115 protein-coding genes, 3 tRNA genes and 1 other RNA gene (2 of these 119 only partly in view) are annotated in these 111961 nt (G+C 69.1%); 55 read left to right on the top strand and 64 right to left on the bottom strand.

All coding sequences use genetic code 11. The features are described 5' to 3' along the window. From HD593_RS58475 to HD593_RS58465, 3 genes are all read left to right on the top strand, one after another. Positions 1–136: the 3' portion of an SURF1 family cytochrome oxidase biogenesis protein gene (locus HD593_RS58475; protein ID WP_185111407.1), read on the top strand. Its footprint begins 665 nt before the window's first position; the window shows 136 of its 801 coding nt (coding positions 666–801); its start codon lies off the left edge, out of view; it ends in the stop codon at positions 134–136. A gap of 10 nt (positions 137–146) precedes the next feature. After that, on the top strand, positions 147–890 hold the full coding sequence (locus tag HD593_RS58470; RefSeq protein WP_185111406.1) for a tyrosine-protein phosphatase: 744 nt from the start codon (positions 147–149) through the stop codon (positions 888–890). Positions 891–1048: 158 nt separating this feature from the next. Further along, positions 1049–2245, top strand: a complete 1197-nt coding sequence (locus tag HD593_RS58465) for an amidohydrolase family protein (RefSeq protein ID WP_185111405.1) — start codon at positions 1049–1051, stop codon at positions 2243–2245. Here HD593_RS58465 and HD593_RS58460 read toward each other — a convergent pair. The 4 genes from HD593_RS58460 to HD593_RS58445 form a co-directional block, all read right to left on the bottom strand. Beyond that, a complete protein-coding gene (locus HD593_RS58460; RefSeq protein WP_246547320.1) occupies positions 2242–2589 on the bottom strand; it encodes a YkvA family protein in 348 nt (115 codons plus the stop codon). The genes HD593_RS58465 and HD593_RS58460 overlap by 4 nt on opposite strands. A 65-nt stretch (positions 2590–2654) precedes the next feature. Continuing rightward, on the bottom strand, positions 2655–4073 hold the full coding sequence (locus tag HD593_RS58455) for an amidase (protein WP_221525469.1): 1419 nt from the start codon (positions 4071–4073) through the stop codon (positions 2655–2657). A 5-nt stretch (positions 4074–4078) separates the two neighbouring features. Continuing rightward, positions 4079–5020, bottom strand: a complete 942-nt coding sequence (locus HD593_RS58450; protein WP_246547318.1) for an LLM class F420-dependent oxidoreductase — start codon at positions 5018–5020, stop codon at positions 4079–4081. Positions 5021–5089: 69 nt separating this feature from the next. After that, on the bottom strand, positions 5090–5758 hold the full coding sequence (locus HD593_RS58445; RefSeq protein ID WP_185111403.1) for a TetR/AcrR family transcriptional regulator: 669 nt from the start codon (positions 5756–5758) through the stop codon (positions 5090–5092). Positions 5759–5932: 174 nt separating this feature from the next. Here HD593_RS58445 and HD593_RS58440 point away from each other — a divergent pair, with 174 nt between their 5' ends. Continuing rightward, positions 5933–6817 carry a hypothetical protein gene (locus HD593_RS58440; RefSeq protein ID WP_185111402.1) on the top strand — a complete coding sequence of 295 codons (885 nt, stop codon included), beginning with the start codon at positions 5933–5935 and terminating at the stop codon, positions 6815–6817. A gap of 78 nt (positions 6818–6895) precedes the next feature. On the opposite strand, the gene HD593_RS58435 is transcribed toward HD593_RS58440, so the two are convergent. The 5 genes from HD593_RS58435 to HD593_RS58415 all read right to left on the bottom strand — a co-directional run bounded on the left by HD593_RS58435 (position 6896) and on the right by HD593_RS58415 (position 10788). Then, on the bottom strand, positions 6896–7957 hold the full coding sequence (locus HD593_RS58435; protein ID WP_185111401.1) for an aspartate-semialdehyde dehydrogenase: 1062 nt from the start codon (positions 7955–7957) through the stop codon (positions 6896–6898). Then, on the bottom strand, positions 7954–9228 hold the full coding sequence (locus HD593_RS58430) for an aspartate kinase (RefSeq protein WP_185111400.1): 1275 nt from the start codon (positions 9226–9228) through the stop codon (positions 7954–7956). Before HD593_RS58430 ends, HD593_RS58435 begins: the two co-directional genes overlap by 4 nt. 84 nt (positions 9229–9312) lie before the next feature. Then, a complete protein-coding gene (locus HD593_RS58425; protein ID WP_185111399.1) occupies positions 9313–9843 on the bottom strand; it encodes a DUF5063 domain-containing protein in 531 nt (176 codons plus the stop codon). Then, positions 9836–10435 carry a recombination mediator RecR gene (recR, locus tag HD593_RS58420; RefSeq protein ID WP_185111398.1) on the bottom strand — a complete coding sequence of 200 codons (600 nt, stop codon included), beginning with the start codon at positions 10433–10435 and terminating at the stop codon, positions 9836–9838. The genes HD593_RS58425 and recR overlap by 8 nt, the downstream gene beginning before the upstream one ends. A gap of 2 nt (positions 10436–10437) precedes the next feature. Then, positions 10438–10788, bottom strand: coding sequence for a YbaB/EbfC family nucleoid-associated protein (locus HD593_RS58415; protein WP_139629532.1), 351 nt, complete (start codon positions 10786–10788; stop codon positions 10438–10440). A 425-nt stretch (positions 10789–11213) separates the two neighbouring features. Here HD593_RS58415 and HD593_RS58410 point away from each other — a divergent pair, with 425 nt between their 5' ends. Continuing rightward, positions 11214–12641, top strand: coding sequence for a GAF domain-containing protein (locus HD593_RS58410; RefSeq protein ID WP_185111397.1), 1428 nt, complete (start codon positions 11214–11216; stop codon positions 12639–12641). Positions 12642–12847: 206 nt separating this feature from the next. On the opposite strand, the gene HD593_RS58405 is transcribed toward HD593_RS58410, so the two are convergent. Next, complete coding sequence (locus tag HD593_RS58405) at positions 12848–15463, bottom strand: DNA polymerase III subunit gamma and tau (RefSeq protein WP_185111396.1); 2616 nt, start codon at positions 15461–15463, stop codon at positions 12848–12850. 31 nt (positions 15464–15494) lie between these two features. Then, an RNA gene (gene ffs, locus HD593_RS58400) (signal recognition particle sRNA small type) lies at positions 15495–15590 on the bottom strand. 99 nt (positions 15591–15689) lie between these two features. Here ffs and HD593_RS58395 point away from each other — a divergent pair. Then, positions 15690–15777 (top strand) — tRNA-Ser (locus HD593_RS58395). Between the two features lie 64 nt (positions 15778–15841). Here HD593_RS58395 and HD593_RS58390 read toward each other — a convergent pair. The 11 genes from HD593_RS58390 to HD593_RS58345 form a co-directional block, all read right to left on the bottom strand. Beyond that, a complete protein-coding gene (locus HD593_RS58390; RefSeq protein ID WP_185111395.1) occupies positions 15842–17074 on the bottom strand; it encodes a tyrosine-type recombinase/integrase in 1233 nt (410 codons plus the stop codon). 1 nt (position 17075) lies between these two features. Continuing rightward, on the bottom strand, positions 17076–17315 hold the full coding sequence (locus HD593_RS58385) for a helix-turn-helix domain-containing protein (protein WP_185111394.1): 240 nt from the start codon (positions 17313–17315) through the stop codon (positions 17076–17078). Then, the gene (locus HD593_RS58380; protein ID WP_185111393.1) at positions 17312–18460 is read right to left on the bottom strand and encodes an AAA family ATPase; all 1149 of its coding nucleotides are present in this window, start codon (positions 18458–18460) and stop codon (positions 17312–17314) included. Before HD593_RS58380 ends, HD593_RS58385 begins: the two co-directional genes overlap by 4 nt. Further along, complete coding sequence (locus HD593_RS58375) at positions 18457–19341, bottom strand: bifunctional DNA primase/polymerase (protein WP_185111392.1); 885 nt, start codon at positions 19339–19341, stop codon at positions 18457–18459. The genes HD593_RS58380 and HD593_RS58375 overlap by 4 nt, the downstream gene beginning before the upstream one ends. Before the next feature lie 23 nt (positions 19342–19364). Beyond that, positions 19365–19616, bottom strand: coding sequence for a hypothetical protein (locus HD593_RS58370; protein ID WP_221525468.1), 252 nt, complete (start codon positions 19614–19616; stop codon positions 19365–19367). Between the two features lie 142 nt (positions 19617–19758). Next, on the bottom strand, positions 19759–21999 hold the full coding sequence (locus HD593_RS58365; protein ID WP_221525467.1) for a cell division protein FtsK: 2241 nt from the start codon (positions 21997–21999) through the stop codon (positions 19759–19761). Continuing rightward, entirely contained in the window at positions 21996–22214 is a 219-nt protein-coding gene (locus HD593_RS58360) for a hypothetical protein (protein ID WP_185111391.1), read from the bottom strand. The genes HD593_RS58365 and HD593_RS58360 overlap by 4 nt, the downstream gene beginning before the upstream one ends. A gap of 12 nt (positions 22215–22226) precedes the next feature. Next, the gene (locus HD593_RS58355) at positions 22227–23162 is read right to left on the bottom strand and encodes a hypothetical protein (RefSeq protein ID WP_185111390.1); all 936 of its coding nucleotides are present in this window, start codon (positions 23160–23162) and stop codon (positions 22227–22229) included. Then, positions 23159–23560 (bottom strand): RRQRL motif-containing zinc-binding protein, encoded by a 402-nt coding sequence (locus HD593_RS58350; RefSeq protein WP_185111389.1) that lies wholly within the window; start codon positions 23558–23560, stop codon positions 23159–23161. The genes HD593_RS58355 and HD593_RS58350 overlap by 4 nt, the downstream gene beginning before the upstream one ends. Next, positions 23560–23730, bottom strand: coding sequence for a hypothetical protein (locus HD593_RS60860; protein WP_221525465.1), 171 nt, complete (start codon positions 23728–23730; stop codon positions 23560–23562). The genes HD593_RS58350 and HD593_RS60860 overlap by 1 nt, the downstream gene beginning before the upstream one ends. Beyond that, complete coding sequence (locus HD593_RS58345; protein ID WP_185111388.1) at positions 23730–24038, bottom strand: WhiB family transcriptional regulator; 309 nt, start codon at positions 24036–24038, stop codon at positions 23730–23732. The genes HD593_RS60860 and HD593_RS58345 overlap by 1 nt, the downstream gene beginning before the upstream one ends. A 364-nt stretch (positions 24039–24402) precedes the next feature. Here HD593_RS58345 and HD593_RS58340 point away from each other — a divergent pair, with 364 nt between their 5' ends. The 3 genes from HD593_RS58340 to HD593_RS58330 all read left to right on the top strand — a co-directional run bounded on the left by HD593_RS58340 (position 24403) and on the right by HD593_RS58330 (position 26492). Further along, positions 24403–25242 carry a GntR family transcriptional regulator gene (locus tag HD593_RS58340; RefSeq protein WP_185111387.1) on the top strand — a complete coding sequence of 280 codons (840 nt, stop codon included), beginning with the start codon at positions 24403–24405 and terminating at the stop codon, positions 25240–25242. After that, positions 25242–25937, top strand: coding sequence for an HAD family hydrolase (locus HD593_RS58335; protein ID WP_221525464.1), 696 nt, complete (start codon positions 25242–25244; stop codon positions 25935–25937). The genes HD593_RS58340 and HD593_RS58335 overlap by 1 nt, the downstream gene beginning before the upstream one ends. 90 nt (positions 25938–26027) lie before the next feature. Next, the gene (locus HD593_RS58330) at positions 26028–26492 is read left to right on the top strand and encodes a hypothetical protein (RefSeq protein WP_185111385.1); all 465 of its coding nucleotides are present in this window, start codon (positions 26028–26030) and stop codon (positions 26490–26492) included. 70 nt (positions 26493–26562) lie between these two features. Here the strand turns inward: HD593_RS58330 and HD593_RS58325 are convergent, their stop codons facing one another. Then, positions 26563–27798 carry an NsdA family TPR-like regulatory protein gene (locus HD593_RS58325; RefSeq protein WP_185111384.1) on the bottom strand — a complete coding sequence of 412 codons (1236 nt, stop codon included), beginning with the start codon at positions 27796–27798 and terminating at the stop codon, positions 26563–26565. Between the two features lie 100 nt (positions 27799–27898). Here HD593_RS58325 and HD593_RS58320 point away from each other — a divergent pair, with 100 nt between their 5' ends. The 3 genes from HD593_RS58320 to HD593_RS58310 are packed head-to-tail and all read left to right on the top strand — an operon-like array spanning position 27899 to position 29078. Then, the gene (locus HD593_RS58320) at positions 27899–28102 is read left to right on the top strand and encodes a hypothetical protein (RefSeq protein ID WP_185111383.1); all 204 of its coding nucleotides are present in this window, start codon (positions 27899–27901) and stop codon (positions 28100–28102) included. Between the two features lie 17 nt (positions 28103–28119). After that, positions 28120–28755: a hypothetical protein gene (locus tag HD593_RS58315; protein ID WP_185111382.1), complete on the top strand. Its 636-nt coding sequence runs from the start codon at positions 28120–28122 to the stop codon at positions 28753–28755. Then, positions 28752–29078 carry a hypothetical protein gene (locus HD593_RS58310; protein ID WP_185111381.1) on the top strand — a complete coding sequence of 109 codons (327 nt, stop codon included), beginning with the start codon at positions 28752–28754 and terminating at the stop codon, positions 29076–29078. The genes HD593_RS58315 and HD593_RS58310 overlap by 4 nt, the downstream gene beginning before the upstream one ends. A 544-nt stretch (positions 29079–29622) precedes the next feature. Here the strand turns inward: HD593_RS58310 and HD593_RS58305 are convergent. Next, on the bottom strand, positions 29623–32445 hold the full coding sequence (locus tag HD593_RS58305) for an AfsR/SARP family transcriptional regulator (RefSeq protein ID WP_185111380.1): 2823 nt from the start codon (positions 32443–32445) through the stop codon (positions 29623–29625). Positions 32446–32765: 320 nt separating this feature from the next. Here HD593_RS58305 and HD593_RS58300 point away from each other — a divergent pair, with 320 nt between their 5' ends. Then, a complete protein-coding gene (locus HD593_RS58300) occupies positions 32766–32936 on the top strand; it encodes a hypothetical protein (protein ID WP_185111379.1) in 171 nt (56 codons plus the stop codon). Between the two features lie 75 nt (positions 32937–33011). Here HD593_RS58300 and HD593_RS58295 read toward each other — a convergent pair whose 3' ends face one another. Next, entirely contained in the window at positions 33012–33653 is a 642-nt protein-coding gene (locus tag HD593_RS58295) for a LysE family translocator (RefSeq protein ID WP_185111378.1), read from the bottom strand. Between the two features lie 101 nt (positions 33654–33754). Here HD593_RS58295 and ypfJ (HD593_RS58290) point away from each other — a divergent pair, with 101 nt between their 5' ends. The 3 genes from ypfJ (HD593_RS58290) to HD593_RS58280 all read left to right on the top strand — a co-directional run bounded on the left by ypfJ (HD593_RS58290) (position 33755) and on the right by HD593_RS58280 (position 35969). Next, the gene (gene ypfJ / locus HD593_RS58290) at positions 33755–34717 is read left to right on the top strand and encodes a KPN_02809 family neutral zinc metallopeptidase (protein ID WP_185111377.1); all 963 of its coding nucleotides are present in this window, start codon (positions 33755–33757) and stop codon (positions 34715–34717) included. A gap of 69 nt (positions 34718–34786) precedes the next feature. Then, entirely contained in the window at positions 34787–35662 is an 876-nt protein-coding gene (gene ypfJ, locus HD593_RS58285) for a KPN_02809 family neutral zinc metallopeptidase (RefSeq protein WP_185111376.1), read from the top strand. A gap of 10 nt (positions 35663–35672) precedes the next feature. Then, positions 35673–35969 (top strand): type II toxin-antitoxin system VapB family antitoxin, encoded by a 297-nt coding sequence (locus tag HD593_RS58280; RefSeq protein WP_043615040.1) that lies wholly within the window; start codon positions 35673–35675, stop codon positions 35967–35969. Between the two features lie 265 nt (positions 35970–36234). Here the strand turns inward: HD593_RS58280 and HD593_RS58275 are convergent. The 4 genes from HD593_RS58275 to HD593_RS58260 form a co-directional block, all read right to left on the bottom strand. Beyond that, positions 36235–36324, bottom strand: a tRNA-Ser gene (locus tag HD593_RS58275). Between the two features lie 10 nt (positions 36325–36334). Beyond that, positions 36335–36772 carry a tRNA adenosine(34) deaminase TadA gene (tadA, locus tag HD593_RS58270; protein WP_185112744.1) on the bottom strand — a complete coding sequence of 146 codons (438 nt, stop codon included), beginning with the start codon at positions 36770–36772 and terminating at the stop codon, positions 36335–36337. A 181-nt stretch (positions 36773–36953) separates the two neighbouring features. Next, a complete protein-coding gene (locus HD593_RS58265; protein ID WP_185111375.1) occupies positions 36954–37430 on the bottom strand; it encodes a tRNA adenosine deaminase-associated protein in 477 nt (158 codons plus the stop codon). Between the two features lie 18 nt (positions 37431–37448). Then, entirely contained in the window at positions 37449–37964 is a 516-nt protein-coding gene (locus HD593_RS58260) for a tRNA adenosine deaminase-associated protein (RefSeq protein WP_379478853.1), read from the bottom strand. 193 nt (positions 37965–38157) lie between these two features. Between HD593_RS58260 and upp the strand changes: the two genes are divergently transcribed. The 6 genes from upp to HD593_RS58235 all read left to right on the top strand — a co-directional run bounded on the left by upp (position 38158) and on the right by HD593_RS58235 (position 42133). Continuing rightward, positions 38158–38796 (top strand): uracil phosphoribosyltransferase, encoded by a 639-nt coding sequence (gene upp / locus HD593_RS58255; protein WP_185111373.1) that lies wholly within the window; start codon positions 38158–38160, stop codon positions 38794–38796. Positions 38797–38856: 60 nt separating this feature from the next. Then, complete coding sequence (locus tag HD593_RS58250) at positions 38857–39132, top strand: hypothetical protein (protein WP_379478852.1); 276 nt, start codon at positions 38857–38859, stop codon at positions 39130–39132. A gap of 97 nt (positions 39133–39229) precedes the next feature. Next, positions 39230–39388 (top strand): hypothetical protein, encoded by a 159-nt coding sequence (locus HD593_RS60855; protein ID WP_168010888.1) that lies wholly within the window; start codon positions 39230–39232, stop codon positions 39386–39388. Continuing rightward, positions 39385–39918 (top strand): PH domain-containing protein, encoded by a 534-nt coding sequence (locus HD593_RS58245; protein ID WP_185111372.1) that lies wholly within the window; start codon positions 39385–39387, stop codon positions 39916–39918. Before HD593_RS60855 ends, HD593_RS58245 begins: the two co-directional genes overlap by 4 nt. Before the next feature lie 96 nt (positions 39919–40014). Beyond that, on the top strand, positions 40015–41358 hold the full coding sequence (locus tag HD593_RS58240; RefSeq protein ID WP_185111371.1) for a helix-turn-helix domain-containing protein: 1344 nt from the start codon (positions 40015–40017) through the stop codon (positions 41356–41358). Between the two features lie 100 nt (positions 41359–41458). Then, a complete protein-coding gene (locus HD593_RS58235; RefSeq protein WP_185111370.1) occupies positions 41459–42133 on the top strand; it encodes a FadR/GntR family transcriptional regulator in 675 nt (224 codons plus the stop codon). A gap of 65 nt (positions 42134–42198) precedes the next feature. Here HD593_RS58235 and HD593_RS58230 read toward each other — a convergent pair whose 3' ends face one another. After that, complete coding sequence (locus tag HD593_RS58230) at positions 42199–43044, bottom strand: SDR family oxidoreductase (protein ID WP_185111369.1); 846 nt, start codon at positions 43042–43044, stop codon at positions 42199–42201. Next, complete coding sequence (locus tag HD593_RS58225) at positions 43041–43328, bottom strand: antibiotic biosynthesis monooxygenase family protein (protein ID WP_185111368.1); 288 nt, start codon at positions 43326–43328, stop codon at positions 43041–43043. The genes HD593_RS58230 and HD593_RS58225 overlap by 4 nt, the downstream gene beginning before the upstream one ends. Before the next feature lie 62 nt (positions 43329–43390). Between HD593_RS58225 and HD593_RS58220 the strand changes: the two genes are divergently transcribed. Continuing rightward, positions 43391–43840, top strand: coding sequence for a MarR family winged helix-turn-helix transcriptional regulator (locus tag HD593_RS58220; RefSeq protein ID WP_185111367.1), 450 nt, complete (start codon positions 43391–43393; stop codon positions 43838–43840). 3 nt (positions 43841–43843) lie between these two features. On the opposite strand, the gene dnaN (HD593_RS58215) is transcribed toward HD593_RS58220, so the two are convergent. The 3 genes from dnaN (HD593_RS58215) to HD593_RS58205 form a co-directional block, all read right to left on the bottom strand. Next, positions 43844–44941 carry a DNA polymerase III subunit beta gene (gene dnaN / locus HD593_RS58215; protein WP_185111366.1) on the bottom strand — a complete coding sequence of 366 codons (1098 nt, stop codon included), beginning with the start codon at positions 44939–44941 and terminating at the stop codon, positions 43844–43846. An 82-nt stretch (positions 44942–45023) separates the two neighbouring features. After that, positions 45024–45674 carry a response regulator transcription factor gene (locus tag HD593_RS58210; RefSeq protein ID WP_185111365.1) on the bottom strand — a complete coding sequence of 217 codons (651 nt, stop codon included), beginning with the start codon at positions 45672–45674 and terminating at the stop codon, positions 45024–45026. Beyond that, positions 45674–47101, bottom strand: a complete 1428-nt coding sequence (locus HD593_RS58205) for a sensor histidine kinase (RefSeq protein WP_185111364.1) — start codon at positions 47099–47101, stop codon at positions 45674–45676. The genes HD593_RS58210 and HD593_RS58205 overlap by 1 nt, the downstream gene beginning before the upstream one ends. 109 nt (positions 47102–47210) lie before the next feature. Here HD593_RS58205 and HD593_RS58200 point away from each other — a divergent pair, with 109 nt between their 5' ends. Next, positions 47211–48116, top strand: a complete 906-nt coding sequence (locus HD593_RS58200; RefSeq protein WP_185111363.1) for an ABC transporter ATP-binding protein — start codon at positions 47211–47213, stop codon at positions 48114–48116. Then, positions 48113–48841, top strand: coding sequence for an ABC transporter permease (locus HD593_RS58195; protein ID WP_185111362.1), 729 nt, complete (start codon positions 48113–48115; stop codon positions 48839–48841). Before HD593_RS58200 ends, HD593_RS58195 begins: the two co-directional genes overlap by 4 nt. Positions 48842–48876: 35 nt before the next feature. On the opposite strand, the gene HD593_RS58190 is transcribed toward HD593_RS58195, so the two are convergent. Next, positions 48877–49791 (bottom strand): SMP-30/gluconolactonase/LRE family protein, encoded by a 915-nt coding sequence (locus HD593_RS58190; RefSeq protein WP_185111361.1) that lies wholly within the window; start codon positions 49789–49791, stop codon positions 48877–48879. A 56-nt stretch (positions 49792–49847) separates the two neighbouring features. On the opposite strand from HD593_RS58190, the gene HD593_RS58185 reads away from it, so the two are divergent. Both HD593_RS58185 and soxR read left to right on the top strand, forming a co-directional pair. Next, positions 49848–50279: an Lrp/AsnC family transcriptional regulator gene (locus HD593_RS58185; protein ID WP_312904414.1), complete on the top strand. Its 432-nt coding sequence runs from the start codon at positions 49848–49850 to the stop codon at positions 50277–50279. 9 nt (positions 50280–50288) lie between these two features. Beyond that, positions 50289–50786 carry a redox-sensitive transcriptional activator SoxR gene (gene soxR, locus HD593_RS58180; RefSeq protein WP_185111360.1) on the top strand — a complete coding sequence of 166 codons (498 nt, stop codon included), beginning with the start codon at positions 50289–50291 and terminating at the stop codon, positions 50784–50786. Between the two features lie 12 nt (positions 50787–50798). Here the strand turns inward: soxR and HD593_RS58175 are convergent, their stop codons facing one another. Then, positions 50799–51251, bottom strand: a complete 453-nt coding sequence (locus HD593_RS58175) for a universal stress protein (protein ID WP_185111359.1) — start codon at positions 51249–51251, stop codon at positions 50799–50801. Between the two features lie 123 nt (positions 51252–51374). Between HD593_RS58175 and HD593_RS58170 the strand changes: the two genes are divergently transcribed. Next, positions 51375–51911 (top strand): GtrA family protein, encoded by a 537-nt coding sequence (locus HD593_RS58170; RefSeq protein WP_312904413.1) that lies wholly within the window; start codon positions 51375–51377, stop codon positions 51909–51911. Between the two features lie 7 nt (positions 51912–51918). Here HD593_RS58170 and dnaB read toward each other — a convergent pair whose 3' ends face one another. Continuing rightward, entirely contained in the window at positions 51919–54780 is a 2862-nt protein-coding gene (dnaB, locus tag HD593_RS58165) for a replicative DNA helicase (RefSeq protein WP_312904480.1), read from the bottom strand. Between the two features lie 296 nt (positions 54781–55076). Between dnaB and HD593_RS58160 the strand changes: the two genes are divergently transcribed. Both HD593_RS58160 and HD593_RS58155 read left to right on the top strand, forming a co-directional pair. Further along, positions 55077–56378: an MATE family efflux transporter gene (locus HD593_RS58160; protein WP_185111357.1), complete on the top strand. Its 1302-nt coding sequence runs from the start codon at positions 55077–55079 to the stop codon at positions 56376–56378. A 67-nt stretch (positions 56379–56445) separates the two neighbouring features. Continuing rightward, positions 56446–57918 (top strand): APC family permease, encoded by a 1473-nt coding sequence (locus HD593_RS58155; protein WP_246547312.1) that lies wholly within the window; start codon positions 56446–56448, stop codon positions 57916–57918. Here HD593_RS58155 and HD593_RS58150 read toward each other — a convergent pair. The 7 genes from HD593_RS58150 to rpsF form a co-directional block, all read right to left on the bottom strand. Continuing rightward, positions 57915–58658 (bottom strand): amino acid ABC transporter ATP-binding protein, encoded by a 744-nt coding sequence (locus HD593_RS58150; protein ID WP_185111356.1) that lies wholly within the window; start codon positions 58656–58658, stop codon positions 57915–57917. The genes HD593_RS58155 and HD593_RS58150 overlap by 4 nt on opposite strands. Further along, entirely contained in the window at positions 58655–59494 is an 840-nt protein-coding gene (locus tag HD593_RS58145) for an amino acid ABC transporter permease (protein WP_185111355.1), read from the bottom strand. Before HD593_RS58145 ends, HD593_RS58150 begins: the two co-directional genes overlap by 4 nt. After that, positions 59491–60225 carry an ABC transporter substrate-binding protein gene (locus tag HD593_RS58140; protein WP_246547310.1) on the bottom strand — a complete coding sequence of 245 codons (735 nt, stop codon included), beginning with the start codon at positions 60223–60225 and terminating at the stop codon, positions 59491–59493. The genes HD593_RS58145 and HD593_RS58140 overlap by 4 nt, the downstream gene beginning before the upstream one ends. Positions 60226–60596: 371 nt before the next feature. After that, positions 60597–61043, bottom strand: coding sequence for a 50S ribosomal protein L9 (gene rplI / locus HD593_RS58135; protein WP_185111353.1), 447 nt, complete (start codon positions 61041–61043; stop codon positions 60597–60599). A 14-nt stretch (positions 61044–61057) separates the two neighbouring features. Then, positions 61058–61294, bottom strand: a complete 237-nt coding sequence (gene rpsR / locus HD593_RS58130; protein ID WP_020543048.1) for a 30S ribosomal protein S18 — start codon at positions 61292–61294, stop codon at positions 61058–61060. Positions 61295–61357: 63 nt separating this feature from the next. Continuing rightward, a complete protein-coding gene (locus HD593_RS58125) occupies positions 61358–61918 on the bottom strand; it encodes a single-stranded DNA-binding protein (RefSeq protein ID WP_185111352.1) in 561 nt (186 codons plus the stop codon). 78 nt (positions 61919–61996) lie between these two features. After that, complete coding sequence (rpsF, locus tag HD593_RS58120; RefSeq protein ID WP_026214314.1) at positions 61997–62287, bottom strand: 30S ribosomal protein S6; 291 nt, start codon at positions 62285–62287, stop codon at positions 61997–61999. A 192-nt stretch (positions 62288–62479) separates the two neighbouring features. Here rpsF and HD593_RS58115 point away from each other — a divergent pair, with 192 nt between their 5' ends. Next, the gene (locus HD593_RS58115; protein WP_246547308.1) at positions 62480–62797 is read left to right on the top strand and encodes a hypothetical protein; all 318 of its coding nucleotides are present in this window, start codon (positions 62480–62482) and stop codon (positions 62795–62797) included. 43 nt (positions 62798–62840) lie between these two features. Here HD593_RS58115 and HD593_RS58110 read toward each other — a convergent pair whose 3' ends face one another. Further along, on the bottom strand, positions 62841–63017 hold the full coding sequence (locus HD593_RS58110; protein ID WP_169789008.1) for a hypothetical protein: 177 nt from the start codon (positions 63015–63017) through the stop codon (positions 62841–62843). Between the two features lie 76 nt (positions 63018–63093). On the opposite strand from HD593_RS58110, the gene HD593_RS58105 reads away from it, so the two are divergent. Beyond that, the gene (locus tag HD593_RS58105) at positions 63094–63837 is read left to right on the top strand and encodes a deoxyribonuclease IV (protein WP_185111351.1); all 744 of its coding nucleotides are present in this window, start codon (positions 63094–63096) and stop codon (positions 63835–63837) included. Positions 63838–63900: 63 nt separating this feature from the next. Here HD593_RS58105 and HD593_RS58100 read toward each other — a convergent pair whose 3' ends face one another. The 4 genes from HD593_RS58100 to HD593_RS58085 form a co-directional block, all read right to left on the bottom strand. Next, positions 63901–64965, bottom strand: a complete 1065-nt coding sequence (locus HD593_RS58100; protein WP_185111350.1) for a mannosyltransferase family protein — start codon at positions 64963–64965, stop codon at positions 63901–63903. Next, complete coding sequence (locus HD593_RS58095) at positions 64962–66284, bottom strand: glycosyltransferase family 87 protein (protein WP_185111349.1); 1323 nt, start codon at positions 66282–66284, stop codon at positions 64962–64964. The genes HD593_RS58100 and HD593_RS58095 overlap by 4 nt, the downstream gene beginning before the upstream one ends. Continuing rightward, positions 66281–68806: a transglycosylase domain-containing protein gene (locus HD593_RS58090; protein ID WP_185111348.1), complete on the bottom strand. Its 2526-nt coding sequence runs from the start codon at positions 68804–68806 to the stop codon at positions 66281–66283. The genes HD593_RS58095 and HD593_RS58090 overlap by 4 nt, the downstream gene beginning before the upstream one ends. Positions 68807–69038: 232 nt before the next feature. Continuing rightward, positions 69039–69425 carry a DUF5318 family protein gene (locus HD593_RS58085; protein ID WP_185111347.1) on the bottom strand — a complete coding sequence of 129 codons (387 nt, stop codon included), beginning with the start codon at positions 69423–69425 and terminating at the stop codon, positions 69039–69041. Between the two features lie 133 nt (positions 69426–69558). Here HD593_RS58085 and HD593_RS58080 point away from each other — a divergent pair, with 133 nt between their 5' ends. Then, positions 69559–70149 (top strand): PadR family transcriptional regulator, encoded by a 591-nt coding sequence (locus tag HD593_RS58080; RefSeq protein ID WP_185111346.1) that lies wholly within the window; start codon positions 69559–69561, stop codon positions 70147–70149. A 13-nt stretch (positions 70150–70162) separates the two neighbouring features. Then, positions 70163–71242: an inositol-3-phosphate synthase gene (locus HD593_RS58075; RefSeq protein ID WP_185111345.1), complete on the top strand. Its 1080-nt coding sequence runs from the start codon at positions 70163–70165 to the stop codon at positions 71240–71242. Positions 71243–71351: 109 nt separating this feature from the next. Here HD593_RS58075 and idi read toward each other — a convergent pair whose 3' ends face one another. Then, positions 71352–71936: an isopentenyl-diphosphate Delta-isomerase gene (gene idi, locus HD593_RS58070; protein ID WP_185111344.1), complete on the bottom strand. Its 585-nt coding sequence runs from the start codon at positions 71934–71936 to the stop codon at positions 71352–71354. A gap of 98 nt (positions 71937–72034) precedes the next feature. On the opposite strand from idi, the gene HD593_RS58065 reads away from it, so the two are divergent. Then, positions 72035–73321, top strand: a complete 1287-nt coding sequence (locus HD593_RS58065; protein WP_185111343.1) for an MFS transporter — start codon at positions 72035–72037, stop codon at positions 73319–73321. On the opposite strand, the gene HD593_RS58060 is transcribed toward HD593_RS58065, so the two are convergent. After that, the gene (locus tag HD593_RS58060) at positions 73301–74701 is read right to left on the bottom strand and encodes a CCA tRNA nucleotidyltransferase (RefSeq protein WP_185111342.1); all 1401 of its coding nucleotides are present in this window, start codon (positions 74699–74701) and stop codon (positions 73301–73303) included. The two genes, HD593_RS58065 and HD593_RS58060, sit on opposite strands and share 21 nt — an antisense overlap. A gap of 149 nt (positions 74702–74850) precedes the next feature. Here HD593_RS58060 and HD593_RS58055 point away from each other — a divergent pair, with 149 nt between their 5' ends. The 8 genes from HD593_RS58055 (at position 74851) to trxA (ending at position 83844) form a co-directional block, all read left to right on the top strand. Beyond that, positions 74851–75375, top strand: coding sequence for an aminoacyl-tRNA deacylase (locus HD593_RS58055; protein ID WP_185111341.1), 525 nt, complete (start codon positions 74851–74853; stop codon positions 75373–75375). A gap of 50 nt (positions 75376–75425) precedes the next feature. Beyond that, the gene (locus HD593_RS58050; RefSeq protein ID WP_185111340.1) at positions 75426–77549 is read left to right on the top strand and encodes a DUF6049 family protein; all 2124 of its coding nucleotides are present in this window, start codon (positions 75426–75428) and stop codon (positions 77547–77549) included. Continuing rightward, complete coding sequence (gene murJ, locus HD593_RS58045; RefSeq protein WP_246547307.1) at positions 77546–79150, top strand: murein biosynthesis integral membrane protein MurJ; 1605 nt, start codon at positions 77546–77548, stop codon at positions 79148–79150. Before HD593_RS58050 ends, murJ begins: the two co-directional genes overlap by 4 nt. Before the next feature lie 166 nt (positions 79151–79316). Next, complete coding sequence (locus HD593_RS58040; protein WP_185111339.1) at positions 79317–80840, top strand: protein kinase family protein; 1524 nt, start codon at positions 79317–79319, stop codon at positions 80838–80840. 15 nt (positions 80841–80855) lie between these two features. Next, positions 80856–81491, top strand: a complete 636-nt coding sequence (sigM, locus tag HD593_RS58035; protein WP_127937855.1) for an RNA polymerase sigma factor SigM — start codon at positions 80856–80858, stop codon at positions 81489–81491. Then, positions 81481–82440: an anti-sigma factor family protein gene (locus HD593_RS58030; RefSeq protein ID WP_185111338.1), complete on the top strand. Its 960-nt coding sequence runs from the start codon at positions 81481–81483 to the stop codon at positions 82438–82440. Before sigM ends, HD593_RS58030 begins: the two co-directional genes overlap by 11 nt. Positions 82441–82586: 146 nt before the next feature. Further along, a complete protein-coding gene (gene trxB / locus HD593_RS58025; protein ID WP_185111337.1) occupies positions 82587–83519 on the top strand; it encodes a thioredoxin-disulfide reductase in 933 nt (310 codons plus the stop codon). Positions 83520–83529: 10 nt separating this feature from the next. Next, a complete protein-coding gene (gene trxA / locus HD593_RS58020; RefSeq protein WP_185111336.1) occupies positions 83530–83844 on the top strand; it encodes a thioredoxin in 315 nt (104 codons plus the stop codon). Positions 83845–83923: 79 nt separating this feature from the next. Here the strand turns inward: trxA and HD593_RS58015 are convergent, their stop codons facing one another. Continuing rightward, positions 83924–84472, bottom strand: coding sequence for a GNAT family N-acetyltransferase (locus HD593_RS58015; RefSeq protein WP_434094564.1), 549 nt, complete (start codon positions 84470–84472; stop codon positions 83924–83926). Positions 84473–84810: 338 nt separating this feature from the next. Here HD593_RS58015 and HD593_RS58010 point away from each other — a divergent pair, with 338 nt between their 5' ends. From HD593_RS58010 to HD593_RS58000, 3 genes are all read left to right on the top strand, one after another. Further along, positions 84811–86043 (top strand): aminotransferase-like domain-containing protein, encoded by a 1233-nt coding sequence (locus HD593_RS58010; RefSeq protein WP_246549801.1) that lies wholly within the window; start codon positions 84811–84813, stop codon positions 86041–86043. 250 nt (positions 86044–86293) lie between these two features. Next, positions 86294–87253, top strand: coding sequence for a D-alanine--D-alanine ligase family protein (locus HD593_RS58005; RefSeq protein ID WP_185111334.1), 960 nt, complete (start codon positions 86294–86296; stop codon positions 87251–87253). A 944-nt stretch (positions 87254–88197) separates the two neighbouring features. After that, complete coding sequence (locus tag HD593_RS58000) at positions 88198–89244, top strand: threonine aldolase family protein (RefSeq protein ID WP_312904412.1); 1047 nt, start codon at positions 88198–88200, stop codon at positions 89242–89244. Positions 89245–89657: 413 nt separating this feature from the next. On the opposite strand, the gene HD593_RS57995 is transcribed toward HD593_RS58000, so the two are convergent. The 8 genes from HD593_RS57995 to rpmH form a co-directional block, all read right to left on the bottom strand. After that, the gene (locus HD593_RS57995) at positions 89658–90620 is read right to left on the bottom strand and encodes a ParB/RepB/Spo0J family partition protein (protein ID WP_185111333.1); all 963 of its coding nucleotides are present in this window, start codon (positions 90618–90620) and stop codon (positions 89658–89660) included. Positions 90621–92233: 1613 nt separating this feature from the next. Further along, positions 92234–93001 carry a ParA family protein gene (locus tag HD593_RS57990; protein WP_185112736.1) on the bottom strand — a complete coding sequence of 256 codons (768 nt, stop codon included), beginning with the start codon at positions 92999–93001 and terminating at the stop codon, positions 92234–92236. Positions 93002–93306: 305 nt separating this feature from the next. Next, on the bottom strand, positions 93307–93981 hold the full coding sequence (gene rsmG, locus HD593_RS57985) for a 16S rRNA (guanine(527)-N(7))-methyltransferase RsmG (RefSeq protein ID WP_185111332.1): 675 nt from the start codon (positions 93979–93981) through the stop codon (positions 93307–93309). A gap of 297 nt (positions 93982–94278) precedes the next feature. Then, positions 94279–94767, bottom strand: coding sequence for a Jag family protein (locus HD593_RS57980; protein ID WP_185111331.1), 489 nt, complete (start codon positions 94765–94767; stop codon positions 94279–94281). A 20-nt stretch (positions 94768–94787) separates the two neighbouring features. Continuing rightward, the gene (yidC, locus tag HD593_RS57975; RefSeq protein ID WP_185111330.1) at positions 94788–95738 is read right to left on the bottom strand and encodes a membrane protein insertase YidC; all 951 of its coding nucleotides are present in this window, start codon (positions 95736–95738) and stop codon (positions 94788–94790) included. A gap of 4 nt (positions 95739–95742) precedes the next feature. Next, positions 95743–96024 carry a membrane protein insertion efficiency factor YidD gene (gene yidD / locus HD593_RS57970; RefSeq protein WP_185111329.1) on the bottom strand — a complete coding sequence of 94 codons (282 nt, stop codon included), beginning with the start codon at positions 96022–96024 and terminating at the stop codon, positions 95743–95745. Further along, positions 96021–96362 carry a ribonuclease P protein component gene (gene rnpA, locus HD593_RS57965; protein ID WP_221525457.1) on the bottom strand — a complete coding sequence of 114 codons (342 nt, stop codon included), beginning with the start codon at positions 96360–96362 and terminating at the stop codon, positions 96021–96023. Before rnpA ends, yidD begins: the two co-directional genes overlap by 4 nt. 80 nt (positions 96363–96442) lie before the next feature. After that, on the bottom strand, positions 96443–96580 hold the full coding sequence (gene rpmH / locus HD593_RS57960; protein WP_020547366.1) for a 50S ribosomal protein L34: 138 nt from the start codon (positions 96578–96580) through the stop codon (positions 96443–96445). Positions 96581–97025: 445 nt separating this feature from the next. Here rpmH and dnaA point away from each other — a divergent pair, with 445 nt between their 5' ends. From dnaA to HD593_RS57915, 9 genes are all read left to right on the top strand, one after another. Further along, entirely contained in the window at positions 97026–98609 is a 1584-nt protein-coding gene (dnaA, locus tag HD593_RS57955; RefSeq protein ID WP_185111327.1) for a chromosomal replication initiator protein DnaA, read from the top strand. A gap of 543 nt (positions 98610–99152) precedes the next feature. After that, on the top strand, positions 99153–100292 hold the full coding sequence (gene dnaN / locus HD593_RS57950; RefSeq protein WP_185111326.1) for a DNA polymerase III subunit beta: 1140 nt from the start codon (positions 99153–99155) through the stop codon (positions 100290–100292). A gap of 43 nt (positions 100293–100335) precedes the next feature. Then, on the top strand, positions 100336–101280 hold the full coding sequence (gnd, locus tag HD593_RS57945) for a phosphogluconate dehydrogenase (NAD(+)-dependent, decarboxylating) (protein WP_185111325.1): 945 nt from the start codon (positions 100336–100338) through the stop codon (positions 101278–101280). An 87-nt stretch (positions 101281–101367) separates the two neighbouring features. Next, positions 101368–102612 carry a DNA replication/repair protein RecF gene (recF, locus tag HD593_RS57940; RefSeq protein ID WP_185111324.1) on the top strand — a complete coding sequence of 415 codons (1245 nt, stop codon included), beginning with the start codon at positions 101368–101370 and terminating at the stop codon, positions 102610–102612. Between the two features lie 217 nt (positions 102613–102829). Continuing rightward, positions 102830–103291, top strand: a complete 462-nt coding sequence (locus HD593_RS57935) for a DciA family protein (RefSeq protein ID WP_185111323.1) — start codon at positions 102830–102832, stop codon at positions 103289–103291. 342 nt (positions 103292–103633) lie between these two features. Beyond that, positions 103634–105577, top strand: coding sequence for a DNA topoisomerase (ATP-hydrolyzing) subunit B (gene gyrB, locus HD593_RS57930; RefSeq protein WP_185111322.1), 1944 nt, complete (start codon positions 103634–103636; stop codon positions 105575–105577). Between the two features lie 15 nt (positions 105578–105592). Continuing rightward, complete coding sequence (gene gyrA / locus HD593_RS57925) at positions 105593–108091, top strand: DNA gyrase subunit A (protein ID WP_185111321.1); 2499 nt, start codon at positions 105593–105595, stop codon at positions 108089–108091. A 3-nt stretch (positions 108092–108094) separates the two neighbouring features. Continuing rightward, the gene (locus HD593_RS57920; protein WP_185111320.1) at positions 108095–108829 is read left to right on the top strand and encodes a DUF3566 domain-containing protein; all 735 of its coding nucleotides are present in this window, start codon (positions 108095–108097) and stop codon (positions 108827–108829) included. Between the two features lie 129 nt (positions 108830–108958). Continuing rightward, positions 108959–109032: transfer RNA gene (locus HD593_RS57915), tRNA-Ile, on the top strand. Between the two features lie 97 nt (positions 109033–109129). Here the strand turns inward: HD593_RS57915 and HD593_RS57910 are convergent. The 4 genes from HD593_RS57910 to HD593_RS57895 all read right to left on the bottom strand — a co-directional run. Then, on the bottom strand, positions 109130–110215 hold the full coding sequence (locus HD593_RS57910) for an acyltransferase family protein (RefSeq protein WP_185111319.1): 1086 nt from the start codon (positions 110213–110215) through the stop codon (positions 109130–109132). Between the two features lie 197 nt (positions 110216–110412). Beyond that, positions 110413–110727: a helix-turn-helix domain-containing protein gene (locus HD593_RS57905; RefSeq protein ID WP_185111318.1), complete on the bottom strand. Its 315-nt coding sequence runs from the start codon at positions 110725–110727 to the stop codon at positions 110413–110415. After that, complete coding sequence (locus tag HD593_RS64925; protein WP_185111317.1) at positions 110724–111776, bottom strand: tyrosine-type recombinase/integrase; 1053 nt, start codon at positions 111774–111776, stop codon at positions 110724–110726. The genes HD593_RS57905 and HD593_RS64925 overlap by 4 nt, the downstream gene beginning before the upstream one ends. Before the next feature lie 154 nt (positions 111777–111930). Next, positions 111931–111961, bottom strand: the 3' end of a protein-coding gene (locus HD593_RS57895) for an aldo/keto reductase (RefSeq protein WP_185111316.1). The gene runs 1019 nt beyond the window's last position; only the last 31 of its 1050 coding nucleotides appear in the window; its start codon lies off the right edge, out of view — the gene reads right to left on this strand; its stop codon occupies positions 111931–111933.

The following is a 111961-nucleotide window of genomic DNA, read 5'->3' as shown; positions in this document are numbered from 1 at the left end:
CGTCCAATGGTGGCTGTTCATCGGCATCGCGCTCGGCGGCTGGGTGCTGCTGATCCGGCGCGAGCTCGCGGAGCGGAAGGCTCAGGGGGCCAAGGAGACCGCTGGGGTCCCGGAGGCGACGACACCCGCCAATTAGTGTGTTGAGGGTGATCCGCCACATTGAGTTCACCAACCTCTGCAACTTCCGCGACGTAGGTGGATATGCCGCGAAGGACGGGCGCTCCGTCCGATGGCGGCGGCTCTACCGGGCCGACTCGCTGGGCTGGCTGACCGGAGCCGACCTGACCGCCTTCCGGGCGCTGCGCGTGCGCAGCGTCATCGACCTGCGCCACCCGTTCGAGGTCGAGAAGGCCGGACGGGTCCCCGAGACCGAGGGACAGCTCTACCAGAACCTGCCCATCGAAGGGCGCCGCTGGGACACCGCCGCCTACAGCGAGGAGCTGGGCGTCGCCCGCTACCTCGCCGACCGCTACCTGGAGGTCACCGAGGACGGCGTCGCGAACCTCAGGACCGCGCTGGAGACCATCGCGCGGGCCGACAACGCGCCCGTGGTCGTGCACTGCGCGGCGGGCAAGGATCGTACGGGGGTGCTCACCGCGCTCGTCCTGTCGCTGGCGGGGGTGAGCGAGGACGACATCGTGGCGGACTACGCGCTCACCGGACTGGCCACCGAGCGCTTCGTCGCCGACTGGACCAGGCGGCATCCCGACGCGCCCCTGTGGCCGGGGTTCGGGCTCGCGCCCGCCGAGGCCATGCGGCTCTTCCTGGCCGACCTCGCGGCCAGGCACGGCTCCGCCGAGGCGTACGTCAGGGAGGTGCTCCAACTATCCTCCGCGGCGGTCTCCGAACTTCGCGGGCATTTGCTGACTGAACAGATATCGCCGGGGTAGTGGGGCATGCGGACCCGTTCCTGCGCGAGGCGGGTCCGCCACTCCCGGGATCGCCAGCCATCCCCCTCCCGGCGGTCCCGGGTCAAATACCCCCTCGGATACCCAACGGATACGTCGCAGCTTGTTCGACGTTATCCCGCCGTCGTACGGTTACCTGCGTGACTACGCCGCTGCTCCCCGACCCTGACCCCAGGCGGCGCGACTATGTGATCATCTCAGCCGACGATCACCTGATCGAGCCTCCCGACCTGTTCGAAGGCCGCCTGCCGGACAAATACGCCGAGGCCGCGCCGAAGGTAGTGGAGACGGAGGCGGGTCACCAGGTCTGGCGCTACAACGGCGCGACCTACCCGTGCGCCGGCATCGACGTGGGCGCGGGGCTGCCGCGCGAGCAGCGCACGCTCGACCCGATCCGCTTCGAGCACATGCGCCCCGGCTGCCACGACATCGAGGCCCGCGTCCAGGACATGGACGTCGCCGGCATCTGGGCCGCGCTCTGCTTCCCCGGCATGCTCGCCGGGCAAGCAGGCATGCCGTTCGCCAGGACCCGCGACCAGGAGCTGGGCCTGGCCCTGGTCAAGGCGTGGAACGACTGGCACATCGACGTCTGGGCGGGCACCTACCCCGAGCGGATCGTCGGCCTGCAGCTCCCGTGGCTGCCCGACCCCGACGTGGCGGCCAAGGAGATCCGCGCCAATGCCGCCAGGGGCTTCAAGGCCGTCGTCTTCCCCGAGTTCCCCACCCGGCTGCGGCTGCCCTCGATCCACACCGGCCACTGGGACCCGTTCTTCGCCGCCTGCGAGGAGACCGGCACCGTGGTCTGCCTGCACACCGGCGACTCCTCCTGGTCGCCCGTGCCGTCGCCCGACACGCCCATCGAGGCCATCACCACGCTGATGCCGACCAGCGCCATGTTCGCCTGCGCCGACTGGCTCTGGTCAGGCGTGCCGCTGCGCTTCCCGTCGCTGCGCATCCTCATCGTCGAGGGCGGCGTGGGCTGGCTGCCGATGCTGGCCGAGCGCGCCGACTACGCCCTCGACCACCCGGTCGCCGGGGAGGCGTCGTGGGAGGGCGGCATCAAGCCGAGCGAGGTGCTGCGCCGCAACTTCTTCTTCGGCACGCTCGACGACCACGCCCTGTCGGGGGTGCGGCTCGCGGTCGGCCTCGACCACGTGCTGCAGGAGAGCGGCTATCCCCACTCCGACTCGACCTGGCCCGACACGCAGAAGTCGGTGGCCCGCAACCTCGGCACGCTGCCCCCGGCCGACATCGCCAGGGTCGCCTACGGCAACGCCGCCCGCCTCTTCGGGCACCCGCTGCCGTCGCGGGCCTGGCTGCGGATGGAGGAGATCTAACCCTCCTCCAGCCTGGCCTGGATCACGTGGCGCTCGTGCTCCACGTACCGGCCGCTCTCGCCGAGCAGCGAGGCCATCAGCCACAGGAACACGCCGAAGTCGTCGGCGACTCCGATCAGCATGAGGAAGTCGGGCACGACGTCGAACGGCGACACGAGGTAGACCACGCCGAGGCCGAGCATGGCCAGCTTGCCCTTGCCCAGGCCGGCGTACCGGCCGCGCATCACCGCGCCGATCATCCGGGGGATCGCCCTGAGCCTGGTCGTCAGTTTGGGCGACCCGGGCCTGGTCACCTCGCGGTAGGTCCGCCATGCCGCCGCCGCCCGTGCTGCCTTCGCCATCATGTCGATCCCCCTACCCCCGGCTTTTCACGACATAACGCGTCGCCGGGGGTAGGAGTTCCCTTACGTCACGGCATGGCCAGGTGCTCGAACGGCCTGACCTGCTCGATCTGTGCCGCCACCCGTACCAGGAGATCCTCCCGGCCGGCCGCGGCCACGAGCTGCACGCCCACGGGAAGGCCGGCCGCGTTCCTGTGCAGCGGCAGCGACACGGCGGGCTGGCCCGTCGCGTTCACCGGCGAGGTGAAGCTCACCGCGTGCGCGGTGCGGCCGAAGGCGAGGCTGAGGTCGTCGGGCGGGATCCAGCCCAGCGGGAACGGCGCCACGCCCAGCGACGGCATCAGCAGCAGGTCGTGACCCTCGTCCCACCAGGCGGCCATGCGGCGGCGGAAACCGTCCATCCACTGCACGGACCTGAGGTGGTCGGCGGCGCTGCGCCCGCGCGCCGCCCGCACCATGGCGGCGTTGCGCGGCTCCAGCTCCTCCAGCTCCACGGGCTTGCCGCGCAGCTCGCCCAGCGCCGCGACGTGCGCGGCCAGGTTGTCGGCCACGATCGCGCCGAAGTGGACGGGGAAATCGGTCTCCGCCAGCGCGTGCGGGCCGCCGGGCGCGACGTCGTGGCCGAGCGACTCCAGCAGCACGGCGGCCCCGGTGACGGCCTCGGTCAGCTCGGGCGTCTCCGGCACGTCGCCCCTGGGATGCGTGGTCAGGAAGCCGATCCGCAACCTGCCGGGATCCCGGCCCGCCTCGTCGGCGAGCCTGCCGGGCAGGGACGGGGCGCCGTACGGGTCGCCGGAGCGCATGCCCTCGACGGCGTCGAGCGCCGCGGCCGTGTCACGCACGCTCCTGGTGACGAACCCCGGGCACGAGAACCCGCTCCACCCCTCGCCCAGCGCCGGCCCCAGGCTCACGCGCCCGCGCGTCGGCTTGAGCCCCACCAGCCCGCACAGGGACGCCGGGATGCGGATCGACCCGCCGCCGTCGCTCGCGGTGGCCAGCGCGACCATCCCGGCCGCCACCGCCGCCGCCGAGCCGCCGCTGGACCCGCCCGCCGAGTACGCCGGGTCGTACGGGTTCCGCGTCGGCCCGAACGCCACCGGCTCCGTGCTGATCGTGCTGCCGAACTCGGGCGTGTTCGTCCGCCCGAGCAGCACGAACCCGGCCTCGCGCAGCCGTACGACGCCGTACCCGTCGGCGGCGTCCACCAGCTCGTCGCGGACGGCGGAGCCCGCGCTGTACGGCTCCCCCGCCTCCCGCCAGCCCAGGTCCTTGAGCAGGATCGGCACCCCGCGGAAGGGCGCGCCGGCCGGGATCGCGTCGAGCTCGGCCAGCGCGCGCTCGAAGCGGCGGTGGATGACGGCGTTCAGCTCCCCGTCGGCGGCCTCGATGCGGGCGATCGCGGCCTCGGCCAGCTCCCTGGCCGACACCAGGCCGTTCCTGACCGCCTCGGCCTGGCCGACGGCGTCCATCCTCAGCACCTCGTGCATGGCTCTCACCTCTCCGGAGCGAGCTCGCGTACCGCCTGGTCTATGGGGACGTCTCCGCCCGGGATGGGGGCGAGGACCGGGGTGTCGAGCCCGTTGGCCATGTACTCCTTGATCCGGGCCCGGCAGGTGGCGGCGTCTCCGTGCACGATCAGCGCGTCCACCACCTCGTCGGGGATGGCCTTCAGCGCGGCCTGCCGGTCGCCGGCCGCCCAGGCCTCGTGCATGGGGCGCAGCACCTCGCCGCGTCCCAGCCAGTCGTGGAAGGCCGCGTACACGGGGACGGTCAGGTAGCTGGCCAGCATCCACCTGGCGGTCTCGCGGACGCGCTCGGTGTCGGTGTCCACGCAGACGAACAGGCGGGCGATCAGCTCGGTGCCCGGGCCGATCTCGGCGCGCACCTTGCGTACGTCGTCAGGCGAGAGCCAGTTCGTGATGGCCCCGTCGGCCTCGGCCGCGGCCAGGCGCAACATCCGGGGGCGCAGCGCCGCCAGCACGATCTTCGGCGGCGTCTTCGGTGCCCGCTCCAGCTTGAAGCCCTTGACCGCGAACGTCTCGTACGCCTCCGAGACCTTCTCCCCCGCCAGCGCCCGCTTCAGGAAGCGGAGCGTGTCGCGGGTGCGCGCGTACGGCTTGTCGAACGTGCCCGCGTTCCACCGCTCGACGATCGCCGGCGAGGAGGCCCCGATGCCCAGCACGAACCGGCCGGGCGCCAGGTCCGCCAGCGTGGCCGCCGACATGGCCAGCAGCCCCGGGCCGCGCGTCGAGACGGGCACGATGGCGCTGCCCAGCCTGGCTTCCGGCGCCCACTGCGAGGCCAGGGCCAGCGGCACGAACCCGTCCACCCCGTTCACCTCGGCCGACCACAGGTCGGTGTAGCCGAGCCCGGGCAGCTCCGCGATGAGGTCCTGTGACCTGGCCAGCGAGCGGTCGTAGAAGGGAATGGTCATGCCCCAGTTCATGCACGGCCTCCAGATCGTCGGGGTACGACGACCCTACCAACCGACCGGTATGTTCCCCTAGGCCCTCAGCTCGTGAACCGCGGCGATGAAGTCCTTCGTGATGCCCCGCAACCCCGGCAGGTGCGAAAGCCCGACGAGCCGGTCCACCAGCGGCACCGTCACCTCGATCAGCCGGTACGTACGGGCGCAGCCGGGCGAGGTGTCGTGCACCCAGAACAGCACCATGCCCATGGACAGCAACCACAGCAGCTCGGGCAGCTCCTCGCGCAGCTCGGCGTTCATGCGATCGCGCGAGCCCTCCACGACCTCCCGGTAGATGGCGATCGACGCCTCGCGGGCCGGCGAGGACTGCTTGCTGAACGGGCTCAGCGGATTGGTCGGCTCGGCCGCGTGCTTGAAGAACTTCACGGCGAACTCGTGGTACGGCTCGGACACGCGCACCCATTCGCGCAGCACCCCGTCCAGCCGGGCCGCGAACGACTGCTCCGTGGCCAGGAACTCCCGGCAGGCCTCCTCGTGCTCGGCCTGGGCGCGGTCGTAATACGCCTGGATCAACGCCTCTTTGCTGTCGAAGTAGTAGTAGGCGTTGCCGACCGACACCCCCGCCTCGGCGGCGATGGCCCGCATCGTGGTCGCGTCGAAGCCGCGCTCCCTGAACAGTCGCAAGGCCGTCTCGACGATGACCTCTCGAGTGCTCTCCGCTCCTCGGTTTCGGGCTTCGGACACGTTCGTCACTTTACGTCGTCGAGCGAGGTTAGGTCATGGAGCCTCACGGTGATCACCGCCACAAGGCAAAGTCGCCCCCGCGGCACGAGTTATCTCCTGCGAAAGGTGGGATTGTCGCTTCAGGCGGAAGGGCTATTTCCGCGAAAAGGCATCGACATGTGGATACGTGGAACAGTGCGGCTGATCATCGTCGCGCTCCTCGGCATTGAGATCACCATAATCGCGCTGGCCTCGGCCGCCTCAGCCGCCACCCACCCCGAAGGGTCACCGGCACGGAGCGGCCTGTACGAGGCCCTGCCCATGCACGGCCCCGGCCCCGCCGCGGCCGAGCTCCTGTACGACCTGGGGCCGCACCCGTGGGAGTACGAGCAGCTCATGCTGCTGGAGATGCGCGAATGGCCGTCGCTCGACACCCAGTGGCCGCTGGCCGCCGCCGACGACGAGGCCCAGGCGATCCGCGAGCAGAGGGCCGACGACGCCGCCGCCGGCACCGGGGCCTCGCCCGGGAAGAGGCGGGCCGGGAAGTCCGCGACTCGGGAAGCGGCCACAAAGGCGCTGAAGAGCCCCGTACGCACCGGGGTGGTCCGGATGCCTCAGGCACGCCCACGCGTCGCTCTCAAGCGCGCTCAGGTCGATCTGGCGCGGGCCCTGCCGAGGAAGGCCGCCATGCGGATGTCCCACGCGACCGCCAACGGGTGGCTGAAGAGCGCGGGGCTGCGTACGAAGTCCACCGGCAACTGCACCAGCAAGCACATGCACCACTGCACGTCGCTGGACCGGATACGGACCGGGACGATCGCCAAGGCGATCAAGCTGAAACAGCGGAGCGGCTGCCCGATCATGGTGACCGGCGGCACCGAGCGGGGCCACGCACCCGGCCACTTCAGCCACGGGAACGGCTACAAGCTCGACATCTCCCACAACGCCTGCATCGACCGGCACATCATGAAAAATCATGACAAGGCCGGGATACGCAGCGACGGGGCCACGATCTACAAATCAAAGTCGGGCACGACGTTCTTCGATGAGAGCGACCACTGGGACATCCTCTTCCGGTGACAGGGCCACGGCGCGCACCCGCGAAAAAGGTGTGACGCCGCACCGCACGCACGACGCCACACCCTTCGGTTCTGCGGATCAGAACTCGGCTGCCACCAGCTCGGCGATCTCCGCCGCGTTGAGCGCCGCTCCCTTGCGCAGGTTGTCACCGCACACGAACAGGTCGAGCGTGTTCGGGAAGTCGATCGCCTGGCGGACGCGGCCCACGTACGTCGGGTCGTTGCCCACCACGTCGAGAGGCGTCGGCCAGATCCCGTTCTCCGGGTCGTCCATGAGGACCACCGTCGGAGCCGCTTCCAGGATGCGGTGCGCGTCGGCGACCGTGATCTCACGCGCGAAGCGCGCGTGCACGGCCAGCGAGTGCGTCGTGACCACCGGCACGCGGACGCAGGTCGCGGAGACCTTCAGGTCCGGGATGCCGAGGATCTTGCGGGACTCGTTGCGGAGCTTGAGCTCCTCCGAGGCCCACCCGTCGGCCTTCCTGGAGCCCGCCCACGGCACCACGTTGAACGCGATGGGCGCGGGGAACGGCGACTCCTCCGGCAGCTTGTTGGCCAGCACCTTGCGCACGTCACCGGCGCTCTGCCCGACCGTACGGTCGCCGGCCAGCGCCTCGATCTCGTCGTACAGCCGCGCGGACCCCGCCACCCCGGCGCCGGACACCGCCTGGTAGGAGGCGACGACCAGCTCGGTGAGCGTGAACTCGGCGTGCAGCGCCCCCATGGCCGCCATCATCGACAGCGTCGTGCAGTTGGGGGTCGAGATGATGCCCCGCGGCCTGTCGCGTGCGTCGAGCGGGTTGACCTCGGGCACGACCAGCGGGACGTCCGGCTCCATGCGGAACGTGCCGGACTTGTCGACGACGATCGCGCCACGGCTCGCCGCGATCGGCACCCACTCGGCGGACACCTCGTCGGGCACGTCGAAGATGGCGATGTCGATGCCGTCGAACACCTCGGGCGCCAGGGCCTGCACCACGACGTCCTCGCCGCGGACCCGCAGCACCTTGCCCGCCGAGCGGGCGGAGGCGACGAGACGGATCTCGCCCCAGATGTCCTCACGCGACGACACGATGTCGCGCATGACGGTGCCGACGGCGCCGGTCGCGCCGATCAGTGCCAGATTGGGCCTCTTGCTCATCGTCCTGAACCTCCGTACACCACGGCTTCGACCTGGTCGGCGTCGAGATCGAAGGCGCGGTGGGCGGCCGCCACGGCCGCGTCGACACCGTCCTGCTCGACGATCACTGAGATGCGGATCTCCGAGGTGGAGATCATCTCGATGTTGACCCCCGCGTCGGCGAGGGCCGCGAAGAACGTCGCCGTGACGCCGGGGTGCGAGCGCATGCCCGCGCCGATCAGCGACACCTTCCCGATCTGGTCGTCGAACAGCAGCGACTCGAAACCGATCCGGGGCTGGATCTTCTTCAGCGACGTCAGCGCCGTCTGGCTGTCGGCCGTGGGCAGCGTGAACGAGATGTCCGTGCGACCCGTGGCGGCGGCCGAGACGTTCTGCACGATCATGTCAATGTTGATCTCGGCGTCGGCCAGCGTTTTGAAGATCGTCGCAGCCTCGCCGACCTTGTCGGGCACCCCGACAACAGTGATCTTGGCCTCGCTCCGGTCGTGCGCGACGCCGGAGATGATCGGCTGCTCCATCTCGGTTCCTTCGGTGTAAGGGTCGGAGACGACCCACGTGCCTTCCTTGGTGCTGAACGAGCTGCGTACGTGGATCGGCAGGTTGAACCGTCGAGCGTATTCGACGCAGCGCAGATGCAGGATCTTCGCCCCGCACGCGGCCATCTCCATCATCTCGTCGTAGGAGATCCTGGGGATCTGCTGCGCCGCGGGCACGATGCGCGGATCGGCGGTGAAGATGCCGTCGACGTCGGTGTAGATCTCGCAGACGTCGGCGTCGAGCGCCGCCGCCAGCGCCACGGCCGTGGTGTCGGAGCCACCCCGGCCGAGCGTGGTGATGTCCTTGGTGTCCTGCGAGACACCCTGGAACCCGGCCACGATCGCGATGTGCCCCTGGTCGATGGCCTCCTGGATGCGGCTGGGCGTCACGTCGATGATGCGCGCCTTGCCGTGCGTGGAGTCGGTGATCACACCTGCCTGCGAGCCGGTGAACGAGCGGGCCTCGTGGCCGAGGTTGGCGATCGCCATCGCCAGCAGGGCCATCGAGATGCGCTCGCCCGACGTCAGCAGCATGTCGAGCTCGCGGCCCGGGGGCAGCGGCGAGACCTGCTCGGCCAGGTCGAGCAGCTCGTCGGTCGTGTCGCCCATCGCGGAGACGATCACGACCACGCTGTTGCCGGCTTTTTTCGTCGCGACGATCCGCTGCGCGACCCGCTTGATGCAGGACGCGTCGGCGACGGACGAACCACCGTACTTTTGCACAACGAGCGCCACGAGAGTCTCCCGGTTAGGACTGTGAGCTGCCAGTCTACTGGGGGCCTCTCATGAGCCGGCTGGTTCGTACCACTATGTGGATGATCAGACTGTGGTGGCCTCCTCGGCCACGTCGAGCCTGGAGTGCGCCGCCAGGGCCTGAAGTGCGCGCATCGCGGCGCCCGCGTGGTTGCCCCAGGTGTTGAAGTAGGAGTACTGCCACCACCACAGGGCCTCGTGCGGACGCCCCGCGTGGTAGTGGCGCAGCCCGTGGATGAGGTCGGCGGCGACCGCGGTCAGGTCGTCGGACAGCCGGTACGGCGTCACGCTGGTGTCCTTGTACGGGTCGAACACCTCGGCGTAGTCGTCCACCGCCTCCAGCCGCTCCGCCAGGGCCGTGCGGACCCCGTCGATGTCGGGGTCCTCGCTCATCGGCGGCTCGTAGTTGCCCGCGAGGATGACGTCGCGGTTGGCGCCGAGCTTGGCGCCCGCCAGGCTCATCTGGGCGACCTCCACGAGCAGGATCGACCAGATGGCGTCGCCGCCCTCGCCGCCCGCCATCCTGGTCAGGCCGTCCACGTAGTTCTGCGCGTGCCCGGAGATCTCTTCCGCCAGCGCGCTCCACTGGTCAGACATCCAGCAGCCTCCGTCCTTCGAACGCGCGGCCCAAGGTGACCTCATCCGCGTACTCGAGATCACCGCCCACAGGCAGACCGCTGGCCAGTCGTGTCACTTTGATGCCCATCGGCTTGACCAGACGGGCGAGGTAGGTAGCCGTCGCCTCGCCCTCGAGATTGGGGTCGGTGGCGAGGATGAGCTCGGTGACGCGGCCGTCGGCCAGCCGCGTCATGAGCTCCCGGATGCGCAGGTCGTCGGGGCCGATGCCGTCGATCGGGCTGATCGCGCCGCCGAGCACGTGATAGGTGCCGCGGAACTCGCGCGTCTTCTCGATCGCCACGACGTCCTTGGACTCCTCGACCACGCAGATGACGTGCGTGTCGCGGCGGGTGTCGCGGCAGATGCGGCACTCTTCCTCGGCGGCCACGTTTCCGCAGACCCGGCAGAAGCGGACCTTCTCCTTGACCTCCAGCAACGCGTGCGCCAGCCGCTTGACGTCGGCTGGATCGGCCGCCAGCAGGTGGAACGCGATCCGCTGCGCGCTCTTGGGACCGACGCCGGGCAGCTGCCCCAGCTCGTCGATCAGGTTCTGGACGACCCCCTCGTACATGCCTAGAACCCTGGCAACTGTCCGAGGCCGCCGCCACCCAGCCCCTGGGCGAGCGGGCCGAGCTTCTCCTGCTGCAGATCGGCCGCCGCGCGCACGGCGTCGCGGACTGCCGCGATCACCAGGTCGGCGATCGTGTCCGCGGTGTCCTGCGCGTCGCCCGCGTCGATCACGCTCGGGTCGATCTTGAGCTCGAGCAGCTCGCCCGACCCGTTGACGACGGCCGTGACCAGGCCGCCGCCCGATGAGCCCTCGATCTGCGCGTCGTTGAGCTCCTGCTGGGCGCTCACAAGCTGCTGCTGCATGAGCTGTGCCTGCTCCAGCAGCTGCTGCAGGTTGACATCCCCTGGGTTCACCGTCGTGCGCTCCTCGTGGCTCCGCGTTCTTGACTGCCACGAGCCTACGGTGTTTGAGCGGAGTCATGTACTGGGAGGTTCCCCCGTTTCGCACCCGACCTCCGTACGGGCCACCCGTCGCGCGCCGAATGTGCCGCGTGCGGCGCCCGTTCCCCGTTTCGAACTGCCGCCCCGACCTGGCCCTCGTTCCCCCGATGCGGCCGTGTCGGCGTGTTTTGGCCGGGTCTCGGCCCCCCTCCAGCGTCCGAGACCCGGCCATCACGCCGGCGGAGCGGCCGCACCACGCCGACGCGTTGGAGAGGAACGTACGCAGCGGAACGTTGCACACACGTTGCGTTCATTCAATCACCCTCTGCAATCCCCCTGAACGGGTTGCGCTGAGCGGGCGGAGGACGGATGCTCTAATTGACTACTTGGAGTGACCGATGAGTTACGCCCATCTCGACACGTACTCCCGCCTTCTACGCGGAGCACACGAAGCCGTGGCGACAGGTGGGGCCTGGCCGGAGTCGCCCCGCAACCTGATCAAAGCGTCCTGGCGCCGTTCGCTGGATGCCGGGATCGACCTGGAAGGCAAGAGTGCCCCACTTGTCTACGACCTGGCCTCCATAGGGGACATCCGCAAGACCCACCCTCTACAGCCACTTTTGCCCCTGCTCGCCCAGACCCTGTCGGGATTGGCCGATGAGACCGGACACATCATGATCGTCACGGACAGTGACGGCGGGGTGTTGTGGCGCGAAGGTAACCACTCCATCATGCGCCACGCAGACCGGATCGGCCTGGCCGACGGCCACCAGTGGGGCGAGCACGACGTCGGCACCAACGGCATCGGCACCGCCCTGGCCACCGGCCGGCCCGTGCACGTGTACTCGGAGGAACACCTGATGCGGGTGCTGCACGTCTGGTCGTGCAGCGCCGCTCCGATCACCGACCCCGACTCGGGGCGCGTCATCGGCTGCGTCGACGTCAGCGGCACCGCCCGCAGCCTGCACCCCGCCACCGTCGCCCTGGTGGCCGCCACCGCCAAGCTCGCCGAGACCCAGCTCGCCGTGCGCATGCACGAGCGCGACGAACGGCTGCGCCGCCGGTTCGAGTCCCTGCGCGGCCGGCCCGGCATCCTGCTGTCGTCCACCGGCCGCGTCATCACCGGCGACCCGGGCGGCGACCTCGGCGAGCGCGTCCACCTCGGCAAGCAGGCCGGCAGCCGCCTCATCCTCAGGGACGGCACCGCCGCCCTCCTCGAACCCTTCTCCGACGGCTTCCTCCTGCGCCCCGGCCCGGCGGCCGCCCCGCCGGGCCTGACCCTGTCGCTCCTCGGCGAGGGCACCCCGACCGCCTCCTACGGCGACGACGCCCGGCCCCTGTCCCTGCGCCACGCCGAGCTCCTCGCCCTCCTGGCCCTCCACCCGCACGGGCTGACGGCCGAGCAGCTCTCCTTCCACCTCTACGGCGACGACGGGAACCCGGTCACCATCAGGGCCGAGATCCACCGGCTGCGGGGGCAGCTCGGGGGTGCCATCGCCGCCAAGCCGTACCGGCTGGTCTGTCCCGTGGAGGCGGACTTCATGAAGGTGCGCCGGCTGCTGTCGTCCGGCGATCCCGCGGGGGTGGCGCGCGCGTACCCCGGGCCGCTGCTGCCCCGCTCGGAGTCGCCCGAGCTCCGGCGGGAGCGGGACGAGCTGGAGGCCCAGGTGCGGGCCTTCCTGCTGCGGCGCGGGGGGCCTGAGGAGTTGTGGGCTTATGCGCAGACGTGCAACGGCCGCGACGACTACGAGGTCCTGGAGCGCCTGGCCGCCCTCCCGCCCACCGACCTCCGCTCCGCCGCCGCCCGCTCCCGCCTCCACTCCTGACCGGGGGTAGCACTCGATAGCGCTCGCACGGCCTGCGCCCTTCCGGCCCGAACGCTCACACTGCCTGTGCCTTCACCTACCGTGAGCCGCCACCGTGGGCGTGGGCGGGCAACTCGGGCATGACAGGCTATACACCTACGGCCCTGGCATGAGGCACCCTCGGCGAGCCACAACCCTGAACCCGGGCTGCGCGGATGGGCTGCCGGTCAGGTGTGGTCGATCTCGCCGATGACCTTGGCGCCGAGCTCCCGCTCCAGCAGCGCCATCCCGGACACGGCGTCCACGTCGGCGTCGGCGTCGTTGAGCGGATCCACGTCGTCGGACTCGATCCCCTGCCCCTTGTCGCGACCGGGAATCGCGTCGGGCCAGGCCGCGGCCCCGCCACGGGCGGCCGGGACGCGCGGACCAGCCTGAGCCGCCGCCTTGGCCGCCGATCGAGCAGCGGCCAGCCCAGCGCCCGTCTGCCCAGCGCCCGTCTGCCCAGCGCCCGTCTGCCCGGCGCCCGTCTTCCCTGCGCCCACGTGAACGGCACCCGCGGGCGCGCCGGCCGTGTGCTGGGCGGCGCTGACCGTCTGCGTGGGGTCGGGGCTGGGCGGGGCGCCGGGGCCGAAGTCGTCGGGAGCGTCGGGCCAGGACTCGTCCGTGGTCTGGCGTCCCGGCGCACCGGCCGGGGGCTGGTCGGAGTCCTGACCTTCCCGGTCCTCGTGAGAAGCCCCATGTGAGGCCGTACGTCCCTGAGAGCCGCCCCCGGCCTGACCCCCCTGAGGCGCCGGCACCCCCTGAGCCACCACCTGCGGCCCTGACACGCCCTGAGGCCCCTGCACGCCCTGACCACCGGCCGGCCCCGGAGATCCACCCGCAGCCCCGTGCGAGCCTGCGGCCCCGTGGGATCCGGCAGCGCCGTGAGATCCGGCGGCGCCGTGGGACGGGCTGGACGGGCCGCGAGCCGGGCCGCGAGGAGCCGGGGAGCCGCCGACGACCGCCTCGACGCGCCACGTGCCACCGAGCACCTCGCCCAGCACACCGGCCACCACGACGTCCTTGCCGCCACCGGTGAAGTTCTTCATCGCGCCGACCTGGCTGAACCCGAGCGTGACCAGGTTGCCCTCGACGCCCACCACCTGGGCGTTCGTGCTCACGTTCGCCCAGACGACGATGCTGCGCTGCTTGAGCGCGGCCAGCACGGCGGCCCACTGCGACTGGACGACCCCCGCGCCCCCCGCCGCCGGAGCCCCGCCCCCTGAGGGAGCGGCAGCCTGGTACGACCCTCCGGAAGGCGCGGCGGCAGCCGGCGAAGGGTCGGGCGCGGCCGCGGCGCCGGGACGTACAGCCTCGGGCCAGTCCCCTCCGCCGCCACTCCCACCCGCAGCGACCTGCGCCGGAGCCTGCGCCGTGGACTGTGCGGCGCCAGGAGCGGCGTGCCCCACGGACTGCCCCACGGACTGCGCGGCGGGCTGCACGGCGGGCGGAGCAGCGGAGGCTCCCGCCGCGTCACCAGCCGCCGCCACCTGCGCGGGACCGGCCGCGGGAGCCGGCGCCGCAACGCCGTGCCCACCAGAGGCGACCTGCGCCCCGACCGCACTCACAGTCCCGAGCCCCGCGGCCGCCCCACCGGAAGAGGCCACGGGCACACCGGCGGAGGCGCGGGCGGCCATCTGGGCGACGGCGCCGCCCCGTTCGAGGCGTTCGAGACGGGCCAGCAGCGCCGCCTCGCCCTGCGCCGCACCGGGCAGCAGGACGCGGGCGCACATCAGCTCCAGCAGCAGCCGCGGCGAGGTGGCACCACGCATCTCGGTGAGCCCCGCGTTGAACACCTCGGCGGCACGCGTCAGCTCGGCGGGCCCCATCGAGGCGGCCTGCTGGACGAGCCGCTCCAGTTCGTCGGCGGGCCGGTCGAGCAGGCCGCTGGAGGCCGCCTCGGGCACGTTCGCCAGGATGACCAGGTCGCGGAAACGTTCGAGCAGGTCGGAGGCGAACCGGCGCGGGTCGTGACCGCCCTCGATCACCCGGTTGACCGTGTGGAAGACCTGGCCGCCGTCCCTGGCCGCGAACGCGGCGACGACCTCGTCGAGCAGGTCGCCGTCGGTGTAGCCGAGCAGCGAGACGGCCTTGGCGTAGGTGATGCCGTCCTCCTCGGCCCCGGCGAGGAGCTGGTCGAGGATGGACAGCGAGTCACGCGCGGACCCGGCCCCCGCGCGTACGACGAGGGGCAGCGCGGCCGGCTCGAAGGGGACGCTCTCGGAGGTGAGGATCTCCTCCAGCAGCCCCTTGAGCGTCGCGGGCGGCATCAGCCGGAACGGGTAGTGGTGCGTACGCGACTTGATGGTGCCGATGACCTTTTCCGGCTCCGTCGTCGCGAAGATGAACTTCAGGTGCGGCGGGGGCTCCTCGACGAGCTTGAGCAGCGCGTTGAACCCCTCGCGGGTCACCATGTGCGCCTCGTCGATGATGTAGATCTTGTAACGCGCGGAGACGGGGGCGAAGAAAGCCCGCTCACGCAGGTCACGCGCGTCGTCCACACCACCGTGGGAGGCGGCGTCGATCTCGATGACGTCGAGGTGCCCGGGGCCGGTCGGGGCCAGCGCGACACACGACTCGCACTCGCCGCACGGGTCGGGCGTGGGGCCCTGCTCGCAGTTGAGAGAGCGCGCCAGGATGCGGGCGCTGGAGGTCTTGCCGCATCCGCGGGGGCCGCTGAACAGGTAGGCGTGGTTGATCCGGCCCGTACGCAGCGCTTGTCTCAGCGGATCTGTGACGTGTTCCTGACCCTTGACCTCGGCGAAGGTCCCGGGTCGGTACTTGCGGTAAAGCGCAAGGCTCATACGACCATCCCGCCTGCGAGGGGGCTCTCAACGAAGAGACCCCCCGCACACCCGCCAGAGCCCGCTTATCCTTGCTGCCTTCCGGCCCTGGGGAGGTTCACAGGATGACGCCGCGCGAGGGGTCCCTGGACAGTCTAGCCGCACGCCGCAGTGCTCGCTCCACCCTGTCGGAACCCCGCGGAAAACATGGTCTGCACACCCTGAGAAGTCCGGTAAGCTCGTCGGCGGAGGATTCGCCTAGTGGCCGAGGGCGCACGCTTGGAAAGCGTGTATAGGGCAACCTATCAGGGGTTCAAATCCCCTATCCTCCGCCAGCTCAGAGGGGTCATGCCGTGATCAGCGGCATGACCCCTTTCGCTTTGGGTCTCAGTTTGGGTCTCAGTTGGCCTCTTCGGAGCTCCTTTCCGGCTCCCAGATGAGACCCCCGACTTGCCTGGCCACGGTCTGCCGGATGCCGTCCGTCACGTGCTGATACCGCGCCGCCATGCCCGAGCCGGACCACCCCATGATGGCCATGACCGTACGTTCGGGCACTCCGAGGATGAGCAACACCGTCGCGGCGGTATGGCGCGCGTCGTGCAGCCGACCGTCCCGTAGACCAGCGGCTTTCAGTAGTGCCTTCCACTCGTGATAGTCGCTGTACGGACTCACGGGCTGGCCTGTCGCCGTGGTGAAGACCCAGCCGCCCTCCTGCCAGAGCTGACGAGCCGCCTGGCGGTCCTTGTCCTGCTCCGCCTTGTGCTTCCTGAGCAGGGTCACCAACTCGTCCGGCAGACCGATCACCCGCCGCCCGGCCTTCGACTTGGTGTCCGACGTCGCCTCGTTGACCTGCTTGCGTTGCGGGCAGAAGCCAGGCTTCCTGCCACACGGGCGGTCGGCACACCCGTGGGCATACTTGGGACGCTGACGGCTGCGCCGTACTCGCAGAACGCCCTTGTCGAGATCCACGTGCGTCCAACGCAAGCCAAGGGCTTCGCCTTGGCGCAGTCCGAGTGCGAGCGCGATCCCCCACCGCGCGCTGTTCCGTGGCAGTTCGTCAGCAGCCTTGAGCAGGAGGCGGATCTCCTCGATGTCGTAGGGCTCGATCTCGGCGTCCGTGAGCACTGGGGCCTTGGCCAGGGTCACCGGGTTCTTCGTGATGTGGCCGCGCCGTACGGCCTCGTTGAGCGCGGCCCGAACGGTCCGGTGAACGTGGTGAGCCGTTCCAGCGGATCGTCCGGAACGCTGGATCTTGGCGTAGAGCTTCTCCAGGTGCTCGGGCTCCAGCTTGTCGAGGCGGTGAGCACCGATGCCGGGGATCAGGTGGGTCACCACGTCCACCTTGTAGCCGGAGTGGGTGCTCTCTCGGATGGCAGGTGGGACGGCGATGTTCTCGATCCAGTGGGTCAGCCACTTCGCGACCGTCCAGCGCTGGCCGGCCTTTCGGACCTGCCCGCCGTCTCGCTGGCGTTCCAGCTCACGGACGGCTTTGATGACCTCGGCTTCCGTCTTGCGCTTCACGTGGCGGCGGTCGGGCGTGCCATCGTCCTTGACGCCTACTGTCACCCTGCCGTGCCACTTGCCGTCGCCGCCGAAGTAGATGGTCGATGCGCCGTTGGGCCTGCGTCCCATGTCAACGACTCCCTTCGAGAAGGTTGTTCACGTAGGCGGCCAGGCACTCGATGGGGACGCGGCGGAGTCTGCCGATGCAGACGGACGCCACTTCGCCGGTCTTGACGAGCTGGTACATCTGCGTCCGCCCGATCCTGAGCCGTTGCGCGGCCTCTTCGACGGTGAGCAGCAAGGGCAGGTCCTCCTGGGTAGCGATGTCGATCGTGTCGAGCCGGACGCTGTCCGGAGCCGTGACGGTCATTGGCGCGCGTCCTCCTCGTGCGCAGGGACAGCAGGGACAGCGGGCAGGGATGTCTGTCCTTCATGGCTCGCCGCGTTCGTACTGGTCAGAGCAGGTTCAGGGACACCAGGGACGGCCGGGACACCTTCGTGGGCTGATATCCCTGGCACCCGGTAGCGGCTGTTGGCGTCCACGCAGAGCTGTCCGTCGCTGGCCATGCGCGGGCAGGTCTTGCGGACGTTCTCGTAGGACAGGCTGGTGCCGTCGGCGATGGCCTTGGGTGTGCTGTTCGGGTTGGCGCGGACGTAGCGGACGATGGTCGCGCGGGTTTCTCCCAGCGTGTGATCCTCGGGCGGGCCGTCCAGCAGGTGCCACACTCCGGCGGCGGGCTGAAAGGCCATGGCGTACTCGGCCTCTTCGACGTCGCGGCCCGTGACGTGCAGGACGCCATCGGCAGTGCCACGCTGGCGCTTGAGCACCAACGTGGCGTCGGCGGCACCGGCCAGGCCGTTGGTGCCGGAGACCTGCTCCAGGAAGTCGTCAGAGCCCATCTTGCGGACGTGGTGGACCAGGACGACGGCGACGCCGTAGGTGTCCGCCAGGTTCTTGGCCCTGCCCATGGCCGTGTAGTCGGCGTCATAGGCGGACAGGCCGGGCGGCGTGGTGCCCCGGATCTTGGCGAACACGTCGATGACGACCATGCGGGCGCCGGGGTTGCGTTCCAGCCATCGGGCGATGGCCTGATCTCCGCCCCTGGGAAGGGTCTCGCACGCCGTGGAGAGGGTCAGCCCTCGTGGGGCTGGCTTGTCTCCCAGGATCTTGCTCATGCGTGATTGCAGGCGGCGCGGTGTGTCCTCCAGCGCCAGGTACAGCACCGGGCCGGGCTCTACCTCGATGGCCTCCAGGGCCTTCCCTCCCCCGGCGACAGCCACCGCCGTGGCGAGTGACAGCCAGGACTTGCCGACCTTGGGCGGACCGGCCAGCAGGTTGAGCCCTTCGGCGATCACGCCGGGCACAGCCCACTTGGTCGGCGGAAAGGTCACGGACATCAGCTCGTCAGCGGTCCAGGACGTGCGGAACGGCGTCGGCGCGGGTCCGTGGTCGCCAGGCACGTGGACCGCATCACCCGCGACCAGGCGTAGATGGGATGGGCGCTCGTTCGTCATGCGGCCACCGTTCGCGGGCGGCGCGCGCCTGCCCGTAGTCCGCTGGCGATGGTCCGTGCGGCCTCTCCGAAGGGCTGGCCAACTTGCTGGGCCGCGTTGACCAGCCAGCTTGTGACGTCGGCTTCGGACAGCTCCCCACCGGCAACCAGCTGCCCGAGGGCGACGGACGCGCGATAGAGCGCGATGTTGTGGCCGTGCGGCGGCGAGCTGGTCACTCGTTCCAGCTCGCCTCTGATCGCTGCTCGCAGGTAAGACCCGTGCCGGTCGGCGGCCAGGGCGATCGAGACAGGTGCCTGTGCGGGCAGCGGCTTGGGCCGCAGCAGCTCCGCCAGCCAGGACGGCAGCGGCGCGACGGGCGGAGCGTGCAGCACCTCGTATGAGCCGTCACCGTCGCTGGCTCGGACGCGGCTGCCGGGGCCGACGACGTAGCCGCCCACGGCGCGTGTGTCGATGAGCCAGCCCAGCGCGCCTTGGGTATTCGTCAGGGTCATGCCGACGGGGGCGCTGTAGTACAGATGCAGGCCACCGCGCCGGGTGCGTACCTGGAAGGTCTCCAGGGGCAGTTCCTGGCCGTGGTCGGCGCACAGGGCCGCGAACAGGTCGGCACCGTCACGGATCCCGGAACGCTCCAATTCCGGCGGTGGAGTGTGGCCGGGCTTCGGTCGGTCGAGGTCGATGACCACGAGTCCGGACGGGCCGCAGGCCACGCCCACGTTGTACGGCTTGCGCCAGGTGGCGCGAATGAGGTCTGGCTGGGTGGTGGCGCGCTCCTCCCAGCGGGTGAATCCGCGGGGCGGTTCCTTGCCGCCCGGAGCGAGCGGGAAGACGTACCAGCCACGAGCGGCGGCGGCCAGGGCGTAGCGGATCGGGTCAACGGTCATGACGGTCTCCTGGTCGTGGCCGGTCATCGGGTGCCGTCGCTGTGGAGGCGGCGGACGAAGTTGAAGAGGTGGCGTCCCCAGCGGAGCCGCAGGCCGGTGCCCTTGCAGCGGCGGCACTCACGGGTGCCGCGACCGATGCGGTTGGGCAGGTGGCGCTTGCCCTGGCACTTTCGGCAGGTGCCGAACGGGCGGATCCAGCAGGCGATGCCGTAACGGAAAGCGACGATCAGAGCGATCGTGATGGTCGTGATAGTGAGCAGGGTGACGGGGTCCAAGACAGCCTCCGGGGCCTGTTTTTGGGTGTCGTCAGCTCAGGGCGCTAGCGCTCTAACGCCCTGGCCAGGCAGTGTTTTTGGCTGCTAGCGGGGGTGCTAGCGATAGCAGGGTCAGCCGCTAGCGCTAGCACCCTCCGGACGGTCAGCCAGAGCCGTTTCGACGGTTACGCTCCGCGATGGCGTCGGCCAGGTCGTCGAAGCGGATGCCACGTCGGGTGACGGGCTTGCCGTCGATGCGGCGGCCGATGCTGACGATCGTCACACCGTGCGGCTTGAGCGCGGTCGTGAGCTGCTCGGATGCCCATCCGGTGTAGACCTCGGGCCGCAGTTCGCTCAGGTAGCCGCACAGAGTCTCGTTCCAGGCGCCACTCTCCCCCGCAGGCCAGACCTTCGCCAGGTCGGCCAGCAGGTCGTACGTGGGCGCGTCCTCGCGGGTCTGGGTGCCTTCCTCGGGCAAGGTGCCGGCCAACCCACGGAGCTGCATGGCGCGGGCCACGACCTGCTTGGCCTTGTCGGTGTCCACCTCGAACGAGCGGCGGGCGGCGGGCTTGCCCAGGCCCGACAGGATGCCCCACCCGGCTTCGACCACTGGCTCGAAGATGGTCGCGCGGTAGCCGTTCTTGTACATCGAGGTGCCGAGGATCATGTCGTTGGCGACCTGGTCAGCCACCGACATGCAGTAGCGGGTGTTGACGTTGCGGGTGATGCCGGTCGGCAGGCTGTCCTTGTCCGGGATCTGGGTGCCGATCAGCAGGATCACGCCCAGGGCGCGGCCCAGCTTGATGACCTTCTCCAGGATCTCCCCGGCTTCCTTGCCGAACTTGCCGTGCAGGAACAACTCCTGGATCTCGTCGATGGCGACGATCAGCGGGTGCAGGCCAGAGTCCTTGAGGCTGGCCAGCTCAGGAGTGACCTTGTTCTCCGGGGCCTTACCGAGCTGGGCGTAGTGCGCGATGCGCTTGGAGCGGCGCTCGCACTCCTTGTACAGCCAGCGGATCATCCCAGCGCAGCGGGCGATCGTCTCGTCGTCGAAACCGTTGCCGTACTCGGTGCACAACGGCTCCAGGACCTTGAAGTCCCCCACGCCCTTCAGCTCGTAGATGCGCAGCTCAGCACGCGGGTCGAGGCAGGCGGCCAGGACCGCCAGGCGCAGGGCGAAGGTCTTGCCTGAGCCAGGCTGGCCGCCGACCAGCCAGTTGCGGAACATCAGCGAAGCGTTCACCGTGTCCATGCGGGGCGTGGTGGCGAACGGGAACGGCTTGAAGACGTCCACCTTGCCGTCCTTGAGCAGCGGCCAGGCGGGCTGCTTCATCTGCGAGGCGGGTTCGTAGCCGACCCACAACGCCAGCCGTCCGGGGTGGCCGTCACCGGGCTCGGGCCAGACCTGATCCAGCGGCAGACGCATGCCGGAGGCCAACCGGCCGCGCCGGGCCACGACGTCGGCGGCTTCCACGCCGAACGGCAGGTCCACGACCGCGAGGTGGCCGGGTCCGTCGCGGTGGATCTCGGTCGGGAAGCTGATGGCGTTCGGGTCCTTGCTCACGGCCTGGTTGATGCCGGAGATGCCACAAGACAGTAGCGCGCGGCGGACCAGCTCGGCGGTGAGCTTGCGGTAGCGCGGACCGGTCGAGACACGGTCGGTGATCGGCTTGTCCGTGGGCCTGCCCGCGCGAGCCAGTACAGGCACCGCTACGGCCACGGCCAGCAGACGCGCCCACGTCGGGATGTCAGCCAGCAGGAAGACCAGCAGACCGATCAGCACCGTCACGGCGAGAGCGATCAGGATCCACCAGCGCCACCGCGACTGCCGCTGACGCTGCTTGTCCAGCTTGAGCCAGGTCTCCGGGTCGTTGCGGTCGGCGGCGTACTGGCGCAGTGCCCAGTTGCCCTCTTCGGCCGTGGCCCAGTGCAACAGGCGGCCGAGAGTGCCGAACAGGCCGGGGACGGCGTACCTGAGCGCCTTCGCCGCGTACTTCGGTGTACGGACGGTGTGGTAGCTGATGACGTACCCGGCGTCCTTGGCCTGCCAGACGAGCATCGTGCGGATGCCGCGCCAGGTGTGCAGCGTGGCGGGGATGATGGGTTCCCGGCGATGGATCGTCCGCGTGGTGTACGGCGCGGCGTCGTCTTCGGGCGGGTCCACTGGGCCGCCCAACGTCTCTGCCTCGATGGCGACCGTCTCGTGGTCGAAGGACTCGTCTTCCTCGGTGTGCTCGTCCGGCGGGCGCACTCGGCGGCGGCTGTCCAGCGGCACCACCTGACCGCCGATCTCGGCGGTCTCGACCGTCGCGGTCGCGGACCGGTCGGCGAACTGGAAGCCGTTCAGACCGGTCAGCGGTCCGTCGCCGGACTGGTTTTCCGGTTCGTGCGGGTTCTGGGTCATGATGAGACCACCTCGTGTGCGTACCTGCGGGCGGGGTTGCGGGGCGCGACCGGAGTCTTGGCGGATGAGGTCGCGCCCTGTGTGCTGGTCGGACGGGTCTGGAAGGCTGTGTGGATCTCAGCCCGAACGCGCGGGCCGGTCACCACCATGCGGATGAAGATGGCCACCGGGATGGCCGTACAGATGGCCGTGGCTATGACGGCGACGGTCAGCATGGATTCCTCCTCTCAGGCAGGGTTGCTGCGCAGGGCATCTCGGACGGCACGGGCGGCGTCCATGCCGCACCCCAGGGCGCGGCGGAACTTGTCCGCTCCGGCGTCGACGGAGAGCTGACCGGCCCCGATGAGGTCGCGGGCGCGATCGGTCAGTTTGTCGACAGTCGCCGCATTTGCCCTGTACGAAGGGGTGGTAGGGGTACCGGTAGGCCCGTGATCGAGGCCAGCGAACGCGGCCAGGATGATCGGCAGGGCGGTGACGATGGCGACCGCCACGATCGGTCCCAGGACATGCAGGACCAGCCGGGACAGTGAGAAGTCGGCGGCCACGAACGGCAGGTACGGCCAGGCGTTCATGGCGAGCGTGAGGGCCAGGAACAGCCACTCGATCCGTACGAGCTTGGGGTCGTCGAGCGGTTGGCCTCGCGTGCCGAGGTAGGCGCGGGCGCCGACCACGACCAGCAAGGCCAGGGACAGGAACGGCTCGACCAGCCAGGCGAAGATCCAGGCTGGAGACCAGGCAGGCGCACCGTCGGCGGCGAAGTGCTGCACACCGGCGGTGGACCAGGCCAGCGCCAGCGTGAGCGAGACGAGCGCGGCGGTGACCAGCAGCTGCCGCATCCGTGCGCACTGCCAGGCCCGCATCTCGGGGTCCTGTGCCAGCGCATGCAGCCGGGCGGCTTCCTGGGCGGCCTTGCGGCGCTTGCGCACCTTGGCCGTGTCCAGCAGCAGCGGGGCGTCGTCGTCCTGGAGGTCGGCCAGCAGGTGCGCTTCGGCCACCTCAGCACGCAGCTTGCGCACGCGCTTGGTCTCACCGCTTGCCACCGGCCGGGACGGTACGGCGACGGTGGAGTTCTGGTTGGCGAGTTGTTCGAGGTCGGCCAGGGCGCTGGCCATCTCCTCCGGGGTCGGCTCGGGAGGCGGGTCAGGGTGGGCGATGTGGCTCATGCGGCTTCCTCCGTCCGCGCGCTGGCGGGCTGGTAGTAGCAGGTGGTGCAGGTGTCGGCGTAGCGAGAGATGACGAACCCGGCGTCGAGCCCGCAGCTCGGGCAGCGACGGCGGGCGGCGTTGGCCTTGGCCAGTGCCGCCCACTTGGCCGGGGTCATGGGGCGCTTGGGCAGCGCGAACCGGATGTCGTAGAGGTAGGCGGCACGCACGCCGCGTGCGCCGTGCCGGCGGGAGCGCCAGAGGATCTGCGCTTGGACTCCCTGACCGCCGGGTCGCAGCCCTTCGGCGGCGAGCTGGCGCAGGGTCAGCAGATGCGGCGGGGCCATCCGCCATGGGTAGGTGGGAAGGCTGTAGCGGCTACCGGACGGATCCCAAAAGGCCGCGCGGACTCGGGACATCAGCGCTCCTCGGATCGGAAGTTGACTCGGCAGGCCCGGCATCCCGGCGCACGGCCCGCGCCGTGGGCGGGGCAGAGCTGGGCGCGGCGGCCGGTGACCGTGCCGCAGCGGCGGCAGCCGATGATGCTGTCGGAGCGCTGGCCGCAGTCGAGGCAGCGGAAGCGAGTCATCACGCCACCGCCAGGTCGTCGGTGAGGTCGTGGTCGTCGAGGCTGAGACCCGCCCAGACACCCTCGCCCGGGTCGAGCGCGAGTGCGTACATCAGGCACGCCCCGAGAGCGGGGCAGCGATGGCAGATGGCTTTGGCTCGCTGTTCGCGCTCCTGCCGCCGGTCGGAGGTCTCTCCGTCGGTGCTGGTGAACAGGTGAGCGGTGTCAGGGCCGCAGGCGGGACCGGCGGCCAGGACGGCGTCGAGCAGGTCGGTCAGGGTGGGCGCGTTCGCGCCCGCGTCCCCGGACCACTGCACGTCGTGGAGCATGATGAGAACACCTCTCTTGAGGAGGGCCGGGGCGGCTCGTGTCTTTGGCGGATGGGGCCGTCCCGGCGTCGAACGTGATCGGTGGTGCCGCCTTTTCGGTGGGAGGCGGTAGCCCGGATTCAGTTCTCAAAGCGCGAGTGCTCAGCCCGTCGGCGCGCGCCGAAGTTGGCGCCTTTCCAGGTCTTCCGACTGAGCGGCGGACGATTTGGCCAGCTAGGCCGCCAAGTCATCCGTTGCACTTCCCGCCTGACCAGGTTGGCTAGGCAGGTTGTACAAGCACCATGTTGAGTGGCCTGGCTAGTCATGTCAAGAGTCTTGGCCAACTTGGCTAGTAATGTTGTTCAGGTAGGGCTACGATCGGGGCATGAGACTCGATCCGGACGACCCGCGTCCGCCCTTCCAGCAGGTCGCAGCGCAGCTCAGAGCGGCCATACTCACCCGGAAGTTCGCGCCCGGGGAGAAGCTCCCCTCGGGGCCGGAACTCGCCAAGACCTTCGGCGTGGCGCGCCAGACCATCCAGCAGGCCATCCGCATCCTTCGAGACGACGGCCTGATCGTTTCCCGTCAAGGAAGCGGCGTGTTCGTCCGCGAGAAGACCGCTCGCCCTGTCGGCCTACGCCCTCACATCGAGGAAGCGTTCAAGCGGTCAGAGGTCTCCATCGACTTCGCCGGGTTCTCCGGTGAGACGTTGCACGGCGCGGTCATGGAGGCGCTCGACAACATCCGGGCGGGTCGGCTGACTCCGGAGCGCATCTCCATCCGGCTCCTGCTGCCAGACACCAACCGCCCCTGGTCTCTCCCCTGCCGGGTGGACAACGGGCAGGATGAGCCGCTGTTCAGGCAGCGTGCTGAAAAGATCATCTCCCGGCACGCTCAGGCCATCGTGGACTCGGTGCATGAGCTGAGGGATCTCGGCCTGGTGACGCACGCATCCGCCGAGGTCCGGATCAGCGGCGAGCCGCCACGCTTCAAGATGTACGTGATCAACGGCGAAGAGGCATTCTTCGGCTACTACGCCGTGGCGGAGCACACCGTGGCGCTGGGCGGCGAGCCGGTCACGATGTTCGACCTGATGGGCAAGGACACCGAGCTGTTCCACTTCGCACTGAGCGACGGTCCCGATTCGACGTCGTGTCAGTACGTGCAGCAGTCGTCCGCGTGGTTCGACGCGGTGTGGAACTCCGTCGCTCGCGAGGTGTCCTGATGGCGCGGTCGGGAGCGGAAGCCGTCCGAGCCGTCATGAGCGAGACACGGTGCCTTCTGCTCGACTTCGACGGGCCGATCTGCGACATCTTCGCTGGACTGCCGGCACCAACTGTGGCGGACAGTCTCCGCGCCGTCCTGGAAGAGGCAGGCGCGCAGCTCCCGCCGGAGGCGCACACCACGAACGACCCTCTAGAGGTGTTCCGGCTCAGCGCCTCTCTGAGCGGCGATCTGAACCGGCTTGCACTTCGGACACTCACCGAGCTGGAAGTGAAGGCGGCCGGGACGGCGAGATCTACCCCTGGTGCGACTGACCTGCTGGAACGGGCACGCGACAAAGAAGTGCCTGTCGCCATAGTGAGCAACAACTCCGTGGCCGCAGTGGCGGCCTTCCTGGATCGGCAAGGGCTCAGCAGTCTGGTGGAGCACATCGCCGCGCGTGCGGAAGCGGACCCCTCACTCATGAAGCCGAATCCTCACCTGCTCGTTCAGGCGCTTACTCACATCGGTGCGGAACCCTCGTCCGCCCTGCTGGTCGGAGATTCGGCAACAGACGTTGAGGCGTCCAAGCTTGCTGGGGTGATCGCTGTCGGCTACGCCAACAAGCCAGGAAAAGCCAGACGGCTTGACGAGACAGGGGCCGATCTCATCGTGACAAGCATGGAAGAACTCGCGGACGCACTCGCCCATGCCTGACGCCGTGTGCGGACCGACACGCTGCGGATACGCGCTGAGTCATCTTTGAGACTGCGCCCGTGACACGAAGAAGCAGATAAGGATACTTCCATGGTTAAGCGCTTATTGGCCGCACTGTGCCTGTTAGTCGCCGTTTCAGGTTGCGATGCGGCATGGATGCCCGAGACGGTGATCAAGGTTGATCCTGGCGCGCTCGCGGAAGTGCGAAGCGCGGGCCACGTCGTTACGCAGACCTTCACGGACCCGATATACGAGCGGACTGTACAAGTCGTTGAGATCCTGGTGGTCGATATGCGGGCCGCCGACTTCCCCGAAGCACTCGACCTCGCGCGCGATCAACTGAAGCGGCTCGGGTGGAACGAGGTCAGCTCTGGTGACGTGGTGGTCCAGATGGAGTCGAGCCGCTGGAAGGGGACGACCACGAGGCTTGGCCCTGTGGAGGACCTGGAATCGTTCGGTGCGCAACTGGAGCCAACGGCCGCCAAGGCACTGCAAGCTGATCCGAAGAAGTGGGCGACCTACGTCCTGGTGTCACTCTCTAGCGTGAACGAGTAGATGTGTGTACTGCGAGCGATGAAACCCCTACTGTCGCAGGGAATGAGGACGCTCAGGTAAGCCAGACCCCTCAAGAGTTGATCTGGGGACGCTGCGGGTCCGACGGTGACCCGTACAGCTCGCGGTAGACCTCACGAAGCTCGACGGCTTCCGTCAGACCGTGCTCTTCGACTCCGGCGATGACCTCTTTGGCGCGCCAGTAGTTCGAGGGCACCAAGAGTCCACTCATGAGGGCCTGGCGCGCGATGTATCCGGCCTCTCCTGGCTCGTCGATGGCGAGCAGGGCAAGAGCCAGATCGAGACGTGCCGACGCTGCTCGACGCGGGCGTGGTCCCCCGTCTACGGCGGATTCCAGTCGTGCGAGTACCTGACGCGCGTAGTTCACGGCGGCCGGGTCACCCAGCCACGAAAGCGTGGTCGCGGTGTAGGCATCGCTCTTGGCCGGGTCATACCGGAAGTGATGTTCGGGCCGGTCCGGCATGGGCATCGGCGACACCATCCGGTGTATCCGATGCAGTGCGGCCCGGGTTTCGGTGCTCTTCCCCATCCGTGCCCAAGCCCGGCCCTCCTGCCCAGTGGCCTGAATGAATGCGGAGCTGGTGCGTGGTGCGACGTTCTGCGCTCCTTGAGCCAGGATCATGGCGTGCTGGTAGTCGCCCTCAGTGAGGGCTTGCCACGCCTCGGTCTCCAGGCACCATGCCCTGATCTCATCGTGCCCGGCGTGGCCGGCCAACTGCCCGGCCGTCCGTAGGCGCGCGGCAGCGGCCGGGTACTGCCGCAGGTCGATGTGGCAGGTGGCCGCAAGGAGCGACAGCCAGCCGCCTGCCACGAGGAGGCGGCGGTGCTCAGCGAGAGTCTTCCTGCCGTCGAAGAGCCGCGTCACGTACTCCAGATGCCGCCGTACGCGGCCAAGGAGCTGTGCCGGGGGTGTGCGAGGGTAATCGGATGCCAGGTCGTCTACGGCAAGCTCAAGCCGTTCCAGCGTCTCCCTGCTGACGTCACTGGCCGCCGCCCGGCGGGCAAGCTCGATCGCGTCGATCTCGTCGCCCAGGTCGGCCGCTCCTTCTTCCTCGTCGAAGAGCGCGGACTCACTCAACCCGTACAGGCGGCAGTACAGCTCCGCGTACTCGTCGTCCGGTCGGTGCTTGCCGCATTCGTGGTCCCGGATCCGGCGCACGATGCTCTCTGGCTCAGGGAGCTTCCTGTCAGCGACGGCGGACAGTTGCAGGGCGAGGTCACGCTGAGACCAGCCTCGCCTGGACCGCTCGGTGCGTAGTCGCCTGGCCCAGGCGCGAGCCTTGCTCATCGGAATGCACCTCCGGGGGTAGGCGGACACGGGCGCGTATCCGGGTGCGCCTCCAGTGTCCTCTCCCGCAGTCGTACCACGCCCGACTGTGATGGAACCCGTGCAGGACAACTCCTCCGCCTTGTCGGCCTGGAACGACAAGAACCACATGGACTGGCGCGGTGGTGACGTCTCTTCCCAGACGTCCACCATCGCGTCGTTGCCGCGCTCCGGGACAGCGCGGCTGCGGCGGCACGACCACGACCCTGCCGCAACCTCGGGTCGTGCCGCCGCACTGAACGATCCGAGCCGGGACCTGGTGTGAATCGCACTCGGAACGGATTGCGTATCCCCGACCAGAACCTGTGGACGGGCGAACTGCTCGACTTGCCGCTGTTCTTCGATTGGGACCCGATCGTCGAGGACATCCGCCTGTCCTACTCCGACCCGACAGACGATGACTGGGATCACGGGCTGCTGTGGGTGCGACACGGGCTGGACCGGGCGGGCAAGTTCCGTTGGAAGGCGATCAACACGCCACGCACCCGCGTCATGATGCGGGAGCACCTGTGCATGGTGTGCAGCCGCTCATGCCAGCGCCCTGACGGCCGCTACTGGTGGCTGTTCGTCAACGATCCCGACATCGCACCGGACGGCACCTCCATCACCAACCTGCCACCCACATGCGGAGCCTGCATCCCCGAGTCGCTGGCCACCTGCCCGCGTCTGGCCGAACGCTCCCGCGTCGCAAGCGTGGCAGGAACCAGCCCGTACGCGGCCACCGTGGACCTGTACGAGCCCGGACCCGGTGACTCGCTCCCCGTACCAGCGGTGAAGGTGTGCCACGAGGTCAATGTGCTGCTCGACAAGGGCAGCGAATGGCTTCGGTACGCGCTCGGCAAGCAGCCGTGGCTGATGCTCCATGATCTCCGTGACGAGCCGCTGGTACTGGCCGAACAGCAGGAGGCGCAGCCGTGACAGTAGATGGTCTGGTTGGGTGTGCTGTGGCCTGGTGCCAGTCCACCCACCGCCGGAATGACCAGCCGGGGCACGCAGCCCAACTCGGCATCTGGCATGTCGGCCAGGCCACGATTGAAGTCTTCGCCGGACACATGCCGCCGAACCCTCCGGTGGTGCGCATCGCCCGCTTCGAGGATGGTGTCCGTATCCACGTCCGCGACATTGACCCGGCACTTGCCGCCGAGCTGGCCGCAATCCTCGGTGTATTGCCAGACGACACCCGGCGGGAGTTCGTCAACGCGCTATGGCGGGCCGCCTCGACACTCGATCCCGCCCCTTGAACGCCCCCGGCCAGGGCCCCACCGCAAGCCCATGCGCCCCCTGGCTGGGGGTCAACAACGTGGACAGAGAAGGTGTCCCTGCTGTCCCCGGCGTCCCTGAGACAGCTCTGACCAGCACAAACGTGAGTGGCCTAGGAGGGACAACCAGAGCCGGAGGTGTCTCTGCTGTCCCTGAAGAGCAAAGATCAAACGGTGCTTCGCACGTCATTCTGAGCGCGTTCCGCGCGACAAACGGCTGTAACACTGAGGAGGCGGCGCCCCCCAAGTGTTACAGCCCTTCCGCCTCCAGCGGGTCTCATTTAGGGTCTCAGTTCGCCCGCGTCCGGGGACGTTCACCCACGTCGGTGCGTGAGCATGGGCCCAGCTAGAGACCCTGATGACCGGCCGTGAACGAAGGTCCACAGACTTGGAAAGCGTGTATAGGGCAACCTATCAGGGGTTCAAATCCCCTATCCTCCGCCAGCTCAGAGGGGTCATGCCGTGATCAGCGGCATGACCCCTTCTGCTTTGGGTCTCAGTTGGGCCCACCATGGTGCCGCGCCGGTCACAGCATGTTCCTGATGGGCTGGGGTGTCTCCGGTACGGCCTGGGCCAGGATGTCGGTGGCCTCCCGTGGCGTGAGGAGGCGGGCGTCGCGCAGCAGGCGGACGGACTGCTCCCACTGTTGCCGCGCTTCGCTGTGCCGTCCGAGATCGTGCAGCGTGGTGCCGAGGCACCAGCGTGACACGGCCTCCTTCAGGCGGTTGCCCGACTCGTGGAGCAGCCGCACGGCCGTCGTGTAGCTCTCCATCGCCTCCTGTGGCCGGCCGGCATAACGGTAGACGTCGCCCAGCGAGCCGTGGGCGATGCCGGCTTCGGCGAGCGGACCCCCCTGCGGCACCAGCTCCACCAGCCGGCGGGCTTCCGCGATCGCCTCGTCGAAGCGCCCCTGACGGTAGTAGACGTGCACCCGGTTGTTGCGGATCGTGGCCGCGGCCCCGGGGCGGCCGACGTTGTCGGTGAGCTCCAGCGCGGACTCCAGGTAGCCGAGTGCCTCGTCGAGGCGGCCCACGATCGTGTGGACGATGCCGAGGTTGTTGAGCGCGCCGACCTTCCGCTGGGGCAGGCCGGCGCGATCCCAGTCGCCGAGGGCCGTCACCAGCTCGGCGATCGCGGCGTCGTAGCGGTCCAGGTCCCGGTAGACCCAGCCGAGGAAGCTCCGGAGCTGGGCCTTCTCCTCCCATGCCCCGGCACGGTCGGCCACCTCGATGGCCTGGGTGTGGATGTCGGCCAGTTGCGCGTGCCAGCCCTGGTAGCAGAAGGGCCAGTGGAGTCCGATGGCCAGGCCGATGGCGGTCGCCGGGTCGGGGCCGGCCAGCGCCTGCCGGGTGACGGCGAGCAGGTTGTCCCGCTCGCCGTGGATCCATCGTTCTGCCTGCGCCGGGTCCTTGAAGATGTTGTCGGGTAGTTCGATCGGGCTTCGCAGTGCGGTGTCGCTGAGCATGGTGCTCGCCATCCAGAGGGTGCTCAGGTAGTGGTGGAGCGTGCGCCGTACGGCGGCGGTGCGCTCCTCCTCCTGAAGGTCCTGCTGCGCGCGTTCGCGGGCGTAGAGGCCGAGCAGGTCGTGGAACCGGTAGCGGTCCGGTCCGGCGGATTCGAGGAGGCGGGCGTCCTGCAGGCGTTCCAGCGCGGCTTCGGCGCGGTGGTGCGGCCAGCCGGTCAGGGCGGCGGTGGCGGCGGGGGTGTGGGTGGGCAGGCCGAGCAGGCCGAGCAGAGGCAGCAGGTGGGCGGCGTCGTGGCCGGTCGGTTCCTCGTGGAGGTGGTGGTGGCTGACCGCGACGCTGGCGCGGACGGCCAGGTCGGCGTACTCCAGCATGTCCAGGCGGCGGGTGGCGTCGGCCAGCCGCGCTTCCAGGTCCGACAGGCTCCAGTCCGGACGGGCGGCCAGGCGGGCGCCGACGATCCGCAGCGCGAGGGGGAAGCCGCCGCACAGGTCGACGATCCGCTCGGCCGCCTGCGGTTCGGCGTGCACCCGGTCGGGCCCGGCCAGGCGGGCCAGCAGCGCGGCCGCGTCGGCGGCGTCCATGGCGCCCAGGTGGAGGTGGTCGGCGTTGTCCAGAGTGGGCAGCAGGTTGCGGCTGGTGATCAGGACCCGGCAGCCGGGGCCGGCGGGGATGAGCGGGCGGACCTGGCGGACGTCGCGGGCGTTGTCCAGGATGACCAGGAGGTCGCCGGCCGCGGTCAGGGAGCGGTAGCGGGCGGCGGCCTCGCCGGGGTCGGCGGGGATGGCGGTGCCGTCCAGGCCGAGGGAGCGCAGCAGGTGGCGCAGGGCCTGGGCCGGTGTCAGGGGGTCGAGCCCCGGGGTGGAGCCGTGCAGGTTGAGGTAGATGACACCGTCGGTGAAGCGGGCGGCCACGGCGTGGGCGACGTGGACGGTCAGGGCGGACTTGCCGATGCCGCCGGGTCCGTCGATCACGGTGATGGCAGGCCCGCGCGCGGGTCCGCCGGCGGCGCCGAGCGCGGTGCGCAGGCGGTCGATCTCGGTGGCGCGCGCTGTGAAGGCGTGGGTGTCGTCGGGCAGTTCGGCCGGGGTGTACGGCTCGCTGACCGTGACCTGCTGGGCGGGGGTGGTCAGGTCGAGGACGGGGTCCTTGACCAGGACGGCCTGGTGCAGGCGGCGGAGCTCGGCACCGGGTTCGATGCCGAGCTCGGAGGCCATGACCCGGCGGGTGTCCTGGTAGACGGCCAGCGCCTCGGAGGGTCGGCCGGCGCGGTGCAGGGCGAGCATGAGCTGGGCGGCCGGGCGTTCGCGCAGGGGATGGGCCCGTACGTGTGCGGCCAGGTCGATGGCCAGCGCGTGGTGGTCGCCGGCGGCGAGGCGGAGATCGGCGTGGTCTTCCAGGACGGTGCGGTGCTCTTCTTCCAGGCGGGCGGCTTCGATGCGGGCCCAGGGGGCGGTCAGTTCGGCCAGTGGTTCGCCCCGCCACAACTGCAGGGCGGAGCGGAACAGGGGGTCCGCGGTGTCCCCGGCTCCCTGCGCCTGGGCGGCGCGGGCGCGTTTGGCCAGGCGGATGAACCGGTGCGCGTCGATGCGGTCGGGTTCGAGCGCGAGCCGGTAGCCGCCGGGCATGGTCTCGATGATCTCGCCGGTGGCGAAGGGTCCGAGGACTTCGCGCAGTTTGGAGATCACGATGTGGAGCTGTTTGGCCGCGGTCGCCGCGGAGTTGTCCCCCCAGATGTCGTTGACTAGCCGCGTGGTGCGTACGGTCCGCCCGGTGTCCAGCGCCAGTCTGGCCAGCACGCCGATTCGTCGTTGCCCGGCGAATCGGACCGGTTCGTCACTTGCCAGCACCTGCCACGGGCCGAGAAACCTGATCTCCAGCGTCACTAGGAGCGCTGCCCTCCTTCGACGAAGTGGGTGAACAGCGATGGCGGATGGCACGCCGTCTCCGCGAGGAAGTCCAGCGCCGTTTCGTATATGTCCATACATAGACGTGCAGGCTTACAGGCGCCTTGCAAATGGATCGCCAGGCTCCTGCTTCGGGGAGGAGGAAGGACCCGGCGGGGGAAGGCGCTCAAGGCGGATGAGCGGCACAGGCCCTTGGCGGCGGCCCGCCGTGAAGCGGTGCGCCGCGAATGGAGGTTTGTGTCGCGATCTCTGCGTCCCATACGATCACCTCCCGCATCGCGTATCGCACGGGAGGTTTCGTGACACACGCCAAACTGCTTCAAAAGCTCGCCGTCGTGGCCGCAGCCGGTATTTTCGCGCTCGGTCTGGGCGCCGCGACCGCCACGTCCGCGTCCGCCGCCGGACCCGTCATCGACATCGACAACCCCACCCCCTACGGCGACATCTCCGACGGCCCCCCTCAGTCCTGATCCCGTCACCGACCGGATCAGGGACCATCCCCCGGCCGGGCCTTCGACCTCCCGGTCACGGCTCGGACGGGGCACTCAGGCGCTCACGAGAGCCTTGGAACGGTCGGTCGCCATACTGACGGCGAAGGCGCCGAGCACCGTGCCCGTGACGTAGCGCTGGACGCGCAGCCAGACGGGGCGGCGGGCCAGGAACGCGGCCAGCGCGCCCGCGGAGATCACGATCAGGCCGTTGACCAGGGTGCCGACGAAGATCTGCACCGAGCCGAGCGCGAGGCTCTGCAGCAGCACGTGTCCCATCGCCGGGTCGATGAACTGCGGGAGCAGCGACAGGTAGAGGATGGCGATCTTGGGGTTCAGCAGGCAGGTCAGCAGCCCCATCGAGAACAGCTTGGCCGGACGCTCCGCCGGGAGGGCGCGGGGCTCGAAGGCGGACGCGCCGCCCGGCCTGACCGCGTTCCAGGCCAGCCAGAGCAGGTACGCGGCGCCGGCCAGCTTGAGTGCGGTGTACGCGGCCGGTACGTACGCGAAGACCGCCGTCAGTCCGAGGCACGTGGCGGCCAGGTAGGTGCTGAAACCGAGGAAGACGCCCGCGAGCGAGATCAGCCCCGAGCGGCGCCCCTGGGTGAGCGAGCGGGAGACCAGGTAGATCATGTTCGGGCCTGGTGTGAGCACCATGCCCAGCGAAATCAGGGCAATCCCCAGCAAACCCGCAGTCATGGTGGCCAGATTATCCGGCGTATCCCGAAATATCATCGTGATTTGGTGGCCGTGCGTAATCGAATCGCTACGGGGGAGAACTGCGTCGGGGGGAGCGCGCGATGCAGTTCGACGATGACAAGCCACTCGATCCGTCCCAGGTCGAGGACGTACGCGCCTCGGGCCCGCGGCCAGGCCGGGGCGGTGGCGGCGGGTTCGGCGGGATGCCGGGCGGCTGCATGCTGCCCATCGGCGGCCGGGGCGGCGGCTGCCTGCTGCTGCTCCTGGCGCTGGGAGCGATGTTCCTGTTCGGGATCGTGCCCTCCCCTTTCACGGGCGACGAGGGCGGCCAGCAGGGCGGCGGGCAGCAGCCCGGCCCTCCTCCGGCGGCCTCCCCCAGCGGCAACCTGGCCGAGCGCTGCAAGACGGGCGCCGACGCCGACCAGTCGGAGGACTGCCGGGTCGTCGGCACGGTGAACAGCATCCAGTCCTACTGGCGCCAGGCGTTCCAGGAGCGCGGGCGCAAGCAGTACACGCCCGCCAAGACCGTGCTGTTCTCGCAGGCGGTCGACACAGGCTGCGGCGCGGCGGACTCCGCCGTGGGGCCGTTCTACTGCCCGGCCGATCGCAAGGTCTACCTCGACCTGACGTTCTTCGACACGCTCCAGCGCGACTTCGGGGCCGAGGGCGGTCCGTTCGCGCAGGCGTACGTGATCGCCCACGAGTACGGCCACCACGTCCAGAACCTCCTCGGCACCATGAACAGGGTCGGCCGCGGTAACCGGCCAGGCGCCGACAGCCCCTCCGTACGCCTCGAACTGCAGGCCGACTGCTACGCCGGCGTCTGGGCCCAGAACGCCGTCAAGACGGGCTTCTACCAGGAGCCGTTCTCCCGGAGCGACATCGACCAGGCGCTCAGCGCGGCCGCGGCGGTCGGCGACGACAGCATCCAGCGGCGCACGCAGGGCAGGGTGACGCCCGACGCGTTCACGCACGGCACCTCGCAGCAGCGGGAGAAGTGGTTCAGCACCGGCTACCAGAGCGGCGATCCCGAGCAGTGCGACACCTTCTCCGGCGGCATCTAGCGGCCACGGTAGGCGGGCGTCTCTCTGGGCAGTCGTCCTGCCAGGCGCAACGGCGGGAAGGACGTCACCATGGATTTCCGTGATCAGGCCGACCTGGACCCCTCGCAGGTGGAGGACCGCGGCGGGAGCGGTGGCGGCGGTGGCTTCTCCGGGTTCCCCGGAGGCATGGTCGTCGGCGGGGGCGGGATCGTCAGCCTGATCGTGCTCGTGCTGGTGTTCGTGCTGAACAACGTGGGCGGCGGCGGCGAGCCCGCGCAGCGGCGGCCTCCGGCCAACCTGTCCGAGCAGTGCCAGACGGGCAAGGACGCCGACCAGTCGGAGAAGTGCCGGGTGGTGGGCGTGGTCAACAGCATCCAGGACTACTGGAAGCAGGAAATTTCCGAATATCGCCTGTCGAAGACCGTGCTGTACTCCGGCGGGTTACGTACCGCCTGCGGCTCGGCCAGCTCCTCCACCGGCCCCTTCTACTGCCCGGCCGACCAGCGCGTGTACCTCGACCTGAGCTTCTTCGACCAGCTCCACAGCCGGTTCGGCGCCAAGGGCGGCCCCTTCGCCCAGGCGTACGTGATCGCCCACGAGTACGGCCATCACGTCCAGAACCTCCTCGGCGCCCTCGACACGGGCAGCTCCGTCCCCATCGAGCTCCAGGCCGACTGCTACGCCGGCGTCTGGGCCCGCAACGCCGTCGACACCGGCTTCTACGAGCGGCCCTTCACCCCGGCGGAAATCTCCGAAGCGCTCGACGCCGCCGCGGCCGTGGGCGACGACAGAATCCAGCAACGCACCACCGGCAGAATCGATCCTGAATCGTTCAGCCACGGCAGCTCCGCGCAACGCGTCTCGGCCTTCCAGCGCGGATACGAAAAGGGCGCCCCCACCGACTGTGATCTCCGCGGGCTTGCCCTGACACGGGCGGATAGCGCGAGGAATCGGAATCTCTCCTAAAATCAGTGGGGTGATCTTCAAGCTAGTCGGCGACGGACGCCCTTATCCCGACCACGGTCTGACGAACCGCGAGTGGGCCCAGATCCCTCCCCGGCAGGTCCGGCTCGACTCTTTGATCACCACGAAGGCCATGCTGGACCTGCACTCGCTGCTCGCCGCCGACTCCACGTTCTACGGGGACCTTTTCCCGCACGTGGTGCAGTGGCAGGGCGAGCTCTATCTGGAGGACGGCCTGCACCGCGCGCTGCGTGCGGCGCTGCACCAACGATCGATCCTGCACGCCAGGGTCCTCGAACTGCCCAACTGAGAAAGGAAAAGGAGCCGCGATTCGCGGCTCCTTTTTGTTGTGCCTCGGTTGTTGCGCCTCGGGACGGGCCCGACTTGTTGCGCCTCGGGACGGTCCCGGCTTCTTGCGTCGCGGGCCGATCGCGGCCGGCGGCGGGACTTTCCAACATCATTTTCCGGGGAAATGCGAAACGACGACCGTTACCGTTCCCCGGCCCGCGCGGCTCCCCGGGTGGCCCGTACATGACTGAAGGGGCTCCCGACCTGCTGGTCGGAAGCCCCTCCTGTGGCGGTGGTGGTGGGATTTGAACCCACGGATGAGTTGCCCCATCACACGCTTTCGAGGCGTGCGCCCTCGGCCACTAGGCGACACCACCGCGGACGAGCTTACCGGATTCTGCGAGTGGCGAAGAACCGAGTTAGTACGGCACCGCACTCCTCGGCCATCACCCCCATGACGACCTCGGGCCGATGGTTGAGCCTCCGGTCGCGTACGACGTCCCAGAGCGACCCCACGGCCCCGCCCTTCTCGTCCGTGGCGCCGTACACGATGCGGTCCACCCTGGACAGCACGGCGGCGCCCGCGCACATCGTGCAGGGCTCCAGCGTCACCACGAGCGTGCAGCCGCTCAGCCGCCACTCGGCGCGCAGCGCGGCGGCGCGGCGCAGGGCGAGGACCTCGGCGTGGGCGGTCGGGTCGGCGGCGGACTCGCGGTCGTTGCCCGCCGCGGACAACACCTCGCCGCCCGGGTCGAGCACGACCGCACCCACAGGGATCTCCCCCCGGCCGGCGGCCGCGACGGCCTCCGCCAGAGCCAGGCGCATGGCCTCCTCGTACGTCACGCCGCCCCTCGCCGCCCCGCGCCCCGCAAGCCGCCCCACACAGCACCCCGCGAACCACGCCGCACCGCCGCGCAGGAACCGCACAACACCGCGACATGCGACCCGCACCACACCGCCGCGCGCGAGCCGCGCCGCACCGGGGAGCGCGAGCCGCGTCGGTGGGTCACCGCAGGCGGTCGAGTTCGTCGGCGAAGGACAGCCGCTCCGCGATCACCGACAGGATGTCGGCGGGCAGCATGCCCTCCTCCATGCTCAGCTCCAGCAGCTCCTCCGAGCTGACCCCCAGATCGCTGAGCAGCTCGAAATCGCCCGCCGGCCGCACGCCGAGCCCGTTGCCGTCCTTGTCGGGCGCCACGCCGGCGAACTCGGCGAACAGCTCACCCAGGCTGTCGGCCAGGATGGCGTGCACGTCGGAGAGGAACACCCTCGGCTCCTCCTCGCCCCGGTACCGGGCGATGGCGAACCATTCGTCCTCTACTTCGACACAGAGCAGGGCCAGCTCGTCGCCGGTGAGGCCCAGCGCCTCCGTGACCGCGTCACCGAGGTCGTCGACGATCTCGGCGTCCCCGAGATCGACCTCGGCCCCGCTCCAGCCGTCGGAGGTCCTGACAAAGGCCGCAGAAAAGGTGTTGGACGCCATGTCCGCGCTCCAGGGGGGTCAGCCGAAGACCGATTCGATGGCACGCTCGAACGGCTCGGAGAACCCGAGCCGCGCGGCGATGCTGGACAGCACATCTTCGGGCAGCAGATCAATGTCGCCGGAGAGGATGCCCAGCTCCATCTCGTCCAACCCGAGATCGGCGAAGATCGACAGATCTCCGGCGGGGAGCACGGTCTCCTCGTCCTGGAGGATCTCGTCGAGCTCCTCCTCGTCCGGTACGGGGACGTCAAGGTATTCGAGCACCTGGCGCGCCAGCGGGAAGTCCCACGAGGCGGCGATGTCGGACAGGAACACGTCCACGCGGTCGCCCAGGACCCTCAGCGCCACGAAGAACTCGTCGCCGACGGCGACCAGGCCGATCGTGCCGCTCTCGCTGGGCTGCTGCTTCAGGGCATGGATCAGCCCCTGCAGGTCGGACGTCAACGTGACCGGCAGGAGCTCGGCCTGCCAGCATTCGTCTTCTCGATAGACCACGATGGCGAAGTCGAGAGCGTCTTCGTCTGTCATCGCCATCCCCACCCGACCTCTGACACGACAGATATCACCAGGACCCAATCGTTCCAGAACCGGCCACCAGGCGTGTGCCTCTCGGGCCAAATTGTGATCAAAACCAAAGATGTGAGGTGGCCGCGACTGTGTGTAACGTTCCAAGGTCGCAGGTGAGGGGGTCCTCAGCACGGTGTGTCAGGAGATAGCGTGGTGACCCATGGAGACCCTCGTCGTCGATCATCCGCTCGTGGCGCACAAGCTCACCACGCTGCGCGATGTCCGCACCGACTCGCCGACCTTCCGCAGGCTCGCGGACGAGCTGGTGACGCTGCTCGCGTACGAGGCCACGCGCGACGTGCGGGTCACCGAGGTCACCGTCGAGACACCGGTCTCGCCGGCCAGCGGGGTGCGCCTGGCCAAGCCGTACCCGCTGGTGGTGCCCATCCTGCGCGCGGGGCTCGGCATGCTCGACGGCATGACCAGGCTGCTGCCCACGGCCGAGGTCGGCTTCCTCGGCATGATCCGCAACGAGTCCACGCTGCAGGCCGAGACGTACGCCACGCGGCTGCCTGACGACCTGTCCGGGCGGCAGTGCTACGTGGTCGACCCGATGCTGGCCACCGGCGGCACGCTGGCGGCGGCGGTGCAGTTCCTGTTCGACCGCGGCGCCGTGGACGTCACGGCCCTGTGCCTGCTGGCCGCGCCCGAGGGGCTGGCGCACATGGACAAGGTGTTCGCCAACTCCGGCAAGCCGATCCGCGTGGTCACCGCGGCTCTCGACGAGCGGCTCAACGAGAACGGCTACATCGTGCCGGGCCTCGGCGACGCGGGTGACCGCCTCTACGGCGTGGTCTGACCGCCGGAAAGCCTCTTTCCCGTCACGCGGCGTCATCGCTTCGTTACATACTGTGGTTGAGTGGGTACGAAGAGACAGGAAGGCAACTTCCGCATGCGCGTGGGGGAGCAGATGACCGATCACACCGAGACGGATCCGACTCCGTACGCGGACGTGGAGACGGTGCTGTGCGACGAGTTCGCCGGCGTCCACTCCGCGACCACCGTAACGCGCTGCGTGGAGGCGGCGCACTACGGCGCGCTGGAGGTCACCGGCTACGCCCATCCGAGCCTGGTCGAGCGCATCGCGCGCAAGCACCTTCACGTCCTGGCTCTGGTGGCCAGCGAGCGCGGCTAAGCAAGATCGAAACTAACCCGCCAAGTCACCTTTACCCGGGCACTCGGGTGGGTAATGTAGTTGGCGGGTGGAGTGGGTTAGTGGCACGGAGGCGACGGTGCAGGTCAAAAAGGTCCTCACATACGGTGGTATCGCATTTGTTGCGTACTACCTGTTCGCGCGACCAGCTGACGCCGCGGACGCGGTGAGAGGAGCGTTCGACACGGTGTTCAACGCGGCCGACTCGCTGGCCCAATTTGTGAACAGCCTCTCATGAGACTTGTGACCCACGGGGACTCAGCTCCATCGTCGGTCAACCGCTACCTCCTCCCCCACGAACAACAGGTCATCATGGTGCGGCGGCATCCTGCCATCCTGCTGCGCCCGGTCGGCGAGGTGCTCGGCGGCCTCATCATCGCCGCGTTGCTCAGCAGGTTCTTCGGCGGCGGTGAGGCGGGCGGCACGGCGCTCGTCGTCGTCTGGTGGCTCTGGCTCCTGCTACTGATCCGTTTCGTATGGAAAGTCGCGGAGTGGTCGGTCGATTACTTTGTGGTCACTTCCAAGCGAATGCTGCTGACCACGGGCCTCATCACGCGGAAGGTCGCGATGATGCCCCTGGGCAAGGTCACCGACATGAGCTTCCAAAGATCTCTGCTCGGGCGCATGCTCGGTTACGGTGAGTTCATCCTCGAGTCGGCCGGTCAGGATCAGGCTCTGTCAACGGTCGAGTACATTCCGTATCCGGAAACCCTGTACCTCGAGGTCTGTCAGATGCTTTTTCCCAGCAAGGACGACAGCGACGATTAATCTCGACGTGGCAAATTCTTCACGCGGGGATACCAGATTCGGCTACTTCATGCAATCATTGCGTGTTGTTGACCCTTCCCCGCCCTGAGAGATGAGATGCCGAGTCAGGGAACCATCGGTGACCGCGTCCGAGGATTGCGGCTGAACAGGCGGATGTCTCAGGCCCAGCTGGCCGGACCCGACCTGTCTGACAGTTATGTCTCGCTCATTGAGTCGGGTAAGCGCACGCCGACTCCTGTGGTGGCCCGGCTCCTCGCCGAGCGCCTGGGGTGCACGACCGAGTTCCTCCTTCACGGGATCGAGCCTCGGCAGCGCATCGACACCGAGCTCGGCCTGCGTCACGCCGAGCTCGAGCTGCAGCACGGAGACCCGTCCATCGCCGCCGACCGGTTCACGGAGATCGTGAAGGCCGCCGACGAGGAGAACGCCATGCTGACCGCGCAGGCGCGGTTCGGCAGGGCGCGTGCGCTGGAGGCCCAGGGCAGGCTGGGTCAGGCCGTCGAGGCGTTCGAGCGCCTCAGGAGAGAGGCCGCGGCTCACCCCGAGCGGCTGGCCGACCTGCCGCTCACGATCGCGCTGAGCCGCTGCTACCAGCGGGCGGGCGACCGGCTGCGGGCCCGTGACCTGGCCGCCGCCGCGCTGGCCCAGGCCGAGCGGCTGTCCATCACGCGCGGCGAGCTCGCCACCGACCTGGCCGCCGCCCTGATCGAGGCGCGCAGCGAGAGCGAGAGCGACTCCCCCGAGCTGATGTACGTCAGGCAGGTGCTGGACCTGTCAGGCGTACCTGAAGTTGTGGACCGTTCCGGAGAGATCCAGGCCCTGTGGCACGCCAGTGCCGCCGCGGCGGCGGGCGAGGACTCGGCGCTGGCCGTGCGCCTGGCCGACGACGCGATCGGGGCGGGCCGCCAGTCCCGGCTCGCGCTGCAGCTGGCCAGGACCGCCATGCACTGGTCCAGGATCCCCACGGCACCGATCGAGGAGGCGGAGCGGTTCATCGCGAGCGCGGTCAGGGCGTTCGCGAAGTTCCCGGGCACTCCGCGCGAGTATGGTGAGAGCCTGATCGTGCACGCGCGGGTCAAGCTGCGGGCCGGCGACCCGGTCGCGGCGGGCGAGCTGGCCGTCACGGCGCTGGGGCTCTCGCACGACCACTCGGGCACCACGCCTGCCGAGGCCCACCTCGTGCTGGCGTCCATCGCGCTCGACGGTGACGGCGACGCCTCCGCGCACCTGCGGCAGGCGCACGAGCTGCTGGCCACGCTCGACCGCCCGGTGTTCGGCTCCGACCGCCAGGCCGCCCGTTGCTGGCGTGAGCTGGGCGATCTGTACGGCAGGGCGACGGCCACAGCACAGCAGACGGCGGCATATCGTAAAGCCCTCGAAGCTGCCGGAGTCCGCTCCGCCATGGCAGGGGTGACGGTAGACGCCACAGTGTCCCGCTGAACCTCCGGGAGCTCCAGATTTGGCGTTTTGAGTCTGGAATAATTAGGGTCTACCAGTCATTGACTCATAGGATGACTGGTTTCCCCGGAGGAGGCGGACTGTGAGTCTGCGTACGGCGCAGCGGGCTTCGCTCGTCGACCAGGTGATCGATCAGCTCAAGGAGCAGATCACATCAGGGTCGTGGCCGATGAACGGCAAGATCCCGACCGAGACCGTGCTCGCGGAGCAGCTCGGAGTGGGTCGCAACACCGTTCGTGAGGCCGTACGCGCGCTCACGCACGCCGGGCTGCTCGAGTGCCGTCAGGGGGACGGCACTTACGTCCGCGCGACCAGCGAGCTGTCCGGCGCGATGCTGCGGCGGCTGCGCCAGGCCGAGCAGCTCGAGATCCTCGAGGTACGTCGCGCGCTGGAGGTCGAGTCGGCCCGCCTGGCCGCCACCAGGCGCACCGAGGAGGACATCCGGCGCATCGAGGCCGCGCTGGCCGAGCGCGAGCGGGCCTGGGACCTGGACGACCCCGACTTCTTCGTCGAGGCCGACCTGGCCTTCCACATGGCCGTCGCGCACGCCACCCACAACCTCGTGCTCATCGACCTGTACGAGGACTTCTCGGCGGCGCTGAGGGCCAGCATCACGGCCGCGGGCACGTCGCTCAACAAGAGCTACATCCCGCACGACGCGATCGCGCGGGCCATCGCCGCCGGCGACGCGGCGGCGGCCGAGCGGGCCGGGCACGCCTGCATGGAGCACATCCTCATCGCGCTCACCGAGTCGTAGGCCGCAACTCCCCGCAGGCGGCGGCTCACCGAATCGCAGGCCGCGACTTGCGCGCGGGCGAAGGCTCACCGAGTCGCGGGCCGCAGCTCCGCCGCGTGGTCGCGGGCGAAGGTGCGGAACGGCGTGGCCGGGCGGCCCACTACCTCCTCGAAGTCGGGGGTCGTGAAGTCGCCCCAGCCCTGCGAGTACGCGACCAGGTACTCCCCCGTGACCTTGGCGTCCCACTCGGGCAGCCCAGCCTCCCGCATCGCCTGCACGCCCGCCTCCACGGGCACCGGCTGGTAGCCGATCGGCGTGCCGTACACCTGCGACAGGTCCTCCGCGACCGTTCCCAGCGAGATGCTGGCCGGGCCCGTGAGAGTGTAGGTGGCGCCCTTGTGCCGCGCGGGCGCGCGCAGGACCTCGGCCGCGAAGTCGCCGATGTCGCGTACGTCGACCATGCCGATCCGGCCCTCGCCCAGCGCGCCGTACAGGGTGTCGCCGTTGACCGAGCCGAAAAGGTTCTGCATGAAGAAGGCCGGGCGCACGATGGTCCAGTCGAGGCCGGAGGCCATGAGCTCCACGTCCGAGAGGGCGTGCAGGCGGCCGTTGCGGGTCGGCGCGTCGTGCGCGGCGCCGATGGCCGACATGCGCACCACGTGGCCCACCCCCGCCTGCCGTGCCGCCCAGACGGCGTTCATGCTGCGGTGCGGCGCGTGCGGCCCCATGGCGGTCAGCAGCCACAACGTGCTCACACCCCGGAACGCCTCGTCGAGCGTGGCGGGCTCGTCCAGGTCGCCGACCGCGACCTGCACGCCCGCCGGCGCCTTGGCCGGGTCGCGCACCAGCACCCGCACGTCCGCGGTGCCTTCGAGGGAGCGCAGGACCGCGCGCGAAACGGTACCGCTCGCACCGGTGATCAAGATGGTCATGACAGGGTCCCCTCCTCAGTGGAGACAAGCTCGTCGATCAGGTCGAAGAAGGCCCGGATGCCGGGCAGGTTGCCGCCTTTCGCCCGCGATGCGGCGAAGTCGGCGCCCGAGCGCCACTCCACGATGTCCAGCCACTCGTCAGGGGACACGCGGACCAGCTTGGCGCCCAGGAACCCGGCCCTGTCGGCCTGGAAGTCAGCGATCATTCCCGGCCGTACCGCGAGCAGGTCGCCGGCACGCTCGGGAGACACCCGGAACCGGGTGAGTTCCACCGTCGTCGTCATGCCTCGACAATATAGTAAGAATTAGTGACCGTCAAAATCAGTGACTAAATCGGGAGTGTGCGGTGAGCAGGAGCCAACGCAAGCAGGAGGATCCGGATCTCGGAGTCCTGTCCAGCAGGACGCTCTTCAGCCTGCAGCGGGAGCTGTTCACGAAGCTCGGCGAGCAGGGGCATCCGGACCTGCGGCCCAGGCACGGGGCCGTGCTGGCGTACCTGGACGTGGCGGGCAGCAGGGCCACGGACCTGGCCACGCAGTCGGGCCAGCACAAGCAGGTGATCGGCACGCTGGTGGACGAGCTGGTGGCGCTCGGGTACGTCGAGCGGCAGCCCGATCCGGCGGACCGGCGGGCCAAGCTGATCGTGCCGACGGAGAAGGGGCTCGATCACATGGCCAAGTCGGACGCCATCCTCGCCGAGATGGAGGCGGAGCACGCCAAGGCGGTCGGCGAGGAGGCGTACGCGGAGTTCAAGCGGGTGTTCAGGCTCGTCGCCGCGCGCCAGGCGGGGTCATGACCCTCAGGTCTGGCGCAGCGACATGACCAGGTAGCGGAAGGCCGGCTCGGCGTCGCCCGGCACGTCCTGGATGAGGGCCGGCCTGGTGGGCGACTCCATGTTGATCCGGGCCAGCTCGCTCTCGATGCCCGTCAGCCCGTCGAGCAGGAACTGCGACTGGAAGGCGATCTGGATGTCCTCGCCGCGCAGCTCGCACGGGACCACCTCGGCGCCGCGCCCGATGTCGCCCCCGCCCGCCTGGATCAGCACCTGGCCCTGGCTGAACGACAGCCGGATCGCGGTATTGCGCTCGGCCACCAGCGCCACCCGCTTGATCGCCCCGACGAACGGCGCCACCGCCACGTCGGCCCTGATCGACCAGTCGGCGGTCAGGCGCGCGCGGTAGTCGATGAACTGCTCGTCGAGCAGCCGCACGGTCGTGCTGCGCCCGACGCTCTCGAACCCGGCCACCCCGTCGCCCATGGCGATCGAGACCTCGCCGCCGCGCAGCGACTTGGCCACCTCGACCAGCACCCGCGCCGGCACCATGGCGGACACGGCGACGTCGGGGCGGGCCGGGCGCCAGGCGAAGTCGCGGGCGGCGATGCGGTAGCGGTCGGTCGCCGCCATCGCCACCGAGTCGCCCTCGATGTCGACCCTGATGCCGGTCAGCATCGGCAGCGTGTCGTCGCGGCTCGCCGCCGGCGCCACCTGGCCGACCGCGGAGGCGAACACGCCGCCGCCGATCGCGCCGATGCTCTCGGGCATGGCCGGCAGGGTCGGGAAGTCCTCGACCGGCATCGTGATCAGCCCGAACTCGGCGCTCCCGCAGGTCAGCACCGCCTCCGCGCCCTCGGTGACGAGCTCCACGTCGTCGGCGGGCAGGCTGCGGCTGATCTCGGCCAGCAGCCGGCCGGGGATCAGCACCCGCCCCTCCTCGGCCACGTCGGCGTCGATCGCGGCCCGCGCCGAGACGTCGTAGTCGAACGCGGACAGGGTGAGCTCCTCACCCGCCTCCAGCAACAGCCCGGACAGGACAGGCACCACGGGGCGGCTGGGCAGGATGCGGGCAGCCCATGCCACCGCTTCTGCAAGAACATCGCGGTTAACCCGGATTTTCACCTGAAACCACCTCTTCGTCGCCACGTGCCTCTATGAAAATAGCCGCTGCGACCGACAACTCTGAGCGGTTCCCGCCGGGAGGTCAGCGGCTGTTGAGGTAGGCGAGCACGGCCAGCACGCGCCGGTTGTCGTCGTCCGACGGCGCCAGGCCGAGCTTGGCGAAGATGGACGCCGTGTGCTTGGCCACGGCGCTCTCGCTGAGGTAGAGGCGCTGCGAGATGGCGGCGTTCGAGCGGCCCTCGGCCATGGCCTCCAGCACCTCGCGCTCGCGCGGCGTGAGCGCGGCCAGCGGCTCGTTCCTGGCGTTCCTGGCCAGCAGCTTGGCGATCACCTCGGGGTCCATGGCGGTGCCGCCCTCGGCCACCCTGCGTACGGCGTCCACGAACTGCTCGGCGTTGAAGACCCGGTCCTTGAGCAGGTAACCGATCCCGCCCGAGCCGTCGGCCAGCAATTCACGCGCGTAGAGCTGCTCGACGTGCTGGGACAGCACCAGCACGGGCAGCCCGGGGATCTGCTTCCTGGCCGCGAGCGAGGCCTGCAGCCCCTCGTCGGTGTGCGTTGGCGGCAGCCGCACGTCCACGATCGAGACGTCGGGACGCAGCTCCAGCAGGCCCTTCAGCAGCTCGGGGCCGCTCTCCACGGCCGCCACGACCGTGAAGCCGTGCGCCTGGAGCAGGTGGACCAGGCCGTCCCTGAGCAGGTAGAGGTCTTCGGCGATCAGTACGCGGTTCATCAACACCAGGGTTTCGTCGGGGAGGCCTCCGCCATGAACTTGTCGCGGTCGTGCGAGGCGGGGATGCGGATGGCCATGACGTGCATGAGGACACCGACCAGAATCATGCCGGTGATCGTCGGCCATTGCCAGGGCTCGGGCAGGTGCAGGGCGAGGAACCAGGTCTTCTCCTCGATGCCGAAGATCTTGAAGATCCCGGCCACGATGCCCTGCGGGAACGTCGGGCACCAGGCCGTGGCCCAGAGGAGCACGACCGTGGCCGTCTTCCAGCGCGGCATCCTGGACGACGCGCCCGTCCAGGACGTGGGCAGCACCTTGGGCAGCTCCATGCTCACCGTCGTGGGGCCGCCAGGCGGGCTGTGCACGGCGAGCACGCCGTCGAAGGCCGCCAGCCGCCGCTCGATGCCGGTCAGGCCGCTGCCCTTGGCCGGGTCGGCGCCGCCCATGCCGTCGTCGGTCACGGTGACGCGCAGGTTGGCGCCGTTGGTGCTGATGTCCACCGCCGCAGTGCGGGCGTCGCCGTGCCGGGCGGCGTTCGACAGCAGCTCGCTGACCGCGAAGTAGACCGCCGCCTCCACCGGGGCCTCCGGCCGGTGCGGCAGGTTCACCTCCACGGTGACGTCGAGCGGGCTGTCCATGGCCAGCGCGCGTACGGCGTCGGCCAGGCCGCGCTCGGCGAGCACCGGAGGGTGGATGCCGCGGATGACCCTGCGCAGCTCGGTGAGCGTCTCGGAGGAGGCGTCCCTGGCCTTGGCCAGCAGCGCCTTGGCCGCCTTGGGGTCGCTCTCGACGAGCTGCTCGACGGCGCCCAGCGTCATGCCGATCGCCACCAGCCTGGCCTGTGTGCCGTCGTGCAGGTCGCGCTCGATCCTGCGCATCTCGGCCGCCTGGGAGTCCGCCGCCAGGTTGCGCGTGCGCTGGAGGTGGCTGACCTGGCCGGCCAGGCGGCTGGCGGCGGTCGGGTCGAGCAGCTTCTTGCTCCACAGGCCGTAGACGCGCAGGCCGCGCCCGGGCAGCAGCAGGAGCAGCGGCGCCAGCACCACCTTGACCAGCGGGTCGAGCAGCAGCCAGGCCTCGTCGCGCCAGGTGGCCGGGTCGCTCACCAGCCACTTCCACCGGTTGTTCCAGGCGGGCACGCGGGGGGACTTGTAGAGCGTGCGCTCCGAGCGGTACATCCCGTCGGCCTGCGGGACGGGAGGCGGGGGCGGCGGCAGGTACGGGCGGTCGATCCCGACGCCGGCCCATTCGCGTACCAGCTTGCGGTTGAGCTCGGCCAGCTCCCTGACCATCATCACCTGCGGCGGGAACAGGAAGACCATGCCCAGGGCGAAGGACAGGAGCAGCATGACGCCCGTCAGGCCGGCCATGGCGGCCTGCACGACGGCGAGCGCGAGCAGCGCCAGGACCCGTCCGTACCTTCGCAGCATGTCCCCAGTGTGCGCCAACCGGCCACGTCATGACACTGCACCTAGATACACCCTTGCCGGGCATCCAGCCGGATTACCCGCTGGGTGAGGCGCTTCTAGCGTCGTCACCATGAAAATCATCGAGGTCAGGAATCTGCGCAAGCAGTACCCGAACCACCTCGCGGTCGAGGACGTCTCGTTCGAGGTGGCCGAGAGCGAGATCTTCGGCATCCTCGGGCCGAACGGCGCCGGCAAGACCACCACGGTCGAGTGCGTGGCCGGCCTGCGGAAGCGGGACGGCGGCGAGGTCCGGGTGGCCGGCCTGGACCCGCGCAAGGACCGCGACGAGCTGCGCCGCGTGCTCGGCATGCAGCTCCAGAGCGCCGCCCTGCCGGACAAGATCAAGGTCTGGGAGGCCATGGACCTGTACGCCTCCTTCTACCCCGACCCCGCCGACTGGGGGGAGCTGCTGGAACGGGTGGGCCTGTCCGCCAAGCGGGACACCATGTTCAAGAGCCTGTCCGGCGGCCAGCGGCAGCGGTTGTCCGTGGCGCTGGCCCTGGTGGGCCGGCCGCGCGTGGCGGTGCTGGACGAGCTGACCACCGGCCTCGACCCGCAGGCCCGCAGGGACACGTGGGAGCTGGTCGAGCAGGTCCGCGAGACGGGCGTGACGATCGTGCTGGTCACCCACTTCATGGAGGAGGCCGAGCGGCTCTGCGACCGGCTCGCGCTGATCGACGCCGGCAAGGTGGTCGCCACCGACACGCCTGCCGGGTTCATCGCCCAGGCGGGCGGCGAGCAGCGGGTGCGCTTCCGGCCGTCCGCGCAGTTCGACGACGCCGTACTGCTGGCGCTGCCCGAGGTGCGGGCTATCACCAGGAGCGGCGACTCGGTCGTGGTCAGCGGCTCGGGGAACCTGGCCCCCGCCGTCACCCTCGCCCTGGCACACCACCAGGTCGTCCCCGGAGACCTGCGCATCGAGCAGGCCACCCTCGACGACGCGTTCCTCGCGCTCACCGGAAGGAAGCTGTCATGAAGCTGCTCGTCATGGAGACCAAGCTGCACCTGCGCGACTGGCCGACCCTGCTGTTCACCATCGGGCTGCCGGCCGGGTTGCTGCTCGTGCTGGGGATGAGCATCCCCGACTTCACCCGGCAGCAGGATTCCGGGGAGCGGATCGTGGACGCGTACTTCCCCAGCTCGATGGCGCTGCTCGCGCTGCTGACGCTGTCGTGCAGCGTGCTGCCCGCGGTGCTGGCCGCGTACCGGCAGCAGGGGGTGCTCAGGCGGATGTCCACCACGCCCGTGCATCCCGCGCGGGTGCTGGGCGCGCAGCTCCTGATCAACCTGGCGGTCGGGACCGTGTCCACGGGCATCCTGATCCTGGCCGCCTGGCTGGCGTTCGGCTCCACGCCGCCGCGGCAGTGGGCCTGGTTCATCCTGGTCTTCCTGCTCGGCACCGCCGCGCTGCTGGCCATCGGGCTGGTGATCGCCTCGCTGGCGCCGAGTGCCAAGTCCGCGCCGGGGATCGGGTCGGCCGTGATGTTCCCGCTGATGTTCCTGGGCGGGGTGTGGGTGCCGCGCGAGGTCATGCCGGAACCGCTGCGCGTGATCAGCGACTTCTCCGTCGCCGGGCCGTTCGCCCAGGCGCTCAAGGACACCTGGGTGGGGCAGCCGCCGCAGCTCATGCACCTGGTCGTGGTGGCCGCGGGGCTGGTCCTGTTCGGCGGGCTGGCGGTGCGGACGTTCCGTTGGGAGTGAGGCTTCCCACCGCCGCGGGGGCGCGGAGGGAGGGGTCAGCGCCCGGCCCACACCGGGCGCGCACCCGTGACGTTGGTCATCAGCGAGTACAGCGAGGACGAGGCCGTGATGAACAGGCGGTTGCGCTTGAGCCCGCCGAACACCAGGTTGGCCGTGAACTCGGGCAGCCTGAGCCGGCCGATGAGAGTCCCGTCGGGGTCGTAGCAGAGCACCGCCTTGCCGGCCGCGATCCACACCCGGCCGGTGTCGTCGAGCCGCAGGCCGTCGTAGTTGTCCTGCTCGCCGCCCTCGGCGAAGACCTTGCCGCCGCCGAGCGTGCCGTCGTCGCCCACCTCGAAGACCCGCAACTGCCTGGCCCGCGTGTCGGCGACGTAGAGCCGCCGCTCGTCGAGGGAGAAGGCCAGGCCGTTGGGCCGGACGAAGTCGTCGGCCACGATCCGCACCTCGCCCGTCACCGGGTCGGCCCGGTAGACGTGGCAGCCGTCGATCTCCTGCTCGGCGGCCACGCCCTCGTAGTTGCTGAGGATCCCGTACGGCGGATCGGTGAACCAGATGGAGCCGTCGGAGCGCACGACCACGTCGTTGGGGCTGTTGAGGCGCTTGCCCTGCCACCGGTCCGCGATCACCGTGATCGAGCCGTCGTGCTCGGTGCGCGTCACCCGGCGGTTGCCCTGCTCGCACGAGACGAGCCGGCCCTCGCGGTCGAGCGTGTTGCCGTTGGTGTAGCCGGACGGCTGCCGGAACGGGCCCACCGCGCCGCTCAGCTCGTCCCAGCGCAACATCCGCTCGTTGGGGATGTCGCTCCAGACGAGGAAGCGGCCGGCCGGGAAGTACACCGGCCCCTCAGCCCAGCGCGTGCCGGTGTGCAGGATCTCGACCTTGTCGTCTCCGCCGATCGCGCCGAACCGCTCGTCCAGCACCTCGAACTCCGTGGGGATCGTGTCCGTCATACCGAACACCATACGTGGTTCGGTCGTTTTGCGGTATGACCGGATAGCATTCGGTTGTGGATGACATCGACAGGATGCTGGTCGGGCTGCTCCAGGAGGACGCCACCCGGTCGTACGCGGCGCTCGGCCAGGCCGTGGGGCTGTCCAGCGGGGCGGCGCACGAGCGGGTACGCAAGCTGCGCGAGCGCGGCGTGATCAGGCGGACCACGATCGAGGTGGACCAGGAGGCTCTCGGGCGGGCGGTGACGGCGTACGTGCTGGTGGACGGCGGCTCGTGGATGGGCGACGCCGGCGCGGCGCTGGCGGCGATCCCCGAGGTCGAGGAGGCGCACGTCATCGCGGGCCCCGCCTCGGTGCTGCTGAAGGTCCGTACGGCCGGCACCCGCGAGCTCCAGGACGTGCTGCGCCGGGTCTTCCAGGTGGACGGCGTGACCGGGACGCGCACGATCGTCGCGCTGGAGACCCTCTTCGAGCGGACCCTCAAGTAATCTCCAGGTATGACGAAGGTCGCCTGGAACACCAAGGAGCTGACCGTCGGCCAGCTCGCCGAGCGCAGCGGCGTCGCGGTCTCCGCCCTGCACTTCTACGAGGCCAAGGGCCTCATCAGCAGCCGGCGCACCGCCGGCAACCAGCGCCGCTACAGCCGCGACAGCCTGCGCAGGGTCGCCTTCATCCGGCTCGCGCAACGCATCGGGATCCCGCTGAAGGTCATCAAGGACGCGCTGGCCGAGCTGCCCGACGAGCGCACCCCCACGCGCGACGACTGGGCCAGGCTGTCGGCCGCCTGGCGCGGCGAGCTGGACGACCGCATCGAGCAGCTCCAGCGGCTGCGCGACGACCTCACCGACTGCATCGGCTGCGGCTGCCTGTCTCTGGACCGGTGCCCGGTCGCCAACCCCTACGACCGGCTGGGCGAGGAGGGGCCGGGCGCGCGGCGCATCGACACCCGGCTCTGCCCCCCGCAGCAGAACTGCTGCGTCCCTACGCCTTCCTAGCCGGCGGGACGATCAGGAACGGCTCTTGGCAGGCGGGACGATCAGGGTCGGCCGGTGGGCGTGGTGCAGCACGTGGTTGGAGACGCTGCCCAGCAGCACCGAACGCACTCCGGCCAGGCCGCGCGAACCCGTCACGATCACCGAGGCGTCCAGCTCGTCGGCCACGTCCACGATCGTCTTCCAGATCGACTCGTTGTCGGCCACCGCCCGGTAGGTCACGTCGCTCAGCCCCGCCGTGACCGCCAGCTCCGCGCCCTCCCTGGCGTGCAGCTCGGCCTGCGCCCTCGCCTCGTCCTCCGTACCGGGGTCGATAGCGCCCGCGGCCAGCGGGTACTTCTTGAGCTGCACGAGCAGCGGCTCCCACACCGTGACGATCACCGTGGGCTCGGCCGCGAGGTGCTTGGCGGCGAACTCGATCGCGGCGCGCGCGTCAGCCGAGCCGTCGTAGGCGACGAGGATGGTCATGGCGTTCTTCCCTTCGCTCCAGTCACTCGTTAGAGCACCGGAGCGATCAACGCCATTCCGCCGCCGGCTGTCTGGTCGGTCACACGTGTACCCGGCAGTGTCCGGCCGGTGAGAAGATCGGGGGTGCTCCGAATAGCAAACGCACTACTCGCGAGACTGCCGGGCCCGCTGCGCGCACTCGCGCTGAGGCATCGCGAACCGCTGAAGTTCGCGGTCGTGGGCGGGACGACGTTCCTGGTGGACAACGCGGTGTTCTACGGGCTGAAGCTGACCGTCCTGGAGCCCAAGCCGGTGACCGCGAAGGTCATCGCGGTGCTCGTGGCGACGATCGTGTCCTACGTGCTGAACCGCGAATGGTCGTTCCGGACCAGGGGCGGCCGCGAGCGCCGCCACGAGGCGGCACTGTTCTTCCTGGTCAGCGGCGTCGGCCTGGTCCTCAGCTCCGCGCCGCTGTGGATCTCCCGGTACGTCTTCGGCCTGGAGACCCCGGACGTGAGCCTGGTGACCCAGGAGATCGCCGACTTCGTGAGCGCCCAGATCGTCGGCACGCTGGTCGCGATGGTCTTCCGCTTCTGGGCGTTCAGGAAGTGGGTCTTCCCCGAGGAGCAGGCCCGCGTACAGCTGGTCCCCGCTCCCGAGTCCACGGACGAGGCGGCCTGACGGCGGGTCAGTGCTGGGCCATGTCCACGAACCGGCTGTAGTGGCCCTGGAACGCCACCGTCACCGTCGCCGTGGGGCCGTTACGGTGCTTGGCCACGATCAGGTCGGCCTCGCCCGCCCTGGGTGACTCGGGCTCGTACGCGTCCTCGCGGTGCAGCAGGATGACCATGTCCGCGTCCTGCTCGATCGAGCCGGACTCACGCAGGTCGCTGACCTGGGGGCGCTTGTCCGTACGCTGCTCGGGACCACGGTTGAGCTGCGAGATCGCGATGACGGGCACCTCGAGCTCCTTGGCCAGCAGCTTGATGGCACGGGAGATCTCCGAGACCTCGTTCTGGCGGCTCTCGGTCTTCTTCGGCGAGCTCATCAGCTGGAGGTAGTCGATGACCACGAACCTCAGGTCGTTGCGCTGCTTGAGCCGCCGGCACTTGGCCCTGATCTCCATCATCGACATGTTCGGCGAGTCGTCGATGAACAGCGGCGCCTCGGCCACCTCGCTCATCCGGCGGGCCAGGCGGGTCCAGTCGTCGTCGCCCATCATGCCGGAGCGCATGTGGTGCAGCGCCACGCGGGCCTCGGCGGACAGCAGTCGCATGGTGATCTCGTTGCGGGACATCTCCAGGGAGAAGATGACCGTGGTCATCCCATGCTTGATCGCCGCAGAACGGGCGAAATCGAGGCCCAGCGTGCTGTTGTGGGTCGGGATGCAAGATCTGCCTGCGAGATACATGTGGTCGTCGTTGTCGACCTCGACACAGCGGACCGGGCGCGATTCGATCGGCCGCACGTCAACGATGTAGCGGACCCGGGTAGCCGGACGCGCCGTGCCGGACTGCCTGCATGCCTTGCGCGAGAGCCGGAAGATCGGGTCCGGAGTCGTAAAGTTGATCATGTAGCAGGTGGACGAGTCCGCGTTGCGGCCTTGGACCTGCTTGGTGCGCATGGTGGCCTTGTAGCCGAGGCTCAGGATGAGCTCCAGCGCATCGTGCGCAAGCCGCCGGTTCGTGACGGCGAGCTGAATCTGCCCCTTGGTGTTGATGTACCCGTCGGTGTCGAGCAGGCCCGCCAGCAGGTCGCGCCGCTGACTCTCCGATGCCCGCAGGTACGCCGCGGGAATGTGCTTGTCGTGCAGCACACCAAGCCCACGCAGGATGGCCTGCAAGGTCCCGTGGTCCCGATGACAGGCCTGACAGCGCCGCAATCCGCTCGACGGACCCCCGCAGTCCGGGCACACAGGTTTCCTCATCGGATCCGAAACGGTCCTGGCCCTGCCTCCGCATGATCTGCCACATGTGCGGACTTGGGAAGTTCGCGGCACGAACGTCTCCCCGCACACCACACAAGATCGCGGGGAAAACGGCTCCGCCTCTGGCAGGGCGAGATGGTAAGTGACGCTGGAACCGACCCTGGTGACGCGGAGGCCTTCGGCCTCCAAGTTGTCGATGATCTCCGCATCGACCGTGGTGAACCGAGCTGTCGCGCTGTGGCCATCACCAAGCCAGACGCCGAGCGCGTAGGGAGACAGCGGTAGTTCCTTCTCCGTGAGCTGGAAGGGCGCGGCCACCGGCACTGCGTGGTTCGGCCGACCGTCGGTTACGCACCGCAGCGAGCCCGCGATCTGCTCGGTGGTGAACACGTCCTGGTGAACAGCCGTGGTAGCGGCATTCCTCGGCGTGACGACACGCGCGTAGAGGGCCCCCAGGAGCGACGCCGCCGGATAGGCCGGCACGTGACGGGCGTAGGCGCCCCGAGCTGGACCTCCCGCGAGGACCGGCATCTTCGTCGACATCCCGATTTCCTGCTGCACTGTGTGCAGGACGTGACGAAACTCCTCCCCTACCGCCTCGATCACCTCGCGACGAGTGACCGCCCTGCGGGGGTCGGCTTGAGCCGCCTCGTACGCCTCCCGCACCCGTCGCACGGCCTCGGGCGTCCAGTGCAACCTGCGACCGGCGTGTCTCGCCTTCCTGGCGGCGCGAGTGGTCGTACGCCACTGATGCTGGGCGTCGGCGACGATCACTGTGCCGTCACTGAACTCCACCTCGTAGCACGGCCTTCCGCGCATCACCTCGGTCGCCGCGACCACCCTGGTCGGCTTCCCATCGGACCCGATGAGCTGGTCTCCGACCTCTACCTCTCCCATCGTCGTCCAGCCGGTCGGCGTGGGCAGTGGCGTGTCAAGGGCCAGCGCCTTGCCGATGGCGGGGCGGGCGGCGACGACGATCATCTGGCCCGGGTGCAGGCCGTTGGTGAGCTGGTCGAGGTCGGCGAAGCCGGTCGGGACGCCGACCATCTGGCCGCCGCGGCTGCCGATGGCCTCCAGCTCGTCGAGGGCCCCCGGCATGATGTCGGCCAGCGGCGCGTAGTCCTCCGAGGTGCGGCGCTCCGTGACCTGGTAGATCTCGGCCTGGGCGCGGTCGACGAGCTCGTCGACCTCCTCGTTCTGGCCTCCGTAGCCGAAGGAGACGATGCGGGTGCCTGCCTCGATGAGGCGGCGCAGGATGGCCTGCTCGCGGACGATCTTGGCGTAGTAGCCGGCGTTGGCCGCGGTGGGGACGACGGCCGTGAGCGTGTGGAGGTAGGCGGCACCGCCCACCCTGGCCATCTCGCCGCGCTTCTGCAGCTCGTCGAAGACGGTGACCGCGTCGGCGGGCTCGCCCCGGCCGTACAGGTCGGTGATGACGTCGTAGACCATCTGGTGGGCGGGGCGGTAGAAGTCGTCGGAGCGCAGGATCTCGACGACGTCGGCGATGGCGTCCTTCGACAGCAGCATGCCGCCGAGGACCGACTGCTCCGCCTCGATGTTGTTGGGAGGTGTTCGCTCGAAACCTGGGCCGGCTCCCGCGCCGACCTCTTCGTCTATGCTCACCGCGCCCCCTAGAACAAACTCGCAGGCGGTCGCACCACCCCCACTTGTAGTCGACCGGTGTGACAGTTTCCCGGAGTAACGCGCCGTCGGCAACGTGACCTGTGGACAACCCTGTGGCCAGCCTGTGGATGACCTGTGGATGACGGCCCTCAGGGTGTGAACGGCCTGTGGACGGAGCCTGGGGATAACTCTTGCGGATATCCACCGAAGCGGCACTGACCAGGGCGAACAGTGTCCACTGGCTGTGGAGGAAAGAAAGTTGGCCCGACACGCCGTGTAAGGCTCATAATGGACCAATGCCCATTACATCCAGAGATCGGGAGATTCTCCGCCTCGCCGTGCCCGCCTTCGGGGCGCTGGTGGCCGAGCCGCTCTTCCTGCTCGCCGACTACGCCATCGTGGGCCACGGCCTGGGCACCACGGCGGTGGGCGCTCTGGGCGTGGCGGGGACGGTCCTGACGACGCTGGTGAACCTGTGCGTCTTCCTCGCCTACGGGACGACCGCGTCCGTGGCGCGCCGGTCGGGGGCCGGTGACCATGTGCGGGCCATGCGCAGCGGCGTGGACGGCATCTGGCTGGCGCTGGCGCTCGGCGCCGCCGTGATCGCGGTGTGCTGGCCGCTGGCGCCGGCCATCGTGGACCTGTTCGGCGCGGTCGGGTCGCAGGCGGCGCAGGCCGTGACGTACCTGCGGATCAGCCTGATCGGCGCGCCCGGCATGCTGGTCGTGCTGGCGGGCACCGGCGTGCTGCGCGGGCTGCAGGACACGGTGACGCCGCTGGTGGTGGCCGTGGGCTCGTTCGCGCTGAACGCCGCGCTGAACGCCTGGTTCGTGCTGGGGCTGGGGTGGGGCATCGCCGGGTCGGCGTGGGGCACGGTGCTGGCGCAGACGCTCGGCGCCGCCGTCTACCTCGTGGTGGTGGCGCGGGGGGCCAGGCGGCTGGGGACGCCGCTGACGCCCTCGACGGCGGGTGTCAAGGAGGCGGGGACGGTGGGGTTCGCCCTGTTCGTACGTACGCTCTGCATGCGCATCGTGATCCTGGCCGCCACCGTCATCGCCACCAGGATGGGCGAGGCCGAGCTGGCCGCGTACGCGCTGGCCACCCAGGTGTGGACGCTGCTCGCGCTGGCCCTGGACGCCATCGCCATCGCCGGTCAGGCCATCACCGGGCGCTCGCTCGGCGCCGGCGACGTCGAGACCACCCGGGCCGCCACGAAGCGGATGGTGCAGTGGGGCATCTGGTCGGGGATCGTGCTCGGGCTGCTCGTGCTGGCGGCCAGGCCGCTGCTGCCCGGGCTCTTCGACGCCGACCCGCTGGTCGCCGGGCTGCTGCTCGACCTGCTGTGGCCGGTGGCGCTGCTCCAGCCGCTCTGCGGGGTGGTGTTCGTGCTGGACGGCGTGCTCATCGGAGCCGGCGACCAGCGGTATCTCGCCTGGGCGGGGGTGTGGACGACGCTCGCCTACCTGCCGGCCGCCCTGGTCGCGGCCGGGCTGGGCGTGGTGGCGCTCTGGTGCGCGCTGGGCGTGTGGATGGCGGCCCGCCTGATCACGTTGACCCGCCGCGCCAACGGAACCGCCTGGCTGGTAACCGGCACGTGATGGATTCGTGCTTGTTGTTGTCCAAGTAGTGAGACATTGTGGGCGAGTTCCCTGAGCGGGGTGTTCCTTGTCCACGATTCTGCGACGACTGCCGCCTTCGGAGGCGACCGGGCTGCGTACCGGCGCCCGGCACAGCCTGGCCGAGGTCTACCGACCGGCCGACCTGGTCGTGCTCGGGCTCGGAGTGATGATCGGCGCGGGCATCTTCAGCATCGCCGGGGAGCAGGCCGCCACCACGGCCGGTCCCGGCGTGATCCTCTCCTTCATGATCGCGGGCATCGCGTGCCTGCTGGCCTGCCTGTGTTACGCCGAGCTGTCGTCCACGATGCCGACCTCCGGCAGCGCGTACACCTTCACCTACGTCATCTTCGGCGAGGTCTGGGCGTGGATCATCGGCTGGGCGCTGATCCTGGAGCTGCAGTTCGCCGCCGCGGTGGTGGCCAGGGCGTGGGCCGCGATCGCCGTCGGCGCGATCTCGCACTTCGGGATCGACGTGCCCGCCGCGGACCTCGTCCAGGACGGCCTCGTGCTGGTGATCCTGGTGCTGCTCACCGGCATCGTGGCGCTGGGCGCGCGGGTCGGGCTGCGGGCGCTGTGGGTCATGGTGTCGGCCAAGCTGCTGGCCATCGGCGCGGTCATCGTCGTGGGCGCCACGCACGTGGACGTGGCCAACTTCGGCGACTTCTACGTGCCGCCGAAGGCGCTGGACACCGCCCCGGCGACGGTGCTGGAGATCTTCATCGGGGAGGGGCAGGCGTTCGGCTGGTTCGGCATCTTCGCGGCGGCCTCGGCGATCGCGTTCGCGTACATCGGCTTCGACATCGTGGCCACCTCGGCCGAGGAGACCGTGAACGCGCCCAGGGCCGTGCCGAAGGGCATGATCCGGAGCCTGGTGGTCGCCACCGTCATCTACCTCGCGGTGGCGCTGGTGATGGTGGGCATGGTGCCGTACACGAGCATCTCGGCGGACTCGCCGCTGGCCGGCGCGTTCAGCGCGGTCGGGGTGGACTGGATGGTGCACGTCATCGACGCGGGGGCGGTGCTCGGGCTGACCACGGTGATCCTGGTGCTGATCGTGGGGCAGACGCGGGTGCTGTTCTCGATGGCCCGCGACGGGCTCATCCCCCGCTCGCTGGCCACGGTGAGCCGCCGCTACCACACGCCCACTCGGGTGACGCTGGTCATCGGGCTGGTGGCGATCGTGCTGGCCGAGTTCGTGCCGGTGCTGACGATGCAGCAGCTCGTGGTGATCGGGACGCTGTTCGCGTTCGCGTTCGTGGCGGCCGGGGTGATCGTGATGCGGCGGCGCCTGCCGCACCTGGAGCGCGGCTTCCGGGTGCCGCTGTCACCCCTGCTGCCCGCGCTGTCGCTGGTGGCCACGCTCTGGCTGATGGTGAACCTGCGCGTGCTGACCTGGGCCTGGTTCACCCTGTGGATGGCCTTCGGCCTGCTGGTCTACCTCGTGTACGGCCGCCGCCACAGCCTCCTGGCCCGCCGGAGCGCCCCGCCGAGACAGTCCCACGGCCGCCACCGCCGCTAGAACCGCCCCGACTCCAGCACGCTGCGCAGGAACTCCTGGGTACGCGGGTGCTCCGGCGAGGTGAAGATCTGCTCAGGCGGGCCCTTCTCCACGAGCACCCCGCCGTCCAGGAAGCACACCAGGTCGGAGATGTCGCGGCAGAACCCCATCTCATGGGTCGTCAGGATCATCGTCATGCCCGACTCCTTGAGCTCCCTGATGATCCCCAGCACCTCCACCACCAGCTCGGGATCGAGCGCCGAGGTCACCTCGTCGAGCAGCATCAGCCTGGGCTGCGTGGCCAGCGCCCGGATGATCGCCACCCGCTGCTGCTGGCCGCCGGAGAGCTGGTCGGGGTACGCCCTCGCCTTCTCCGCCAGGCCGAACCTGGCCAGCAGCTCATGAGCCTGCTCCTCCGCCTGCGCCCTGGCCACCCCGTGCACCTGCCTGGGCGCCAGCGTGATGTTGTCCAGCACCGTCATGTGCGGGAAGAGGTTGAACGACTGGAAGACGATGCCGAGCCGCCTGCGTACCCGGTCGACGTTGACCCGCGGGTCGGTGATCTCCTCGCCGTCGAGGTGGATGGTGCCGTCGTCCACCGTCTCCAGCAGGTTGACGCAGCGCAGCAAGGTGGACTTGCCCGAGCCGGAGGCCCCGATCAGGCTCACCACCTCGTGCGACTCGACCTCCAGGTCGATGCCGCGCAGCACGCTGTGGCCGTGGAAGTTCTTCCACACCCCCTCGATGGTCAGCACGCTCATGCTCCGCGCCTCCTGCGCGTACGGGCCGCCAGGTGGTCGGTGAGCCTGGCCATGGGGATGGTGAGCAGGATGAAGATCAGCGCGGCGGCCAGGTAAGGGGTGTAGTCGAAGGTGTTGAAGGTGTGCATCTGCGCCTGCCTGAGCGCCTCCAGCGGCCCGATCGTCGCCACCAGCGCCGTGTCCTTCTGCAACGAGACGAAGTCGTTCAGCAGCGGCGGTACGACCCTGCGCGTGGCCTGCGGCACCACCACGAACCGCATGGTCTTGACGTGGCTCAGGCCCAGCGATCGGGCCGCCGCCACCTGGCTGGGATGCACCGACTCGATGCCGGCGCGGAACACCTCGGCCACGTACGCCCCGTACGAGAGCGTCAGCGCGATGATGCCCAGCGTCGCCTTGTCGGTCGGGATCCCCTGCAGCTTCAGCGCGGGCAGCCCGAACCCGATCAGGTAGATCACCAGGATCGTCGGCACCCCGCGGAAGACGTCGGTGTAGAGCGTGGCCAGGGCTCTGATCGGGAAGAACGCCGGTGTCCTGATCCCCCTGGCCAGCGCGACCAGCAGGCCGATGACGAGGATCAGCACCTCTGAGATCAGGAAGATCCTGATGTTGAGCAGGAAGCCTTCCAGCACGTCCGGCAGCGCGGCGACGAACTGCTCACCGTCGAAGAACGTCTCCCGCACCCGCGGCCAGCCCGGCGAGCTGGTGATCCCCCAGGCCACCAGCACGATGAAGACGACCGTCGAGGCCGTCGCGATCGAGGCCGAGCGGCGGGCGCGCGACCTGCGGACCCGCTCCCGCTCGACCTGCCGCTCCGACTTGACCCATTCGCTCATCGCAGCTCGGGGGCGCCCGCCGCGGAGCCGAGCCACTGCTGCTCGATCTTGGCCAGCTCACCCTTCGACTTCAGCGCGTCCACGGCCTTGTCCACGCACGACTTGAGCGCGCTGCCCTTCTCCATCACCAGCCCGAACTCCTCGGGCGTGCCGCCCGTCGAGCTGAACTGGCCCACGATCTTGGAGTTCTCCACCTGGGCGGCCGTCACGTAGAACGCCGTCGGCAGGTCCACGACCACCGCGTCGACCTGGTCGTTCTTCAACGCGGTCACGACGTCGATCTGGTCGTTGAAGACGTCGGGGTCGTCGGCGGGCTGGATGACGTCCCTGACCGCGTTGAACGAGGTCGTGCCGACCTGCACGCCGATCTTCGCGTCCTTCAGCTCCGCCAGGCTATTGGCCCCCGCGAACTTGCCCTTCTCGGAGACGACGACGGCCTGCTTGACCGTGTAGTAGCCCTTGCTGAAGTCGACCGCCTCCGCCCGCTGGGGCGTGATCGAGACCTGGTTGATGTCGAAGTCGAACTGCTTGTCCCCCGGTGCGAACGCGGCGTCGAACTTCACGGTGCTCCACTGCACCTCGCTGCGGTCGAACCCGAGCTCCCCCGCCACCGCGAACGCCACCGCACTCTCGAACCCCTGCCCGTTGCTCGGGTCGTCGTCCTTGAACCACGGCTCGAAGGCGGGCTTGTCGGTCCCGATGGTCAGCTTCCCCGGGGTGAGCAGCGACAACTGGTCCTTGGTACAGGCAGTGGACGCCGTAGGGGCAGCGCTGGTGGCCGTTTCATCCACAGGCGCACAACCGACAACCGCCACGGCCAACGCGAGCAACATCAACGGGCGAACGGCCATGGCCTTGCCTCCAGGGGGAATGCGCCAAAGAACGAACGGCATTCTACGCCGCACGTATAGGGAATCCCGTCCCAGGGTGCCCTCTCACCACGGCAATCGGCCCACCATGGGCTCGCGTAACGGAGATCAGCCGGTGACGGGTTCAGAGGCCGTTTCCTGGAGGGCCATCAGCCGGAGTACGGCGGGTGGTGAGCCACGGCTTTGCCGTAACTAAAAATGCCCCCCGCACGAGGCGGGGGGCATCAGGCAGGTCAGCCCGCCACGACTTCCACGTCGATGCCCGCGGCCACCTCCGGGTGGAGGCGGACGGAGACGCGGTGGGAGCCGACGCTCTTGATCGGGTTGACGATCTCGATGCGGCGGCGGTCGAGGAGCGGGCCGCCGGCGGCCTTGACGGCGTCGGCGATGTCGCCCGTGGTGATCGAGCCGAACAGGCGGCCCGACTCGCCCGCGCGCGTGGTCAGCCGGACGCGCAGCGCGCCGAGCTGGCCGGCGACCTCCTTGGCGGTGCCGAGGTCGCGGATCTCGCGGGCGTCGCGAGCCTTGCGGATGGTCTCGATCTGCTTCTCGGCGCCCCGCGTCCAGCGCATGGCGTAGCCGCGCGGGATGAGGTAGTTACGGCCGTAGCCGTCCTTGACCTCGACGACGTCGCCGGGGGTGCCGAGGCCGGAGACCTCGTTGGTGAGGATGAGCTTCATATCGACAGGCCTCCTTAGCGCGCGGTGCTCGTGTAAGGCAGCAGGGCCACCTCACGGGCGTTCTTGATCGCGGTCGCCACGTCGCGCTGGTGCTGGGTGCAGTTGCCCGTCACCCGGCGCGCACGGATCTTGCCGCGGTCGGAGATGAACTTCCGCAGCAGAGCCGTGTCCTTGTAGTCGACGTAGGAGATCTTGTCGTGGCAGAACAGGCAAACCTTCTTCTTGGGCTTGCGCAGTGCCGGCTTTGCCATCGTGGTGCTCCTTTCAGAGCCCCGCCTTCAGGGCGGGAATGGACTCGGGCTTTTCGGACTGGGTTAGAAAGGCGGTTCGTCGCTGAAGTCGTTGCCGCCGCCGCCGAAGCCGCCGCCGCCCTGCTGGCCGCCGCCGCCTCCGTAACCGCCGCCGCCACCGCCCTGGAAGCCGCCGCCCTGAGGCGGGGCGGGCGTGGCGGAGGCCCACGGGTCGTCGGCCGGGCCGCCGCCGAAGCCGCCACCGCCGCCACCCTGACGGGAGGTGCGGTTGACCTTGGCGGTGGCGTTACGCAGGGACGGGCCGACCTCGTCGACCTCGACCTCGTAGACCGTGCGCTTCTCGCCTTCCTTGGTCTCGTAAGACCGCTGCTTGAGCCGCCCCTGCACGATGACCCGCATGCCGCGCTGGAGGCTCTCGGCGGCGTTCTCCGCCGCCTGCCGCCAGACGTTGCAGGTCAGGAAGAGGCTCTCGCCATCCTTCCACTCGTTGGTCTGTCGATCCATGAACCGCGGAGTGGACGCGATGCGGAATCGAGCCACCGCTTGCCCCGTCGGGGTGAAGCGCAGCTCCGGGTCGTCGACCAGGTTGCCGACGATGGTGATTACGGTGTCGCCTGCTGCCATGGCTAGCGCTCGCCTTCCTGCACGCCTTCGCTTGGGTTACGGCTCAGAGTACGGGGCTCCTCCGACAAAAGCCGGAGGTTAGTGCACGTCGGGACGCAGGACCTTGGTGCGCAGAATGCCCTCGTTGAGGTTCATCTGCCGGTCGAGCTCCTTGACCGTCGCGGGCTCCGCGGACAGGTCGATGACGGCGTAGATGCCTTCGGACTTCTTGTCGATGTCGTAGGCGAGACGGCGGCGGCCCCAGACGTCGACCTTCTCCACGGTGCCGCCGTCGTTGCGGACCACGGTGAGGAACTGGTCGAGGGACGGCGCGACGGTGCGCTCATCGAGCGAAGGGTCCAGAATGACCATTACTTCGTAACGACGCATGCGGGACTCCTACCTCCTCTGGACTCTTGCGGTCACGACACTCTGCCGTGACAGGAGGACGCTGACGTCTTGGCCCGGGCGGCCCCATTTCGGCACCCGGGGCGATGGATCGCCCATCACAACGCAGCGTGCCCCAGGTTACCAGCCGCTGGTAGGTGGGAAGGCCTGTAGGAAACCAAGGGGGTGGTGGCTGTGCCACATGTGCTTCAGCCCTCCGAAAGGGAGCGGTTCAGGCTCACGCTCAACCCGGATGGACGTCCGCACCCGGTCGAGAACATCCTGGCCGTCGGCACGCTCGTGTGCGGTGTGGTCGCCTTCGTCTCGACGTTCTGGACGTCGGCGCACGCGATCGCGTCGTGGTTCGGCACGCTGGGCTTCGGCGTCGGTCTCTATTCGCAGTACATCTCCGCCACGACGCCGCAGCGCTCGCTGAACATCGTCGGCCTCGTGGGTTCGTTCGTGGGCGCCGCGCTGGGCATCGCCCACGGCGGGTTCCTCCCCCACACATGAGCAAACGGCCCCGGTCGTGTCCGGGGCCGTTCTTCTATGTGGGTCACCCGATGTGCAGGTCGATACCGAGCAGGACCAGGAACCAGAGGAACACCGCGAGCAACGCCTCCGCGAGATCGCGCAGCAGCCCCGGCGTGATGTAGTCGTACACCCAGGCGACGTAGATGCCGACGATGACGTAAACCAGAACGATCAGCGCCCGTAAGCGCCAGCGGCTCATATGTATTCTCCTCAGGAGTAGGGGGTCCCCCGCGACTGCCCTGAGCTCCCCTTCACAAACGGATAAGCTCGGTGACATGGTGCTAATCGGAGCTCATGTCGATCAGGACGACCCCGCCGCCCACGCCGCGGAGGTCGGGGCCGAGGTGGTGCAGTTCTTCCTCGGCGACCCGCAGGGCTACGACAAGCCCGTGCTGCCGGCCAAGCCGGTCGAGGGTGTGGACGTCTACATCCACGCCCCCTACCTGATCAACGTGGCGACGACCAACAACCGCATCAGGATCCCCAGCCGCAAGCTGCTGGAGCAGCACCTGAAGGCGGCCGCGGGCCTCGGCGCCAAGGGCCTGATCGTGCACGGCGGGCACGTCAACAAGAACGACGACCCGCAGACCGGGTTCGACAACTGGCGCAAGGTGTTCGAGCGCATGGAGTGCCCCATCCCCGTGCTGATCGAGAACACCGCGGGCGGCGGCAACGCGATGGCGCGCAAGCTGGAGCGCATCGCCCGGCTGTGGGAGGCGCTCGACGGGTTCGACGTGGGCTTCTGCCTCGACACCTGCCACGCCCACGCCGGCGGCGAGGAGCTGGTCGACCTGGTCGACCGGGTCAAGGCCATCACCGGCCGCATCGACCTGGTGCACTGCAACGACTCGCGCGACGACTTCGACTCCGGCGCCGACCGGCACGCCAACCTGGGCCAGGGGAAGATCGACCCCGAGCTGATCCTGGCGGTCTGCCGCGCGGCCGGCGCGCCGATCGTGGTGGAGACGCCGGGCGAGGGCCAGGCGGAGGACATCGCGTTCCTGAGGAAGAACCTCTAGCGAATACACACAGCCTGTGGATAACTTCCCTGGATTACCGAGACGCGAAAGTGGGTAAGCGCCTCAGCCCGCCCAGGCTCCGCTGAGGAACCGGCCCGCGTTGACCAGCATCAACGGCCCCGAGATCAGCCCGTACAGCACCATCACCCACGCCCGCCTGGTCGCGAGCCTCGCGACCAGCACCCACAGCGGGAACCACAGCAGCAGCGAGCGCGGGATCGACAGGTAGTACGCCGACGTCATCAGCGCCGCCGCCTGCGTGCCCGTGTACACGGCCTCGCTCCAGCGGCGCAGCACGAGCAGCCACACCAGCCCGGCGAGGGCCACCACGACGCCCACGATCTCCATCCGGAAGGCCACCGCGAAGTCGCCGGAGCCCATGGCCGAGCGCCAGGTCGTCGCCCACGCCTGCCACGGCCAGGCGAAGTCGCGCCCCCAGCCGGCCTCCTGCGCGTGCTTCCAGGCCAGCCAGTCGCCGGTCCTGCCGTACTGGTAGTACGAGTACGCCACCAGCGGCACCAGCGGCACCGCCAGCCACCAGGCCCGCCGCGGCGACTCCCGGCGCATCACGAACTCGACCACGAGCGCGACCGCGAGGAACAGCCCCGTGATCCGCACGCACGAGGCCCCCGCCGCCAGCAGCGCCGCCGACGGCCAGTTGCCCTGCCGGGCGGCCAGCCACGCCGGGATCGCGAACGCCAGGAAGAGCGACTCGCTGTACCCCGCGGCCAGGAACACCGCCATCGGGAAGAGCAGCAGCGCGAGCACCGCCATCCACCCGGAGGCGCCCTCCACCTCCGCCAGCCGGGCCAGCGCCAGCATCGCGACCGCCCCGGCGACCAGCGAGACCAGCAGCCCTGCCGCCGCCCAGTCGGGCACCACGACGTGCACCAGCCGCAGCACAGCCGGCAGCCCGGGGAAGAAGGCGGGCAGCCCGTCGTCCGGCGGCCTGCCCGGCTCGCCGTCGTAGCCGTACTCGGCGATCGTGATGAACAGCGTGGCGTCCCACCTGCGCCACCTGCCGAGGTAGTCGCCCAGGCTCACGCCGAGCAGCGTCGCGACGAGCAGCCCGGCCCGCGAGCCGAACCACAGCAGCAGCGCGTCCCGGCCGGTCGAGCGAGTGATCATCTGAGGGCGGACTGCAGCGTGAACCGGTCGGGCGCGTCGTCGAACACGCCGCCTGCCTGGTCGTCGAGGTCGGCCTGCCGGACCACGTCCTTGTCCGGCCGCAGGATGTCACGCACGACGAACGCCATCATGATGCCGATCGTGATGATCCGCCCCCACACGGCGGTGAAGTACGTGTCGTCACCGATACCCAGGTCGTCCCGGCTGAGCGGCGGCTGGGCGAGCAGGTAGAGCCAGATCGCCACGAAGTACCAGACCTCCGCGAGCTGCCACAACACCAGCGGCTTCCAGTTGGGCCTGGCCAGCACCGCGAACGGCACCAGCCACAACACGAACTGCGGCGACCACACCTTGTTCGTCATCATGAACGCGGCCAGCGCCAGGAAGCAGATCTGCGCCAGCCGTGGCCGGCGCGGCGCGGCCAGCGTCAGCACGGCGATGCCCACGCACAGGATCGCCAGCGACACCATGCCCAGCGTGCTCACGTCGCCCTCGCCCAGCACGGGCCAGCCCTTGTTCTGGAAGAACAGCCACGGCGAGCCCCAGTCGACCCCGCGTTCCTGGGAGAAGACGTAGAACCTGCGCCACCCCTCCCAGGCGAAGACCATGAACGGCACGTTCACCACGAGCCACGCGCCCGCGGCCGAACCCACCGTGACCAGGAACGGCCGCCATCGCCCGGTCCGCCACGTCAGCAGGAACAGCGCGCCCAGGAACATCAGCGGGTAGAACTTGGTCGCGATCGCCAGCCCCAGCAGCACTCCGGCCGCCACCTGGCGCTGCCGCTTCCAGGCCAGCAGCATGCCCATGGACAGCGCGCCGGCCACCAGGTCCCAGTTGATGTAGGCGGCCAGCACCACGGCCGGCGAGATGGCGTACCAGAGCGGGTCCCAGCGCCGCGTCGGGCCCGCCACCGCGGCCATCAGCAGCACGCCGGCCACGAGGCAGAGGCCGAGCAGAAGGACCGTCAGGTCGTAGAAGCGCACCGCCTGCATGACGGGGTCGGGCTCCAGCGCGCGGGCGATCCAGCTGATCACCTGCATGACCTCGCCCAGCACCACCGGGTACTCGACCTGCTTGTCGAACGGCACCTCGGCGAAGTAGGGGTTCTGGGTGGCCAGCGCCCGGTCGAAGTACAGGGGGTAGATGTCGGTGTAGCAGAAGTTCGTGTAGGTGGAGACCTGGTCGTTCCACCCGCCGGTACGGCACGGCAGCCGCACCACGTACGCGAGGGTCGCCCCCAGGGCCGCGATCAGCCCCAGGGGCAGGTACGGCACGGCACGCGCCACCCAGGGGGCGCGTGCCTCGGTGCTCGTCACCGGTCCTCTGGCCTGGTGGTCTTCGGTTGTGTCCCGCTGGCTCTGGGTTCCGGCACGGTCCCCTGGCCCGCCAGGCCCACGTCGTTGGGGTTGGTGTCGGAGACGTCGTCCTCGGAAGCCTCGTCGTCCACGCTCACGTCATCGTCGGGAACGGTGGTGTCGTTGCTGTCGCAGCCGATGAGGCAGTCGTCCGTGCCGTCGTCGAACGGGTTGTCGGAGCCGAACGGGTTGTCGTCCTCCGGCGTGGGCGTCGGCGTGGGCGTCGGGCTCGGCACGATGTTCTCCGGCACGCCGACCTCGGCCCGGTCCGGGAACTGCTCGACCGGCAGGTTCTCGTGGGCGAGCTGCATGAACTTCTGCCAGGCGATCGTGGGCGGACCGGCACCCTCGAAGCCGAGCGAGACCTCGTTCACGGTGGTGTAGGGGTTGTCGTTGTTGTACTTCTTGCTGCCCTTGCGGAAGATCGGGCAGTTGGAGTGCTGCGGCGGGACGACCTTGCCCGACTTGGTCACGCACTGCTCGCGGTAGAAGCCGACCGCGGTGGAGAACTGCGGCGTGTAGCCGACGAACCAGGCTTCCTTCTCGTCGTTGTTCGTGCCGGTCTTGCCGGCGGCCGGCCGGTTGCCCAGGCCCTTGCCCGCCGCGGTGCCGCCCGGCTGGAGCACCGCCTGCATGGCGATCGTGGCGTCGGCGGCGACACCCGGGTCGATGACCGGCTTCGCGACGGCCTGCTCCGGGTAGGCGACCTTGCCGTTCTGCTTGACCTCCTGGACGACGTGGTACTTGGTGTACTTGCCGCCGTTGGCGAAGATCGAGTAACCCGCGGCCTGCTCGACGGGCGTCACCAGCGCGCTGCCGATCGCGAACTGGTAGTGGTGCTCGTTCACGTCGTCTTCCATGCGCTTCTGGTCGAAGCCGGCCGCCTCGACGAGGTTCTTGACGTCGTCGAGCTGGCCCGGCAGCTTGAACGCCATGGACACGTACGCGGTGTTGACCGACGCCGCGGTGGCCTTGACCACGTCGACGGACACGCCGACGTTGTGGCTGTTCCTGATGCCGCCCTTCTGCTGGCCGGGAAGCTCCTTCGGCACCGTCTGGTTGCCCGGCACGTAGCTCTTGAGCGAGTAGCCGGCCTGCAGCCAGGCCGCCAGCACGTACGGCTTGAACGCCGACGCGGCCTGCTTGGTGGACTGGAAGGGCTCGTTCCACGGGTCGGTGAGGTAGTCGTCGCCGCCGTAGAAGGCCAGCACCCGCCCGTTCTTCGGATCGACCGCGGCCAGGCCGCCGTGGTACTCCGTGCCCAGGTTGTGCGCCTGCATGGTGCTCTTCACGGCCGTCTGGGCGGCCTTCATGAGCCTCCTGTCGAAGGTCGAGACGATGTGGTAGCCACCACTCTTGATCTCGTCCTCGGTCAGTCCGCGGTCCTCCAGCTCGGCCAGCACCTGCTTGACCATGTAGCCGTTGAGCCCGCCCAGGTCGTCGTTGCCCGCGGAGGCGCGCGTCTTGGGGAACTTGGCGGTCTGCGGGAGGTTGCCGTACTTGTCGGGCCACAGCTCGGCCATGTTCGTGATGACCTGCTTGAAGCGCGCCTGGAGCGCGGTGGAGTTGTGGTCCCAGTTCGGCTGCTGGATGCGGGCGGCGAGGTAGGCGGCCTGCTCGGGGGTCAGCTTCGCCGCGGTGACCCTGGGGCCGGGGAAGTACGCCTTCGCGGCGGCCTCGACGCCGTACGCGCGGCCGAAGTTGATGGTGTTGAGGTAGGTCTCGAGGATCTTCTCCTTCGACATGGTCTCGTCGAGCTTGACCGCGACGAAGATCTCCTTGACCTTCCGCTGGATGGAGACTTCCTGGCTGAGGCCGTCGTAGTAACCCCGGGCCATCTGCTGGGTGATCGTCGAGGCGCCCTGGAGCTGCTGCCCGGTCGCGGTCATCCACACGGAGCGGGCCATGCCGGACAGGGAGATGCCGGAGTCCTCCCAGAACGTCTTGTTCTCGATGGCGACGGCGGCGTTCCTGACGTCCTCGTCCATCTTGGCGAACGGGACGATCTCGCGCTTGAAGCCGAGCGTGGCGATCGGGGTCTTGCCGTCGCGGAAGTAGATGGTGCTCTGCTGAGCCGTCGCCTCGCTCTGCGCGGAGGTGGGGACCGGGGTGTTGGCGTACGCGACCATGATCATGCCGAACAGGCCCGCGGCGAGCACCACGGTGCCGGCCACGACGATCTTCCAGCTCGGCACGAACCTGCGCCAGCCGCCCCGGCCGCCGCCCTTCTTCGTCGGCGGGCCCGGAGGCTCGGGCGGCTCGCCCGAGCCTCGCCTGCGCGAGCGGCGCGGCGCGTCACTGATGATCGTCTCCTGGTTACCCAGCGTGCGCGTATCCTGGCGGCTGCGGGAGCGCGGCGGCTGCTGCTGCCCGGGCTGCCCCGGGTGACCGCCACGCGGCGGCGGCTGCTCGGCATGCGCCGCACGCGGCTGCTGCTGCTCGGCACGCCTGGGAGGTGACTCGTCGTACGACTGCGCCGCCATGGCACCGGTCTGCTCGTAGGCCGCTTCTGGACGACGGGGCGGCTGGGCCGCACCCCACCCCGGCTCGCCGGTTTGGGGAGGAGAACTTTGGGGCACAGAACGGGATGAGCTGGATCGACGGCGCCTCCCCGGGCGGGCCGTCCCCTCATTCATGCTGTTACTCACACGTCCTCACAACGTCGTCGGAAACATAAACGGCGGTTGGGCGTGGGCTCGTCGCCGCCCTCGGTCTTCACGCTTGCCCGGCGAGGTCAGGCGGTCCGTTCCCGAGGACGTACGAAACCGTCAGGTGATTCCAGGAACAACCTTGGCAGACCTCGACAACGTACACCCGGAACTCATCGTAATCATGAGCCATGGCGGCGAGTTCTGATGTGACCTTTGCCTGACCGGCATGCCTCCCGAGGGAATCCCCGTAGACATAGGTCACGTTGGTGACGTTCTCCTTTTCGCACACCGGGCAGGGGCGTTCGGTCGGCTCGCCGAAGTGGCGCGCCGCGCGGAGGAGGTAGGGCTGTGCGTCACAGACTTCGCGGCGCGAGGCGTGCCCCGTGCGCAGGGAGTGAACGACCGCTCGCTTGGCGAGGCCGTAATCCACCACCCTTCTCTGTGACCACATGAGCGCCAGACTACGGCGTTTTACGGGTTCATCCCAACGCCTTGGCAGATTCATAGATTGCAGCCATATAGCGGAGCGACGTATCTTGGGGATGTATCGGCTCGATACATCGACGCGAGAGGGGGCGGTTCCAGTGGCCAGTGGGCAGGGCAGGGTCTTGGAACTGGCCGTGCTCGGGTCGCTGCACGAGACGCCGCTACACGGCTACGAGCTGCGCAAACGGCTCAACGCCTTGCTGGGGATGTTCCGTGCGTTCTCCTACGGGTCGCTGTACCCCTGTCTGCGATCACTGCTGGCTCAGGGCCTCATCGCCGAGGAGCAGCCCGCTCCGAACGCGATCGTCGGCGGCAGGTCGAAGATCGTCTACAAGCTGACCGCCGAAGGCAAGGAACGCCTCCAGGACATGCTCACGCAGGCGGGTCCATCCGCATGGGAGGACGAGAGCTTCGGCGTGCACTTCGCCTTCTTCCGCCACACCGAGGCCGAAGTGCGGCTGCGCATTCTGGAAGGCCGCCGTAGCCGGCTCGAGGAGCGCCTCGACGCGGTTCGCACTGCGCTGGCGCGCACCAGGGAGCGCCTCGACAGTTACACGCTCGAGCTGCAACGTCACGGGCTCGAGTCCGTCGAACGCGAGGTGCGCTGGCTGAACGAGCTGATCGCAACGGAGCGTCGGGCCTCGTCAGAGGAGAGGCCCGAAAGAGATACCACGTCAACTGATGAGTAAGGGAGCGAGTGCGATGGGTTCGGTTCGCGTGGCCATTGTCGGTGTCGGCAACTGCGCGTCGTCGCTGGTCCAGGGCGTTCACTACTACAAGGACGCAGACCCGGACACACGGGTCCCGGGCCTGATGCACGTGAAGTTCGGCGACTACCACGTCGGCGACGTCGAGTTCGTCGCCGCGTTCGACGTGGACGCCAAGAAGGTCGGCCGCGACCTGTCCGAGGCGATCGTCGCCAGCGAGAACAACACGATCAAGATCTGCGACGTCCCGCCCACGGGGGTGACGGTCCAGCGCGGCCACACCTTCGACGGCCTTGGCGAGTTCTACCAGGAGATCATCGAGGAGTCCGACGAGGCGCCGGTCGATGTGGTCCAGGTGCTGCGTGACAACCAGGTCGACGTCCTCGTGTCGTACCTGCCGGTGGGGTCGGAGGAGGCCGACCGCTTCTACGCGCAGTGCGCGATCGACGCCAAGGTGGCGTTCGTGAACGCGCTGCCGGTCTTCATCGCCTCCGACCCCGAGTGGGCGGAGAAGTTCACCGAGGCCGGCGTGCCGATCGTCGGCGACGACATCAAGTCGCAGGTCGGCGCCACGATCACGCACCGGGTGATGGCCAAGCTGTTCGAGGACCGCGGGGTCGAGCTGCTGCGCACGTACCAGCTCAACTTCGGCGGCAACATGGACTTCATGAACATGCTGGAGCGCAAGCGGCTCCAGTCGAAGAAGATCTCCAAGACGCAGTCGGTCACCTCCCAGATCCCGCACGAGATGGGCAAGGCCGACGTGCACATCGGCCCGTCGGACCACGTGCCGTGGCTGGACGACCGCAAGTGGGCGTACGTGCGGCTGGAAGGGCGCTCGTTCGGCGACACGCCGCTGAACCTCGAGTACAAGCTCGAGGTGTGGGACTCGCCGAACTCGGCCGGGATCATCATCGACGCCGTACGGGCGGCCAAGATCGCGCTCGACCGGGGCATCGCCGGGCCGATCCTGTCGGCTTCCTCGTACTTCATGAAGTCGCCGCCGAAGCAGTTCTCGGACGACGAGGCCAGGGACTACGTGGAGAAGTTCATCAGGGGCGAGGTCGAGCGCTGACCCGCTGAGCTCGTGGCGCCGCGTCCGGTGAGGACGCGGCGCCTTCCCGCGTGACGGCCGCGCACGCCGTGACACGGCTGTCACGGCCGCGCACGCCGTGACGCGGCTGTCAGGGACGCGCGGCCGGCGGCAGGTCGTCCGGCGAGGCCGGCTGCCAGGTGAGCGGGTCGGAGCCGAGCTCGGCCAGCAGCGGCACCTGCTCCCTGCACCAGGGCGAGATCGCCAGCAGCCCGTTCTGGGCCCCCTCGGCGAACTCCTTCCACGGCATCCAGCGGGTCTCCGCCACCTCGTCGGGGTTCGGCGCGAGGGCCTGGTCGACCGTGACCCGGTAGACGGGGCAGAGCTCGTGCTCGACGATGCCGTTGGCCATCTCGGCGCGGTAGGAGAAGGCGGGCAGCATGAGGTCGGCCCGCTCGGCCGTGAGCCCCAGCTCGTAGGAGAGCCGGCGCAGCACCGCGTGGTCCACGGGCTCGCCGGGAAGCGGGTGGCCGCAGCAGCTGTTCGTCCAGACGCTCGGCCAGGTGATCTTGTGGTCGGCCCTCTTGGTGAGCAGCACGCGGCCTTCACGATCGAAGACGTAGCTGGAGAACGCCAGGTGGAGGGGGGTCTCGCGACCATGCACCGACGTCTTGGGCGCGGTGCCGAGCGCATGGCCGGCCGGGTCTACCAGCACAACGTGTTCCTCAGTCGTCACGCTATGAAGCGTACGAGATCATGCGCACCGCTCGGAACCCCATGCGCACCAGCGGCACCAGCATCCTAAAGGAGGGAACACGGGGCTAGGCTGGCGGCGTGTCTTTCGTCGCCGATCTCCGCGTGGTCCTGCGGGGCCGGGACTTCAGAAGGTTGTTCAGCACCCGGCTGGTCTCCCAGTTCTCCGACGGGATCTTCCAGTTCGGGGTGACCGGGTTCGCCTTCTTCAGCCCCGAGAGCCAGACCACCGCGTTCGAAGTGGCCGCCGGGCTGGCCGTGCTGCTGTTGCCGTACAGCGTGCTCGGGCCCTTCGTCGGCGTCTTCATCGACCGATGGTCGCGGCGGCAGATCCTCGTGGTGGCGCCGTTCATCCGCGGCATGTTGCTGCTGGTCGCCGCCGGGCTGGTCGCAGCCGACGTGCCGGACCCGTGGTTCTACGGGGCGGCGCTGGCCGTGCTGGGGGTCAACCGGTTCTTCCTGGCCGCGCTCGGCGCCTCGCTGCCGCACGTCGTGCCGCCGGAGCGGCTGATCTCCGCCAACGCGGTCGTGCCCACCTCGGGGACGGTGGCCACGTTCGTCGGGGCGGGCCTCGGGTTCCTTCTGCGGGAGATCTTCGGCGGCACGGATTTCGGCGTGGCGCTGCTGCTGGTCACGTCCGGCGTGGTGTTCACGATGAGCGCGCTGGTGGCGCGGACGATGGACCGGCAGCTGCTCGGCCCGTGGGCCGACCCGAACCGGCCGCAGGCGCGCCAGGCCCTGCGCAACGTCGTCACCGGCCTGGCCGACGGCGCCAAGCACCTGGTGGGGCACCGGGTGGCCGCCGCGACGATGGGCGCGATGGCCACGCACCGCTTCCTGTTCGGCATGTGCACGGCGCTCGGCATCATTCTCTACCGCTACTACTTCACCGGCGGTGACGCCGACGCGGCGCTGCGCGGCGTCAGCCTGGTGGTGGTCGCCGCCGGCGTCGGCACCGCCCTGGCCGTGGTCATCACCCCGTACGCGACCGAGCGGTTCGGGATCGAGCGCTGGGTGCAGATCGCGCTGGTCGCGGCCGGGGTGCTGACGGCGGCGCTGGTGCTGCCGTTCCAGGAGTGGGGGCTGCCGGTGGCCGGGTTCGTGCTGGGGCTGGCCGGGCAGAGCGTCAAGATCTGCGCCGACACCACCGTCCAGCGCGACGTGGAGGACATCTACCGGGGCCGCGCGTTCTCGATCTACGACATGCTCTTCAACGGCATGTACGTGCTCGCCGCGGCCCTCTCGGCGGCCATCCTGCCGGCGAACGGCAAGTCGTACCTGGCCGTGGTGATCATCTCGGTCGGCTACCCCGTCGCGGCGCTCGCCTACCGGATGATCACCACGAGGTCACGCGCCAAGGTCGTTTGACCTGGCCCACTCCAGCAGCGCGGCCGTGGCGGCCTCCTTGCCGATCACGCCCTTGTCGAGCCTGAGCTCCAGCAGGAACTTGTAGGCCCGCCCCACCACCGGCCCCGGCCCGACCCCCAGCACCTGCTGGATCTCGTTGCCGTCGAGCTCGGGCCGGATCTTGGCCAGCTCCTCCTCCTCGGCGAGCCTGGCGATGCGCTCCTCGAGGTGGTCGTAGGTGCGCGACAGGGCCGCCGCCTTGCGCTTGTTGCGGGTGGTGCAGTCGGCCCTGGTCAGCTTGTGCAGCCGGTCCAGCAGGTGACCGGCGTCGCGCACGTAACGGCGCACCGCGCTGTCGGTCCACTCCCCCGTGCCGTAGCCGTGGAAGCGCAGGTGCAGCTCGACCAGCCGGGCCACGTCGGACACCACGTCCTTGGGGAACTTCAGCTCCGTCATGCGCTTCTTGGTCATCTGCGCGCCGACCACCTCGTGGTGGTGGAAGGAGACCCGCCCGCCCGCCTCGTGGCGGCGCGTCTTCGGCTTGCCGATGTCGTGCAGGATCGCCGACCAGCGCAGGATCCGGTCGGGCTTGCCGTCCTCCTCCTGCGCGATGGCCTGGTCGAGCACGGTGAGCGAGTGCTCGTACACGTCCTTGTGGCGGTGGTGCTCGTCGATCTCCAGGCGCAGCTTGGGCAGCTCGGGCAGCACGTGCGCGGCCAGGCCGGTCTCGACCAGCAGGCGCAGGCCCTCGCGCGGGTTCGCGCCGCAGAGCAGCTTGTCGAGCTCGTCGCGGATGCGCTCGGCCGAGACGATCTCGATGCGCTCGGCCATCGCGGTCATCGCCGCCACCGCCTTCGCGTCCACCTCGAACCCGAGCTGCGAGGCGAACCTGGCGGCCCGCAACATGCGCAGCGGGTCGTCGCCGAAGGACTGCTCGGGCGTGCCCGGCGTCCGCAGCAGGCGGGCCCTCAGGTCGGCCAGGCCGCCGTACGGGTCCACGAACTCGTGGCCCGGCAGGCGCACCGCCATCGCGTTAACCGCGAAGTCGCGCCGCTCCAGGTCGGCGTCGAGCGTCTCACCGTACATGACCTCGGGCTTGCGCGACTTGGGATCGTACGACTCGCTCCGGTACGTGGTGATCTCGATCAGCCAGCTCCCCTTGCGCAGGCCGACCGTGCCGAAGTCGATGCCGATCGTCCATACGGAGTCGGCCCAGTCCCTGACGATCTCCAGCACCCGCTCGGGGCGCGCGTCGGTGGTCAGGTCGAGGTCGTTGCCGATCCTGCCGAGCAGGAGGTCGCGCACGGGACCGCCGACGAGGGCCAGCTCGTGGCCCTGCTCGGCGAACAGGCGGCCGAGCTCGTCGGCCACCGGAGCGATCTTGCGGAACAGGTCGTTCATGGCCCGCTGCTGGCTTTCGGTCAAGGTTGAGTCGGACAAACTGAGTCGGCCTTCTGCTTCCGGAACATATCCCCCGAGCCACACCAGGTCCGGGTTACCGTCGGTCAAGGGACCGTCGGGGGGCCATGGACTGAGGCAAGGAGGACTATATGAAGGACGCCCTCGCGATCCACCGCTGGCTCCTCGCAGACCAGGTCCATCATGAGATCGTACGCCTTCCGCGTCCCATGACATGCGCGGAAGAGCTGCCCGAGACGATCTCCGCCGCCCCCGAGCGGTGCCTGATGGTCACGGTGCTCGAAGTCACGACCTGGGTCGGCCGCGAGGTCGTCATCGGGGTAACCTCCCCCGTCTCCTCGCCGCCCAGCCCCGGAGCCGTCGGCGGGCTGCTCGGCGCGCGGCAGGTACGCCCCGCGCCCGCGCACGTCGTCAACGCCACCACCGACTACGCCTGCGGGCTGGTGTGCCCGCTGCTGCTGCCCGAGTCGATGCCGATGTTCATCGACGACCGGCTGCTGGCGGACAACGAGCCACTCTTCACCCCCACGGGCGAACGTCACACGGCCCTGTCGATGCGTTCGCTCGACCTGCTGGCCGTTCTGCCAGGCAAGATGGTCGACCTGCGCGGCTCGCGCCGGAGAGGAGCGCGCGCGGCGGTCGCGCGACGGCACTGAGCCCGTACCATTGCGGGCGTGCGTCGTCGTAGTCCAGCCCGGGCATCCGCGTGATCCGTAAGGCCGCGCTGCTCGCCACGCTGTCCGCCGCGTTGCTCGCCCCCATGGTGGCGGTGACGCCGGGCTCTGCTGCCGCGAAACCCGCGGTCACGGCGCAGCGGCAGGGCTACACGGTCTCGATCTCGTCGATCACACCTGAGGCCCCCAGAAACCTGACCGACGAGATCAAGCTCACCGGCACGGTGCGCAACGACACCGGGGCGGCGTCGTCCGGACTCCAGGTGCGCCTGCGCTACAGCAACCAGAAGTTCGCCGACCGCGCGGCCATGGCCGCCTACCAGAGCGACCAGAACACCGCGACCCTCCCGGTGAACGTCTCCACGCGCAACTCGTACATGGACATCCCGCCGCTCGCCGCGGGCGGCACGGCCGAGTGGACGATCACCGCGACCCCCGTGCAGCTCGGGCTGCGCGAGTTCGGCGTCTACCCGATCGCGGTCGACATCGCCCAGTACTCCGTCCCCCTCGCGGCGCAGCGCACCTACCTGACGTACGCGCCGGCCACCCCGCAGAAGCTGCCGCGCAACAAGCTCGCCATCGCCCTGCCCGTCATCGACCAGCCGCACCGCTCCACCGACGACGGCGCGTTCGTGGACGACAAGCTGAGCCAGTCGCTGACCGGCCGGGGCCGCCTGGCCGACCTCGCCAGGATCGCGCAGTCCGCCCCGACAACCGTCACCTGGGTGTTCGACCCGGCGCTGCTCGACGACGTCAGCAGGATGGCCAAGGGATACAGCGTCAAGACCAAGGACGGCGAGGAGAAGAAGCCGGCCAGCGCCGAGGCCGACCAGTGGCTGAAGACCATGCGCAGCGCGCTGGCCGCCTCCCCCGTGGTCGCGACCCCGTACGCGGATCCCGACGTGGCGGCGCTGGCGCACCAGGGGCTCGACACGCAGACCGGGCGGGCCATCGAGCTGGGCGGGCAGACGGCCAGGGCGCTGCTGAACCAGAACGCGAAGACCAACATCAACTGGCCGGCCAACGGCCTGCTCGACCCCGACGCGCTCGACCTGCTCTCGGTCAGCGACGTCGACACCGTCCTGCTCAACTCCACGAACCTGCCGCCGCAGCAGACCGTCACGACCACGCCCGACGCCGCCTCGACGCTCGACTCGGTCAACGGCCCCGTCACCGCGCTGGTCGCCGACGCCGAGCTGAGCCGCCTGTTCGAGCCGGCCACCAGCACGTCCGTACTGCTCAGCACGCAGCGGTTCATCGCCGAGACCGCGATGATCGCCAGCGAGCAGGCCCAGCCGGGCCAGACCGCGCCGAGGTCGCTGGTCATCGCCCCCTCGCGGCGCTGGAACCCCAACCCGACGCTCGTCACCGCCCTGATCAAGACCGCGGGCCGGCTGCCGTGGCTGCAGCCCGCCACGCTGGAGTCCATCAAGCCGGGCAGGGCCTCCGTCCCGCGCGCCGGCCTGACCTACACCGATCAGGACCGCAAGGAGGAGCTGACCCGCAAGTACCTCGACCCGGTCCGCGACACCTGGTCGAAGGCGCAGCTCACCTCGCTGATCACGGCGCAGAAGACGCAGTCCCGCTTCGACGCGGCGGTGCTGCGGCTGACCTCCTCCGCCTGGCGCAACAGCACGCGGATGGGCCGCTCGGTGACGAACGTGGTCGAGAAGGCCGTGGACGACCAGCTCGCCAAGATTAAGATCACCGGGGCCGGCCCCGGCTCGTCGCGCGGGATCGCGGGCAGCAACGGCGTGGTCCCGATCAGCGTGAAGAACGAGCTCAGCGTCCCCATCGAGCTCTTCATCGAGGTCAAGTCCGTCAACCCCGACCTGCTGACGGTGAACTTCCCGCAGCCCGAGTCGCTGCTGATCGGCGGCGGGCAGAGCGGCACGGTGCAGGTGCCGATGACCGCCGCCCCCGACACCAGCGGCGACGCGACGGTGACCGTGCAGCTCAAGACCGCCGACGGGCAGCCGTACGGCAAGCCGCAGCGGCTGACGATCCGCACGACCGGCTACACGGGGATCGCCCTGGTGATCGTGGGCGCGGCGCTGACCGTGATGCTCGCCGCCGTGGTGACGCGCCTGCTGCGCCGCAGGTCCCAGCGCAAGCTCGCGCGTGCCGCCAAGAACCGGGAGAGTGAGACCGTATGAGCCGCATGCTGCGGGCCAGCGCCATCATGGCGGCGGGCACCATGGTGTCCAGGGTCACGGGGTTCGTGCGGACGATGGTGCTCGCCTACGCGATCGGCACCGCGGCGCTGGGCGACGCCTACAACGCGGCGTACGCGATCCCGTACAGCATCCTCGACCTGCTGCTCCTGGGCGTGCTGAGCAGCGTCGTGGTGCCGATGATCGTGCGCGCGCAGCAGCACGACGAGGACGGCGGCCGGGCCTACGAGCAGCGGCTGCTGACGATCGCCACGGTGGCGCTGGTCGGGGTCGCGGTGCTCTCCGTGCTGGCGGCGCCGCTGCTGATCGACCTCTACACCGACTGGGACGCGGGCAGCAGGAAGTTCGAGGTCGCGGTCATGCTGGCCCGCTTCATCCTGCCGCAGCTCGCCTTCTTCGGCGTGGGCGCGGTGGCCGGCGCCATCCTCAACACCCGCGACCGCTACGGCGCCCCCATGTGGGCGCCCGTGCTCAACAACGTGGTCGTCATCCTCGTGTTCGTGCTCTACGCCGTGGTCGGCACGGGCCGCGACATCGAGAGCGTGACCACCTTCGACCTGGCGCTGCTCGGTGTGGGCACCACGGCCGGCATCGTCGCCCAGGCGGCGGTGCTGATCGTGGCGCTGCGGCGGGCCGGGTTCGCCTTCGTGCCCCGCTTCGACCTGCGCAACGCGCGGCTGGGCGAGATGGGCAAGGCGGGCGTCTGGACGATCGGCTACGTCGTCGTCACCCAGCTCGGCTTCATGCTGACGGTGAACCTGGCCAGCTCCGCCGGCAACGTGGTGGCCGGGCACGGCATCAGCCCGTACACGCTGGCGTTCCAGCTCTTCCAGCTCCCGTACGGCGTCATCGGCGTCTCCGTGATCACCGCGATGCTGCCGCGCATGAGCCGGGCCGTCTCGGAGGGGCGGTTCGAGGACGTACGCGCCGAGTTCGGATCGAGCGTGCGGCTGGTCTGCTCGCTGATGGTGCCGGTGTCGCTGCTGCTCATGGTGCTCGGGCCGGCGATCACCGTGCCCATCTACGGCCACGGCGCCAACACCATCCCCGACGCCGTCTACATCGGCAACGTGCTGCAGGTGTACGGGCTCGCGCTGGTACCGTTCGCGATCTTCCAGCTCCTGCTGCGGGTCTTCTACAGCTTCGGCGACACCCGGACGCCGGTTTACATCGGGGCGGGCACGACGGCGGTCAACGCGCTGTTCATGGTGCTGCTGTACCTGGTGCTGCCGCCCGCGTACGCGGTGATGGGGCTGGCGCTGGCGTACGCGATCGCGTACGGGCTGGGTGCGGTCCTGGCCTGGTGGCTGGCCAGCCGCCGGGTGGGCGGTCTGGGCGGCTGGGCCGTCGGCATGTCGCTGACCAGGATGTACCTCGCCGGCCTGCCCACGGCCGTGCTGGCCCTGGCGGCGGTGTGGGTGGTCACCGGAGTGTTCGGCGGGCTCGATTTTCTCAATTCGGTCATAGTGCTCGCCATCGGCGGCGGACTCGGTATGGTGCTCTATCTCGGCGTGGCCCACAGAATGCGCATCCCGGAGGTCAACTCGATCGTTGGGATGGTCGCGAGACGGGTAGGTCGGTAAAGAACGCGGGCGGAATCTACTCGGCACTACCATGGAGCCCGACACGCGCGAATGGAAGCAGGAGGGGCGTGGGCGGATCCACCCGGCATAGCGTGCCTTCGTGGGACACGGCCACGCAGGTGAGTCGAACGATGAGCACGTCCGATCGGCCAAGCGGAGTGAGCCAGTGAGCAGCACGTCGGCCGTCGAACCCGGCACCCGTCTCGCCGAGCGCTTCCGGCTGGAGGACCGCGTCAGCGAGTCCGACGGCGCCACGTTGTGGAAGGCGATCGACGAGATCCTTGCCCGCCCCGTGGCGGTGCACACCTTCGCACCCGACTTTCCCCGGGTCCACGAGGTCGTCACGGCCGCCCGCGCGGCGAGCCGGCTGACCGACCCGCGCCTGACCCAGGTGTTCGACGCCGCCGAGGACGACAAGAGCGCCTACGTCGTCAGCGAGTGGGTCACCGGCGAGACGCTGACCGACCTGCTGGCGAACGGGCCGCTGGAGCCCGAGCGCGCGGCGGGCCTGGTCGCCGAGGCCGCCGAGGCGCTCGCCCACGCCCACGAGGCCAACCTCTACCACCTGTGCCTGCGTCCCTCCCACCTGATGTGGACGAACGGCAACACGGTCAAGGTGCTCGGCGTGGCCGTGGACGCGGCCATGTGGGGCCTCACCACCGACCAGCCTGCGCTCGACGACGCCGAGGGGCTCGGCCGGCTGCTGTACGCGGGCCTGACCGGTCACTGGCCCGGCGACGAGGAGGAGGGCGGCCTGCCCGCCGCCCCCATGAGCGACGGCCACTTCTGCACGCCCCGCCAGGTCACCGCGGGCGTGCCCGGCTACCTCGACACGATCACCGTACGGGCCTGCCTGCCGGAGTCGCGCCGGGGCCAGGGCGCGCTGGCCAGCCCGTCCGAGGTCGCCGACTCGCTGGCCGACGTGGCCAGGCCGATGCCGATCCCGATCTCCTACCCCTCGACCCCCGCGGTCGCCTCGGCGTCCCACACCGAGGGCCTGGACATCGCCCACCGGCAGAAGACCACCCCCTCCCCGCCGCTGCCGCCCCTCCAGATGCCGCACCGCCCGTCGAACGGCGGCGGCAGCACGCTCAACCGCGTGCTGATGACGCTGGTGGTGCTGCTCGTCATCGCCGCCGTCGGCGTCGGCGCCTGGACGATCGGCCGCAGCCTCGGCAGCCCGACCACCTCGCAGACGGCCAGCGCCGCCCCCACCTCGACCCAGTCGGCCACGGTCAACGCCCAGGTCGTCAAGCCGAAGAACGCCAAGGGCTTCGACCCGCTGGGCGACGGCGACGAGAAGAGCGACATCGCGAAGCTGGCCATCGACGGCAAGCCCGGCACGTTGTGGAAGACCGAGACCTACACCAGCGCCGACCTGGGCCGGCTCAAGGACGGCGTGGGCCTGCTGCTCGACCTGGGCAAGTCCATGCAGATCAGCGACGTGGTGGCTACGCTGTCCGATGCGCCGGGCGCGACCGTCGAGCTCAAGGTGGGCGACTCTCCCGAACTCGACTCGCTGAAGACCGTGGCGACCGAGAAGAACGCCGCAGGTAAGACCACTCTCGCCCCCGACGAGGCCACGAGCGGTCAGTACGTTTTGATCTGGTTTACGCGTGTTCCGACGGATGCAGGCACTTTTCATGGCACCATCTATGAGGTAGTGGTGCACTCTCCCGGATCGGCATAATCAGGAATCTCTCTTGTGAACTCCCCACCCGAGACACCCTCAGCAGCGGAGCGGCCGGCGGTCACAGACGCCGAGCTGCTCACCGCGCATATCAACGGGGATCCACACGCCTTCAGCGAAATCGTCAAGAGGCACCGCGACCGCATGTGGGCGGTCGCACTGCGTACGCTCGGTGACCCCGACGAGGCCGCCGACGCCGTACAGGATGCCTTCGTCTCCGCATATCGAAAGGCCGCCACGTTTCGCGGCGAGGCGGCCGTCACGACCTGGCTGCATCGGATCGTGGTGAACGCCTGCCTCGACCGCATGCGCCGCAAGTCCGTCAGACCGGTCGCCGACGACGAGCTCATCGAGGCAGCCGAGCGCGAGACTCCGCTGCCCGACCAGACCGTCGAGCGCGAGGTCTCGATGGAGGTTTCGGCTGCTCTGAAACTGCTGCCCGCCGACCAGCGGGCGGCGCTGGTGCTGGTGGACATGATGGGCTATTCGGTCGAAGACGCAGCTCAGGTGCTTCAGGTGCCCAGCGGCACCGTGAAGAGCCGGTGCGCACGGGGTCGCGCGAAACTTGCCCCAATTCTTTCGCATCTGCGGAACCGTTCGGACCTCAATCGCGTCTCATCCGCGAAGGGAGCAGAACTTCGTGACGGGTGATACGCACTACGATCTGGAAATCCTCGCCGAGCTGGCCGAGGGTCTCCTGGACGTCGGCACGGCGCGCCAGGTCCGCGAGCATCTCGCGGTCTGCGACCCCTGTGGGGAGCTCCTGGCCGACCTGGCGGCGGTTCGCGAGGTGCTGGCCGCGACACCCACCCCGGCCATGCCGATGGGTGTCGCACTGCGCATCGACAAGGCCCTGGCCGCCGAGGCAGAGTCCCGGCGCGGGGGTGTCGGCCTCGTGGAAACACCGGACTGGGATGAGCTCATGCGGGACGCCCCGTGGGAGCGGCAGGCCGAGGTTCCGGAGCCCGCACGCCTGGGCGCCGTGGCCTCCGCGGGCGACGTCCCCGAGGTCGAGGAGCCGGTACGCCTCGGCGTGGTCTCCGACGACGGCACGATCGTCCCCGCCAGGACGACCCGCACCATGCGGCGGCGGCGCTGGGCGATGCCCGCGGTCGCGGCCGCGGCGGCTGCCGTCGTGGTCGGCACGGCCGTGGCCTCCACCGGCCTGCTGGCGAGCGGCGGCGACAGCGGCGCGGGCGTCGCGCCACCACCGATCGCCCTGCCACCGGCGCAGACGGCTGAGCCGTCGCCCAGCCGGACCGCGCAGCGGGCCAAGGAGGCCGTCAAGGACGTCTACGTGACCAACAGCGACCACAACTACAGCGATCCAGAGCTGCGCATGTCGCTGGAGAGCTTCATGGCTCCCGCTCCCGCCATCCCCGGCGACTCCGATGACGCCGGCAAGGTGGCCAAGTGCGTCAACGCGGTGTCCAAGCGCGCCCACCTCAGGGTGTTCGCGGTGGACCAGGGGCAGTACAACGGCCAGGAAGCGCTCATCATGGCCTCCTGGAAGCAGCAGGCCGCCAAGAAGGTCCGCGTCGACGTCGTCGACCCGTTCAACTGCAAGAGCCTGCGCAAGCCCGCCCTGGGCCGCTGGTAACGATCGTTCGCAGATAAGCCCACGTCAGAGCCCGCTTCGGCGGGCTCTTTCGTTTCTCCCAGCGTTGCCGGGTAGGGCAGGGAATCAGGTCGGCCTAGGATCTGTTGACGCCGGTGCAAACAGCAGACGAGGAAGGCGTGGGAGCGTTGAGCGACGTCCGTAACGTGATCATCATTGGATCCGGCCCCGCCGGTTACACGGCGGCCGTCTACTCCGCGCGCGCCGAACTCAAGCCGCTCGTCTTCGAGGGCTCCGTGACCGCGGGCGGCGCGCTCATGAACACCACCGACGTGGAGAACTTCCCCGGGTTCCCCGACGGCATCATGGGCCCCGACCTCATGGACAACCTGCGCAAGCAGGCCGAGCGGTTCGGTGCCGAGCTGGTGGCGGACGACGTCGTCGAGGTGGATCTGAACGCCAACCCCAAGGTCGTCAAGACCCACACCGACACGTACTACGCCAAGTCGGTCATCCTGGCGATGGGCTCCGGCTACCGCGAGCTCGGCCTGGAGAACGAGAAGCGGCTGTCCGGCCACGGCGTGTCGTGGTGTGCGACCTGTGACGGGTTCTTCTTCCGCAACAAGGACATCGTGGTCGTCGGCGGTGGCGACACCGCGATGGAGGAGGCCACGTTCCTGACCCGGTTCGGCCGCATGGTGACCGTGGTGCACCGCCGCGACGAGCTGCGGGCCAGCAAGATCATGCAGGAGCGGGCGTTCGGCAACGACAAGATCCGCTTCGTGTGGGACTCCGAGGTCGTGGACGTGCTCGGCGAGGGCAAGGTCGAGGCGGTCAAGCTGCGCAACGTCAAGACCGGCGAGGAGTGCGAGCTGGCGACCGACGCGCTGTTCCTGGCCATCGGCCACGACCCCCGTACGGATCTGGTCAAGGGTCAGATCGACCTCGACGAGGAGGGCTACATCAAGGTGGCCTCCCCGTCCACGGCGACCAACATCGAAGGCGTGTTCGCCGCCGGCGACGTCGTCGACCACACCTACCGCCAGGCCATCACCGCGGCGGGCACCGGCTGTGCGGCCTCGCTCGACTCCGAGCGCTGGCTCGCCAACAACGAGAAGTAAGGAGCGCACCGTGAAGGCTGTCACCGACGCCACTTTCGAGTCCGAGGTCCTCAAGAGCGACAAGCCCGTGCTGGTCGACTTCTGGGCGGAGTGGTGCGGCCCGTGCCGCCAGGTCGCGCCCATCCTCCAGGAGATCGCCAAGGAGCACGGCGACAAGCTGGAGATCGTCAAGCTGAACATCGACGAGAACCCGGAGGTGCCCCGCCAGTACGGTGTGCTCCAGATTCCGACGATGAACGTCTACAAGGGTGGAGAGGTCGTGAAGCAGATCATCGGCGCCAAGCCGAAGGCCATGCTGCTGCGCGAGCTCGAGGGCATCATCTAGGACGCCCATGAGAACGCCCCCGTGGTCTTCGTGACCGCGGGGGCGTTCTCCTGTCGGGGTAGAAGGCGCTGTGGTGGCGTCAGACGGGACGTAGTGCCCGTTCCGGGCTCATGGAGCCGAGGAGGCGTTCGAGGGCCACCTCGACGTCCTCACGCCACGAGACGGCGCTCTTGAGCTCCAGCCGCAACCGCGGAAATCGCAAATGCGGACGAACAGTCTTAAACCCCACAGAAAGCAAGTATTCCGCTGGAACGACGCAACTAGGCTCTTCCCACTTGAGATCCCCGAAAGCTTCAATGGCTTTCACGCCGCGCCGCGTCAGGTCCTTGGCCACTCCCTGAATCAGCATCCGGCCCAGCCCGCCACCCGAGAACTCGGGAATGATGTGCGCCGTCATCAACAACACCGCGTCGGCGCTCACCGGCGAGGTGGGGAAGGCCACCGAACGCGGCGTGTAGAGCGGCGGGCTGTAGAGCACGAACCCCGCGGGCACGCCGTCGACATAGGCGATCTTCCCGCAACTCCCCCACTCCAGCAGGGTGCCGGAGATCCAGGCCTCCTTCTCCAGCGCCGGATCGCCGGAATCCACCGCCCGTTCCCCGCTCATGGGGTCGAGCTCCCAGAACACGCACCTTCGGCAGCGGCGCGGTAGATCTTCAACATTGTCCAGGGTTATGTTGACCAGCCGGCGCGACAACTACGGCCCCTATCGTTGACCCGGAAAAGCGCGCGAAAACCGCGTCTACAGGTGGCATCGTAGCCCAGTGAAGATGCCGCCACCGGACACCACGACGGTCGAGCCCGGCGACGGGCGACATGTCCGTCTGGCGTAATCTGGTATTTCAGCCCCATATGAGACCTAGGAGGTGGGCCGTGACGGAAGAGCAGGATCACGGTCAGACACCCGCGACCCAAGGGTCGCGCATCGACGCCTACGTCGATCGGTACGCCGCGCGAGCTACCGGGATGGTCGCCTCCGAGATCCGAGCTCTCTTCGCCGTCGCGTCGAGGCCCGAGGTGGTCTCGCTCGCGGGCGGCATGCCGTACGTCACGGCCCTTCCCCTCGACATGGTCGGCGAGCTCGTCTCCGACCTCGTCACCCGGCGCGGTCCCGTCGCGCTGCAGTACGGCTCCGGCCAGGGCGACCCGCATCTGCGCGAGCAGATCTGCGAGGTCATGCGGCTTGAGGGGATCAACGCCGGGGCGAACGACGTGGTCGTCACCGTCGGTTCGCAGCAGGCCCTCGACCTGATCACCCGGATCTTCATCGACCCGGGCGATGTCGTGCTGGCCGAAGGGCCCTCGTACGTGGGGGCGCTGGGAACGTTCGCCGCTTATCAGGCCAAAGTGGTCCACATCGCCATGGACGATCAGGGCATCGTGCCCGAGTCGCTGGCACAGACCATCTACGCCCTGGAGACGGCCGGCGCGCCCATCAAGTTCCTCTACACGATCCCGACCTTCCACAACCCCGGCGGCGTCACGCTGAACATCGCCCGCCGGCAGCAGGTGCTCGACATCTGCCAGCGGGCCGGGATCCTCATCATCGAGGACAATCCGTACGGGCTGCTCGGCTTCGACGGCGAGCCCATGCGAGCCCTGCGGGCCGACAACCCCGACGGCGTGGTCTACCTGGGGTCGTTCTCCAAGACGCTCGCCCCCGGCTTCCGCGTCGGCTGGGCGCTCGCTCCGCACGCCATCCGCGAGAAGCTCGTGCTGGCCATGGAGTCGGCCGTGCTGTCGCACTCGTCCTTCACGCAGCTCGCGGTCGGACAGTACCTCGCGACGCAGCCGTGGCACGAGCAGATCAAATCCTTCAGGGAGCTCTACCGCGAGCGCCGCGACGCGTTGCTGGACGCGCTCGAGTCGCTGATGCCGCCCGAGGTCACGTGGACGCGGCCTGGGGGCGGCTTCTTCGTCTGGGCCACCCTGCCGGAAGGGCTCGACTCCAAGGCGATCCTGCCCCGGGCCGTGGCGGAGCGGGTCGCGTTCGTGCCGGGCACCGGGTTCTTCTCCGACGGCAGCGGCGCGCGGCACATGCGATTGTCGTACTGCTATCCCGCGCCCGACCGCATCCGTGAAGGGGTGCGCAGGCTGGCCGGGGTGATCGAGCAGGAGATCCAGCTCAGGGACACGTTCGGCACCGCCTCCGCCCGCGACCACCTGGGCGTCGACACACCAGGGCCCGACCTGGCCTGATCCTCACCGGCAGGCCGGCGTCGCGCAACCAGCGACGCCGGCCTGTCGCCGTTCACGGCAGGAGACCGTCAGTGCATGCGGCGGGAGCGCGTTCACGGCGATCACGGCGGGAGACTGTCGCTGTTTACGGCGGAGATGGGAGGGGATCGCCGGAGAAAGCACCTCCCGTACACCATTAGCCCCAGCCGCCGGTACGGTTGGACAGCCTGACATCAGCGGCGTCAGCCAGCGGCTTCAGCGGAGGGATGAGATGAGCGATCTGGGCCACGTGCTCGTGCTGGCCGGAGGCCTCTCCTACGAGCGAGAGGTGTCTCTGCGCTCGGGTCGCAGAGTCAGCGAGGTGTTGCGCGCGACGGGCATCGACGTGGAGACCCGCGACACCGACGCCTCCCTCGTACCCTCCGTCCTGGCCGACCCGCCGGACGCGGTCTTCGTGACCCTCCACGGCGGCGCGGGCGAGGACGGCGCCATCCGCTCCGTCCTGGAACTCCTCAACGTCCCGTACGTCGGCGCCGACCCCGACGCCTGCCGCGTGGCGTTCGACAAGCCCACCGCCAAGGCCGTCGTCCGCTCCGTCGGCCTGTCTACCCCCGCGTCCGTCACGCTGCCCAAGGAGACCTTCCACGACCTCGGCGCCACGGTCGTGCTCGGCCGCATCGTGGAACGCCTCGGCCTCCCCCTGTTCGTCAAGCCCGCCCGCGGCGGCTCCGCCCTCGGCGCCTCGTTCGTCCCCACCGCCGAGGAGTTGCCCGCCGCGATGGTCGGCTGCTTCGCGTACGGCGACACCGCGCTGATCGAGCGGTACGTGGAGGGCGTCGAGGTGGCCGTCTCCGTCGTCGACCTCGGCGACGGCCCCGTGGCCCTGCCCGCCGTGGAGATCGTCCCCGACGAAGGCGTGTACGACTACGCGGCCCGCTACACCGCCGGCCACACCGAGTTCTTCGCCCCCGCCCGCCTCTCCGCCGCCGCGGCCACCGCCTGCGCCGAAGCCGCGGTGACCGCCCATACGGCATTGGGGCTGCGCGACATCTCCCGGACCGACCTGATCGTGGACGCCGACGGGGTGCCGCACTTCCTCGAGGTCAACGTGGCACCGGGGATGACGGAGACGTCGACATTGCCGATGTCGGCAGAGGCGGCCGGTCAGGACCTCGGCGAACTCTGCCGCACCCTCCTCCAGAACGCCGCCTCCCGCTCCGCCACCTCCTAGGCCCTCTGTTTTCACACCGCCGAGCCTCGTGCATGATTTCCACGAGGCTTTCTCGCGCGCGCTCCCCGAGACCTCGTGCATGTTTCCGTGAGGCCACTTGCGTACCTTCCGCGAGACCTCATGCGTGCTTTCCGTGAAGCTTTCTGTGCGCCGGTCGTGCGGCGCTCCTAGCCGCACGACCGGTGCAGCGGCGCGGCGGCGCGCCAGGCGCAAGATGTGCTGCGCCAGCACGTACCAGCGGCCGCGAAATCAGCTCGCGCATGCGCCCGTCCTCGCGCGCCCTTCCTCGTACGCGCGCCACCTCACACCACACGGCCTCGCGCGCGCCCCTCCTCGTACGCGCGCCAATTCGCACCCGCGCCGCCTCACCGCCCACACCCATACCCGCCGCATGCGCAGCCCCGCCGACGCAGCGCTTCCCGGATGCGCAACCCCACCGACCCTGCGCTCCCTGACCCGATTTCGTTGATCCTCGCTTCTCACGGCACGGACGCCCGCACGTGCGGCACCGGCATCGGCATCGACACGCGCTCAAGCAAACAGCCGAACACCCCCACCCCGAAGCACCAGCACGAGAGCCACCTGACCACGGCGCGCGTCCGCACACGGAGCCGCCCAACCACGGTGCCCTTCACCCGCCAGACACCCGACGCAGCACTCCCCCATCCCCCAAACGCCCCTCGACCGCCACGCTCTCACCCCCACATGAGGACGTGCGACTCCCGCAGAAGGTCGCGGTTCCCACAGAAGGTCGCGGGATTCCCACAGAGGGGGCGCTCAATCCCCAGAAGCCGCGCGCCCCCAGAGAACATCACCCCCGGCCCACGTCAACGACAACCCTCACTCCCCATCGGCAGCGACCCGCACGCACACGATCACACCGGCGACCGTGGTCACCACCTCGGCGAGACGGAACGCCCACCCCATGTCAGTAGCCTTACGATGTGCTGATCGATTCGATGTACCCCAAGAGCTTCGCCAGCGACAACCACGCCGGCGTACACCCGGCCATCCTCGAAGCCATGACCGCCGCTAACGTCGGCGACGCACCCGCGTACGGCGACGACAACTGGACCTCAGCGTTCGAGGAAAGAATCAAGCAGACCTTCGGTCCGGACGCCGACGGCTTCGCGATGCTCAACGGAGCAGGCGCCAACATGGTCGGCCTCGCTCTCATGCTGGGCCGCTACAGCGCCATCATCTGTGCCGACAGCGCCCACATCGCCACCCACGAAGCAGGAGCGTCGGAGCGCCTCCTCGGCGTGAAGCTCATGACCGTCCCCACAGAGGACGGCAAGCTACGCCCCTCCGACATCAAGTCGCGCCTGGGCGGCCTCGGCAACCCCCACGAGTCCCAGCCCGCAGTCGTCTCCATCTCCCAGACCACCGAACTCGGCACCACCTACTCCCCCGCCGAAATCACCGCCCTCGCCGAGACGGCACACGAGTCGGGCCTGCGCCTTCACGTGGACGGTGCCAGGCTCGCCAACGCAGCCGCGTACCTCGGCTGCGACCTGAAGGCCATCACAACGGACGCCGGAGTGGACGTGTTCAGCTTCGGCGGCACGAAGAACGGCGCACTGGCCGCCGAGGCCGTCGTCGTCCTCGATTCATCGCTCGCTCACGCCGTACCGTTCCTCCGCCGCCAGTCCCTTCAACTCGCCTCGAAGATGCGCTTCATCTCCGCACAACTCACAGCCCTCCTGACGGACGACCTTTGGCGTCGAAACGCCGAACATGCCAACGCGATGGCCACCCGCCTGGCGGACGGCCTGGTAGACATCCCCGGCGTCTCGCTGGCGTACCCGGTCCAGTCCAACGCCGTCTTCGCCACCCTCCCGCTCCCCCTCGCCGAAACCCTCCGCCAGCGCTACCTGTTCCACTACTGGGACGAAGCCGCAGGGACCGTCCGCTGGATGACCGCCTTCGACACGGCACCGGAACACGTAGACGACTTCCTCGTCGACATCCACAAGGCCGCCGCCGTGTAGCGCACACCCCCCACCGGCCCACGTTTCACGTGAAACAAGGCCCACCAACTCCAGCCGCCACCCGCCACCAAATCCCAGAAGCGGCCGCTCTCACCCCCGGCACCCGGCACCCGGCACCCGGCACCCGGCACCCGGCACCCGGCACCCGGCACCCGGCACCCGGCACCCGGCACCCGGCACCCGGCACCCGGCAAGAGACGACCACGACCCGGGCTATCCAGCAAGCGCCGGCCACCCACGTTTCACGTGAAACAAGAACGCCGCTGACGAGAGCTCGTCAGCGGCGCGGGACATTCACTTCCCATGTTTCACGTGAAACAGAACCAGAGATCCACAGCACGGGAGCAGAGCCCCACAACACCCCGGCGCCATGTTTCACGTGAAACCACAACGACACGAGATGGCCGGATCGGTCACTCCTCAGCCTCCCGCATCGCACGCACCGCCTCAGGCGCCATGGTCCCAATGATGCGCTCAAGATCATCGATCGTGGCGAACTCCACCACGATGCGCCCCTTCCTGCGCCCCAGATCCACCTTCACCTTGGTCTCGAAATGATCGGACAGCCGGTCGGCGAGATGGGTAAGACCCGGCGCGGTCGGCTTGGCAACCGGACGCTCCCGCGCCGGCTTCGTCGCCGCCTTCGCGCTCCCCATCGACACGATCTCCTCCACCGCCCGCACCGAGAGCAGCTCCGCCACGATGCGCTTGGCGAGCTTGATCTGCTCCTCGGCGTTCTCCAGCCCAAGAAGAGCTCGGGCATGACCGGCGGTGATGGACCCAGCCGCAACCTTGAGCTGAACTTCAGGGGGCAGGTTCAGCAGACGCAGAGTGTTGGTGATGTGGGAGCGAGAGCGGCCGACCTTCTTCGCAAGCTGATCATGCGTCGCCTGGAAGTCATCAAGCAGTTGCTGGTACGCCGCCGCCTCTTCCAACGCGTTCAACTGCTCACGCTGAAGGTTCTCGATGAGGGCATCACGCAGGAGATCGGTGTCCTGCGTGTTGCGAACGATCGCCGGCACCGGGTCGAGACCCACCTGCTGGCACGCCCGCCAACGCCGCTCCCCCATGATCAGCTCGTACTGACCACCTCCGACCGACCGGACCACGATCGGCTGCAGAAGCCCGACCTCCCGGATGGACGCCGCAAGCTCCTCAAGACGCTCCTCATCGAAGACGTCACGCGGCTGCCGCGGGTTGGGGACGATCGCGGACAGCGCAACTTCCTTGAAGTACGCCCCGGCGATCGGCTTGGGCCCCGTCTCCCCCGTTGACCCATTCGACGGGGTCGGCGCCGCCCCCGTACCGTCAACGATGGGACCGGTCGGGATGAGCGCCCCGAGTCCCTTGCCCAATCCCCGCCGCTGCTGACTCACTGCGTCTCCTCATCCACCCGGTCGATTCCGGTCACTCCAGGAGAGGTTACCGTCGCCTGCCCCGCAGGGTGCCCCCTCGCCACACACCACCCCGTTGGATTTACACCGACACGGTCACAAACCTGCCCAACTCGTGACTGAGCCCCAAGATGCGCCAGTCCCATCCACAGCAACCCCGAACGACGCGATGCCATCCCAGCACCAACGAGGCAAGCGGCACGTGGCGACGCGGGCCCGACGCCAACGAGGTAAGCGGGACGAGGCGAGGTGAGCGCAGCACCAACAGGCAATTGGGTGCGGCGAGCCTTACACCGTGCGCGAGTGATGCGAGCGCGACGCGCGTATGGTGCGGCACGTGCAGCGGGCGGGGCCGCGCCAAGCGAAGGATGGCCGACGGGCGACGGGCGACGGCAACGAGAGAGGAAGCAGAGCGAGGTGGGCGGAGAGGCAAGCACAACGCCGTGGCGGGCGACGAGCGCGGGCGAGTAGGCGGGTGCCGCAAGCGAGCAGCAGAGAGGAACGAACGCGACAAGCGGAGCGAGGAAGCGCGACATGGGTGGGCGCATTGAGGCGGGCGGCGGGATGAGCACGGCGAGGCAGGTGGGCGAAGCAAGCGCAGCGCGACGATGAGCGAGGCCAGCAAGGCGAGCAGCAGGGCCAGGCTGAACCTAGCGGCGCGGTGAGGCAGGGAACGCGGCAGGCGAATGCGAGCAAGGCACGCGGAGCGCAGCGCGCGCAGTGCAGTAGGCGTGCGCGGAGCGCAGCGAGCGCGGTGCAGTAGGCCGCGACGAAGGAAGCAGGCGAGGCGAGCCACGCGTCGGCCGAGAAGTGCGTGCCATCGCCGGCTGCGGCAATGGACTAGAAGAGCATGCGACCGCCGGTAGGCGCGGGGGGACAGTGCGGGCCGGCGGCCGGCGGATGCCGGTACGACCGCGTGTGGGCACAAGTGCACGGCCGGCCAGTCCCACTCGGTACTCCGATGCCCAGACGAGCCTGCTCACGGCTCAGCGTTCAACACGGACCGCTAGTCGCATGCCCTTCCTGACGGGCACCGCATGCGAACGGCCGAGGCGGTTGGCAGCTCTGCATGGCGCACGAGTTGCGGCCACAGCGGGGTGGGCGGCTAACGGTCGTTGGACTCAGCAGGTGATTCAGGAGCCACAGCGGCGGGCTGGGGAACGAAGCGCCACGCACGTCACTCTCCACGCTGAGGGGCGAGCGCCAGCGCATGGCAACGATGCGCTGTCGTTCGGTGCGCCCGCCAACCACAGGACCACAGTGCGCCGACCCCGCCGCACCTCCCCCGCACCGAGCCCGCCCACGGCGCGAACCCAACACGCGGTCGCATTCGTACGGAGTCACAAAGCCGCTGAGCACGCGATGAACAACACATGACCACGGCCGATGCGGCCGTGCAGGGATGACCAGCCTGCACCAGGCGAGCACGCGGAAACAGGACCATGCCAGCGCGCCCCGCCCCCAAGCGCAGTAACGACGCCCTCAGCGCAGACCGCATTCCCGCACAGGCATGTCCCGAATGCAGGCATGCAACGAGTCCGGACGTACCCGGAACCAGGCGTACGCCCAGTGCGGACGAACGCAGATGCCAGATCTCAGGCGACAGTGGCGCGGTGAGCGATCTCTCGGGCGGCGTCCATATAAGCCATCGCCCCACTGGACCCCGGATCGTACGTCATCACAGACTGCCCATAACTAGGCGCCTCCGACAACCGCACGCTACGCGGAATCACCGTATTCAACACCGTCTCCCCGAAGTGCGCCCGCACCTCCTCGGCCACCTGCGACGCCAGCCGCGTCCGCCCGTCGTACATCGTCAGCACGATCGTCGACAGCCGCAGCGTCGGGTTGAGATGCGCCTTGATCAGGTCGACGTTCCGGAGAAGCTGGCCGAGCCCCTCCAGCGCGTAGTACTCGCACTGGATCGGGATCATGACCTCATCGGCCGCCACCAAGGCGTTCACCGTCAGCAGCCCGAGCGACGGCGGGCAGTCGATCACGATGTAGTCGAAATCCACCCCCTCGTACGCCGCCAGCGCCCGCCGGAGCCGGGCCTCGCGGGCGACCAGGGAGACGAGCTCGATCTCCGCACCCGCGAGGTCGATGGTGGCCGGAGCGCAGTAGAGGTTCGGCATGTCGGGCACCTGCTTGACGATGTCCGCCATCGGCAGATCGTCCACCAGCACCTGGTACACGTCAGGAACGTCACCACGATGCTCCGTCGCCAAGGCGGTGGAAGCGTTGCCCTGCGGGTCGAGGTCCACCACGAGGACGCGCTGGCCGTGCATGGAGAGGGCGGCGGCGATGTTGACCGAGGTGGTCGTCTTGCCCACGCCGCCCTTCTGGTTCGCAACGGCGATCACTCTGGTCTTGGACGGGCGTGGCCAGGTGCCGTTGCCGTCGTTCGAGGTCTCGCCTGGCTGAGCGGCCGTCTGGGTTGCAGATGTTTCACGTGAAACCACTGAGCTGAGGGCCTCTCGTACCAGGGGCGAATCACCGGGGTTCAGGGGGGTCTGGGTCACGTTGGCCATCCTTTCAACCAGTGGTGTGCCGGTGCCGGGAGTTTGCTGTCGCGACACGCCCATTTCAGGCCAGCCAACCCCGTTGGGACTCTCGGACCGACGGCTGTCCGGCCAGCCCAGACCGCTCATCGCGACTGGCACAACCGTCACCTCCTCCGTCGCGGCCTTGCTCGCTCCGGCGCGCGACCCGCTACCACCCGAACCAATGTTGCAGGCGGCTCGACCTTACCGTGCCCGACGGTCACAAGCTCGGCCGTTCGGGCTCCGCTGGCCCGCAATTGGGCCTCCGCCTCGGCCAGCTCGCCGGCGGCCCGCTCCCCCTTCATGGCGATGAGCTGGCCGCCCTCGCGGAGCAGCGGCATCGCCCATTTCAGGAGGCGGTCGAGCGGCGCCACCGCACGGGCGCTGGCGACGTCGAACTCGCGCTTGCCGGCCAGCTCCTCCGCCCGGCCGCGCAACACCTCGACGTTGTCCAGCTTGAGCACCTCAACGCATTCCTCCAGGAACACGGTACGGCGCAGCAGCGGCTCCAACAGCGTAACCGTGATGTCCTGCCGCACGATGGCCAGGACCAGTCCGGGCAGCCCCGCTCCCGAGCCGATGTCCACCAGCCGTACGTCCGGCGGCACGGCCTCGGCCACCACCGCGCAGTTGAGCAGGTGACGATCCCAGATCCGCGGCACTTCCCGCGGCCCCAGGAGCCCGCGGACGACGCCGGGACCCGCCAGCAGCCCGGCGAAGGCGTTGGCACGCTCCCAAGCTTCCCCGGTGAAGACGTCCCGCGCTATCTCCGGCGGCTCAGGAAGCTGATCGTCGCTCACTGGTTCGGTGGCCCTTTCTGGGGCGTGGCGGCCCTTGCTCGCTGTGTCGGTATGGGGTTCAGACATGGGCTCCGGCCGGGTGGCGGCTGTTCCGGAGCCCTGCTCGGTCTCGCTCTCCCCCAAGGCTACGGGGTGAGATCACAAAGGCAGACTAGCGGGCCGGGGTCAAGGAGACCTGTGAGCGCGCCGTCGGCACGCCTTCGCCCACCTGAGAGCGCTAACACCGCCATCTCCCACGAAAACGGCCGCCTGCCACGCGCGACAGCGGGCAGACGGCCGGATGGAACAGAACGCGCCTCAGGCGGGCAGGACCACCACGTACCGCTGCGGCTCCTCCCCCTCGGACTCGCTACGGAGCCCGGCGGCGGCCACCGCGTCGTGGACGATCTTGCGCTCGAACGGGGTCATCGGCTGCAGCGCCTTCGACTCGCCGCGCTCCCTGACCTGGTTCGCGATCTCGGTGCCGAGCTTGGTCAGCTCCGCGCGGCGCCGCTCGCGGTAGCCGGCCACGTCGAGCATCAGCCGCGAGCGCTCGCCGGTCTGCCGGTGCACGGCCAGCCGGGTCAGCTCCTGCAGCGCTTCGAGGACCTCGCCCGCCGGCCCCACCAGCTCCGTGCTCTTCAGCCCGACGACGGAGACCAGGGCCCGGTCGCCCTCGACGTCCATGTCGATGTCGCCGTCGATGTCGGCGATGTCGAGAAGGCCCTCGACGTAGTCGGCAGCGATCTCACCTTCCTGCTCCAGCGCGTTGAGATCAGGAGCCTTCTCCTGCTCGGCCTCGGTCATGGCCGGCCTCTCCTTCGTGTTCAAGACTTCTTGCTGCCGGTGCGCTTGCTGCGTGACTGCCTGCTCGGCTGCTGCCTAATGATCTTAGGCTCCGGAGGAGGCGGAGGGGCCTCTTCTTCCGGAGTGGTCTTCCGCAGTTTGGCGATCAGCCCGGGCTTGGCCTTGACCGGGATCACGTTGCCCTTGGCGTCGTACTGCGGCATCGGGTGCCGGCTGTAGAACCAGTGCTGCTGACCGAGGGTCCACACGTTGGTGGTGACCCAGTACATGATCAGACCGAGCGGGAAGTTCAGGCTGAAGAAGGCGAACAGCGGCGAGATGTACATCAGGATCTTCTGCTGCTGCGCCATGGGGTTGTCGGGCATCTGCGCCATGGAGCGGGTGACGCTCTGCCGGACGGTGAGGAACGTCGTCAGCGAGCTGACCGCGACGAAGATGCCGAGGACCACCTTGGTCTGTACGTTGCCCGCTCCGAAGCCGGCGAGATCCTCGGCCGACATGAAGAAGTTGGCGGGCAGCGGCGCGCCGAAGATGTGCGCCTTCCGCGCGCTGTCGACGAGCTCCTGCGTCATGCCGTACTTCGCGTGCCCGTTCGCCATGTTCTGCAGCACCGTGAACATGGAGATGAAGATGGGGAACTGCGCGAGGACGGGCAGGCAGCCACCGAGGGGGTTCGCGCCCGCGCCCTGGTAGAGCGCCATGACCTCCTGGTTCATGCGCTGCTTGTCGTTCTTGTAACGCTTGCGCAGCTCTTGAACCTTGGGGGCGAGCTCCTGCATCTTCCGCGACGAGCGCATCTGCTTCAGGAAGAGCGGGAAGATCAGGATCCGCATGAACACGGTAAGCGTGATGATCGTCAACGCCCAGGTCAGCCCGCTGTCCGGGTTGAGGACCGTGCTGTATGCAGTATGGATCCAGATGATGACTTGGGCTACGGCTTGGTACAGCCAGCTCAGCCAGGACAGCTCCACCGAGCTATCTCCCTTGCGTTTCGTGGGACCGGACCGGGCGTGGGGGCACCGGGTCTATACCTCCGGGATGGAATGGGTGGCACCGCCCGATGCGCCGGACAGTCAGCCATACGCCGCGCAATGCCCCGTGCACGGCAATCGCTTCGAGCCCATAGGCACTGCACGACGGGTAGAACCGGCAGCGTGGACCGAGCAGCGGGCTGATGAACGCCCGATAGAACCGAATGGGGATGATGAGCGCCCGGGCGGCGAGGCCCGGCTCTACCCCTTGCGGTTGCTCCGTCATTTCTGTCCACCCGTCGAGGACTCGCGCCGCCTTAGCAAACGATCCAGCGCGAGATCGAGTTCGGCGGCCAGGTGCTCGAATCGCGCGGACGCGGCCGGTGGGTTGGCGCGTACCACAAGCAGGCTACCTCGCGGCAGCCGGTGGAGACGGTCCCGCATCAGGTGTCGGAGCCGTCGTTTGACCTTGTTTCGGGTCACGGCGCCCCCGACGGCCTTGCTCACCACAAATCCCACGAGAGGTGGCTCTTCCCCAGAAAGGGTGAAATGCACCACAAGAGTCGGGCGGCCCGCGCGCTTACCGCGCCTGACCGCCGCCTCGAACTCCTCCCCGCGTCGCATGCGGGATTGACGGGACAGCACCGTATACGTCTAACGCCCGCCGGCGTGATCCGCCGGCGGGCTGTAGTCGCGCGGGACGATCAGGCCGACAGCTTCTCGCGGCCCTTGCGGCGGCGAGAGGCGAGGATGGCGCGACCGGCCCGGGTGCGCATCCGCAGCCGGAAGCCGTGGGTCTTCGCGCGGCGACGGTTGTTCGGCTGGAAAGTACGCTTGCTCACGGGTGGGCTCCAGGCTTGATGGTGCGCCACAAGGACGCTTAAGACACATGGATGGGCCTGCCAGTTTACGAGGGCACGCGAAATAGCCGTCGCGTGACAAGCCGACCGTCGTACGTTACGGGCCAAGCACCGTCCAGGTCAAACCAGACCGGTTGTCCACTAATCCACAGGCCACTTTTCCACCGCCGGCCCCACGTCCACAAGATGTGCACTCCGGTGCCACTAGGCTGTGGACAACGCTTGAACACAGCTGTGCACAAAGATACTGTCGGCCCTTCCAGGCCCGCTCAAGCCCTGTGGACAGCGTGTGGATCGCCTGTGGAGGACGGGAGCGGGAAGCCCTGCCCCCACGTGTGGACGAACGCGTCGCCGATCGCTGTGGGCGACCGCGTCATGTGGATAACGATCGCGGGGGGCCGCGAGAGGGAGGAGGGGGAGCCGCACCATGAACGGTGTCGACCTCGGCACGGTATGGGCGAGGGCCCTGGGCAACTTCCTCAACGAGAACGTGCCCATCCAGCAGCGCACCTGGCTGTCGATGGTGCGGCCGATCGCCCTGGCCAACGACACGATCGTGCTCGGCGTCCCCAACGACTTCCTCAAGGACCTCATCGAGAGCAACAAGCTGCGCCCGCTGGTGACCCACGCGCTCTCCCAGGAGCTCGGCCGGACCATGCGGGTGGCCGTGATGATCGACACAGCGGCGCCCGAGCAGCCCGCCGGCGACGCTCATCAACAGCCTGTGACTCAGAGTTATCCCCAGGGTGTGGAGAGTCAGCTGCGTTATGCACAGCCCGTGCAACCGCAGCACAACCAGGCTTCCGAGCCTCCACAGTTCTATTCTCCACAGCCGGAGCAGCCCCAGATATCCACCGAATATCCACAGCAGGGCTTCTCTTTTGAACAGGCCCAGCCGTACACACCGCCTGTGGAGAAGTCGCCGGAGCCGGCCCCGAACCGGTGGGAGGCGAAGAGCAACAAGCCCAGCGAACCGGCCAGGCTCAATCAGAAGTACACATTCGAGACATTCGTCATCGGCGCCAGCAACCGATTCGCCCACGCGGCGGCCGTGGCGGTGGCCGAATCCCCAGCGAAGGCGTACAACCCGCTGTTCATCTACGGTGACTCGGGGCTGGGGAAGACACATCTGCTGCACGCGATCGGGCATTACGCCCAGAGCCTGTACGACGGGGCGCGGGTCAGGTACGTGAGCTCAGAAGAGTTCACCAACGACTTCATCAACAGCATCCGCGACCACAAGGCCGACGGCTTCCGCGGCCGCTACCGGGCGATCGACATCCTGCTCGTGGACGACATCCAGTTCCTGGAGGGCAAGGAGCAGACGCAGGAGGAGTTCTTCCACACCTTCAACACCCTGCACAACGCCAACAAGCAGATCGTCATCTCCAGCGACCGGGCGCCCAAGCAGCTCATCACGCTGGAGGACCGGCTGCGCAACCGGTTCGAGTGGGGCCTGATCACCGACGTCCAGCCGCCCGAGCTGGAGACCCGGATCGCCATCCTCAGGAAGAAGGCCATCCAGGAGGGCCTGGCCGCGCCGCCCGAGGTGCTGGAGTACATCGCCAGCCGGATCTCCACCAACATCCGCGAGCTCGAGGGCGCGCTGATCAGGGTCACCGCGTTCGCCAGCCTCAACCGGCAGGGTGTGGACCTGCAGCTCGCCGAGGTGGTGCTGAAGGATCTGATCACCTCGGAGTCCGACACCGAGATCACCATCGCGGCCATCATGAGCGAGACCGCCCAGTACTTCGGCATCAGCATCGACGACCTGTGCGGCACCTCGCGCAGCCGGGCGCTCGTCAACGCCCGGCAGATCGCCATGTACCTGGCGCGCGAGCTGACCGAGCTGTCACTGCCGAAGATCGGCCAGCAGTTCGGCGGCCGCGACCACACCACCGTCATGCACGCGGAGCGGAAGATCCGGTCGCTCATCGCCGAGCGCAGGTCGATGTACAACCAGGTCAACGAGCTAACAATGCGGATCAAGCAGACACAGCGTGGATCTTGAGTTCATACACAGCCTGTGGAAAACGCTGTGGACCAGCGGAAACACAAAAATTCACCCGCCGTTCGCCCGACAATGCTGGGAAAAATCCGTCCACATGGGTTGGGGACAACGGTGGGGACATCCTGTGGGCAACCTGGGGACTACCAGTGGACAACGTGTGGACGGACTGTGAACAACGGATCTGGGGCTCCAGAAGGGCCCCTTTTACCCCGTGGATAACCTGTGGAAACCTCGTGGATAACCCCCGTCTCTCCGTGGATGACGGCACCATGATCTGGGGACGGCCTGTGGGCGAAGAATCTCCATCCCCAGGCGGCGGAGTTCTCCCCAGGCGTCACCCACAGCCTCAGTGGATGAAAAAAGGCCCACTGACCAGGCAGGACGCCAGTTGTCCACAGTTTCCACAGCCCCTAGTGTGATGACTTCCTATCTCTCTAACTAAGAAACTCAAAGACCCATAGAGGGGTTCTCCCGGAGCGCGAGTCCGGGAGGGTGGATCCTTGAGATCCTTCAATCAACGACGAACCCAGGAGGCTGATCACCGTGATGTTCCGAATCGAGCGAGACGTCCTCGCTGAGGCGGTGGCATGGACGGCACGCAGCCTCCCGGCGCGCCCGTCGGTGCCCGTTCTCGCCGGCATGCGCCTGGAGGTCACCGAGGCGCAGCAGCTCAAGCTGTCCGGCTTCGACTACGAGGTCTCCGCGGAGGTGACGCTCGAGCTGCACACGGGTGAGCCCGGGGTGGTGCTGGTCTCGGGCAAGCTGCTCGCCGAGATCACGCGCGCGCTTCCCGCACAGCCTGTGGACTTCGTGGTGGACGGTGCCAAGGCGGTCGTCACGTGCGGCAGCGCCCGGTTCACCCTGCTGACCATGCCTGTGGAGGACTACCCGAGCCTCCCGGCCATGCCGCCGGCCGCGGGCCGGGTCGGCAGCGACGTGTTCGCCTCCGCCGTCGGCCAGGTCGCGGTCGCCGCGGGCCGCGACGACACGCTGCCGATGCTGACGGGCGTACGGATGGAGATCGAGGGCGACACGGTCACCCTGGCCGCGACCGACCGCTACCGGCTGGCCGTACGCGAGCTGAAGTGGCAGCCGGGGCAGCCCGACTTCGCCGCCATCGCGATGATCCCCGGCAAGACGCTCGCCGACACGGCGAAGGCGCTCGGCGCGACGGGCGCCGAGGTGGAGATCGCGCTCAGCTCCGCCGGCGGCACGGGCGAGGGCATGATCGGCTTCTCCAGCGCCGGGCGGCGCACGACGACGCGGCTGCTCGACCCCGAGTTCCCGAAGTACCGCTCGCTGCTGCCCACCGAGTTCTCCGCCCGCGCGGACCTGTCCACAGGCCCGTTCGTCGAGGCGGTCAAGCGCGTGGCCCTGGTCGCCGAGCGCAACACCCCTGTACGGCTGGCGTTCAAGAGCGGCGAGGTCGTGCTGGAGGCCGGCAGCGGCGACGAGGCGCAGGCCGTCGAGGCACTGCCTGTGGATTACGACGGCGAGGAGATGAACATCGCCTTCAACCACCAGTTCCTGCTGGAAGGGCTGGGGGCCATCGACTCCGACGTGGCGAGGCTCCAGATGACCACATCCACGAAGCCCGCTATCCTCACCGGTGGCAAGCCTGTGGAGGACGGTGCCGTAACGGACTACCGCTACCTGATCATGCCCATCCGACTGTCAGGCTGAACCTGTCATCGGAGATGATGGAAGTCTGACAAGGGGGTACATCATGCAGATCGGCATGGTCGGACTGGGCAAGATGGGCGGCAACATGGCCGAACGGCTGCGCCGCGGCGGTCATGAGGTCGTCGGTTACGACCGCGACCCGGCGATCAGCGACGTCGCCAGCCTCAAGGAGCTGACCGAACGCCTGCAGGCGCCGCGCGCCGTCTGGGTCATGGTCCCCGCCGGCAAACCCACGCAGACCACCGTCGACGACCTGGGCGAGCTGCTCAGCGAGGGCGACATCGTCATCGACGGCGGCAACTCCCACTACGTGGACGACCAGAAGCACGCCGCCGAGCTGGCCGAGAAGGGCATCGGCTTCGTCGACTGCGGCGTGAGCGGCGGCGTGTGGGGCCTCCAGAACGGCTACGCGCTCATGTGCGGCGGCGACAAGGAGCACGTCGGCCGGCTGATGCCGATCTTCGAGACGCTCAAGCCCGAGGGCGAGGACGGCTTCGTGCACGCCGGCGACGTCGGCGCCGGGCACTTCGCGAAGATGGTCCACAACGGCATCGAGTACGGCATGATGCAGGCCTTCGCCGAGGGCTGGGAGCTCCTCGAGGCCTCCGACGTCGTCAAGGACGTCAAGGGCTCCTTCAGCAGCTGGCGCACCGGCACCGTGATCCGCTCCTGGCTGCTCGACCTGCTGGTGCGGGCGCTGGACGACGACGAGCACCTCGAGCAGCTCCGCGGTTACGCACAGGACTCCGGCGAGGGCCGGTGGACGGTGCAGGCGGCCGTGGACCACGCGGTGCCGCTGCCGGTCATCACCGCCGCGCTGTACGCCAGGTTCGCCTCGCGGCAGGACGACTCCCCCGCGATGAAGGTCGTGGCGGCGCTGCGCAACCAGTTCGGCGGCCACGCGATCACCTCGGCGGAGGGCAGCACCGGCAAGGGTGCCGACTCCCCCGGCGCGGACGTGACGCCGCCCCGCGAGGTCGATCGCTGAGCTTCGGGGTTATCCACAACACCAGGGTTTTCCACAGAACGTCTGCCGGTGACCCCGGTGACCCGTGAGGCGCACTAACCTCGTGGGGTGCATGTCGCCCACCTCTCGCTGACCGACTTCCGGTCCTACGCGTCCGTGGAGCTCGGCCTGGAGCCGGGCGTCACGGCGTTCGTGGGGCCCAACGGCCAGGGCAAGACCAACCTGGTCGAGGCCCTCGGCTACGTCGCGACGCACTCCAGCCACCGGGTGGCCAGCGACGCGCCCCTGGTGCGCCAGGGAGCCACCCGGGCGATCGTGCGCTGCGCCGTCCACAGGGACGATCGGCGGGCGCTGATCGAGCTGGAGATCAACCCGGGGCGGGCCAACCGCGCCCGGCTCAACCGCTCGCCCGTCTCCAGGGCCCGCGACGTGGTCGGCCTGCTGCGCACGGTGCTGTTCGCCCCCGAGGACCTCGCGCTGTCGAAGGGCGATCCGTCCGAACGCCGCCGCTTCCTCGACGACCTGCTCGTAGCCAGGACCCCCAGGTTCGCCGGGGTGCGCGCCGACTACGACCGCGTGCTGAAGCAGCGCGGCGCTCTGCTGCGTACGGCCGCGCAGGCCCGCAGGGGCAGCAGGAGCCCGCGGCGGCAGGAGAGGGACAGCGGGTTCGCCGCGGCCGGTGCCGGCGACGTGCTGAGCACGCTGGAGGTCTGGGACGCCCATCTCGCCCGCCACGGCGCGGAGCTGCTTCGGGGGCGGCTGGAGCTCATCGAGGCGCTGCGCCCGCTGGTGGCCGGATCGTACGCCGCGCTCGCCCCGTCGAGCGCTCCGGCGACGCTGGCCTACCGCAGCACGTTGTCCACAGGTGGGGATCCGGGTGAGGGGGGTCCGGAGGGCGAAGTCCCCGGTGAGCGGGGATCTTTCGATACACAGACGTTATCCACAGACTTGGGGAAAACCCTTGAAGAACGTCTGCGGGAGCGGCTATTGGAGGTCCGTTCGTCTGAGCTCGAACGGGGGGTCACGCTCGTCGGGCCGCACCGCGACGATCTGGTTCTCGGGCTGGGCGACCTGCCTGCCCGGGGTTACGCCAGCCACGGCGAGTCCTGGTCGTTCGCGCTGGCGTTGCGGCTGGCGGCGTACGACCTGCTGCGGGCCGACGGGGGTGATCCCGTGCTGATCCTCGACGACGTGTTCGCCGAGCTCGACAGCCAGCGCCGGCGGCGGCTCGCGGAGATGGTGGCGCCGGCCGAGCAGGTGCTGATCACGGCCGCCGTTCCGGATGACGTGCCGCGGGAGCTGGCGGGGGGCAGGTTCGACGTCGCCGAGGGAGGTGTGACCCGTGTCCGCTGACGACGCGCGCGGTTTTCCGCCGAGGGGCGCCGGTTATCCACAGGCTGGGGCTTCCGGTGGACGACCGCAGCCGGGATCGGCGGGTGGCCACGCGGCGGCGGGCGACCGTCCACAGGTGGGGGCGACCGGTGCACAGGCGGCCGGTGGCGGGCCTGCGGCGGGGGCGAAGGGACCTTCGGCGGTTGGGGGGGAGAATGCGACGGCCAGGGGGGTGGCCATGGCTCGGGAGAAGCTCGCCCAGGCCAAGGCCGACGCCGCCAAGCGCGGCCAGCTCCCCCGCCGCGAGCCCAGGCGGAAGGCCGCCGGCCCGCGCAGGGAGAACGGCGACCCGCAGCTTTTCGGACGCGCGATCGCCGATCTGCTGGCCGATCGCGGCTGGGAGCGCCCGGCGAAGGTGGGCGCGGTGTTCGGCCGCTGGGTCGAGATCGTGGGCCCTGACCTGGCCGCCCACACCAAGCCCGAGTCGTTCGACGACGGAGAGGTGCTGATCGCGGCCGACTCGACGGCGTGGGCCACGCAGGTGAGGCTGCTCGCCCGCACCCTCGTACGCAGGCTGAACGAGGAGCTCGGCGACGGCACGGTGACAAAGGTCAAGGTCAGAGGTCCGCAGAACGCTCCGCGTCCATCAGGGGGATTGCGGGTGACCGGAAGGCGGGGCCCCCGTGACACCTACGGGTAGCGGTCGTCCACAGCGGGCGTCCACGGCGGCTCCGGAAAGGCGCTCGGGGCGATCAGACAGCCGCAGACGCGATAAGCCCCCTTTCCGGAGGGGGGATGCTTGCCCGGGGGCCAAACGAGCTAGCGGGCATCACAGGCGCGTTCATTGCCACTTTGGTCCTCAGGAAGCGGTAGAATGAAAAAGGATTCCGGACACGTCCGCTTGCGTGTCACCCCGGCAGCAAGCCGACTCCCCTGGGTGACCGCGCATCGGGGCACTCACGACGGTGACGGGCACGGCAGGGGCAGCTTCGCTAGTTGATGGCCTCCCCCGCCGCGTGTCCGCGGCAGGAGGATTTCGCAGTTGTCCTACGACGCTAGCTCAATCACCGTACTCGAAGGGCTTGAAGCGGTTCGCAAGCGCCCGGGTATGTATATCGGTTCCACCGGCGAGCGCGGTCTGCACCACCTCGTGCAAGAGATCGTCGACAACGCGGTGGACGAGGCGCTGGCCGGTTTCGCCGACACCATTCACGTCACGCTGCTCGCCGACAACGGCGTGCGCGTGGTCGACAACGGGCGCGGCATCCCCACCGGCATCCACCCGGTGGAGAAGCGCTCGGCCGTCGAGGTCGTGCTGACCACGCTGCACGCGGGCGGCAAGTTCGACAGCCAGTCCTACGCGGTCTCGGGCGGTCTGCACGGCGTCGGCTCGGCCGTCGTCAACGCGCTGTCCACCGCCATGGAGGTGGAGGTCAAGCAGAACGGGCACTTCTGGCGGCAGCGCTACGAGATGTCCAAGCCCACGGCGCCGCTGGCCAAGGGCGAGGAGACCGACGAGACCGGCACCACGGTCACGTTCTGGCCCGACCCCGACATCTTCGAGACCACGACGTGGAACTACGAGACGCTCTCGCGGCGCTTCCAGGAGATGGCCTTCCTCAACAAGGGCCTGACGATCTCGCTGACCGACGAGCGTCCCGACCACATCAACGGTGAGGTGCACAACGTCACCTACCACTACGAGGGCGGGCTGTCCGACTTCGTGCAGCACCTCAACGCCAAGAAGGAGCCGGCGCACGCGTCGATCATCGCCTTCGAGGAGGAGAGCGACGGGCTCGCGGTCGAGATCGCGATGCAGTGGAACAACTCCTACTCGGAGTCCGTCTACAGCTTCGCCAACGTGATCAACACCGCGGAGGGCGGCACCCACGAGGAGGGCTTCCGCGCGGCGCTGACGTCCATCGTCAACCGTTACGCGCGCGAGCAGAAGTTCCTCAAGGAGGGCAAGGACGACAACCTCAGCGGTGAGGACGTCCGCGAGGGGCTGACCGCGATCATCTCGGTCAAGCTGTCCGATCCGCAGTTCGAGGGGCAGACGAAGACCAAGCTCGGCAACACCGAGGCGAAGTCGTTCGTGCAGAAGGCCTGCAACGACCACCTGCGCGACTGGTTCGAGCGCAACCCCGGCGAGGCCAAGGACATCATCAACAAGTCCCTGCAGGCCTCCCGCGCCCGCATCGCCGCGCGCCAGGCGCGCGACCTGACCAGGCGCAAGTCGTTGCTTGAGGCGGGCAGCGGCCTGCCGGGCAAGCTGGCCGACTGCCAGTGGAACGACCCGGAGAAGTGCGAGCTGTTCATCGTCGAGGGCGACTCGGCCGGCGGCTCGGCCAAGGGCGGCCGCGACTCGCGCTTCCAGGCGATCCTGCCCATCCGCGGCAAGATCCTCAACGTCGAGAAGGCGCGGATCGACAAGGTCCTGAAGAACAACGAGGTCCAGGCCCTGATCACGGCGCTGGGCACCGGCGTGCACGACGAGTTCGACATCGCCAAGCTGCGCTACCACAAGGTCATCCTCATGGCCGACGCCGACGTCGACGGCCAGCACATCAACACGCTGCTGCTGACGCTGCTGTTCAGGTTCATGCGGCCGCTGATCGAGGCCGGTCACGTCTACCTGTCGTGCCCGCCGCTGTACAAGATCAAGTGGGATCGCAAGGGCGAGGACGCCTCCTACGCCTACTCCGACAGCGAGCGCGACGCGGTGATCGCCGAGGGCATCTCCAACGGCAAGCCCGACCCGCGGCCGCGCGACAACGTACAACGCTTCAAGGGCCTCGGCGAGATGAACGCCGGCCAGCTCTGGGAGACCACGATGAACCCGGCGACCCGGCTGCTGCGCCTGGTCACGCTCGACGACGCCGCGCAGGCCGACGACCTGTTCAGCGTGTTGATGGGGGAAGACGTGGAGGCGCGGCGCGACTTCATCATCCGTAACGCGCGCGACGTTCGCTTCCTCGACGTTTAAGAAGGACCAACACCTGTGACGGACGTGAACACCACTCCCCCGGCTGACCGCATCGAGCCTGTGGACATCCAGTCCGAGATGCAGCGCAGCTACATGGACTACGCGATGTCGGTCATCGTGTCCAGAGCGCTGCCGGACGTGCGCGACGGCCTCAAACCAGTGCACCGGCGGGTGCTCTACGCGATGTACGACGGTGGCTACCGTCCCGACCGCGGGTACTTCAAGTGCGCCCGCGTCGTCGGTGACGTGATGGGCACCTACCACCCGCACGGCGACACCTCGATCTACGACGCGCTGGTCCGCCTGGCGCAGAACTGGTCGCTGCGGTACCCGCTGGTCGACGGGCAGGGCAACTTCGGCTCGCCCGGCAACGACCCGGCGGCGGCGATGCGCTACACCGAGTGCAAGCTCGCGCCCATCGCCATGGAGATGCTGCGGGACATCGACAAGGAGACCGTCGACTTCCGCCCCAACTACGACGGCAAGTCGCAGGAGCCCGACGTCCTGCCGTCGCGCTTCCCGCAGCTGCTGGTCAACGGCTCGGGCGGCATCGCCGTCGGCATGGCCACCAACATCCCGCCGCACAACCTGCGCGAGGTCGCCTCGGCGGTCAAGTGGGCGCTGGAGAACCCGGAGGCCGGCGACGAGGAGCTGCTCGAAGCGGCCATCAGGCTGGTCAAGGGCCCCGACTTCCCGACCAAGGCGCTCATCGTGGGCCGCCGGGGCATCGAGGACGCGTACCGCACGGGCCGCGGCTCGATCACCATGCGGGCCGTGGTCGAGGTCGAGGAGGACAAGGGGCGGCAGGCGCTGGTCGTCACCGAGCTGCCGTACCAGGTCAACCCCGACAACCTGGCGCTGAAGATCGCCGAGCTGGTGCGTGAGGGCAAGCTCACCGGCATCGCCGACGTACGCGACGAGAGCTCCTCGCGCGTGGGCCAGCGCCTGGTCATCGTGCTCAAGCGCGACGCGGTCGCCAAGGTCGTGCTCAACAACCTGTACAAGCACACCCAGCTCCAGGACACCTTCGGCGCCAACATGCTGGCGCTGGTCGACGGCGTGCCGCGCACGCTGCGGCTCGACCAGTTCATCCGGCACTACGTGGCCCACCAGATCGAGGTCATCGTCCGCCGGACGCGTTACCTGCTCCGCAAGGCCGAGGAGCGCGCCCACATCCTGCGCGCGCTGCTGAAGGCCCTGGAGCGGCTCGACGACGTCATCGCCCTCATCCGGGCCTCGGAGTCGGCCTCCGCCGCCCAGCAGGGCCTCATGGCGCTGCTGGAGATCGACGAGGTGCAGGCGCAGGCCATCCTCGACATGCAGCTGCGCAAGCTGGCCGCCCTGGAGCGCCAGGCCATCCAGGACGAGTTCGACTCCCTGATGACGCAGATCGCCGAGTACAACGCGATCCTGGCCAGCGAGAGCCGGCAGCGCGAGATCATCAACGAGGAGCTGGCCGAGATCGTCCACCGCTACGGCGACGAGCGGCAGACCGAGATCATCGCCTACGACGGCGACATGTCGATCGAGGACCTCATCGCCGAGGACGAGATCGTCGTCACGATCACCAGGGGCGGCTACGCCAAGCGCACCCGTACCGACCTCTACCGGGCGCAGAAGCGCGGTGGCAAGGGCGTGCGCGGTGCCCAGCTGCGCCAGGACGACATCGTCGACCACTTCTTCGTCACCACGACGCACCACTGGCTGCTGTTCTTCACGAACAAGGGGCGGGTGTACCGCGTCAAGGCGTACGAGCTGCCCGACGCCGGTCGCGACGCCCGGGGCATGCATCTCGCGAACCTTCTTGCCATGCAGCCCGACGAAACAGTCATGGAGGTTCTCGACCTACGCGACTACAACGTCGCCCCCTATCTCGTCCTCGCCACGCGCAGTGGCCTGGTCAAGAAGACCCGTCTGTCCGAGTACGACTCCCCCAGGTCCGGCGGCCTGATCGCGATCAACCTGCGGGAGGACGACGAGGTCATCGGAGCCCGGCTGGTCTCCGAGGAAGACGACCTGCTGCTCGTCTCGAAGGGCGCGCAGTCGATCCGCTTCACCGCCTCTGACGAGGCGCTCCGTCCCATGGGACGGGCGACCAGCGGTGTGATCGGCATGAGGTTCCTCGAAGGTGACGAACTTCTCGCCATGAATCGGATCGCGGACGGTCAAGATGTGCTTATCGCCACGAAGGCTGGGTACGCAAAACGGACGCCAGTGGAGCAGTATCCAGTTCAAGGACGTGGCGGTAGAGGCGTGCTGACTGCGAAGATCGTATCTTCCCGTGGCAAGCTGGTCGGAGCCGTCATGGTCAACCCAGAGGACGAGGTTTTCGCGATCACGTCTGCCGGCGGGGTGATCCGGACGAGTGCCGGCGAGATCAAGCAGTCCGGCCGCCAGACCATGGGAGTGCGATTGATGAATCTCGCTGAAGGCGACAGCGTGGTGGCCCTCGCCCGCAACGCCGAGTCCATGGAGACTTCGGTGGAGAATGAGGAAGACGGGGGAGGAGAGTAGTTCATGAGCGCCCAGGGTGGTCCCGCCAGGACCAAGGCGGCTTCGGGCAACGGACAGCCCAAGAAGCCCGCAGAGACCGAGATGTTCGACGCGGTCGAAGAAGGCCAGGACACCTCGCCCGCACAGGGCAGGCCCATGCCGGCCAAGGAGGACAACAAGCCTTCGCCGCAGCCGGGCCCGCCCGGCCCGCCGGGGCCCTCCGGGCCTCAGGGCCCGCCTGTCCCGCCGCAGGGGTTGCAGCAGCAGCCGGAGGGCAACGAGACCGTACGCCTGCGCCCGTCGCTGGCCACCGAGGCTCCGCCGGCCATCGAGCTGACCGGCAACAAGAAGAAGGGCTCCAGCTCCGGCGGGGGCCGCCTGCCCCGCAAGGCCCACTTGGTCCTGCGCCGCGTCGAGCCGTGGTCGGCCATGAAGTTCAGCTTCGTGGTCTCCCTGGTCTGCTTCGTGGTGCTGTTCGTGGCGGTGGCCGTCCTGTACGGCGTGCTGTCGGCCCTGGGCGTCTTCGACTCGATCGTCGACCTGGTCAACCAGCTCGGCCAGGGCGAGCAGGGGCAGAGCTCGATCCCGATCGACATCGCCTCCTGGTTCGAGCCCGTACGGATCCTCGGCTACACGGCCCTGATCGGGGCGGTGAACGTCGTACTGATCACGGCTCTTTCCACGCTGGGGGCGGTCATCTACAACATCGCCTCCGACCTGGTGGGGGGCGTCGAGGTGACCTTCAGCGAGGCCGAGTAAGGGCGGAGCTCGCGCCGTACGGGGCATGCGGACGGCGCGAGCAGCCTGCCGGAGGTTGTAAGCTTTTCCTCGTCCCGAACAACCGGTTCGCCTCGGTGAGGCGGATGCGATAACGTTCGGGGTGCGAGCGGGGCTATAGCTCAGTCGGTTAGAGCGCTTCCCTGATAAGGAAGAGGTCCCAGGTTCAAGTCCTGGTAGCCCCACATAGTCCGACCGGTTAAAGGCCACTATCCGATTTTCGGAGAGTGGCCTTTCTTGTTGCTTGCGTAGGTCTGCTGGAGGATGGGCACGGGCGTGCCCTCAAGCGAGGGTACGCCTGATCAGCGGGGCCACGGGACGCTCGACGAAGCGGTGGACGAGCCAGGCCATGGCACTCATGGCCGCAACCAGTGCCAGAAGCAGCGCGTACCTGTTCACGGTGGCACCGACGTGCTCGATCAGGATGAAGCCCAGGTGGGCGTGCAGCAGGTAGAGCGGGTACGTGAGCGCTCCGGCGGACACCATCCACGGCCGTCCCAGCCGCCGGGTGGCGCCGAGCGCGACCATCGCCACGACGGCGAAGATCACGATTACCGCCGCGGCCACCGTGATTTCGTCGTAGGTCACGGAGTAACGCCGCCCGACCGCGGCGGCGTAGCCGAGCGCGCGGTGGACGGCGTTCCCCAGGCACAGTACGAGGAGCAGGCCGAGGGGCCAGGTCATCCGGCCCTGTCGAGCCAGGAACAGGGCCATGCCGGCGATGAAGTAGTGCGAGAACTCCGACTGCACGACCAGGTCGGCCGCGCGGGGCAGCAGCCCGGCCTCGACCAGCGCGGTCAGGGCCAGCCATCCCCACAGCACGCCCATGACCCGCGATCGGGCGACGCCGATCCAGGTCAGGGCCAGGATGAGGAGGTAGAACCGCATCTCGGCCCAGAGTGTCCAGTAGACGACGTCGACGTCGGGCACGTCCACGACGGCCTGGAACATCGTCAGGTTCACCAGGACCTGCTCCACGGAGACGGTGAAGAGTTCCCCGCCCAGCACCAGGGTGACGAGCGCGGTGGCCAGGACGGCGAACCAGTACGCCGGATACAGCCTGGCCACCCGCGAGGTCACGAACCGCCGTGGCGTCGCGGTCCAGGCGCTCATCAGCACCACGAAGCCGCTGATCATGAAGAACAGGTCGACGCCCAGATACCCGTAGCGGGTCCAGGCGCCCAGCTCCTCGTACGGCACCGTGGTGGTGCCGCCCGCCCAGCCGGAGAAGGTGTAGTGGAACAGGGCCACGGACAGGGCCGCCACCAGCCGCAGGGCGTCGAGCTCGGGGATGCGGGCCGGTATGCCCGGTGAGGGCGCGTGCCTGGCGTGCCGCGGCGCGCGGCGTCTCATGGCGGGCAGATGCATGGCGAACACCGTTCACCGGCGTCCTGCCCAGTTTCCAGGCCGAAGCCTGTCCATTCGCTGCCCACCCGGTACGGCGGCCGTCCGAGGCGGTCGCCGCGATCGGGCCCCGGGCGGCGGCGATGAGCCTGCTCGCGGCGCTGTCTCGCCGAGGTCCCCGCGGGTCAGTCCGGCAGCGCGGGTCAGTCCGGCAGCGCGGGTCAGTCCGGCAGTACGTTCGCCCGCTTCGGCCGGGGCGGGGCGAACCTGCTCGCGGCGGTGGCCGCCGCTCGATCCCCGGAGGCGGGGATCGGCTCGATCAGGTCCGCCATCGTGCACCCCAGGATGTCCAGCAGGGCCATCAGCAGCCGCAGGTTCAGCCGTACGGGCCGCTCGGCCACCAGCCGGTAGACCTGGCTCTGCGACAGCCAGAACCCCCGCTGTGCCAGCAACGGCCGCAGGTCCGTGGTGGCGTACAGGCCGCGGTCGGCCATGACCTTCCGCAGATGCCACCGGTACTCGTACTTCACGCTCACCCCGATCCCCCGTCCGTCAGGCGGGCGCAGCTCGCGGTCGTGGCCGGAAGCCGGTGCCCGACCTGCTCCTGCACGAACGTCAGAGCCGCGCCGTCCATCAGCAGATGGGCCATGTACGCGCTGCGCAGGCAGTACGGCGTCAGCGCCCGGTCCAGCCCGAGCGCGTCTCGGTACGCCGCGAACCGATCCTCGATCTCCCTGGTCCGCAGCCGCCCGCCCCGCTCGGTCGGCCACAGCGCCTGCGACAGGCTGGTGCGGTAGCGCGGCCGGACCTCGGCCACGTACTCCCGCACCGCGTCCACCGCCCACGGCATCGTGCTGACGACCGTCCGCCGTCGCTGCGGCAGCCCCTGCGTTCGCCGGCTCGCCCGCACGCTCAAGGCTCCGAAGCGGCCGAGCTCCGGCACGTCGGCATGCGGCTGGAAGTCGCCGATGTCCAGCGCGGACGCCTCGGAGCCGCTCAGTCCCCAGGCGTAGACAACCTTGAACACGGTGGCGTCCCGGTAGCGGGCCAGCGCCCCCTTGTGCCCTCGCCGCATGGCCTCCTCCACCTGGTCGTCGGCGTGGTCGAAGAAGCGCTGGACCTCCTCGCGCGTCATGGGCCGCCGTCCGGGGCCGGCGAAGGGGCCGGCGAAGGAGTCGGCCGCCCTGTCGTCCTGGCAGATCTGCACGGGGACGCTGCCGAAGCGGGTCTCGCACTCCCGCGTCCAATCCTGGTAGGGCGCGGTCACGTACTCGCAGAAGAACCGCAGCGCCGACTGGTACCCGCGGACGGTCGAAGGCGCCCGGCGCAGCTCGACGGTCAGATGGGAGAGCCACAGGTCGAGGTGCTCGGGCGACCACTGCCAGGGATACGCGCCGGTGAAGCGGGCGAACCTGCGCACGACGTCCTCTCGCAGGCCGATCGTGGCCGACTTGCAGCGCTGGGTGGTGCGCTGGTGCCGCGACCATCCGTCGAGCATCGCGTCGAACAGGGCCTGCGCGGAGCTCCGCGGCGGCCGGCAGGCCGCCGACTCCGGTCGCTTCGCAGCACTGACATCGCCGCACACGCTCTCTACCCCTTGGTGTCGCTTCGCACGGGAGGCACGCCCAGCGTTTCGGGCCCCGGGAGAGCGTCACACAGCAGGTTGGCCACAATCATGACCGTTTCCTGCTCGGTCCTTGCTCACCGGCCCTGTGCCGGTGAGCAGGCGCGCGCCTGCGTCAGCTCGCGGCGCGGTCGCCGAGCGGGCGG

This window comes from Nonomuraea rubra, from assembly GCF_014207985.1.
Taxonomy (GTDB): domain Bacteria; phylum Actinomycetota; class Actinomycetes; order Streptosporangiales; family Streptosporangiaceae; genus Nonomuraea; species Nonomuraea rubra.
The sequence above is the reverse complement of the archived record's forward strand: the minus strand, read 5'-3'. Positions and strand labels throughout refer to the sequence as shown.

Coding starts and splice junctions, on each gene's coding strand:
- HD593_RS58005 (WP_185111334.1), top strand. CDS start 86,294: ATGAGCGATCTGGGCCACGTGCTCGTGCTGGCCGGAGGCCTCTCCTAC.
- HD593_RS58380 (WP_185111393.1), bottom strand. CDS start 18,460: ATGACGAACGAGCGCCCATCCCATCTACGCCTGGTCGCGGGTGATGCG.
- HD593_RS58150 (WP_185111356.1), bottom strand. CDS start 58,658: ATGAGCGTGCTGACCATCGAGGGGGTGTGGAAGAACTTCCACGGCCAC.
- recR (WP_185111398.1), bottom strand. CDS start 10,435: ATGTACGAGGGGGTCGTCCAGAACCTGATCGACGAGCTGGGGCAGCTG.
- HD593_RS57910 (WP_185111319.1), bottom strand. CDS start 110,215: ATGCATCTGCCCGCCATGAGACGCCGCGCGCCGCGGCACGCCAGGCAC.
- HD593_RS58245 (WP_185111372.1), top strand. CDS start 39,385: ATGAGACTTGTGACCCACGGGGACTCAGCTCCATCGTCGGTCAACCGC.
- HD593_RS58260 (WP_379478853.1), bottom strand. CDS start 37,964: ATGGCGATGACAGACGAAGACGCTCTCGACTTCGCCATCGTGGTCTAT.
- HD593_RS57920 (WP_185111320.1), top strand. CDS start 108,095: ATGAGCGCCCAGGGTGGTCCCGCCAGGACCAAGGCGGCTTCGGGCAAC.
- HD593_RS58325 (WP_185111384.1), bottom strand. CDS start 27,798: ATGAGCAAGGCTCGCGCCTGGGCCAGGCGACTACGCACCGAGCGGTCC.
- HD593_RS58425 (WP_185111399.1), bottom strand. CDS start 9,843: ATGTCTGACCAGTGGAGCGCGCTGGCGGAAGAGATCTCCGGGCACGCG.
- HD593_RS58410 (WP_185111397.1), top strand. CDS start 11,214: ATGAGTTACGCCCATCTCGACACGTACTCCCGCCTTCTACGCGGAGCA.
- HD593_RS58190 (WP_185111361.1), bottom strand. CDS start 49,791: ATGACGGACACGATCCCCACGGAGTTCGAGGTGCTGGACGAGCGGTTC.
- HD593_RS58385 (WP_185111394.1), bottom strand. CDS start 17,315: ATGACCGTCACGGCTCCGGACAGCGTCCGGCTCGACACGATCGACATC.
- rnpA (WP_221525457.1), bottom strand. CDS start 96,362: ATGCGACGCGGGGAGGAGTTCGAGGCGGCGGTCAGGCGCGGTAAGCGC.
- HD593_RS57935 (WP_185111323.1), top strand. CDS start 102,830: ATGGCTCGGGAGAAGCTCGCCCAGGCCAAGGCCGACGCCGCCAAGCGC.
- HD593_RS58340 (WP_185111387.1), top strand. CDS start 24,403: ATGAGACTCGATCCGGACGACCCGCGTCCGCCCTTCCAGCAGGTCGCA.
- HD593_RS58230 (WP_185111369.1), bottom strand. CDS start 43,044: ATGACCATCTTGATCACCGGTGCGAGCGGTACCGTTTCGCGCGCGGTC.
- ypfJ (WP_185111377.1), top strand. CDS start 33,755: ATGCAGTTCGACGATGACAAGCCACTCGATCCGTCCCAGGTCGAGGAC.
- rpsF (WP_026214314.1), bottom strand. CDS start 62,287: ATGCGTCGTTACGAAGTAATGGTCATTCTGGACCCTTCGCTCGATGAG.
- HD593_RS58330 (WP_185111385.1), top strand. CDS start 26,028: ATGGTTAAGCGCTTATTGGCCGCACTGTGCCTGTTAGTCGCCGTTTCA.
- HD593_RS58090 (WP_185111348.1), bottom strand. CDS start 68,806: ATGGCGGCGCAGTCGTACGACGAGTCACCTCCCAGGCGTGCCGAGCAG.
- rpsR (WP_020543048.1), bottom strand. CDS start 61,294: ATGGCAAAGCCGGCACTGCGCAAGCCCAAGAAGAAGGTTTGCCTGTTC.
- HD593_RS58060 (WP_185111342.1), bottom strand. CDS start 74,701: ATGAACGACCTGTTCCGCAAGATCGCTCCGGTGGCCGACGAGCTCGGC.
- dnaA (WP_185111327.1), top strand. CDS start 97,026: ATGAACGGTGTCGACCTCGGCACGGTATGGGCGAGGGCCCTGGGCAAC.
- HD593_RS58335 (WP_221525464.1), top strand. CDS start 25,242: ATGGCGCGGTCGGGAGCGGAAGCCGTCCGAGCCGTCATGAGCGAGACA.
- rplI (WP_185111353.1), bottom strand. CDS start 61,043: ATGAAGCTCATCCTCACCAACGAGGTCTCCGGCCTCGGCACCCCCGGC.
- tadA (WP_185112744.1), bottom strand. CDS start 36,772: ATGCGCCTGGCTCTGGCGGAGGCCGTCGCGGCCGCCGGCCGGGGGGAG.
- HD593_RS58160 (WP_185111357.1), top strand. CDS start 55,077: ATGCCCATTACATCCAGAGATCGGGAGATTCTCCGCCTCGCCGTGCCC.
- HD593_RS57980 (WP_185111331.1), bottom strand. CDS start 94,767: ATGACCGAGGCCGAGCAGGAGAAGGCTCCTGATCTCAACGCGCTGGAG.
- HD593_RS58175 (WP_185111359.1), bottom strand. CDS start 51,251: ATGACCATCCTCGTCGCCTACGACGGCTCGGCTGACGCGCGCGCCGCG.
- ypfJ (WP_185111376.1), top strand. CDS start 34,787: ATGGATTTCCGTGATCAGGCCGACCTGGACCCCTCGCAGGTGGAGGAC.
- HD593_RS58110 (WP_169789008.1), bottom strand. CDS start 63,017: ATGAGCCGCTGGCGCTTACGGGCGCTGATCGTTCTGGTTTACGTCATC.
- HD593_RS58205 (WP_185111364.1), bottom strand. CDS start 47,101: ATGCTGCGAAGGTACGGACGGGTCCTGGCGCTGCTCGCGCTCGCCGTC.
- HD593_RS58125 (WP_185111352.1), bottom strand. CDS start 61,918: ATGGCAGCAGGCGACACCGTAATCACCATCGTCGGCAACCTGGTCGAC.
- HD593_RS58105 (WP_185111351.1), top strand. CDS start 63,094: ATGGTGCTAATCGGAGCTCATGTCGATCAGGACGACCCCGCCGCCCAC.
- HD593_RS58100 (WP_185111350.1), bottom strand. CDS start 64,965: ATGATCACTCGCTCGACCGGCCGGGACGCGCTGCTGCTGTGGTTCGGC.
- gnd (WP_185111325.1), top strand. CDS start 100,336: ATGCAGATCGGCATGGTCGGACTGGGCAAGATGGGCGGCAACATGGCC.
- HD593_RS58405 (WP_185111396.1), bottom strand. CDS start 15,463: ATGAGCCTTGCGCTTTACCGCAAGTACCGACCCGGGACCTTCGCCGAG.
- HD593_RS58345 (WP_185111388.1), bottom strand. CDS start 24,038: ATGCTCCACGACGTGCAGTGGTCCGGGGACGCGGGCGCGAACGCGCCC.
- HD593_RS58360 (WP_185111391.1), bottom strand. CDS start 22,214: ATGCTGACCGTCGCCGTCATAGCCACGGCCATCTGTACGGCCATCCCG.
- HD593_RS58075 (WP_185111345.1), top strand. CDS start 70,163: ATGGGTTCGGTTCGCGTGGCCATTGTCGGTGTCGGCAACTGCGCGTCG.
- HD593_RS58195 (WP_185111362.1), top strand. CDS start 48,113: ATGAAGCTGCTCGTCATGGAGACCAAGCTGCACCTGCGCGACTGGCCG.
- HD593_RS58010 (WP_246549801.1), top strand. CDS start 84,811: ATGGTCGCCTCCGAGATCCGAGCTCTCTTCGCCGTCGCGTCGAGGCCC.
- upp (WP_185111373.1), top strand. CDS start 38,158: ATGGAGACCCTCGTCGTCGATCATCCGCTCGTGGCGCACAAGCTCACC.
- HD593_RS58200 (WP_185111363.1), top strand. CDS start 47,211: ATGAAAATCATCGAGGTCAGGAATCTGCGCAAGCAGTACCCGAACCAC.
- HD593_RS58390 (WP_185111395.1), bottom strand. CDS start 17,074: ATGGGACGCAGGCCCAACGGCGCATCGACCATCTACTTCGGCGGCGAC.
- murJ (WP_246547307.1), top strand. CDS start 77,546: ATGAGCCGCATGCTGCGGGCCAGCGCCATCATGGCGGCGGGCACCATG.
- HD593_RS58460 (WP_246547320.1), bottom strand. CDS start 2,589: ATGATGGCGAAGGCAGCACGGGCGGCGGCGGCATGGCGGACCTACCGC.
- HD593_RS58145 (WP_185111355.1), bottom strand. CDS start 59,494: ATGAGCGAATGGGTCAAGTCGGAGCGGCAGGTCGAGCGGGAGCGGGTC.
- HD593_RS58350 (WP_185111389.1), bottom strand. CDS start 23,560: ATGTCCCGAGTCCGCGCGGCCTTTTGGGATCCGTCCGGTAGCCGCTAC.
- HD593_RS58455 (WP_221525469.1), bottom strand. CDS start 4,073: ATGCACGAGGTGCTGAGGATGGACGCCGTCGGCCAGGCCGAGGCGGTC.
- HD593_RS58435 (WP_185111401.1), bottom strand. CDS start 7,957: ATGAGCAAGAGGCCCAATCTGGCACTGATCGGCGCGACCGGCGCCGTC.
- HD593_RS60860 (WP_221525465.1), bottom strand. CDS start 23,730: ATGACTCGCTTCCGCTGCCTCGACTGCGGCCAGCGCTCCGACAGCATC.
- HD593_RS58450 (WP_246547318.1), bottom strand. CDS start 5,020: ATGACCATTCCCTTCTACGACCGCTCGCTGGCCAGGTCACAGGACCTC.
- yidD (WP_185111329.1), bottom strand. CDS start 96,024: ATGACGGAGCAACCGCAAGGGGTAGAGCCGGGCCTCGCCGCCCGGGCG.
- HD593_RS58225 (WP_185111368.1), bottom strand. CDS start 43,328: ATGACGACGACGGTGGAACTCACCCGGTTCCGGGTGTCTCCCGAGCGT.
- HD593_RS58055 (WP_185111341.1), top strand. CDS start 74,851: ATGAAGGACGCCCTCGCGATCCACCGCTGGCTCCTCGCAGACCAGGTC.
- HD593_RS58295 (WP_185111378.1), bottom strand. CDS start 33,653: ATGACTGCGGGTTTGCTGGGGATTGCCCTGATTTCGCTGGGCATGGTG.
- HD593_RS58355 (WP_185111390.1), bottom strand. CDS start 23,162: ATGAGCCACATCGCCCACCCTGACCCGCCTCCCGAGCCGACCCCGGAG.
- HD593_RS58365 (WP_221525467.1), bottom strand. CDS start 21,999: ATGACCCAGAACCCGCACGAACCGGAAAACCAGTCCGGCGACGGACCG.
- soxR (WP_185111360.1), top strand. CDS start 50,289: ATGACGAAGGTCGCCTGGAACACCAAGGAGCTGACCGTCGGCCAGCTC.
- HD593_RS58375 (WP_185111392.1), bottom strand. CDS start 19,341: ATGACCGTTGACCCGATCCGCTACGCCCTGGCCGCCGCCGCTCGTGGC.
- HD593_RS58265 (WP_185111375.1), bottom strand. CDS start 37,430: ATGGCGTCCAACACCTTTTCTGCGGCCTTTGTCAGGACCTCCGACGGC.
- HD593_RS58210 (WP_185111365.1), bottom strand. CDS start 45,674: ATGAACCGCGTACTGATCGCCGAAGACCTCTACCTGCTCAGGGACGGC.
- HD593_RS58085 (WP_185111347.1), bottom strand. CDS start 69,425: ATGTGGTCACAGAGAAGGGTGGTGGATTACGGCCTCGCCAAGCGAGCG.
- HD593_RS58240 (WP_185111371.1), top strand. CDS start 40,015: ATGCCGAGTCAGGGAACCATCGGTGACCGCGTCCGAGGATTGCGGCTG.